Raw genomic sequence first — 112,956 nt, 5'->3', positions numbered from 1 at the left:
GGCCCCGGGTTCGAGCTGCGCCAGCGACGTCGCGCAGTGCAGGGCCCACTCGGTGGCCACGGGGAGTTTCACAGCCCGTAGTTTATTACAGATATTACGGACCTATATAGTCCGAGATATCTATCGGCCGGGACGGGAGACACCATGCGAATCGCAGTTGCCGGGGCTACGGGAAACATCGGGGCGCGCGTGGTCGCCGCCCTGCAGGGTGCGGGACACGAGGTGGTGCCGATCAGCCGCTCGGCCGGGGTGGATCTGTCCACCGGGGAGGGGCTCGACGCGGCTCTGGCCGGGGTACAGGCGGTGGTCGACGCGATCAGTGCCCCGCCCGCCGATCGGGACCGCACGGTGGATTACCTGGGCACCGCCACCCGCAATCTGTTGGCCGCCGAGGAACGGGCCGGCGTGGGACACCATGTGCTGCTCTCGATCGTGGGGATCCACGACATCGAGGGCAATGCTCACTACGCCGGAAAACGTGAGCAGGAGAAGCTGGTCGAAGGCGGGCCCGTGCCGTGGACGATCGTGCCGGCCACCCAGTTCCACGATTTCGCCGAGATGGTGGTGAGCTGGACGGCGCACGATGGCCCCGACGGGGTCACCGCCGATATCGCCCCGCTTCTGGTGCAGCCCATCGATCCCGACGACGTGGCCGCCGTGCTCGCCGAGGTCGTCGTCGGCAACCCGCAGGGCCGCCATGTCGACGTGGCCGGCCCGCAGACACAGGATCTGGTCGACATGGCCCGGCGGTCCCTGGCGGTGCGCGGCAAGGAGGTGACGCTGGTGCCGACCTGGTCGTCGATCTTCGGCGTGTCGATGTCGGGCAATGCGCTGCTGCCCGGCGACGGGGCGCGCATCGCGCCCACCACCTTCGAGCAGTGGTTGAGCCGGCAGCGGTAGGCCGGGGCCACGCCGGGCCCGGGACTGTCACCGGTCCCTGACATCATGGACCGCATGCCGTTGGAGGCTCCCTCGCCCGCGCTGGGCGATCTGGATGATGAGCAGCGGGAGGCCGTCCTGGCCGCCCGCGGCCCGGTGTGTGTGCTGGCCGGCGCGGGTACCGGCAAGACCCGCACCATCACCCGCCGGATCGCGCACCTGGTGGCCGGCGGTCACGTCGCGCCCAGCCAGGTGCTCGCGGTGACGTTCACCGCGCGGGCCGCCGGCGAGATGCGGGGCCGGTTGCGGCTACTGGGCCAGGAGTCCGGGGTGAACACCGCTGCGGTGCAGGCGGTGACGTTCCACGCCGCGGCGCGCAGGCAATTGCAGTACTTCTGGCCGCGTCTGGTCGGCGACACCGGGTGGGAGCTGCTCGACAGCAAGTTCGCCGTGGTCGCGCAGGCCGCGAACCGGGCCGGGATGCAGACCAGTACCGACGACGTCCGTGACCTGGCCGGTGAAATCGAGTGGGCCAAGGCGTCTTTGATCACCCCGGAGGCCTACAGCACCGCGGTGGCCAAGGTCGGGCGGGACATCCCGTTCGATGCCGCGAAGGTCGCGGCCGTCTACTCGGGGTACGAGGCACTCAAGGCCCGCCGGGACGGCTCGGCGCTGTTGGATTTCGATGATCTGCTGCTGCACACCGCCGCGGCCATCGAGAACGACGCGGCGGTCGCCCAGGAGTTCCGCGACCGCTACCGCTGCTTCGTCGTCGACGAGTATCAGGACGTCACGCCCCTGCAGCAGCGGGTGCTCGACGCCTGGCTGGGGGAGCGCGACGACCTCACCGTGGTCGGTGATGCGAACCAGACGATCTATTCGTTCACCGGGGCCACCCCCCGTTTCCTGTTGGACTTCTCGCGGCGCTTCCCCGACGCCGCGGTGGTGCGGCTGGAACGTGACTATCGCTCCACGCCGCAGGTGGTGTCGTTGGCCAACCGGGTGATCGCGGCCGCACGCGGCCGGATGGCCGGCAGCAAGCTGCATCTGGTGGGCCAGCGTGACGCTGGTCCCGAGCCGTCGTTCTCCGAGTATCCCGACGAGGTGGCCGAGGCCAAAGCCGTGGCCAGGTCGATCAAGAAGCTGATCGAAAACGGAACGGAGCCGGCCGAAATCGCGGTGCTCTACCGGATCAACGCGCAGTCGGAGGTGTACGAGGAGGCGCTCACCGAGGCTGGGGTCGCCTTCCAGGTGCGCGGCGGTGAGGGCTTCTTCAGCCGTCAGGAGATCCGTCAGGCGCTGGTGGCCATGCAGCGCTTCGCCGAGCGTGACATTCCCGAAGACAACCTGCCCGCACTGGTGCGTGAGCTGCTGGAGCCGCTCGGCTTGACCGCCGAACCGCCGGCCGGCACCAAGGCTCGCGAGCGCTGGGAGGCGTTGACGGCGTTGGCCGAGTTGGTCGACGAGGAGGTTGCGCTGCGCCCGGAGCTGGATCTGCGGGCACTGGTCGCCGAGCTGCGTCAGCGGGCCGACTCGCGACATCCACCGGTGGTGCAGGGCGTGACGTTGGCATCGCTGCATGCGGCGAAGGGCCTGGAGTGGGACGCGGTGTTCCTGGTCGGCCTGGCTGACAACACGCTGCCGATCTCGCATGCGCTCGCACACGGGCCCGACAGCGAGCCGGTGGAGGAGGAGCGCCGCCTGCTCTATGTCGGGGTGACCCGGGCCCGGGTGCACCTGGGCCTGAGCTGGGCGCTGGCCCGCACTCCAGGCGGGCGCCAAGGCCGTCGGCCGTCGCGGTTCCTCAACGGCATCGCACCGCAACTGCAGAATTCGGCCGGTTCGGGGCCGGATCGGACGCGTCGTCAACGCGGCCCGGCGCCGCGCTGCCGGGTGTGCAATGCCGCCTTGTCGACGCCGCCTGCGATCATGTTGCGCCGCTGCGAAACCTGTCCGTCGGACCTGGATGAGGAGCTGCTCGCCGAGCTCAAGGACTGGCGGCTGCGCGTCTCCAAGGAGATGAAAGTGCCGGCCTATGTGGTGTTCACCGACAACACGCTGATCGCGATCGCTGAGTCGATGCCGGCCGACGAGGCCGCGCTGGTGGCGCTCCCAGGAATCGGTGCGCGCAAGCTCGAGCAGTACGGCCCGGACGTTCTCGAGTTGGTCCGCGGCCGCCAAAATTCGTAAAGATCGCGCCAAAACCGCAGGTAGAAAATAGGTTGTGCGAATTGGCTGTTAGGCTTTAGCCTCGTAACACAGCTCTGGTGACGAGACGGAAGGAGGGTGCCCGCAATGGATAACAACATCGAATTCAGCGGTGTAGCGGTTGCTGGCATGCCGTCGTCCGTGTTCGCCGTCGCCGCTGCCGCGGTTTCCCCGGCAGCTCGCCGGTACGCCGCACCCGCTGCCCCCGCCGCCGGATGGCTGGCCGCCGCTGCTGCTATTGCACCGCAGCATAAGCGCCGCCCCGCCGCCGCGACTGGCGCGTCCGTGGATCGGAGCCCCTACTAGGTAGAGCTCCCATCACAGCCAAATGGCCACGGACCCGCAGTCAATCGGATCCGTGGCCAATTTTTTTGGGAGTCGTTCTCCACCCCCAGAAACCTGGTCGCAGATCCATCGAAAGACAGATCGCAACTAACTACGACCAGGAAGTAGGGGGATAAGCACATGTCCATTGCGATGACCGCTCCGGAGGTGAGCGTCGCGCCGTTGACATGCGAGGAGCGGCTGCCGGCGGTGCCGTGCCACATCGGGAATCCCGACCTGTGGTTCGCCGAGAGCCCAGTCGATCTGGAGCAGGCCAAGGCACTGTGCGCGGATTGCCCGATCCGCAACGCGTGCCTGGCCGCCGCGCTGGAACGACAGGAGCCGTGGGGCGTTTGGGGCGGCGAGATCCTCGACCGCGGAAGCATCGTGGCCCGTAAGCGGCCGCGTGGGCGTCCGCGTAAGAACGCCGCGGGTAACCCGGCCGCCGCGTGATACCTGAAGACACCGACGGCGCCGAGTGCGAGACACTCGGCGCCGTTCGGTCCTTCGGCGTGCAGCGAAATCCGTTGCGCTAGGCCGCTTCCTCGGCGAAACCCGGAACCAGTTCGGTGGCAATGGCTTTCACCGGCACATGGGCATCGAGCTGGCAGCACATCGCGATCGTCGAGGCGATCACACGCAGCGGGATGGCCAGGTTCGGCGGCAGGTCGAGCTGTCGGGCCGTCTTGATCTGGGCCACCCAGTTGTCCATCTGGCCGGCCGCCATCTTCTGGATCCACCGGCGGTTGTAATGGAAGACGTCGACCTCGATCGGCTCGACGTACTGGCGCAACATGTCGTCGACTTCCTCGATCGAAACCTGTTGTCCCTTCTGGATGAAACCGGCTTCCTCCATGGTGGGCAGCAGGTCGTCGTAGTTCTTGTCCCGGGCCAGCCGGATGCACTCGCCCAAGGAGGTCGGGAAGCCGTCGGGCAGCGGTGCGACCGCGCCGAAGTCGATGACGCCCATCCGCCCGTCGGGCAGCAGCATGAAGTTCCCGGGGTGGGCATCGCCGTGCATCATCTGCAGCCGCTTGGGCGCGTCGAAGGTGAGTTCGGACAACCGGGTGCCCATCAGGTCGCGCTGTTCGGGGGTGCCCTCGCGGATGATCACCGACATCGGGATGCCATCCATCCATTCGGCGATGACGACCTTCGGTGCGCTGGCGACGATCGCTGGGACGCAGAAGTGCGGATCGTCGCGGTAAGCCTTGGCGAACGCACGCTGATTCTCGGCCTCAAGCCGGTAGTCCAGCTCCATGTCGGTGCGTTCGATCAACTCATCGACGATGCCCTGGATGTCGATGCCGGGGGCCAGCTGCTTGAACACGCCGACCAGACGCTGGATCGTCTTGAGGTCGGCGCGCAGTGCTTCGTCGGCGCCGGGGTACTGGATCTTGACGGCCACCTCACGCCCGTCGGACCAGACCGCCTTGTGCACCTGACCGATGCTGGCCGAGGCCACCGGGGTGTCGTCGAACGAGGTGAACCGGTCGCGCCATTTGGTGCCGAGCTGCGCATCGAGCACCCGGTGCACCTTGGGGGCCGGCAGCGGCGGAGCTTCTCGCTGCAATTTGGTCAACGCCTCGCGATACGGCTTGCCGTACTGCTCGGGGATGGCCGCCTCCAGCACGGACAGCGCCTGGCCGACCTTCATCGCCCCGCCCTTGAGCTCCCCGAGCACGGCGAACAATTGTTGAGCGGCTTTGTCCATCAATTCGGCAGTGACTTCGTCCTTGGACTTGCCGGTCAGACGCTTGCCGAAGCCCAGCGCTGCCCGTCCCGCCATGCCGCCGGCCAGGCCGGCGAGCTTCGCATTCCGTGCGACGCTTCCCCGTTTGATGTCGGTCACCAGACCATCATCCATGACTCGGCCGCACCGCCCACACCCAACTGGCAACAATCGTTTTCAACATGGGCAGTCGGGGTGCCGGGACCAGCGCCGCGCGACGATCGAGTAGCCCTCGATATCGAGTTCGAGGGTGGTGTTCAGCGTCGGCGGTGCCTCGGGCGCCGGCTGGTCGTCACCGGTGTGCCCGACAGCCCGGATCACCAGGTCCACCTGGTGCATCGCCAACGCCGCGGTGGCGAGGATGGTCGCCCGGCCGGCACTGCCGACTGCGCCCCGGAGTTGGGTGGCCACGGCCGGCCAGGCCGCATCGCGATCGGTGCGGTGCAGGTCGGCGCAATGCAGGCAACTCGTCAGCCCTGGGATCACCAGCGGCCCCACCAATCCGGCGCCATCGCGGACACACACCGACAGGTGGGCGATGCCGTCATGATGCAGGTCCTGCAGAAGCCGTGGGTCGGTGATCTGATCGTCGGCCAGCACCACCAGGTCGGTGGAGGCTGCCACGTTCCTGCTGTGCGGGTTCGTGCTTCGCCTCACCTTCGCGCCCGAACAGCGGAGGCCGTTGGCCAGTAGATCCGACAGGGGTCCGCGGCCGTGGACGCGGATGGAGGCCGAGCGGGTCCGCCGAGAGCCCGCGCCCGCCGTCGTTGTGAGCATTCCCGTCTCGGTCAGCGCATCGAGCAGCTCATCGATGGCTGCGGTGTCACCGAATGATTCTGTGGCCGTGAGCAATTCGTCCCGGGTGGCCCCTGCCTGCAGTGTGCGCAGCAGTTCGGCCAGTTGTGGCTGGGTCATCCCGTCCGGGGGACGGACCAGCATCGCGCGCCGCGGGTCCCAGCCCAGCTGAACCGCCTCGTCGGGACGCAGCAGGATCGGCCTGCCTGCGGCGAGCACAAAGCGCGTCATGCGATGACTCTGCCACGGCGGCGCTGACCGCCGTTTCAGTTATCCACAGGCCGTGCGGGGGTCAATTGCCGCCGTCGCCACCTTTGTCGCGGCCCTCGCCCTGCTCCTTCTCCAGGTCGGCGATGGCCTGTTCGAAGGCACTGTCGAGGCCGCTGGTGTCGCCGCCGATCATCCGGTCGATGAAGCCGGCCGGCTCGTCGAGATCGGCCGCGCTCGGCAGCAGGTCGGGGTGCTGCCACACACCGTCGCGGGCATCGGTGCCGACCGCTTCGGTCAGCCGTTCCCACAGCACCGCGGCCTCACGCATCTTGCGGGGGCGCAGTTCCAGGCCGACGAGCGTCGCGAAGGTCTGTTCGGCCGGCCCGCCGGTGGCGCGCCGCCTGCGCAGCGTCTCGGCCAGTGCCGAGGTGCCGGGGATGCGTTCGCCCAGTGCTGCGGTGACGACGGTCTGCACCCAGCCCTCGACCAGCGCGAGCAGGGTTTCCAGCCGTTCCAGGGCGGCTTCCTGCTCCGGGGTGGCTTTCGGTTCGAAGATGCCCTGGTTGAGCAGTTGCTCCATCTCCGACGGGTCGCCGAGGGAGGTGGGGTTGAAGCCGCGGGCGAAATCTTCGATGCCGGTCATGTCGACCTTCATGCCCTTGGCGAAGGCCTCGACCGCACCCAGCAGCTGACTGGACAGCCACGGCACGTGGCTGAACAGCCGATGATGCGCGGCCTCACGGGCGGCCAGGAAGGTCAGGATCTCGCTCCGCGGACGCTCCAGCCCCTCTGTCAGCGATTCGATCGCCTCGGGCATGAGGGCCGCGACGCCCTTGGGGCCCAGCGGCAGGCCGATATCGGTGGAGGTCAACACCTCGCGGGACAGCTTGCCCAGCGCCTGGCCCAGCTGGGAGCCGAACGCCATGCCGCCCATCTGCGACATCATCGCCAGCAGCGGACCGGCCATGCTCTTGGCCTCCTCGGGGAGCGCCGAGGCCCACACCGAGGAGATCTGCTCGGCCACCGGGTCACACAACCGCTTCCAGGTGTCCAGCGTGTTGTCCAGCCAGTCGCTGGGAGTCCACGCCACCGATCGGGTGGTGCCCGCGGGCAGCGGGGTGACCCCGTCGAGCCAGGTCTCGGCCAACCGCACCGCGTCGGCGACTGCGCCAGTGGTCTTTTCCGACACGGGGGCGACGAACCCGATCGAATTGGACGCCAGCTGCCGGGCCAGGTCGTAGTTCACCGGACCGGATTGTTTGCCGCCGGCCATCGCGCTGCCTGCGCCGCTGAACATCTCGCCGAGCTTGGTGAAGATCTGCCCGAGGTCGCCCATGTCGAAGTTGGCTCCGCCCATGCCGAAACCGAACGGATCCGAGCCCGGACCTGGTCCGGAGTTGCCGGAACCGGACCCCGAATCGGGGTCCTTCTTGTCTTTGTCTCGGTCGGGGTCATTCCCGGCGGAGAAGCCGAAGGGCAGGTCAGCCATACCCATAACGGTACTCATGCCCGGGTGCCCGGGTGTGGCTGTGGGTCACGCTGTGGGTGAACATGGCGGCAAAGGCTTTACTGTGGGCGGCGTGAACAGGCGGATTTTGACGCTGCTGGTTGCGCTGGTGCCGATCGTGGCGTTCGGCGTGCTGCTGTCGGTGGTGACGGTGCCCTTCGTCTCATTGGGTCCCGGTCCGACCTTCAACACCCTCGGGGAGGTCGAGGGCAAGCAGGTGGTCGACATCCACGGACCCGACGCTGACGTGCACCCCACCTCGGGGCATCTGAACATGACCACGGTGTCCCAGCGCGACGGCCTGACTCTGGGACAGGCGATGGCGTTGTGGATGTCGGGCCGTGAACAGCTGGTCCCGCGCGACCTGGTGTACCCGCCGGACAAGTCCAAGAACGAGATCGACGAGGCCAACAACTCCGACTTCAAGAAGTCCGAGGACAGCGCCGAGTACGCGGCGCTGTCCTTCCTGAAGTACCCGGTGGCGGTGACCGTGCAGAGCGTTACCGACCCCGGTCCTTCGGCGGGCAAGCTGCGCGACGGCGACGCGATCGACGGGGTGAACGGCATTCCAGTGGCCAACCTCGACGAGTTCCAGGCCATCTTGAAGAAGACCAAGCCGGGTGACCAGCTGGTGATCGACTTCCGCCGCAAGAATGCGCCGCCCGGGGTCGCGACCATCACGCTCGGCGACAACCCCGACCGGGACTACGGATTCCTCGGCGTCGGCGTGCTCGACGCCCCGTGGGCGCCGTTCGACATCGACTTCAACCTGGCCAACATCGGCGGCCCGTCGGCGGGGCTGATGTTCAGCCTGGCGGTCGTCGACAAGCTGACCACCGGTGACCTCAACGATGGCAAGTTCATCGCCGGCACCGGAACCATCACCGGCGACGGAAAGGTCGGGTCCATCGGCGGCATCACGCACAAGATGCAGGCCGCCAAGGAGGCCGGGGCAAGCGTGTTCCTGGTGCCCGCCGACAACTGCACCGAGGCGCGCTCGGCGCCCCAGGACGGCATGGATTTGGTGAAGGTGGACACGCTGACCCAGGCGGTCGACGCGTTGCACACGATTTCTGCCGGTGGCGAACCACCTCGCTGCTAGACCGCACGCAGCCCGTGGATGGCTAGAGTTATAGAAAATCGGGCGGCCCCATCGGGCATGTCACGAGTCCACCGAGGCTGAAACGGGAGTTCACGAGTGGGGATGCGGCCCGCGGCGAGGATGCCGAAGCTGACACGACGAAGTCGGGTGCTGATCGGCCTGGCACTGGTGGCGGTGCTGGCGTTGTTGATCGGACCTCGGGTGGTCGACGGCTACGTCGACTGGTTGTGGTTCGGCGAGTTGGGGTACCGGTCGGTGTTCACCACCGTGCTGGCCACCCGGCTCATCGTGTTCCTCGTGGTGGGGCTGCTCATCGGTGCGGTGGTGTTCGCCGGGCTGGCGTTGGCGTATCGCAGCCGTCCGGTGTTCGTCCCGGCCGCCGGCCCGAATGATCCGGTGGCGCGTTACCGCACCACGGTGCTGGCCCGGTTGCGGCTGTTCGGGATAGGGGTGCCGGTCTTCATCGGCCTGCTGGCCGGCGTGATCGCGCAGAGCTACTGGGTGCGGGTGCAGTTGTTCTTGCACGGCAGCGATTTCGGGATCACCGATCCGCAGTTCGGCCGGGATCTGGGCTTCTACGCGTTCGACCTGCCGTTCTACCGGCTGGTGCTGACGTACCTGTTCGTCGCGACCTTCCTGGCGTTCGTCGCGAATCTGCTGGGGCACTACGTGTTCGGCGGGATCCGGCTGACCGGTCGCAGCGGAGCGCTGAGCCGCGCCGCGCGCATCCAGCTGATCAGCCTGGTCGGCTTCCTGATCCTGCTCAAGGCTCTCGCGTACTGGCTGGACCGCTACGAGCTGTTGAGCAACACCCGCACCGGCAAGCCGTTCACCGGTGCCGGCTACACCGACATCAACGCGGTGCTGCCCGCCAAGCTGATCCTGTTGGCCATCGCGCTGATCTGCGCGGTGGCGGTGTTCTCTGCGATCGTGCTGCGCGACTTGCGGATTCCGGCCATCGGTGTGGTGCTGTTGCTGCTGAGCTCGATGGTGGTGGGTGCGGGGTGGCCGCTGATCGTCGAGCAGTTCAGCGTCAAGCCGAACGCCGCGCAGAAGGAAAGCGAGTACATCAGCCGCAGTATCACCGCGACCAGGCAGGCCTACGGGCTCACCAACGACACGGTGACGTACCGCAATTACGAGAGCAACGGTCAAACGACGGCCGCGCAGGTGGCTGCGGACCGGGCGACCACGTCGAACATCCGGCTGCTGGATCCGACGATCGTCAGCCCCGCATTCACCCAGTTCCAGCAGGGCAAGAACTTCTACTTCTTCCCGGATCAGCTGGCCATCGACCGCTATGCCGGTCCTGACGGCGGTCTGCGCGACTTCGTGGTCGCCGCACGCGAACTCAACCCGGACCGGTTGATCGAGAACCAGCGCGACTGGATCAACCGGCACACCGTCTACACCCACGGCAACGGATTCATCGCGTCACCGGCCAACACGGTGCGCGGTATCGCCAACGACCCCAACCAGAACGGCGGTTACCCGGAGTTCCTCGCCAGCGTCGTCGGCGCCAACGGCAAGGTGGTCTCACCCGGACCGGCGCCGCTCGACCAGCCCCGGGTCTACTTCGGGCCGGTGATCGCCGATACCGCGGCCGACTACGCGATCGTCGGCAAGAACGGTGATGTCGACCGCGAGTACGACTACGAAACCAACACCGACACCAAGAACTACACGTACTCGGGCACCGGCGGTGTGTCGATCGGCAACTGGCTGGCCCGGACGGTGTTCGCCGCCAAGTTCGCCGAGCGGAACTTCCTGCTGTCCAACGTGATCGGTGAGAACAGCAAGATTCTGTTCAACCGTGATCCGGCCCATCGGGTGGAAGCGGTGGCGCCGTGGCTGACCACCGACACCAGTGTGTACCCGGCGATCGTCAACAAGCGCATGGTCTGGATCGTCGACGGCTACACCACGCTGGACAACTACCCGTATTCGGAGCTGACCACGCTGTCGAGTGCGACGGCGGATTCCAACGAGGTGGCGGTCAACCGGCTGGCTCCCGACAAGCAGGTGTCCTACATCCGCAACTCGGTCAAGGCCACCGTCGACGCCTACGACGGCACCGTGACGCTGTACGCCCAGGACGAGCAGGATCCGGTGCTCAAGGCCTGGATGAGCGTGTTCCCCGGCACCGTCAAACCGAAGGCGGACATCTCCCCGGAGTTGCAGGCGCACCTGCGTTATCCCGAGGATCTGTTCAAGGTGCAGCGTTCCCTGCTGACCAAGTACCACGTCGACGATCCGGTGAAGTTCTTCACCAACGCCGATTTCTGGAACGTGCCGCTGGATCCCAACCCGACGGCAAGCAGCTATCAGCCGCCGTTCTACATCGTCGCCAAAGACCTCGTGAACAACGATGGTTCAGCGTCGTTCCAGTTGACCAGCGCGCTGAACTGGCTGCAGCGGGAATTCCTGGCCGCCTATGTCAGTGCCAGCTCGGATCCGTCGACCTACGGCAAGATCACCGTGCTCACCATTCCGGGTGAGGTCAAGGGTCCGAAACAGGCATTCAACGCGATAAGTACCGACACCGCCGTCACGCAGGACCTCGGTGTGATCGGACGCGACAACCTGAACCGGATCCGGTGGGGCAACCTGTTGACCCTGCCGGTGGCCGATGGCGGGTTGCTGTACGTGGCACCGGTTTATGCATCGCCGGGAACCAGTGACGCGGCGTCGACCTACCCACGCCTGATCCGGGTGGCCATGCTCTACGGCGACAAGGTCGGTTACGGTCCGACCGTCAGTGACGCGCTGACCGAACTGTTCGGCCCGGGGGCGGGTGCCACCGCCACCAATGTGGCTCCTACCGACGGCAAGCCGCAGGCTGCCGGTACTCCGGAAGCGCCGCCGGCCGCTCAGCCGCCGGTCAGTCCGGATGGTCAGGCGCCACAGGTCGTCGCGCCGCCGGCGGCGATCCCGCCCGGTCAGCCCATGCAGCTGTCACCGGCCAAGTCCGCCGCGCTCAAGGAGGTCGAGTCGGCCCTGTCGGAGGCGCAGGATGCGCAGCGCAGTGGTGACTTCGGCAAGTACGGGCAGGCGTTGCAGCGTCTGAACGATGCGATGAACAAGTTCAACTCGTCGAAGTAGCGGAGCGGATTGGCGCGTCGCCGGGCCGGTCCGGTGGGTGACAATGGGCCAGTAGTTCGGCGGACGGGGGGACTCGTGAGGTCGTGTCTGGCCGTGTTGTTGACCCTGCTGGTGGCGGCGGGGCTCACCGCTTGCCGGACCGGGGACCGCCCGTGGTCGGATGCGCCGTTCGCCGCCCCGATGAGGCCGGCGTTCGGCGCGCGGGTCACCGATGGCAAGCTGGAGATCTGGGTGCCGCCGGGCTGCGTCGGGGTGCGGTCGGTGGAGATCGGGTTTGGATTTGGCCCGAAGCTCGTGTTGACCGATACCTCCGGTACGGCGACTCTCGACCGGTTCAGCGTCGGTGGACCCTATCCGGGTCTGACCGTGACGGAAGCGCCGCCGCCTGGCTTCGATTGGCGCACAGAGGAATATTTGTTTCTCAATGTGCAGTCCACGCCCGGGGGGTACCCCGCTACCGCTCGGACGGCCGAGGTCGTTGCCGGATCGAACAGTCACCCGGCCGACACCTTCTTCTTCGACGGCGTCGGTTGGCTCGATCCCGCGGGCGTCGCCGAGAAAGAAGGCAAGGAGTTTCGCAGGGGTGTGCACGCCGCAAGAGAAATGAGCAGTGCCTGCTCGCCGGTTTGCGGTGCCGACAATTAAGCTGCGTCGGTGCACTTTCGTTTGCTCGGACCGCTGCAGGTAGTGCACGCCGGTGCGACCGTGGATGTCGGCGGACCCAAACAGCGCACGGTCTTGGCGCTGCTGTTGCTGGCGCACGGCCGGGTCGTCTCGGTCGACCGGCTGATCGACGCGGTGTGGGGTGATGATCCGCCGGCCAGCGCTAATGCGAGCCTTCAGGTGTACATCTCCAACTTGCGCAGGGCCCTGCGGGACGGTTCCCCGGTTGCTTCGCCGATCGTGCGTCAACCGCCGGGCTACTACCTCGATGTGCCTGCCGATGCCGTCGATGTCACGGTGTTCACCGCCGGATGCGCGCGGGCCGCGGCGGCCGCAGGCCAGGCAAGCTGGACAGAAGCACTGACAGTTGCCGATGAGACGTTGGCGCTGTGGCGGGGAGATCTGCTGAGCGATCTGGGGGATCAGCATTGGGTCACCCAGGATGCGGCACGTGTACGGGAGCTGCGCTCCGAATGTCTCGACCATCGGATCACGGCCCTGCTGGCGTTGGGGCAGGTACCGGCGGCGGTATCTGCGGTTGCCGAACTGCGTTCGGCTGAACCGTTTTCCGATCGCGGTGTGTGGCTTCAGATGTTGGCGCAGTACCGGTCGGGCCGGGCTTCGGAGGCGTTGGAGATCTATGCCCGCTATGCCCGCCTGCTCGATGAGGACCTGGGTCTGACGCCGGGGGCCGAGCTTCGGGAGCTACAGACAGCCATCCTGCGTCAGGCACCGGAACTCGCGGCCTGGCCCCGCTCCCCGGAGTGGTCGGGTGCCGGCGAGGTGCCCACCCCGGCGGCGTTTGTGGCCCAGGCCCCGGTACCGGATCCCGGCGGGGCCACGCTGATCGGGCGTGACCGTGAATTGAATGTCGCGGCAGAGCTTCTCGCCGAAGTGCGGGCGGGGGAGACGCGGTGGCTCGTGCTTTCCGGCCCGCCGGGGATCGGCAAGACCCGTCTGGCCGAGGAGATCGACCGTCGGTTCTACGGCGAAGCCGTCTGGGTGAGTTGCCCCGACGAGCAGGCGACCCCACCGTGGTGGCCCATGCGGCAACTCGTTCGGGGGTTGGGTGGTGACGCGGACGAGGTGCTCGAGGTGCCTGCGGACGCCGACCCCGACACGGCGCGGTTCCGGGTCTACGAACGGGTGCAGACTCTGCTGGAGTCGGCGCGCGGGCCGCTCATGGTCGTGATAGACGATGTGCAGTGGGCTGATTCGACATCGGCCGCCTGTTTGGCCTACATCGCCGGTGCATTGTGGGGCCATCCGGTCGCCGTGGTGCTCACGGTCCGCGATGGTGAACACATCACCGACGTCGCGCGCCTGCTCGCGACGGTGGCCCGCGGCTCCGGCAACCGGCAATTGGAGCTGGCCGCGCTGTCGTCCGAAGATGTTGCGGTACTGGCCAATCAGATCGCCGATGATTTCGTCGACGACGCCGAGGCGGGAGTGCTGGCCGAACGAACCGGCGGCAACCCCTTCTTCGTCTCCGAGTACGCCCGGCTGCCTCGGTCCGAACGCGGTGAGATCCCGGTTGCGGTGAAGTCGGTGCTGGAACGCCGGCTGGCCGGGTTGGGGCCCGAGGTGCTGGGGTTGATGCGAGTGGCCGCGGTGATCGGTGACACCATCGACGCCGACGCGGTGCCCGTGCTGGCCCGGGTGGCCGGGCTCGACTTCGACAGCCTCGCCGACCATCTCGACGTTGCGGCCGACGAGCGGATCGTGGTCAGCGCGCATGCCGGTGACGGTTATGCGTTCGCCCACGGGCTGCTGCGTGACCACCTGATCGCCGGCCTGCCGGCGATGCGCCGTCAGCGTCTGCATCTGCAGGTGGCGGACGCGTTGGCCGACAGTGCATCCGAGGAGGCGGTGACCCGGCGCGCCCAGCATCTGGTGGCGGCCCAACCGCTGGCCGATCCGCAGGAGGTGGTGGCGGCGTGCCGGTTGGCCGCAGAGCAGGCCACCCAACGGTGGAGTTCGGATATCGCGGCGCGGTGGTGGCAGGCGGCGCTCGATGCCTATAACCGGTTGCCGGGTTCCGCGCGCCACGATGCCGAGCGAGACGTGTTGACGGTGGCCATGCTCGACGCGTATTCGCGTGCGGGCCGGGGACGATTGGTGCTCGGTGCCGTCGAGCGAAACCTGGCTGATGCGTTGCGCAGCGAGCGGGCCGATACCGCCGGGAGGGTGGCCAGCGCGCTACTGCGGGCCAGTGGGGGATGGCCATGGCTGGCGCCGGGGGAGGATCCGGGTCCGCTGCTGTCCTTGTTGGAGCAGGCCGCGAAGATGGCGTCCGCCCACCCGGCCGCCGGCGCGCGGGTGCTGGCGGCGCTGGCCGTAGGTTGCTGCTATCATCCGGACCCTGCGCTGGCGGCCGGATATCTGCAGCGGGCCGATCAGTTGGCCGACAGCACAGGCGATCCCGATGTCATCGCTGACACTCTGATGGGCCGGCTCATCACCTATTCCGGGGTGGCCGAGTTCAGTACCGCGACCTTCGGCTGGATCGACCGGCTGAATTCTCTTCAGCACAGCAGGTCCCGTGAGGATGCCGTCATCGCCCACTCGGTGGCGACGATGGCGGCACTGAACCTGGGCGACATCGACCTGACCGAGCGGCATCTGCGTGCGGGTATCGCGGGTAGTGAGGAGCTGCAGCTTCCGGTGCTCCGGGCCCAATTGCGTTGGATGCAGTCGGTATTGGCGATCTGGCTGGGCGACTTCGCCGAGGCGCGAGCCCACCACGCCATCGCGGCGCGCGTGCACGAGCAGACTGAACTCTACGGCGCCGGAAGCGGTCTGCTGGCCGAGGCGACCTTGCTGCACGAGACAGGTGGGCCGGTCGAGGGGCTGACTGCCACGCAGGCCGGCATCGACAGCGGGGGGCAGGGGATGGAGGCGTTGGTGCGCACCGTTCTGCTCACGGCCGTCGAGGGCTCCAGGCGCGAGGCCGTCGAGCGCCTGGACGAGTGGCGTGCGGAACTCGGCCGGGGACAGGTGTGGACCGGGTTGGGGCAGGCCGCGTGGATGGCGCATCTTGCCGCCGACTACGGGTTGGCCGACTACGTGGGCGACCTGTTGGCGGTACTGGAGCCGTTCGCCGACCGCGTCGCCGTGCTCGGCCAGGTCGGGCATGCCGGGCCGGTGGCGTTGGCCACCGCCCGGCTGCACGCGCTCCGGGGCGATCGGGAGCGGGCCCTGGCGGATCTGGTCCGGGCCGAGGACATCGCCGATCGCACCGGGGCCAAGCCAACGAAACTGTGGTGTGCGCTGTTGCGGTGCCGGCTCGACCTCGAGATCGACGCAGACGGCCCGGCACCGCGCGCGGCGGCGCGCACGCTGGCCGCCGAGGCCGGGGCGCTGGGAATGCGCGGCCTGGCGACCCTCGCGCAACAGCTGGTCTGAACTGCGGCTTGTCCCCTTCTTGAACCGGTCGCCAAGTAGATGCCAAGTGGTCCCGGTGATGCTGTGCGCCGAGAATTTGCACGGATTTTTCGAGAGGATCCCGATGACTCTGACCGATCTCGCGCACGAGGGCCTGGACGACGCACTGGAGGGGCTACGCGCCCACGTCACCGCCCCTGTCGCGCTGCCGGGGGAGGCCGGCTATGAGCGGGCCACCCCGTGGAACGTGGCGGCCACCGTGGAGCCCGCCGCGGTGGTGTTGGCGACCTCCGCCTACGACATCGCCAACACCGTGGGTTTCGCCGCCGCCCGGGGATACCGGGTGGGCGTGCAGGCCACCGGCCACGGTGCGCTGTCGGTCGCGTCCGACACGATCCTGGTGGTGACCTCCGGCATGACCGACGTCACCGTGGATCCGGTGGCCCGCACCGCACGGGTGGCGGCCGGGGCGACATGGCAGCAGGTGCTCGACGCAGCGGCTCCGCACGGCTTGGCCGGGCTGTGTGGTTCCTCGCCGGGGGTCGGCGTCGTGGGATTCCTGACCGGCGCGGGGATCGGGCCGTTGGTGCGCACCGTCGGGTTGTCGTCGGACTATGTGCGGTCCTTCGAGTTGGTCACCGGCGCAGGGGAGTTGCTGCGCGCGACCCCGGAGGAGAACGCCGAACTGTTCTGGGGTCTGCGCGGCGGGAAGTCGACGTTGGGCATCGTCACCGCCGTCGAGATCGAATTGCTGCCGATCTCCGAGTTCTACGGCGGCGCGGTGTATTTCGACGGCGCGGATGCCGCGGCGGTGCTGCGTGAGTGGGCCCGCTGGTGTGCTGACCTGCCCGAGTCCGTCTCGACTTCCCTTGCGCTGCTACAGCTGCCACCGCTGCCCGGCATTCCCGAGCCACTCGCCGGCCGGTTCACCGTCGCGGTGCGCTACACCGCCCTCGGCGACTTCGTCGAGGCTGAACGACTCCTGGCGCCGATGCGTGCGGTCGCCACCCCGGTGCTCGACACCGTCGCGGTGATGCCGTACGCCGCAATCGGTGCCGTACATGCCGATCCGGTCGATCCGATGCCGACCTACGAACACCACACATTGTTGCGCGAACTGACCGCGGAGACGGTTGAGGTGCTGCTGGGGGCGGCCGGGCCGGATTCGGGCTCGGTGCAGACGATCGTCGAAGTCCGGATGCTCGGTGGGGCTTTGGCATGTGAGGCACAACACCGCAGCGCGTTCTGCCATCGTGACGCCGCGTTCGCCGTGACCGTCATCGGGGTCCTGGCGCCTCCGGTCGCCGAACTGGTGGTGCCGCAGGCCGGCGCGCTGATCGTGGCGCTGTCGGAATGGTCCAGCGGCGGCCAGCTCCCCAACTTCGCGCCTTCCGAGGACGCGGGGCGGGCCGTGCGGGTCTACGACGAGGAGACCCGGCACTGGCTGGCTGCGCTGGCCGAGCGTCACGACCCGGCGGGCGTGTTCCGATGTGGTCAGGTGGTGCGTTTCATGGCCTGACCCTGGGCCGGAATATCGACCGAATTCGGCCAAAAACCGCCTCTGAGCAGACGATTTGGAGCTCTTCGTAAGACCCCGGTAATCTTGTATTTGCAACGCGGGGTGGAGCAGCTCGGTAGCTCGCTGGGCTCATAACCCAGAGGTCGCAGGTTCGAATCCTGTCCCCGCTACTAAGAGGAAATGGCCCTCGGAGATTACCTCCGGGGGCCATTTTCTATTGGGGCGGGTACGAATCCGCATCGTTGCGCGGAGACCCGCGCGCGGCCGCCAGCGACAACACCCCGGCTGACATGACAGATCCTCGCCGCAGCCAAAAACCGATTTCCTGACCCAGGGTGTCCCACCTACCCTGGGGGGCTGCACAGACGACGTCTCGGGGGAGACAGGGGAGTGGTAATGACGACGGGCCCGAGCACCGGGGAGATCGCGGCACAACCGCGTGTCCAGTCGAGCGCCAACGTCATCATCGGGCTGTTGGTCAGCTCGGCGTTCGTGATGATCCTCAACGAGACGATCATGAGCGTCGCACTGCCGGCCCTGATCGTCGATCTGGACATTTCCGCCAGCACGGCGCAATGGCTGACCAGTGGGTTCCTGCTGACGATGGCCGTGGTCATCCCGATGTCCGGTTCACTGTTGCAGCGCTTCCCGGTGCGGAGCATCTACCTGGCATCGATGACGTTGTTCTGCACCGGCACGTTGGTGGCCGCGTTGGCGCCGGGGTTCGCGGTCCTGCTGGCCGGACGGATCGTGCAGGCGTGCGGTACCGCCGTGATGATGCCCTTGCTGATGACGACGGTCATGACGTTGATCCCGGCCGATCGGCGCGGGCAGATGATGGGCACCATCTCGATCGTCATCGCCGTCGCGCCGGCGATCGGTCCCACGCTGTCGGGGTTCATCCTCGGCTCGCTCGACTGGCGGTGGATGTTCTGGATCGTGCTGCCCATCGCACTGGTGGCGCTCAGCGCCGGCCTCGCCTGGCTGCGGGTCGACGATGAACGGCAGGACCCGACGCCGATCGATCCCGTCTCGGTACCGCTGTCGGCGATCGCGTTCGCGGGCCTGGTGTTCGGGCTCTCGCTGATGGGCGAGTCCGCACACGGACGGCAGGCGATACCGGCGTGGGTGCCGATGGCGATCGGTGCGGTGGCGATGGTGCTCTTCGGCGCGCGGCAGATACATCTGCAGCGACGCGACCGCGCGTTCCTCGACCTGCGGCCGTTCACCTATCGGCGGTTCTCGGTGTCGCTGAGTCTGGTGGTTCTCGGCTTCATGGGGCTGTTCGGCGCCATCATCATGGTGCCGCTGTATGTGCAGAACGTACTGGGGCAGAGCGCGTTGGTCGCCGGACTGACGAGCCTGCCGGGCGGTCTTCTGATGGGCGTGGCGGGTCCACTGGTCGGCCGGGCCTACGACCGTCACGGCGCCAGGGTGCTGGTTGTGCCCGGGTCGTTGATGCTGAGCGTGTCGCTGTGGGGATTCACCACGCTGTCGGCGGCGTCGCCGGTCTGGGAACTGGTTGTCCTGCAGACGATCATGATGGTCGGGTTGTCGATGATGTTCACCCCGTTGATGACTGACGCGCTCAGCGTTCTGCCCGACCGGCTCTACTCACATGGCAGCGCCATTCTCACGACACTGCAACAGGTCGGGGGCGCGGCCGGTACGGCCCTGTTCGTCACGGTCATGACGAAGTCGTCCCACTCGGGCGGGGCCCCGGATCTGCCCGGCGTGCACGCGGCATTCGTGGCCGCGGCAGTGATCAGCGTGATTGCCGTGGCCACGGCGTTCTTCACCGCGGCGCGCCCGAGTCCCGCGGGTGGTACGCCGACGCATTGAGCGTCGCCTCAAAATCTTTGGCCACTTTGGTCACGTCAGTCCCAATCCGGGGGTTCTTGTAGGGGGCCTCACCTGCCGTGACTGCGGCATTTCTGCCAAGCCCGCCGGTAGACGAGTAGTGCACTACGCGTGCGTGGTCCGCGACCGCGGCCGACAGTGGAAATGCCCATCGACCAGAGGGCGCATCGCATCGGCACTCGGCACAGGAGTTCAACATGAGCTGGAGATGGACTGGCAATCACGGGGACGCCCCGTCGGCGGCGGCCGCGGCCACCGCATCGGGAGCAGGTCCAGGCGAGGCGATCTTCGAGGTCAATGACGGCGGGACGGTCGGCCTCTATATCTTCGACAACCACACGGGCACCGGTGGCCGGTCTTGGAACTGGACAGGCAATCACGCGGATGCACCGTCGGCGGTGGCCGCCGCCAATGCGGCCGGCGCCGGCCCCGGTGAGGCCGTCTACGCGGTGAATGACGGTGGCACGGTAGGTCTTTACCTGCTCCGCTGAACTCCCTCGCCTCAGCGCAACCGGCGATCCTGGATGCGCTGAGGCGAGGTCGGGCACAATCGAACCCGTGCGGAAAGTCGTGATCATCACGGGCGCGGGCAGCGGCATCGGCCGCGCGACGGCCCGGGTTCTGTTGGACGCCGGCCATCAGGTGGTACTCGCTGGTCGCCGGCCGGAACCGCTGGCGGTGGTTGCCGACGGGAACCCCAATGCCCGCATTGTCCCGACGGACGTCACGGATTCCGCCTCGGTGCAGGAGCTGTTCGCCGATGTGGTCTCCGCCCTCGGACGCGTCGATGTGCTGTTCAACAACGCCGGGGTGTTCGGTCCGTCGGCTTCGATCGCCGACATCGACGATGCGCAGTGGCACTCCACGTGGCGCACCAACGTCGACGGCGCCGTGTTCTGCGCCAGGGAAGCCGCACGCGTCATGGCCGCCCAGTTACCCAGGGGCGGGCGGATCATCAACAACGGATCGATCTCCGCGCACCGGCCTCGCCCCAATAGCCTGGCCTACACCGTCACCAAACACGCGATGAGTGGGTTGACCGCATCAATGTTGTTGGACCTACGCGATCTCGATATCTGTGTGACGCAGATCGACATCGGCAATGCCGCAACGGACATGACGGCCGGATTCAGTCACCAGACCTTGCAGGCCGACGGAAGTCTCGCGGCTGAGCCGACTTTTGACGTCGAGCACGTGGCCCGCGCCGTCGCGCATCTCGTCGATCTGCCGCTGGAGGTGTCGGTTCCGTCGTTGACCGTGATGGCCCGGGCCATGCCGTACTTCGGCCGCGGCTGACGGTTCCACCCTTCAAAAGCAACAGAGCCGGGGCCTTCGGGCCTCCGGCTCTGTAAAGCGGAATCGTTGTTTCAGTGCTGTGCATCCTGAAGCTCGTACCGCTGGACCACTGCGATCAACTCTTCGCGAACCGATGAGTTGGGCAGTTCGTTGATCCGCGCGTAGAGGCGGCGCCGCATGTTGGCCCGCTTCTGGTTTGCACGGAATTGTGCGAACGACATACTTCTCACTCCTCAAAAGTGCCCCGGATCACGGGTACTCGTTTATTCGACATCCACATCGGGGATCGCCCGAAGATAAGGACACTTCCATGCTCCCGGTCAGCGATGATTAAAACCAATTCTTAGAGTGTGAGTTTCGCTACAGCTCAACCATTTTCACTGCTGACAAGTGCTCATCGTCACAATTGCGTATCGAGGTGACGCCGGTGACCGCCGAAAAGGAGTAAGACTGCTTCTGTGGCGCTCACTGTGCGGGACCTGGCTGAGGTCGACAGCCTCGGCCTTGTCGTGGTGGCAGGAGCGCGGGGCGCCGACCGTGAGATCTCCTGGGCGCATGCGATCGAGCTGACGGATCCGACCCCGTACCTGGCCGGCGGCGAGCTGGTGATGACGACGGGCATCAACATCGGTGCCGACGCCGCTGCGCAATCCGCCTACGTTGCGCGCCTGGCCGCAGCCGGGACGGCAGCGCTGGCCGTCGACACCGGCACCACGATTGCCGATGTGCCACCTGCCGTGCGCGCTGCCGGCGACGAATTCGGGATTCCGGTGCTCGAGGTGCCGGCGTCGACGCCGTTCATCGCGATCGCACGGGTGGTGATCGATGCGCTCAAGGCCGACGAACTGCGCTCGGTGCAGGGCGTGGTCGACGCTCAGGAGGTGTTGGCCCGGGCCACGCTGCGGGGAGGGATCCCAGGGGTGGTCGGCGCGCTGGCGGAGTGTCTGTCGGCCACGGTTGTGGTGGTCGACCCCGACGGCACGGTGTTGGCTGCCGCGGGCAGCGCGCAGGCGCGCCTGATCGCCGTACTGAGCGAGCAGGTCGACACAACTCGCCGGCACGGTGCGTACGTCACCGTCGACGGGGACGCCTATGTCACGATTCAGAACCTGCGGGCCGCCCAGCCGGTGCGCGGACGGCTCGCGGTGCGCACGCCCGGACCGATGTCCAATGCCGACCGTCTCCTGGTCGCACATGCGTTGTCGCTCATCTCGATTGCGATCGAGAAGCCGGCCCGGGTGGTCGACGCCGAGCAACTGCTGCGGATCGCGGTAACCCGCGAGATGCTCACCGGATCAGGTGCTGTCGACGATGCGGTGTTGCGCTACTTCGGTTTTGATCCCGATGGCGAGGTCGTCGTGGCGTCGTTCACCGGGGCGGGGCCGTTGTTGGCGGCCGAGCACGTACTGGGCCGCACGCTGACCTCTTTTCTGATGGCCCCGACGGGCGATGCGATTGTGATCGTGGTTCCGGCCGGTGGGAGTCGACGACGCATCCGCACCGTCGTCGACGAACTCGAAAAGCAGACGGGGATCACGGTTGGCGGCGGAATGAGCCGACCGGTCCGCCTGACAGATCTGCCCACCGCCCTGGAGCAGGCGCGCATCGCAGCTCATTCCAGCGCCGGGCGGTTCTGTGAATTCGGTGAACTCAGCCCGATGGGAGTGCTGCTCGAGGGTCGCAGCGCCGCCGAACTACGCGTATTGGCCGCACCATTGGATGCGCTGGCCGGCGGTGACGAGCTGATTCCCACCTTGGCAGCCTTCCTCGGGCGCAACGGCCAGATGGAGGCCGCGGCCGCTGAGCTCGCGGTCCATCGCCACACCATGCGCAACCGGATGCGTCGCATCAGTCAATTGTTGGGTGACGACCTGGAATCGGCCGATACCCGGGCCCAGCTGTGGCTGGCGCTCAAGGCGTGGCAGCTGCTGGCGTCTCGCCGGCCGGGCTGAGATCGTCGTCACCGCTGCCGAGCCGAGGCGGCCCGCTACGGTAGGTGACCGGTGTCGCCGACAACGTGATCGGGTTCGCCACTTGGGGTGTGGCCGTTCCAGGTACCGCGACCGTCGCCTCGATCCCGAGCCGGCGGGCGAAGGCGAAGGCCTCCGACAGGTCGTTGATCGGCCCGGCGGGCACACTCGCGGCGGTCAGCACCGAGTACCAGTGGTCGGCGCCGTGGTTGCGCAGCGCGGTTTCGATGATGGCGCACAGGGCATCCCGATGGGCGACCCGCTGTGGGTTGGTACCGAATCGGGGATCATCGGCCAGTGCCGGCTCACCGATGGCGATCGCGAAGGCCCGGAACTGCTTGTCGTTGCCGACGGCGACAGCGATGGGCCGGTCGGCGGTATCGAACGTCTGGTACGGCGCGATGCTCGGATGCCGGTTGCCCATCATCTGCGGCACCGCACCGGCGCCGAGATACCCGGAGGCCTGGTTCACCATGGAGGACAACAACACCGAGAACAGGTTGGTGTCGACGCGTTGCCCCGCCCCGGTGCGGTCGCGGTGCGCCAGCGCCGCCAGGATTCCGCTCAGCGCATGCAGGCCGGCCAGTACGTCGACCAGTGCCACGCCGGCCTTGGTCGGATCGCCCGGTTCGGTTCCGGTGACGCTCATCAACCCGCCGACCGCCTGTACCAGCAGGTCGTAGCCCGGCAGCTCAGCGCCGCCGTCGCGGCCGAATCCGGTGATCGAGCAGTAGATGAGATCGGGACGGATCGCCAGCAGGTCCTCGTAGCCCAGTCCCAGTTTCTCCATGGTGCCCGGCCGGAAGTTCTCCACCACGATGTCGGCGCCGGCCACCAGGGATCGGGCGCGCTCCCGGTCGTCCGGGTCGGTCAGGTCGAGTACGACCGACCGCTTGTTGCGGTTGACGGCATTGAAATACGTTGCCACGCCCGATGAATCGTAGGGCGGACCCCAGGCGCGGGTGTCGTCGCCGGTGCCCGGCCGTTCGATCTTGATCACCTCGGCCCCGAAGTCTCCGAGCATCATCGTCGCGTACGGTCCGGCCAGCACCCGGCTGAAATCCACGACGACGACTCCGTCGAGGGCGCTCATGCTCATGCGCCGGGTCGCCCGCCACGCAGGTACACCGTTGTGGTGTGGGTGAAGAAATCGCGCGCCGCGCCGCCCTGCTCCTTGGGGCCCAGTCCGCTCTTCTTGGCACCGCCGAACGGTACGTGCGGATCGGCGCCGGCCGACTCGGAGTTCACATGCAGCACGCCCACGTCGATCTGTTCGACAGCCTGCAGTGCCCGGGTCAGGTCTTGGGTGAAAATCGCTGCCGAGAGCCCGAACTCGCTGTCATTGGCAAGGCTGAACGCGGCCTCGGCGTCGGCGGCCCGTCGGACCGCCAGGACCGGTCCGAACAGTTCTTCGGTCCACACATCGGCCGGTGCCCCGTTGAGTTCGACGATGGTCGGTGCGATGAAGTAGCCCTCGGCCAGCGGGCCGTCGGTGTAGGGGAGCCCGCCGGTCAGCACCGCGGCACCCTGGGCCGTCGCGGCATCGATACCGGACGAAATGGACTGGTGCGCTGCGCCGTTGATGACCGGTCCCATCTGGGTCGCGTCGTCGGTCGGGTCGCCGACGGTCAGCCCCGCGGCACGTTCGGCGAGGGCGGCCAGGAACTTCTCGGCGATCCCGTCGGTGACGATCAGGCGGGAGGTCGCCGTGCACTTCTGCCCGGTCGAGCGGAAAGCGCCCAGCATGACCTGCTCGAGTGCGAGGTCCATATCGGCGTCATCGAGGACGACGGCGGCGTTCTTGCCACCCATTTCGGCCTGCGCCGGGATTCCGCGTGCCGCAGCGGCCGCCGCGATGCGCCGACCGACCCCGGTGGAGCCGGTGAACGTGACGGCGTCGACGCCGGGGTGTTCGACGATGGCGTTGCCGATGTCGGATCCGCCGATCAACAGGTTGAGCACACCCGCGGGTAGGCCGGCCTCGGTCAGCGCCTGCGCCAGCCGGATCGCCAGCAGCGGAACGGTACTCGCAGGCTTCCACACCACGGTATTGCCGTAGATCAGTGCGGGCGCAATCTTCCAGGCCGGGATGGCGATGGGGAAGTTGAACGGGGTGATCACCCCGACCACGCCGAGGGGCTTGCGGGTGACCAGGATCTGCTCACCGGCCCGGGGCGAGGCGAAGATCTGGCCTGCCTCCCGATCGCCCTCGTTGCCGTAATACCGCAGGATCTGCGCGGCCCGCCGAACCTCGCCGATGCCTTCGGCTTTCGTCTTGCCCTCTTCGCGGGCCAGTTCCAGGCCCCACGCCTCGGCGTTGCGGTCGACGACGTCAGCGGCGCTCAGCAGCACCGCGCCGCGCTGATGCATCGGGGCAGCGGACCAGGCCGGCGCAGCCGCGGTGGCGGCGCCGACTGCAGCGTCGGCATCGGAAGTGCGGGCGTTACTTCCCTGGGCCACAATCAGACTCGGGCGCGCCGGGTTCACGCTGAGCAGCGTGTCGCCGGTGCCGGGCACCCATCGCCCGTCGATCAGGTGCTCGATGGCGGCGGTCATCAGCGGAAGGCCGCCTGGCCGGTCAGCGCCTTGCCGATCGACAGCAGGTGCATCTCGGAGGTGCCTTCGTAGGTGAGGACCGATTCGAGGTTGTTGGCGTGGCGCAACGGTGAGTATTCGAGGGTGATTCCGCTGCCGCCCAACAGGGTCCGGCATTCCCGTGCGATGGCCAGTGCTTCGCGGACATTGTTGAGCTTGCCCAGGCTGATCTGCTCGGGACGAACGCCCTCGGCGTCCTTGATGCGGCCCAGCTGGATCGCCAGCAGCATCCCCTTGCCGAGCTCGACGGTCATGTTGGCCAGCTTTTCCTGGGTGAGCTGGTAGCTGGTCAGCGGCTTGTCGAACACCTCGCGTGCACCCGCGTAGTCGATCGCGGTCTCCAGGCTGTCGCGGGCCGCGCCGAGTGAGCCGAACACGATGCCGAACCGGGCCTCGTTGAGGCAGGACAGCGGAGCCGACAGACCCTCGGCCAGCGGCAGTTGTGCCGCGGCCGGCAGCCGCACGTTGTCGAGCACGAGCTCGGAGGTCACCGAGGCGCGCAGGGAGAGCTTGCGATGAATTTCGTTGGCGGTGAATCCCGGGGTGTCGGTGGGCACGAGGAAGCCCCGGATGCCGTCATCGGTCTGCGCCCAGACCGTGGCCACGTCGGCGAGGTTGCCGTTGGTGATCCACATCTTGGTGCCGTTGAGCACCCAGTCGGCACCGTCGCGCCTGGCGCGGGTGCGCATGCCCGCGGGGTTGGAGCCGAAGTCGGGCTCGGTGAGGCCGAAGCAGCCGATCGCCTCCCCGGCGGCCAGCCGGGGCAGCCATTCGTTCTTCTGTTCCTCGGATCCATAGCGGTAGATCGAGAACATCGACAGCGAGCCCTGCACGGAGACGAAACTGCGGAACCCGCTGTCGCCGGCTTCCAGCTCCATACACGCCAGGCCGTAGCTGACCGCGTTGGTACCGGCGCAGCCGTAACCCTGCAGGTGCATGCCCAGCACGCCGAGCTTGCCGAACTCCTTGGCCAGCTCGCGGGGCAGGGTGGCCGATTCGAACCACTCGCCGACGTTGGGCCGCAGGCGGGTATCGACAAATTGCCGGACCGTCGCGGCGATGTCGCGCTCGTCGGCATCGAGCAGCCGGTCGGTGTCGAACAACTCCAGCGGCCGGTAGGTGGACTTCTTGGCAGCCGGAGCGGCGGTGGCGGTCATGAGTCAAGGCTAGATTTGGCGGGCAAATCCGCCTATGGCCGGTTTGTACAACTGGTGTGGGAGATGTTGTCCAAATGGGCGGTTATCAGCGCTTGGATGCCGGAATGGACCACTCGTTGCGGTGGCCTATGCTCGGTGCGGCAAACGGCGTGGCCCCAGGTGTTCTCGTCGTCAGTGACCGGCGAGGACAGCCCAGGGAAAGTTTGACTGTGCAGGCGATTGTTGGCGATCCGGTCCGCGTTCCCGGCGTAGAGCGTCGGGTTCGTGATGACCTGATCGGGTTGAGCGGCGTGGCCGTCGTGATGGTGGTGGTCTGCCATTTCTGGTTCGGTCGGGCGCCCGGCGGGCTGGATGTCCTGCTGGTCTTGTCCGGATTCTTCATCGGCGGTCGCGTGCTCCGCGGCATCGGTACGGCGAGCGTGACGGATCTGGCCGCCGAGTTGGGGCGGGCGGCGCGCTGGCTGGTGCCGCCGTTGGTTCTCGTGGTGGTCGTGTGTTCGGTGCTCACAACGTTCGTTCAGCCGCAGACCCGGTGGGAGGCATTCGCCGATCAGACGCTGGCCGGGCTGGGCTTCTACCAGAATTGGCAGTTGCTCCAGTCGGCGGACGACTATGTGCAGGCCGGTGAAGCGGTGACGCCGTTGCACCATCTGTGGGCCATCTCGGTGCTGGGCCAGTTCGCGCTCGCGTTCTTCCTGCTCGCCGGGGTCATCATCGCGGTGACGGTACGTCGGGGTGGCGGCGCGCGCCGCACGACCCTGGTTGCCGCTTCCGGTATCGCGGCGGCGGCATCGCTGTATTACGCGCTCACGACGCAGCCGGACAACCCGATGCTCGCGTATTACAGCACCGCTGCCCGGGCCTGGGAGCTGTTGGTCGGAGTGCTGGCAGCGGCCCTCGTGGCCGGCCCGGTGGGGCGGCGAATCCGATGGCCCGGCTGGGTGCGGGCCGGTGCGGCCGCGGTCGGCGTGGCGGCGATCCTGGTGTGCGGTGTGCTCACTGACCGCGCCGTGCAGTCCCCGGGAATCTGGACATTGATTCCGGTGGCGGCGACGGTACTGGTGATCGTGAGTGCAGCCCAGGGGCTGTCCCCGAGGACGAACGAGTTCCTGCGCAGCACCCCGCTGGTGACCATCGGGGCGGTGGCCTACCCGCTGTACCTGTGGCACTGGCCATTGCTGATCTTCTGGCTGGCCGCCGTCAACGACGATGCCGTCGGCCCGGCCGATGGCACCGCGATCATGCTGGTCGCAGTGCTGCTGGCATTGTTGACGGCGCGGTGGGCCCAGCTGCCGTGGCGTCGGGGGCCCGGCCTGCGGGTGGTCTCGGGTGCGGTCGTCGTGTTGGTCGCGGTGGCGCTCGTGGCGGCGTCGCTGATGTGGCAGGGACATGTCGCCCTGGCCCGGGCCAGCGGCGCGGAACTCGGCATGCTCTCGATTCGCGACTATCCGGGCGCGCAGGCGCTCATCGAGCATCAACGGGTCGCGAAGCTGCCGATGCGCCCGAGCGTGCTGGAGGCCGATGACGACATCCCGCCCTCATCGCAGGATCATTGCGTCACGGGATTCACCGGTGCCGAGGTCGTCACCTGCGTGTACGGAGACCCCAAGGGTTCCCACACGATTGCGCTGGCCGGCGGGTCGCATTCGGAGCACTGGCTGACCGCGCTGCACCAGATCGGGCGCCAACACGGCTTCAAGGTGACCACCTACCTGAAGTTCGGCTGTCCGCTGACCACCAAACGTCTGCCGATCATCGCGGGATCCTTCGAGCCGTACCCGTCCTGCCGGACGTGGTCGGACAACGCATTGGCGCAGATCATCGCCGACCGGCCCGACTACGTGTTCTTCACCGCAACGCGCCCGATCCTCAACAGCCCGGGCGACTACGTGCCCGACTACTACCTGGGGATCTGGGATGAGTTGTCCGCCAATGGGATTCCGATGCTCGGCATGCGTGATACGCCGTGGATGATCCGGGACGGATGGTTCTTCTCGCCGGTCGACTGCCTGTCGAAAGGTGGTGACGCCGACTCCTGCGGGCTGCCGCGGGCCGAAGCCCTGGCCGAGCGCAACCCCACCCTCGACTACTCAGCGGACTATCCGCTGATGAAGATCCTCGACCTCAGTGATGCGGTGTGCCGGCCGACGATCTGCCGTGCCGTCGAGGGCAACGTGCTTGTGTACCACGATGCCCACCATCTGTCGGGGACCTACGTACGCACTCTCACCACCGAGTTGGCGCGGCAGATGTCCGGCGCCCTCGGATGGTGGTAGCCGTCATTCGACGATGAAGACCGGAATCTGTCGGGTGGTCTTGGTCTGGTATTCGGCATACGGCGGATAGGCCTCCACGGCCAGCTTCCACCAGTGCTCGCGCTCGTCACCGGAAAGTTCACGGGCGGTCAGCGACGCGGTCTTGTCGCCGTCCTGCACCGTCACGGCCGGGTTGGTCTTGACGTTGAAGTACCAGGACGGGTGTGCTGGATCGCCGCCCTTGGACGCCACCATCGCGTAGCGGCCGTTCTCCTCCACGCGCATCAGCGGTACGTATCGCTTCTTCCCTGATTTGGCGCCCGTTGTCGTGAACAACACGATGGGGCGGTCCAGCACCTCGACGCCGTCGGTGGTGCCTTGTTCCAGGATGCGTTGGGTCTGGTCGCGTACCCAGTCGGTCGGGCTCAGTTCGGCATGTTCAGTCACGCAAGCGGGAACACCGGGCGCCGCGCCGCTATTCCGCGGATCAGGTCAGGCATGGCGCGACGGGCTGGGGGCTTGGTCCAGCATGTTGACCCCGAACCAGCGCGGCATCCGTGGCGAACAGCGCCAGAGCACCGACGGCCAGTCCGGCGCCGATCCACGGCACTACCGGGTAACCGATCCCGGCCGTCAAGGCCATCCCGGCCAGCCACGGGCCGAAGGCGATCCCGACGTTGAACGCGGAGGTGGTTCCGGCCGCAGTCAGCGTCGGCGCGGACGCGCCCAGGGCGAAGACCCGCGAATTGAGCGCTGGGTTGGTGCCGAATCCGGTCAGTCCGAGCAGCACGCTCAGCGCGCTGACCAGCAATGCATGGTGGCTGACGATCGCGATCGCGACCAGAACGACGCACAATGCGCTGAATCCGACGAGTAGCACCCCGCGCGGCCAGCGATCGGCCGCGTAGCCGCCCACAGCCATCCCCGCCAACGCCCCGACTCCGTAGCCGAACAGGACCAGCGGCACCCATTCGGACCTCAGGCCGCTGGTTGTGATCAGCATGGCGCCGAGATAGGTGAAGGTACCGAGCAATGCCGCGGTACCGACCGCGGTCATGGCGTAGGACAACCACAGCCGGGGCACGGCGAGTCCACGCAACTCGTCGGCTATCCGCGGTGCGGCGTCAGGGCGTGCCGTCGGGACTGCCGCGAGGACTGCGCCCGCAGCCAGGGTGGACAGGGCTGCGACGGCCCAGAACGCGCCGCGCCAGCCCAGATTCTGGCCGATCCAGGTGCCTGCGGGCAGCCCGATGACCGTGGCCACGGTCAGTCCGCCGGCAACGACACTCATCGCGCGGCCGCGCCGGTCGGGGGTGACCAGTGACATCGCGGTGCCCGCGCCGACGGCCCAGAAGCCGGCGTAGACGAATGCCGCGATGAATCTCACCGCCACCAGCACCGGGTAGGAATCGGTGAGGGCACCGGCAACGTGCGCCAGGACGAAGATCGCCAGAAATATCAACATCGCCCGCCGGCGCGGCCATCGCAATGTCGTAATCGCGAGGATGGGGGCGCCGACCAGCATGCCGAGCGCGAACACCGACACCAGCAGGCCGGCTTGGGGAACCGTCACATCGAGATCGGCCGACAATTCGGGGAGTAGGCCGGCCAACATGAGTTCGCTTGTGCCCTGGGCGAATATTGCAACGCCGATGATCCAGATCGCAACCGGCATCAGAGCATCGACCCTCCGCTGGCGTCGATCCACTGGCCGGTCACCCACCGGGCATCCTCGGAAGCCAGGAACGCGACGATGTCGGCCACATCGGCGGGTTGGGCGACGCGGTTGAGCGGCGACTGTGCGGCCACGGCCGCGCGGCCCTCCTCGGAGGCCAGCCGGGCCGCGTTCATGTCGGTGTCGGTGCTTCCCGGTCCGACCGCGTTCACTGTGATGCCCCGCGCAGCAACGTGTTTGGCCAGGGTCGCGGTGAACGAATCGAGGGCGGCCTTCGACATCGCATAGGCGAGCAGCTCTGGTATCCGAGAGCCGTGGGTGAACCGCGTCGAGATGTTGACGATCCGGCCGTTGTCGCGAATCCGTGACAACCCCTGTTGGGTGATGAAGACCGGCGCGCGGGTGTTCACTGCGAAGATCTCGTCATAGGTCGATTCATCGAGGTCGTCGAAAGCGATTCTGCCGCCGAGTATCCCGGCGTTGTTGACAAGGATGTCGGGGCCGTCGGCGTGGCCGTCGAACGCCTCCCAGAGTTGTGATGCGTCGCCGGTGCCGCCGAGTGTCGCCGGTATCGCGAAGGCCTCGCCGCCGGCCTCGGCGATCTGCCGCACGGTCTGGTGGGCGGCGTCCGCTCGGTTGCCGTAGTGCACGCCGACACGGGCGCCGTCGGAAGCCAGGCGAAGGGCGATGGCCCGGCCGATTCCCCGGCTGGCGCCGGTCACCAGGGCGGTCTTGCCGATCAGTGATGGCACGTTGCCAACCTTTCTATAGCGGGCGATACAAAAATGGACGCTAGCACATTAACTAGCGGTCGCTATAGAATGGCTGGGTGACCTCGGTACGTGGACGGCCCCGCTCATTCGACCGTGACGCGGCGCTGGACAAGGCGATCCTGCTGTTCTGGGAGCGTGGTTACGAGGCGACCTCCACGCGCGATCTCAGCAGTGCGTTGGGTATCGGAATCCCGAGCATCTACGCCGCTTTCGGGGATAAGCAGTGCCTCTTCGCCGAAGCGGTGCAGGTCTATGACGAGCGGTACGGCGGGTTCATCAATGCCGCGCTGAGCGAAGAACCCACCGCCCGCGAGGCCTTTGTCCGGATTCTGCGCGAAGCTCCCGCCCGATATACCAGGCGTGGGCTACCCCACGGATGTCTCATCGTCAGCGGCGACGACGGCACCGTCGACCCGAAGGTGCGAGCAGCCCTGCAACGCATTCGCCGGCACAAAACAGGTGAGCTCGCCGACAAGGTCGGCGCGGATATCGCAACCGGGGACGTCCCGGCCGATACTGATGCGCAGGCGCTCGCCCAGTACGTGATGTCCACGCTGAGCGGCATCGCCCAAGCCGCCCGGGACCGCGTTCCGCGGGCGACCCTCGACCGGGTCGCCGCGATCGCGGTCCGGGCTTTGCGGTGAGTTCGGTTACCTGAGTTTCAGCACCACTTTGCCCTTGGCGCTGCGGTTCTCCAGTGACGCGATGGCTCGCGCGGCCTGCTCCAGTGGGTACACCTCGGGCTGGGGTGCGGGCACCGCGCCCGAGGCCAGCAGCGGCTGCAGCTCGGCCCACTGCTCCTGCAGGTATCCGGGATGGGAGAACGTCCAGGCGCCCCAGCCGGCGCCGATCACGTCGACATTGTTGAGCAGCAACCGGTTGACCTTGACCGTGGGGATCTCGCCGCCGGTGAACCCGACCACCAGCAGCCGTCCGCCCACCGCCAGCGAACGCAGTGAGTCGGTGAAGCGGTCACCGCCGACCGGGTCGAGGACGATGTCCACGCCGCGGCCATCGGTGAGTTCTTTGACCGCGTCCCGGAACCCGTCGGCCAGCACCACATCCGATGCGCCCGCGGCCCTGGCGATCCCGGCCTTCTCCTCGGTGGACACCACCGCGATGGTGCGCGCGGCGCCCAGCGCCGGGGCGAGTCGCAGCGCGGAGGTGCCGATGCCGCCCGCCGCGCCGTGCACCAGGACGCTCTCGCCCTTGGCCAGCCGGCCGCGGGTGCGCAACGCGAACTGCACCGTCAGGTCGTTGAACAGGATGCCGGCGCCGGCCTCGAACGAAACGGAGTCCGGCAGCGCGAACACCCGCTCGGCGGGCAGCGCCACGACTTCGGCCATGCCGCCGGACAACATGGTCAGCCCCAGCACGCGGTCACCGGCGCGGACATGGGCACCGGCCGGGGCACTGCGGACGACGCCAGCGACCTCGGCGCCCGGCGTGAACGGCAGATCCGGCTTGTACTGGTAGAGCCCGCGGGTGAGCAGGGCGTCCGGAAACGCGACCCCGGCCGCGTGGACGTCGATCACCACGGCGTCGCCGGCGTTGCCGTTCGGTTCCTCCACCTCGGCCACCTGCACCGCGTCGGGACCGTCGAGCCGGGTGATCTGTGCTGCACGCATCGGTGTCTCCTTCTGGTGGGGTCGCCAGCCAATTGTGACAGGTGTCAAGTCGGTGGCTAGCATCACCGGATGCTCAACGCCCGCGCCGCGGTGGTGTTCGACGCCGGAGCCGATCCACGGCTTACCGACGTGCAGATCCGGGAACCGGTCGGCGACGAAGTGCTGGTCCGCATCGAGGCGGTGGGCATCTGCCACACCGATGTGAGCGTGGCCGCGCGCTTCCGTAAGTTGCCGATGGTGTTCGGCCATGAAGGCGCGGGCACCGTCGTCCAGGCCGGGCCGGCTGCCGCTCCCGAGGTCGGCGACCAGGTTGTTCTCACGTTCGCCAGCTGTGGCACATGCCGTAACTGCCAGTCCGACGCTCCGGCGTACTGCGAGCATTCGACCGACCTCAACATGCGCGGTGGTCGTCGCGACGGCTCCGGTGCACTGCACTGCGACGGTGCGGCCATCGGGGGCGGATTCTTCGGCCAGTCCAGCTTCTGCACCTACGCGATCGCCGGCAGCCGCAATGCGGTGGTGCTTCCCGAGCCGATCGACCCGGCGCTGGCCGCTCCGCTGGGCTGCAGCGTGCAAACCGGTGTGGGTGCTGTGCTCAATGTGCTTGCGCCGCAACCCACGGATGCACTCGTGGTGTTCGGTGCCGGCGCCGTCGGGCTCTCGGCGGTCATGGGGGCCCGCATCGCGGGGTGCCGGACCATCGTCGCCGTCGACCCGATCGCGCAGCGGCGCACGCTGGCAGGTGAATTGGGTGCCACCACGACGATCGACCCGATCGCGTCCGACGCCGCTGCGGTCATCCTCGAGCTGACCGGGGGAGTGACCGCCGCGGTCGACACCACCGCGCGGCCCGATGTCCTCGCCGCGGCGGTCGGGGTGCTGCGTGAACGCGGCACCCTGGCGCTGCTGGGCCTCGGCGCGATGACCGCCGACCTGCCCGTCGCGGCCATCATGGGCAAGGGCCTGACCGTGCGCGGTGTGGTGGAGGGGGACAGCGAACCTCAGACCTTCATCCCGCGCCTCGTCGATCTGCACCGCCGTGGCGAACTTCCGCTCGACAAGTTCGTGAGCCGGTACCCGTTCGACGACTTCGACCGGGCCTGGGCCGCCGCCAAGGCCGCTGACGTGGTCAAACCCGTGCTGATCACCAGCGCGGCAAGCTCATGAATCCCCAGTTCCACCCGGCAACGGCGCCTATGATCGGAGCAGCATGACCCTTCCTCAGCTACCGCCGGGACGCAACGTCGAGGTTCGCGCCATCGACGGAGTGCGGCTGCATGCCGAGGTGTTCGGGCCCGAGGACGGCTACCCGATCGTGCTGGCCCACGGCATCACCTGTGCCATCGGGGTCTGGGCCCACCAGATCGCCGATCTGGCCACCGACTACCGCGTCATCGCCTACGACCATCGCGGGCACGGCCGCAGTGAGACTCCGCACGGGCGGCGCCGGTACAGCCTCAATCACCTCGCGGCCGACCTCGACGCAATCCTTGCCGCGACGCTGAAGCCCGGCGAAAGGGCCGTCATCGCCGGACATTCCATGGGCGGCATCGCGATCACCTCGTGGTCGCAGCGCTATCCGGCCCAGGTGGCCGCCCGCGCCGACGCTGTCGCGCTGATCAACACCACCACCGGGGATCTGGTGCGCGACGTGAAACTGCTGCGGGTACCGGCGCCGCTGGCGTCGACGCGCATCCTGGCGGCCAGTACTGCGATAAGGACGTTCGGCGGGGCGTGGGTGCCCCGGATCACCGAACGCCCCAACAAGCATTTCGTCGCTCACCTCGCGGTGGGTCACGACGCGGAGCCGTGGGTGGCGGAGTTCGTCTATCGGCTGTTCGCCGATACCCCGGCCGCCGGGCGCGGCGGTTGGTCCAGGGCGCTGGTCAACAGTCTTGGACCGCAACATATCTCGCTGCAGAACCTGACGGTGCCCACGCTGGTGATCGGTAGCGTCAAAGACCGCTTGCTGCCCATCAATGCCGCCCGCCGCATCGCTTCTGATGCCCCGAACCTGAGCGCCTTCGTCGAGATGCCCGGCGGGCACTGCGCGATTCTGGAATGCCCGTCACAGGTGAACGCCCAATTGCGCGCCCTGGCCGCATCGGTGGCCTCGCCCCGGGCGGTCAATCAGTAAGCCGGCCCGCGACTTCGGCGGCCGCGCGCTGCCCGGACCGGACCGCCCCGTCGAGGAATCCGGTCCACTCGTCGGCGGTTTCGGTGCCGGCCCAGTGGATGGAGTCCACCGGTTCGCGCAGCCACCGGCCGTACTGGGTCCACGAGCCCGGCGGCACCGCCGCTGTCGGGCCGCCAGGCGCGAATTGTTCTGTGCTCCAACAGTGGTCGATGTAGTCGATCGGCTGCAGCGCCGCCTCGCCGAACAGGGTGGCGAACCCGGACAGGGCCTGCTCGCGCCGTTGATCCGGAGGCAGCCGGTCGAACGTGCGGGCATCGGTGAACCCCAGCAGGATGCCGGGACCACCATCGCCCGGGCTGACGTCGAAGGTGATGAACACCGGCCCCTCGTCAGACAGTGCCTCGCCCGAACAGCCGTTGGCGCGCCAGAACGGTCGGTCATAGGCGGCGTAGGCCTTGCTGAGGTTGCCCTGCGGCCAGTTGTCGGCCAGCTCGGTGTAGGGCTTGGGGAGTGGCGGGTTGAACTCGATACCGGCCCGGTGCTGCGGCGGGATCGCCACGATCACCGCACGTGCGTGTACTTCGCCGGCCGGGCAGCTCACCGCCACAGTGCCTTCGGGGCGACGCTCGATGCTGCCGACGGGAGCGTTGAGCACCACCCGATCTCCGAGTTCGTCGGCCATCTTGCACGCGATCTGCTGGGTACCGCCGGGAAACCGGTCCTGCTGGGCACCGTCGCGGACGTCGAGCATGCGGTCCAGCCCGCCGGCGGCCTTGACGTAGCGGGCGGCGTGCAGCATCGACACCTCGTCGGGTTCGGCACCCCAGGTGACCCGGGACATGATCGCCATGAGGTTGAGTGTCGAGGCGTTGGCACCCGCCGAGCGCAGCCACTGCTCCAGGGTGAGCTCGTCGAGTTTCTGGGCGTTCGGACTCGTCCACGGCTCGTTGATCCGGATCGCCCGGCAGATCCGTTCGAAGCGCCACTGGATCCGCGAGACATCGAACAGTTCCATCATCGACAGCCGCGGGATGGTGCTCCGGTACGACCGCACCCGTCCGTGCCACCGGATCAGGTTCTTGCCGCGGTCATAGGTGGGCACCGTGCGGCAACCGAGTTCGTCGGCCAGCGCCAGCACCGCATCCTGGGTGGGTCCGACGAACGTCCCGCCCAGGTCGACCGGCACCTCGGCGATCGTGGCGGTCGACGAGCGTCCTCCGACGCGGTCGCGCCCCTCCAACACCACGACCTGGTGTCCGAGTCGGACCAGGGCGCGGGCGGCGGACAGGCCGGCGAATCCGGCGCCAACCACGACGACGTCGGTGCTCGTTGGGATGCTCACCTGTCTAGGCTCTCACGCGTGAAGGTCATGACAGCGTTGTTCGGGCCGCAAGACGCGATCGATCGGGCCGCGGCCCTGCGCGAGGCCGGTGCCAGTGGGGTGTTCACCTTCGAGGGACCCCACGATGTGTTCGCTCCCTTGACGCTGGCCGCCACCGTCGGGGGTCTCGACCTGATGACCAATGTGGCAATTGCCTTTCCTCGCAACCCGATTCACCTGGCACACCAGGCGATCGACCACCAGATCCTCTCCGGTGGCCGATTCACCCTCGGGCTCGGCACCCAGATCCGCGCCCAGATCGAGAAGCGGTTCGGCGCGGAGTTCGACCGCCCGGTGGCCCGGATGTCGGAGTTCGTCGCGGCGTTGCGGGCGATCTTCGCTGCGTGGGAGACCGGCGAGCGACTCGATTTTCGGGGCGAGTACTACCGGCACACGCTGATGACGCCGACGTTCACGCCACGGGACAACCCGTACGGTCCGCCGCCGATCTATGTCGGCGCGCTGGGCCCGCGGCTGACCCGGGCCACCGCGCAGTTCGCCGACGGGTTGTTGGTCATGCCGTTCGGGTCGAAGCGGTTCCTGCAGGAGGCCACGCTGCCTGCGGTGCGTGACGGGCTGGCCGCCGCCGGCCGTGACGCGGGCGAGTTGGCCATCGTCCCGGAGATCATCGTGTCGGCCGGGGACGATCACGACGCGGCACGACGACTGCTCGCCTTCTACGGCTCCACCCCGGCCTACCGGCCGGTACTGGAGGTACACGGCTGGGGTGATTTGCAGCCCGAGCTCAATGTGCTGTCCAAACAGGGCCGCTGGCAGGAGATGGGTTCGCTGATCGACGACGAGGTGCTGCACACGATCGCGGCCTGCGGTACCCCCGCGGAGATCGCCGCCCATATCCGGGACCGGGTGGGCGGGGTGTCCGACCGGATCTGTCTGTACCAACCGGGTCCGATCGGGGTGGATGCGCTTGCCCAGATCGTTGACGCACTGCGCGACTGAGCACATAGGGTGGTGGTACTGAGCGGGACCAAAGGAGGTTCGCCATGGACGGCGCTCGTCGGGCTGCGGATCCGGACTACTCGGATGTGCTCATCATCGGGGCTGGGATCTCGGGGCTGGGCGCGGCTTACCGCGTGCATGAGAAGAGCCCCGGGCTGACCTACACCGTCCTGGAACGTCGGGAGCGGATCGGTGGTACCTGGGACCTGTTCCGCTACCCGGGAATCCGCTCGGACAGCGACATCTTCACACTGAGCTTCCCCTACCAACCGTGGACCAGGCCGGAGAACGTGGCCGACGGCGACGACATCCGCGACTATCTCACCGAGACCGCTCGGGTGCACGGCATCGACCGCCATATCCGGTTCAACACCCGTGTGCTGTCCGCGGATTGGGATTCGGCCACCGACACCTGGACCGTGCAGGCCGAACAGGACGGCCGGTCGAAGACCTACCGGTGCCGCTACCTGTTCTGCGGCACCGGCTACTACAACTACGACGAGCCCTATGCCCCGGAATTCCCCGGTATCGAGAGCTTCACCGGCGACGTCGTGCACCCGCAGTTCTGGCCCGAGTCGCTGGACTACACAGGCAAGCGCGTCGTGGTGATCGGCAGCGGCGCCACGGCGATCAGCCTGGTGCCTGCACTGGCCCGAACCGCCGGGCATGTCACGATGCTGCAGCGTTCGCCGACCTACATGATGTCGATGGCGCGTATCGATCCGATGGTGCAGGCCATCCGGAAGTTCTTGCCGCGCAGGGTGTCTCACCAGGTAGTGCGGGCCCGCAATGCGACGATCCAGTTCCTGACGTACACCTTCTTCCGGAAAGCGCCCAAGGCGGGCCGATGGCTGGTCCGCAACCGCGCGGTCGCGGCCCTGCCCGAGGGCTATCCCGTCGACGTGCATTTCAAACCCCGGTACAACCCGTGGGACCAGCGCATGTGCCTGGTGCTCGACCGCGACATCTTCAACGAGATCAGCAGCGGCCGGGTTGATGTGGTCACCGATCACATCGACCACATCGATGCCACGGGCATCGTGCTGGAATCCGGTGCCCGGGTCGATGCCGACGTGATCGTCACTGCGACCGGTCTGCAACTGCAGGCGCTCGGCGGGATCAGGCTGGCGGTCGACGGCCAGGAGGTCAAGCCGACCGAGCGGTTCGTCTACAAGGAGTACCTGCTGGAGGATGTCCCGAACCTGGCCTGGTGCATCGGCTACACCAACGCTTCGTGGACGCTGCGGGCGGACATGACCGCGCGGGCATTCGCAAACCTGGTGTCCTACATGGGTGCTCATGGCTACACCCATGCGTATCCGCACAAGGGTGCGGCGCCGATGCCGGAGAAGCGGACGTGGGACCTGGAGGCCAGCTACATCCAGCGTTCCGAGCATGCGCTGCCGCGTTCAGGCACGCGGCGGCCATGGCACGTGCGGCACAACTATGTGTTGGATGCCATCGACCACCGCTTCGACCGCATCGAAGAGTCGATGGTCTTCGGCAGGGCGCCGGTCGCCGCCGAGCCCGTCGCTTGAGCATCCGCACGCTCGTCACTGTGTGCGGATACGCAATCCTGTGGTCAGCAGCTGTGTGGCCGAAAGCCCGAACGTGCTCTTGAAGGAGTCCGCCAGGTGTGACGGGCTGGCGAACCCGGAATCGGCCGCCGCTGTCGTCAGATTCTGCCCGGCCGCCACGGCGGTACCTGCTGACACGAGCCTGCTCCACATCCGGTAACGACGCAGGCTGGTCCCGGCCTCGCGGCGGAACAGATGCAGGAACCGGGATTCGGAGAGCCCTGCGGTGGCCGCGAGCTCACGCGCCGATACCGCCTCCGCCGGGTTTTCACGAATCTGCTTGGCCACCAGTTCGATTCGAGGATCGATCCGATGCGGTGTGTCCGGGGCGGCCAGGTCCAGCCAGCGGCGGGCGGCCCCGTCGTCGTCCGGCGTCATCGTCAGCGCGGGCTCGGCGGCGTGGCCGATGCCGATGTTGTCCCGGAATTCGGTGAACTGCTGTCGGCACGCCGCGCTGCGCTGCGAACTGGGATCGAGATAGCACGACACCATCGCTCCCGGCATCGACAGGTGGTGGGTCAGTCGCGGTGGAATCAACACACTGCCTGCGACGATCGCGTTTCCGGACACCGTGACAGTCAGCGGTCCGTCGACGCCGACGGCCAGGCACCACACCGATCCGGAGTGCGGTTGCAGCCCCAGGCCGGGCCCGGAGTAGAGCGCTTGTCCCGGCCACAGCCACACCGTCGGGTAGCAGGTTTGTGGAAGCGGTGGCACGGGTTCAGTCTGCATGCTGAACGGGCAACGTGAACAGGAGGCTACCGTGGCTGTTGCTGTCATCGCCGTCGTCGGCGTGTTCTTCGCCGGCATGGGTCTGTACGCGCTGGCGGCTCCCGCCGCGATTCTGCGCCCGTTCGGGTTCCACATTGAGACCGCGGCAACCCGTGCCGAAGTGCGGGCCGTATACGGCGGATTCGGGTTGGCGATCGCGGGTGTGCTGGGCTATGCGGCCGCGACACCGGGGGAGGTGCGCACCGGAATCCTCATCGCGGTGGGTGCGGCGCTTGCTGGGATGGCGTTCGGCCGCATCGTGTCCGGGGTGCTGGGGGACCGAACGGCCTTCTACCCCAACTGGTTCTATTGTCTGGTCGAGGCGATCGGCGCGGGCGCGCTGTTCTGGGCCGCCTGATTTCTCCGGCGAGCAGACGCAAACCTGCCCATTTTCAGTAGAAAACGGGCAGTTTTGCGTCTGCTCGCGCAGAGGAAGTGACTAGGGGGCGACGGTGAGCCAGTCGGCGAAGCCGGACGGGTCGTGCCGGCCGAGTGCGCCGTGTTCGAACAGACCCCAGCCTTCCACCGGCTCACCATTGCCCTCGGTGCACAGGGCCCGTCCGACGTGGTCGATCACGCCGAACGCGGTCCGGCCGACCACTGCCGGGTCGGTCATGTCGTAGGTGCGCCGTTCGGTGAACTTCTCGCCCTTCCACACGCCGTGGATCCAGTCGGTGTCGCCGCCGTAGCCGCCGCCAACGTGAATCGGCACGGGCAGTTTCGATTCCACGTCGAACCGGACGGGGGTGCCGTCGAGCGCGGTGGCCTCGATGGTGGCACCGGTCGGGATGCGGGTGCCGGAGCGGTAGTGGATCTTGATGCGCGGCCAGCCGAGCTGCTCGACGCGGCCGTCTTTCCAGACCCGCGTGCAGTCGTTGAGCGAACGGAACCCGTTGGGCTCCTCCTGGATGATGAGGACGATCGCGAAGTCGTCGAAGGCCATCGGCACATACAGCCACCACATGCCTTCGAACGGCGGGTCGGCCGGACGTCCGGCGGGCTCGGCCTCACCGATGGGCCGGATACCCCAGGACCGGTCGCGCGAGCCGATCCAGGTGTCCGGGTCGACGTCGATGCGCTGGCCGTCGATCTCCAGATAGCCACTCCAGGAACCCAGCTGGGCGAACCGCTGGGCGTCGAGGGTGACCCGGTTGCCCTGACGCATCAGGTGGGGCTGTTCCTGGACGACGTCGAACAGCCCGTTCCACGTGAGATCTGCTGCGATGCCCTCGGTTTCGTCGAGAACGATTCGCACCTTGTGCAGTGGTTCGGGGACCTCGACCCGGTAGGCGCCGACGTGCTGGTTGAGCCGGTCCTGATCGATCGCGTCGGAAAGGTGCACAGCGGTCTGCTCGTCACCGCGACGTACCAGGAAGTATGCGTCCTTCACCCCGAGGTTGGGGTAGTAGCCGAGGCCGGTGATGACGAAGATATCGCCGGTGCGGTCGTGGGCGTTGAAATACGAACGGTCGTAGAAGTTCCGGTCCGAAGAGCCGGGCCAGGCGATCGGCTGGGGGATTTGGTGGACCGGGAATTCGTCCATCGGGCCGAGCATCAGGAGTTCTCCTCAAGCAGTCGTCTCAGCAGAGATACGTGGTAGAAGACCGACTCCACGTCGTCGGGTTTTTCCATCTCGCCGAACCGTACGCGCCGGGCAGACGTGCGCATGAACACGCAGCAATAGACCACTCCGGAGTACACGTAGAACCACGTCAGGTCGCCCAGTGTGGCGCCGGTCAGCTCCGCGTAGGTGGCGCGCACGTCCTCCTCGCGCAGCACGTCCGGCAGGCCCGGGAGGCCGGCGATGCGGGCAATCTCCTCGAAGACCATGTGTGCGTAGATGATCCAGGAAACGTCGAGCTCGCGCGGCCCGATGGTGGCCATCTCCCAGTCGAGTACGGCAGACGGGCGGAAGTCGTCATAGAGCACGTTGCCGATGCGGGAGTCACCCCAGATCAGAACAGACTCCGATGCCGCCACATCCTCGGGAAAGTTGTCCTCGAGCCATTGCAGTGCCCGCTCGACCAGCGGTGACCGGCCGATATCGGGGACCGCGAACTCATACCAGTCCTTCAGCCAACCGAAGCGCCGACGCAGCGGGGTGTCGCCGGGAGGATCGATCTCGGACAGGAAACCGAACCGCTCTGCGGCGTCGGGGATCGCGTGCAGCTTCGCCAGCACCTCGACGGTGCTGTCCTGCAGCTCGCGCTGGCGTTCGAGGGGGGCATCGGCGAACCAGTTGCCGCCGAAGGTGTAGGGCATGACATCCGGCGGCACCTGGCCGTCGACCTGGTCCATCAGGAAGAACGGAGTGCCCAGCACCTCGCCGGTGGTGTCTATCCAGCGCACGTTGGGGACCGGTACCTCGGTGAGTTCGCCGACCTGACGCATCACCTCGAACTGGTGATCAAGCCGGTAGGACGAGAACACCGGGACATCGTCGGCGGTGGGGGCGACGCGAGCCACCCACTTCTGCTCCTTCGGCTCGCCATTCTCTTCCCAGCGACCGGTCAGCATGATCGTCTCCGAGGACATGCCGTTGGAGTCGACTCCGCTTTCCACGGTGATCTCGGGGGCGATGCCGCCCGGCATCAGGGTGGACAGCCATTTCGACAGCACCGATGGCAGGGTGGTGACGTCACGGCTGGAGCGTTGCAGGTGGTCGACGTTCTCCACAGGAGCGTCCACGGCCTCGTTTGCCATTCAACTGTTCCTTACGGCCACAATTACGATACTGTTAGTAGCGTTATGAAAGCAGAGCCATCACCGGTTGGCAAGAGCGCCGGAGCGGGACGTCCTCGCGACCCGCGCATCGACGCTGCCATATTGCAGGCGACCGCGGACCTGCTTGTCGAAATCGGATACGCGAACCTGACCATGGCGGCGGTCGCCGAGCGGGCGCAGACCACGAAAACCGCGCTGTACCGCCGGTGGTCGAGCAAAGCGGAGTTGGTGCACGAGGCCGTGTTCCCTGCCGCCGCGAGCGCGTTGACGGCGCCGGCGGGTGACATCGCCGCAGATATCCGGGCGATGATCGGTGCGGCCCGCGACGTGTTCACCAGTCCGGTGATGCGTGCGGCGCTGCCCGGGCTGGTCGCCGATGTCGTAGCCGACACAGACCTGAACGCCCGGGTGATGCAGCGGTTCGCCGGGACCTTCGTCACCGTGCGCGCCCGGATCGTCGACGGCATCGTGCGCGGTGAGGTCCAGGCCGATGTGGACCCGGACCGTCTTGTGGAGCTCATCGGCGGGTCGACCATGCTGCGGATGCTGTTATGGCCCGACCGTGAACTCGACGACGAGTGGGTGGCGCAGACGGCGGCGATCCTGGTGCACGGGGCCACTGTCGGCAAGTAACGTCTGACGCTTTTGCGTCAGGCTGAGGGCGCAAACATCGCCACGGTTGGTTGACATCAACTGCTCTTCAGGTTCGACACTGGTGTGATGAACGCCAAGGATCAACAGGACATCAGAGCCGTCATGAGTGCTGCCACCGACCTGTGGGTGGCCCACGACATGGACGGCTGGGGTCGGTTGTTCACCGAGGATGCCGACTTCGTCGCGCACAGTGGCCTGTGGTGGACCTCGCGCGGCACCAATGTCGATGGGCACCGCGATGTGCCGGAAGCCGTTGTCCGACAAAAGCGCAACTACACCCAGCGGGTCGAGGCCATCGCCGAGATCGTGCCGGGTGTGGCGCTTGTACACACCCGTTGGGACTGGCCCGACCACGTGCGGCCGGGAGCAGGCGCCGAAGACCGCAGCGGCATCATCAGCTACGTCCTGGTCGAACACGACGGGCGCTGGTTGATCCGCTCCGCCCACAACACGCGGGTGAGCTAGCCATGGCGGTGCAACCTTTTCCCGCAGATTGGCGGACCGCGCTGGTGTTGGTGCCGCATCCGGATGACCCCGAGTACGGGGTCGGCGCGGCGGTCGCGATGTGGACCGCTGCGGGGAAGACCGTGCATTACGCGCTGGCTTCACGGGGCGAGGTCGGTATCGCCGGCATGCCACCCGAACAGGCAGGCCCGCTGCGGGAAGGGGAGCAGCGCCGGTCGGCCGCCATCGTCGGGGTTGACGATGTGGCGTTCTGGGACTTTCCGGACAGCAACATCCGCGACACCCCCGAGCTGCGGGCGAAGATCGCCGAGACCATCGTGGCGCTGCGTCCCGACGTGGTCATCACGCTGTACAGCGGGCCGAGCTGGGCCCCTGGCGCACCCAACCAACGTGATCACATCGAGTTCGCCCACGCGGTCGCCGCGGCTTACGACACGCTGGCCGATCCGCCCACTTGGCTCTTCGAGAACGGGCCGGATCCGACGCATTGCGAGGTGGTCGACGGCTACACCGAGGTGGCGGTGAATTCCCTTGCCGCCCATGAGGTCTACCTGTCGGTGCTCGACCCGGAGACGCCCGTCGTCGACCAGGCCCGTCAACAGGTGGAGAACTCGACACCCGCGCGGCCGGGCTTCGGTGCGCGAACCGTTGGCTTCATCCTCAAGCGGCATCGCTGAACCGGCCGGGCCTCGGCCTACCATCGCACTTGTGCGTGCAGTGGTGTATTCCGAGGTCGGCGTACTGCCGACGGTGGTCGAGGTAGCCGATCCCGAGTGTCCTGACGACGGAGTAGTCGTCGAGGTGGCGGCCACCGGCGTGTGCCGGTCTGACTGGCACGCCTGGCGGGGGCATGATCCGGTTGCCTTGCCGATCATCCCCGGGCACGAATTCGCCGGAACCATCGCGGCGGTCGGTGTGAACGTGTCGGGCTGGCAGGTGGGCGACCGGGTGACGGCCCCCTTCGTGCTGGGGTGCGGGCGGTGCGAGTTCTGTGTGGCCGGTGACGCTCAGGTGTGTCCTGACCAGGTACAGCCTGGCTTCACCTTGCCGGGATCGTTCGCGCAGCAGGTGGCGGTGCCACGGGCCCAGACGAATCTCGTCCGCCTGCCCGACGGGGTCTCGTTCGCCTCGGCTGCCTCGCTCGGGTGCCGGTTCGCGACGTCGTTCCGGGCCGTGGTCACCCATGGTGAGGTGCGGCGCGGCCAGTGGGTCGCGGTGTACGGCTGCGGCGGGGTCGGCCTCTCGGCGGTGATGATCGCGAAAGCGTTCGGCGCCAACGTCATCGCGGTTGACCTGAACCAGGACGCACTGGCCGCGGCCGGTCACCTCGGTGCCGATGAACTGGTCAACAGCAGCGAAAGCGCCGACATCGCAACCGAGGTCGTAGAACGTACCGGCGGTGGCGTGCACATCGGTGTTGACGCTCTTGGTCATCCGGTACTCGCGGCCGCCTCGGTGTCCTCGCTGCGCCGACGTGGTCGGCATATCCAGGTGGGGCTGCTGCTGGGGGACGCGGCACAGACCGCATTCCCGATGGACCTGGTGATCGCCCGGGAACTGGCGATTCTCGGATCGCACGGCATGCCCGCTGTCGACTATCCGGCGATGCTCGACCTCATCGCGTCCGGAGCGCTGCAGCCGGAGTTGTTGGTCACGCGGCGGGTGGGCCTGGACGGCGCGGGCGCGGCGATGGCCGCCATGGACGCACCCACGGGGCCGGGAATGACGATCATCGAGCCCGTGCCGGCCGGCTAGCCGTCAATCTGGCCCCGGTTCCGTTGGGCCACAGCACGATAACGGTCGCCCAGGCCGTCGAGGTCGCGCGTCTGCGCACCGGCGATGGCCTGCTCGGCGGCGAGGGCCGGACCGATGAGGGGATCGCTGCCGCGGGTGTAGATCTCCTTGAGCCCGGCCATGATCGGGCCCGGTACCTCCGCGATCTGACCGGCCACCTCCAGAGCGCGGTCCAACAGTCGTTCGTGTGCGACCACCTCGGTGACCAGGCCGAGGCGTTCGGCGCGGGCGGCGTCGACCACCTCGCCGGTCATCGACAGCCTGCGCGCCATTGCAGCGCCGACCACATGAGGCAGCCGTGCCGTCATCCCGCCGCCGGGCAGGATCCCGACCCGGGCGTGGGTGTCGGCGAACACCGCGCGTTCGGAGGCGATCAGGAAGTCGCAGCCCAGCGCCATCTCCAGCCCGCCGGTGAATGTCGCTCCGTTGATCGCCCCGATGATCGGGGTGTGCAGCTCGCCGGTCTTGGTGATGCAGTTGTGGGACTGGAACTTCGCGAAATACTCCATGCCGAGCGTCTGCGCCTCTTTGAGGTCGACGCCGGCACAGAACGCGGGGTCGGTCCCGGTGAGCACGATGGCACGCACGGTCTCGTCGGAATCGGCGTCGGCCAGAGCTGCGTACAGTTCCTCGATCAACTCACGGCCCAGGGCGTTCCGCGACTGCGGGCGATTGAGCGTGAGGACCCGGACGGCGCCGTGGTCAGCGGTGAGGACGGTCGTCATGGATCGAATGTAGCCGGTCGTATCGCGTACCGGAGAGAATGCTGTCCACTTACTCGTAACTTGCTGTGAGCGTGGTCGATTGGTCTTCGGAGCAACGCGGATATTCGAGTAGTCGAGTACGCAGGCGCGCCACCGTCGGCGAATGCAGTCTAGGGGTAGAGCTGCGGATCGACCGCGCTCGACGCCGAAGGAGCCCACCATGTCGACAGTCCGTGCTTCTAACGCCGTACTCGCCGTGAATGCCTTCTGCGGCGACGCCAAGACCCTGCTGGCTTTCGACCTGACCGCCGACTCGGCGCGGGCGGGACTGGCCGGCTTCACCGTCGAGGTCCATCCGCCGGGAGTCCCGCCGTACTACGTCGACAACAACCTCCGCTTGGCAGCCTCGACCGACCATGCTCAGGTCGCGGGGCAGTCCGCGTATTCGAGTGTGAATGCCCCGATCCACAAGTTCCGCTGGGTGCATGTGCCGGGCCTGGTCCATCAAGGCGGCAGCCCCACTTTCGGCACGTACAGTTACGTCGTCACGCCGCGCTATTTCAGCGCCGCCGGTGCCCTGCAGCCGCTGGATCCGAGTCTCGGTGTGACCATCGATGTGGAAGTCGGCCCCTTCGTCAAAGGCAGCCTGACGGCCAGTTTCACTCGCGGCTATGTGCAATCTCAGGCGTTCGTCCGCCATTTCGGGCCCACCACACACCTGCGCCCAGCGGATGACGCGTTGACGTTCGATACGGCGGCGGCAGCAGCGACGGGACCTGACGGCCAAACCTACAGTTACGCACAAGAATACGAGTGGCTCGGGTTCACCGCGCGGCAACGGATCTTCGACCTGCTGACCGAAGTGCAGACCGATCCGACGCTGACGGTGGACGTATTCGCATACGACCTCAATGAGCCCGACGTGTGTGCGCTTCTGCTCAAGCTCGCCGCAAGCGACCAGGTCCGGATCATCCTCGACGACTGTCCCGAACATCACAGCACGACCAAAACCCTGCCCGAGGACCAGTTCTATGATCAATTCACCGCTCAGTCCGGCTCCACCTCAATCCTGCGCGGACATTTCAACCGCTATGCCCACGACAAGGTTTTGGTGGTCTCCGACAAGGACGGCCCGCGCACGGTGCTGACCGGATCGACCAACTTCTCGATCAACGGGCTGTATGTCAACGCGAACCATGTGCTCGTCTTCGAGGACCGGGACGTTGCCGGCACCTACGCCGCTGTGTTCAACGAGGCGTGGCAGGACGGAATCAAAGCCAAGCCGTTCGCAGCGTCGCCGTGGGCAACCCAACCGTACGTGTTCGGTGGAGGTACGTCGGCAACCCCGTCCACCTCGATCACGTTCTCTCCGCACACGGCGGACATCGCCAGTCAGATTCTGGGCGCGCTGGTCGACCGGGTGAAGGCCGAGTCGTCGGTGACGCCACCCCCGTTCGGTTCGGTGTTCTTCGCCGTCATGGATCTGGGCGGGACCTCAGCGAACCCGGTCTATGACGCGCTGAATGAAATACACTCAGACACTGCGGTATTCAGCATGGGCATCTCTGATTCGCCGAAGGGCATCTCACTGTACGTGCGCGGTCAGAAGGCGGGTCTGCTGGTCTCGGGAAAGCCCGGGCACGTCGTGCTTCCTCCGCCGTTTGACCAGGTGCCGCAAGTCGTAGGGCACGAGGTGCACCACAAGTTCGTTGTGTGCGGGTTCCGCGGTGCCGATCCAGTGGTGTACTGCGGGTCGTCGAATCTGGCGCTCGGTGGGGAACAGGCCAACGGCGACAACTTGCTGTCGATCCGGGATGCCGACGTGGCCACGGCTTTCGTGATCGAGGCCGTGGAGCTGGTGGACCACTACCAGTTCCTGGACACGCTGAGTACCAAGTCCGCAACGTCTGTGAGCGCCGCCGGCGCGACCGCCGACCGCCGCTCCGCCGCCGCGGCCGCGGGCTGGTTCCTCGGAACCACCGATGCCTGGGCACAGAAGTTCTTCGATCCCAACGATCTGCACTACGCCGATCGTGAGTTCTTCGGAAGCTGACCTATTCAGATCCGGGGGCAGCGGCGATAACGACGGGGATGTCCGTGTTCTCGTCGATGTAGTAGCTCGCGCAAACGCGGTGATAGCCGTCGGCGATCTGCACCGGTATGGCCGTGGAGATCCGGCCGCGCACCAGCAGGATAGGTGACAGGGACTTGCCCTGATTCACTTTGTCCAGGTCCGCTTTGACGTGCAGGTTGTCCTGCGGGAGCAGCGGAAGCCGGGCAGCCCGCAGGATGTCTTTGGCCTTCTTGTGCACGACCGCTCCCTCGCGCAGCGCGTCGACGATGTGAGAAACGGTTTTGGCGTCGGCGATCAGTTCGAGGTAATCGGCGGCCGCGGGGTAGTCGTGTGTCTCGGGCTTCTTCAGCCAGCTGACTTCCGGCATCTTCGTGTCCCTTTCGAATTCGAGTTGGCGGGCGGACGGTGCGTCACGCCGGTCTTCCGCTATCTTGCCTACCGGCGCGAGCCGCGTCACGCGTAGGTCGCTACTCGAATCGAATCAGGAAAAGCGCTGTGAGACAGCCGATATCTGGCTGTGAAGAGTTACCGTAGGAACGTCTCGGCGTTGTTGGCCAGATCCAACAGCGGCTGCGGAAGTGCTCCGAGCGCGAATGTGACGGCCGCGGTGACGGTGATGACGGCGGTGGTGAGTCCGCTGGGGACGACGACCTCGGGTGCGTCTTCGGGCGGATCGGTGAAGAACATCAGCACGATCACCCGCACGTAGAAGTAGGCCGCGACGGCGCTGGCGACGACGCCGACGATGACCAACGGAATCGCCCCGCCCTCACCCGCGGCCTTGAACACGGCGAACTTGCTGACGAATCCGCTCGTCAGTGGAATCCCGGCAAACGCCAACAGAAACAGCGAGAACACCACGCCGACAATCGGATACCGCCGGCCCAGACCCGCCCACTGGGACATGGCGGTGGCCTCTTCACCGGTGGCGTTGCGAACCAGGCCGACGACCGCGAACGCGCCCAACGTGCTGAATCCGTACGCGAACAGATAGAACAGTGTCGAGGACACCCCGGCGGGGTTGGCCGCGATCACGCCGGTGAGGATGAATCCCGAGTGTGCCACGGCGGAGTACGCGAGCATGCGTTTGACGTCGGTCTGTGTGACGGCAGTGATGGTGCCGACCACCATGGTCAGGATCGCGATAGCCCACAGGACCGGCCGCCAGTCATCGCGTAGCTGCGGCAGTGCGACGTAGAAGATCCGCAGCATGGCGCCGAACGCGGCGATCTTGGTGCCCGCGGCCATGAAGGCCGTGATCGCGGTGGGGGCGCCCTGGTACACGTCTGGGATCCACGAATGGAACGGAACAGCACCGACTTTGAACAACACCCCGACCAGCAGCAGGGCGATACCGATCAGCGCCAGCGGCGTGTTGGGGGCCTTGGTGACCACGGCGTTGGCGATGCCGTTCAGATCCAGGGTGCCGGCGTAGCCGTACAACATGGCCGCGCCGTACAGGAAGAACGCTGACGAGAATGCGCCCAGCAGAAAGTATTTCAGCGACGCTTCCTGCGACAGCAACCGCCGGCGGCGAGCCAGCCCGCACAGCAGATACAGCGGCAGCGACAGCACTTCCAGCGCGATGAACAAGGTCAGCAGGTCGTCGGCGGCCGGGAACAGCAGCATGCCGCCGATGGCGAACATGGTCAGCGGAAAGACCTCGGTCTGCATCACGCCGGTCTTCGTGGCCAGCTTCTCGGCCACACTGCCCGGTACCGCCGACGCCTGCGGTGTGAAGCCGTCCAGACCGCGGGGATCGCCGGAAGTCTCTGAGGCAGGCTGGCGTTCGGCTATGAGCAGGATGCCCAGGATGCCGACGAGGGCGATGGTGCCCTGCAGGAACAATGCCGGGGCATCGAGCACCACCGAGCCCAGCACCGCGGGCCTGCCGGGGGTGCCGTGCAGGTCCCGGGCGAGCAGAACCACCGCCACCACGGCGGCGACCAACCCACCCAGCGCGAGGGCGACCTGCGTCCCGTAACGCGCGGGCCGGGGCAGGAATGCCTCGACCAGCACGCCGGCCACACCCACTCCGAAGACGATCAGCATGGGGGAGAGCAGGCCGTATTCGATGCTCGGCGTCACCATGATCAGCGGCCCCCCTCGGCGATGGTCGGTGGTGCGCTCGGCACCGGATCGCTCTGTCCGATGGTGGTCAGGGTGTGCTGGACGGCGGGATTGATCACGTCGAGTGCGGGTTTGGGATAGATGCCCAACACCAGCAGCAGCGCGATCAACGGTGCCACCACGACGAGTTCGCGTGGTACTAGATCATGTAGGCCGCGCACACCGTCGTCGCCGTCGAGCAGCCCGTCGCGCACCGGACCGGTCATCATCCGTTGGTACATCCACAGGATGTACACCGCGGACAACACCAGCGCGGTGGCGGCGAACACCGCGACCACCGGATAGCGCGTGAATGTGCCGATGAGAACCAGGAATTCACTGATGAAGGGCGCCAGACCCGGCAGTGACAACGTCGCCAGGCCGGCCACCAGGAACGTTCCGGCGAGCACCGGGGCCACCTTCTGCACGCCGCCGTAGGCGTCGATCAACCGGGAACCGCGCCGCGACACCAGGAACCCGGCGATCAGGAACAGTGCGGCCGTGGAGATCCCGTGATTGATCATGTACAGGGTCGATCCGGCCTGGCCCTGACTGGTCATCACGAAGATGCCGAGAATGATGAAACCGAAGTGCGAAATCGAGGTGTAGGCGATCAGGCGCATTACATCGGTCTGACCGATCGCGAGGACGGCACCGTAGATGATGCCGATCACCGCGAGCGTGATGACCAGCGGACGGAAATAGGTTGAGGCATCGGGAAACAGCGGCAGGCAGTAGCGCAGCATGCCGAATGTGCCGACCTTGTCCATGATCGCCATCATCAGCACCGCACTGGCCGGGGTCGCCTGGACCGCGGCGTCGGGCAGCCAACGGTGGAACGGCCACAGGGGTGCCTTGACCGCGAACGCGAACATGAAACCCAGGAACAAGAAGTTCGCCACCGCGGGGTTGATCACGAACTCGCCCGACGAGGCCGCCGCGACGATGGCCCGGAAGTCGAAGGTTCCTGATGCGAACGCGTCGCTGCCCGCAGTGACCACGTACAGGCCGATCACCGCGGCCAGCATGACCAGGCCACCGAACAGGTTGTACAGCAGGAACTTCACTGCTGCTTTCGAAGCTTGAACTCGGTGTCCGCCAAACCCGCCGATCAGGAAGTACATCGGGATCAGCATGGCTTCGAAGAACACGTAGAACAGCAGGATGTCCAGAGCCACCAGCGACATGAACACCATGCCCTCGACAGCCAGCGTCAGCGCCAGGTAGGCCTGCACGCCCCGGCCGCCGAGCCCGGTCTGGCGGGCAGCATCGTTCCAGCCCGCGATGATCAGCAGCGGCAGCAGCACCGCCGTGAGAATGACCAGGGCCAGGGCGATCCCGTCGACCCCGAGGATGTAGCCGGTACCGAAGGACGGGATCCAGCGGTGCGATTCGACGAACTGATACTGCTCGCCGGCCGGATCGAAGCCGACGGCGATCACGCCCGCCAGACCCAGGGCTGCCAGCGAGATCGCCAGTGCCAGCCATTTCGCCAGTGTCCGTTGCGCGGCCGGGAGCAGCATCACCACCGCGGCGCCCACCGTCGGGAGCGCCCACAGCGCCGTCAGCCACGGAAATGTGCTCACCACAGTCGCACCGCCAGGATCGTCGCCACCACCAGAGCCGCCCCGCCGAGCATGGACAGCGCGTAGGACCGGGCGAAGCCGGTCTGCACCTGGCGCAATCCATTCGACGTTCGGCTCACCAGCGCGGCCAGCCCGCCCGCGGTGCCGTCGATCACCTTGTCGTCGACGGCGACCAGGGCCGCGGTCAGGGTCTGGCCGCCTCGCATGAACACCGCCTCGTTGAATGCGTCGCCGTACAGATCGCGACGGGCGGCCACCGTCAGCGCCGACCCGTCGGGCACCTCGGCCGGGACCGGCCGTTGCGCGTACATCCGGTAGGCCACCGTGATTCCGACCGCGACGACCGCGAGCACCATCACTGTGACGACCCATGCCGGGATCGCGTGGTGTGCCTCGTGGGCGCCGACCACCGGCTCGAGCCAGTGCGACAGCGTGCCGCCGATCGCCAGCGCACCACCGGAGACCACCGAGCCGACCGCGAGCAGGATCATCGGCCAGGTCATCACGGCCGGGGCCTCGTGCGGATGCGCCTGTTCCTCCCAACGAGGTTCGCCGAAGAAGGTCATCAGCATCACCCGGGTCATGTAGAACGCGGTGATCCCGGCTCCCAGGATCGCGGCCCCACCGAGGACCACGCCCCGCACCCCTCCGGCACCGAGCGCCGCCTCGATGATGCTGTCCTTCGAGAAGAAGCCGGCCAGCGGCGGCACCCCGATGATGGCCAGATAGCCGAGCCCGAAGGTGGCGAACGTGATCGGCAGGACCTTCCGCAGCCCGCCGTATCGGCGCATGTTCACCTCGTCGTTCATGGCGTGCATCACCGACCCCGCGCCGAGGAACAGACCGGCCTTGAAGAAGCCGTGAGTGAGCAGGTGCATGATCGCGAACGCGTAACCGGCCGGCCCGAGCCCGGCTGCCAGCACCATGTAGCCGATCTGGCTCATCGTGGATGCGGCCAGGGCCTTCTTGATGTCGTCCTTGGCGCAGCCGACGATCGCACCGAACAGCAGCGTGACGGCGCCGACGATGACCACACCGGTCTGGGCGCCCGGGGCCAGATCGAAGATCGGACCCGACCGCACGATGAGATAGACACCGGCGGTGACCATGGTGGCGGCGTGGATCAGCGCCGACACGGGGGTCGGGCCCTCCATCGCGTCTCCGAGCCAGGACTGCAACGGCACCTGGGCTGATTTACCGCATGCGCCCAGCAACAGCAGCAGACCCATTGCGGTGAGCGTGGACTCGCCCAATGCCGGTGCGGCGCTGAAGACTCCGGCGAATGAGATCGACCCGATGGTGGCGAACATGATCATCAGGGCGATGGCCAGGCCCATGTCGCCGACGCGGTTGACCACGAACGCCTTCTTGGCCGCGGCGGCGGCCGAGGGCTTGTACGACCAGAACCCGATCAGCAGATACGAGGCCAGGCCCACGCCTTCCCACCCGGCGTACAGGCCGAGGTAGTTGTCCGCGAGAACGAGCAGCAGCATCGCCGCCAGGAACAGGTTGAGGTAGCCGAAAAACCTTCGCCGGTCCGCATCTTCGGCCATGTAACCGATCGAGTAGATGTGGATCAAGGACCCGACGCCGGTGATCAGCAGCACGAAGCACACCGACAGCTGGTCCAGTTGAAGCCCGAAATCCACCTGCAGGCCGGCCACCGGGACCCAGGAGAACAGGGATTCAACGACCACGCGGTGCTCGCCGTCACGGCCCAGCATCTGCGTGAAGAGCGCAGCCCCGAGGACGAACGCTCCCAGCGCCGTCGCACAACCCAGCAGATGTCCCCACCGATCGGATCGGCGGCCGCTCAACAGCAGCACCGCGGCTCCGGCAGCGGGGAGGGCGATCACGAGCCAAATCGGAATCGTCATGTTGCCCTTAGTGCCTCAGCAGACTGGCGTCGTCGACCGAGGCCGAACGGCGGGTGCGGAAGATGGTCATGATGATCGCCAGGCCCACCACCACCTCGCAGGCGGCGACCACCATGGTGAAGAACGCGACCACCTGGCCGTCGAGCTGGCCGTGCATGCGAGAGAAAGCGACGAACGCCAGATTGGCGGCGTTGAGCATGAGCTCGACGCACATGAACATCACAATGGCATTGCGTCGCAACAGCACTCCCGATGCGCCGATCGTGAACATCAGTGCCGACAGGTAGAGATAGTTGTCGGGATTCATCGCATCACCCCTCCCCGTTCGGCGAGTTACTCATCGTGCGCTGCGGCAGAATGGCGCTGACCGATGATGCTGCATCGGAGCCATCGGGCAGCCGCGCCGGGACGTCGACGGCGTTGTGCCGCGCGTAGACACCGGGATTGGGGAGCGGGGTCGGATGCCCGCCGGCCTGGAAGCGTTCGACCGCCAGCTCGCGTTGGGTCTTGCGGTGCTCGAACCGTTCCCGATGGGCCAGCACCATCGCACCCAGGGCCGCGGTGATGAGCAATGTGCTGGTCAACTCGAACGCCCACAGGTACCGCGTGAAGATCAACGCTGCGAGCCCCTCGACGTTGCCGCCGCTGTTGGCCTGCGCCAGCCCGGTGAAGCCGGCGACCGAAACGTTACCGATCCCCGCGATCAACAGGATCCCGAATCCGGTGCCTGCGGCGAGCGCCGCAAGGCGTTGGCCGCGTAGCGTTTCGGCGAAGGATTCGGACAGGTCGACTCCGATCAGCATCATCACGAACAGGAACAGCATCATCACCGCGCCGGTGTAGACCACCACCTGCACCACACCGAGAAACAGAGCGTCCTGGGCGATGTAGAGCGCTGCCAGCGAGATCATGGTGCTGGCCAGGAAGACCGCGGAGTACACGGCTTTCGGTGCCGCCACCACTCCGATGGCGCCGAGCACCGCGACGGTCCCGAGGATCCAGAACAGAACTGCTTCCGACGTCGATGTCCTCGCCGCGCCTTCCGCCGCGGCGAGCCGCGAAATATGCTCCGCGGCGAGCAGGGCGACGTCGGGGCTCACGGGACGTCCTCGGTCAGGGGGTTGATCCGGCCGAGGTAGTAGTCGTCGTCGGTGCTGCCCGGCGCCATGTCATGCGGGGGCGCCTGCATGCCGGGTTGCAGCGGAGCCAGCAGCTTGTCCTTACCCCAGATCAGATCTGCCCGGTTGTCGTCGGCCATCTCGTATTGGTTGGTCATGGTCAGGGCACGGGTCGGGCAGGCCTCGATGCACAATCCGCACCCGATGCAGCGCAGGTAATTGATCTGGTACACCCGGCCGTAGCGCTCACCCGGCGAGAACCGTTCCGCGTCAGTGTTGTCGGCGCCTTCGACGAAGATGGCGTCGGCCGGGCAGGCCCAGGCGCACAACTCGCAGCCGATGCACTTCTCCAGGCCGTCGGGGTAGCGGTTGAGTTGATGGCGGCCGTGATAGCGCGGCGCGACCGGACCCGGTTCTTCGGGATACTGTTCGGTGAGTGTCTTTTTGAACATCGAACTGAACGTGACCGCGAATCCGGCCAAGGCGTCGAGGAACTTAGGCATCGACGGCCTCCTTTCCAGCGTTCGGCAGCGGCGGTACCGGATAGGCGCCGGCGCTCTGCTGCGGTATCGGCTGAACGGTTCTGGCCCGCAGTGCCTTCCACAGCGCGACGGCCAGCACCGCGACGACCACTACCGCGGTGGTCACCAGGCCGGTGGCCCAGTTGTGGTAACCGTGCTCGCGCAGGCTGTGGGTGACAGCGACGACCATGATCCAGACCAGGGACACCGGGATGAGCACCTTCCAGCCCAGCGCCATGAACTGGTCGTAGCGCAACCGGGGCAGGGTGGCCCGAAGCCAGAAGTACATGAACATGAACGTCCACACCTTGGCGGTGAACCACAGCAGCGGCCACCAGCCGCTGTTGGCGCCGTCGATCAGGTTGAACGGGAACGGCGCATGCCAGCCGCCGAGGAACATCGTGGTGGCCAGAGCGGAGACGGTCGTCATGTTCACGTACTCGGCGAGCATGAACATGGCGAACTTGAGCGACGAGTACTCGGTGTGGAATCCGCCGACCAGTTCTCCCTCGGCCTCGGGCAGATCGAAAGGCGCCCGGTTCGTTTCGCCCACCATCGAGGTCACGTACACCACGAACGACGGCAGCAGCAGGAACACGTACCAGGTGCGGTCCTGCGCCGCGACGATGCCGGAGGTGGACATGGTGCCGGCGTAGAGGAACACCGCGGCGAACGACAATGCCATCGCGATCTCGTAGGAGATCACCTGGGCGCTGGATCGCAGGCCACCCAACAGCGGGTAGGTGGACCCGGATGCCCAACCCGCCAGAACGATCCCGTACACCCCGATGGAGGTGACAGCGAGGATGTAGAGCACCGCCACGGGGAGATCGGTCAATTGCAGTGCGGTGCGGTGACCGAACACCGACACCTCGCCGCCCATCGGGATCACCGCGAAAGCCATGAAGGCGGGGATCACCGAGATGATCGGTGCGAGTAGGTAGATCGGCCTGTCTACACCTGCAGGAACGAGCCCTTCCTTGAGGGCGAGTTTCACGCCGTCGGCCAAGGACTGCAGCAGACCCCACGGACCGACGCGGTTGGGGCCGGGTCGCAGCTGCATGCGGCCCAGCACCTTACGTTCGATCAGGATCGCTGCGAGCACGGTGAGCAGCAGGAAGACGAACACCCCGAGCGCCTTGGCCAGGATCAGCCACCATGGGTCGTGACCGAACAGGGTGGGATCGGGGTACTTCATGAGTCGGCCCGCGCGATCGAGGCCCGTGCGATCGAGACCAAGGCCCCGGCGGTCACCCCGAGTTGGCGATGAATCGCTGATCCCGGGGAATTGGTGGGCAGCCACACCACCCGGTCGGGCATCTCGGTGACCGACAGCGGCAGCGTGACGGCGCCGCGGTCGGTGCTCACGGTCACCGGATCTCCCGCTGTCGCACCGAGTTCGGCGGCGGTGGCCGGGGACAGGCGCACCACGGGGCTTACCGCGGTGCCGGCCAGATACGGTTCGCCGTCTTGAAGGCGTCCGGCGTCCAGGAGCTGGCGCCAACTGGCCAGCACGGCCTGCCCGGGGCCCGGGGTCGGGGGCGGTGTGGGCACGGCCGACGGTTCGGCGGCGCGGGGTCCGGTCCAGGTGCCGAGCCCGGCCAGCTCGCCGTCGGCGGCCTCGGGTCCGGTCAGGCCGAGATCGACGCCGATCTCGTCGGCCAGGTAGTGCAGGACGCGAAGGTCGGGGACGGCGTTGGTCTGCAAGGCCGGTCGGAACGGGCGAATCCGGCCTTCCCAGTTGAGGTATGCGCCGCCCTTCTCCACCACCGGCGCCACGGGGAAGACCACGTCGGCCAGTTCGGTGACCTCACTCTCACGCAACTCGAGGCTCACCACGAACGGAGTGGCGCGCAGCGCCGCCAATGCGGCGGCAGGGTCGGGAAGGTCGGTGACCTCGACACCGCCGACGATGAGTGCCGAGAGCGTTCCGTCGGCGGCCGCGGCCAGGATGGCGGTGGTGTCGCGGCCCGCGGTGCCAGGCAGGTCGGACGTGTTCCACACCGCGGCGGTCTGGGCCCGGGCGTCGGCGTCGTCGACGGGGCGGCCGCCGGGCAGCAGGTTGGGCAGGGCACCGGCCTCCAGGGCGCCGCGCTCACCGGCCCGGCGTGGAATCCAGGCCAGCCGGGCGCCGGTGGCCGAGGCAAGCCGCAGCGCGGCCGACAGCGCACCGGGCGAGGTTGCCAGTCGTTCACCCACCAGGATCACCGCACCGGGGCGACGCAACCGCTCATCGGTTTCCAGCGCCTCCAGCGCGCCAGCTTCGGCCCCAGGGACCGTCGGGACCAGTGTGCCCGCCATCTTGGTCAGGCCACGGCTGGCGAACGGGGCCACCGCGAGTACCTGCAGGCCGTTCTTTCTGGCGGCCTTGCGCAGGCGCAGGAAGACGATCGGGGATTCCTCTTCGGGCTCCAGCCCGACGAGCAGCACGGTCGGCGCCTTCTCCAGTTCGGCGTAGCGCAGTGTCATGGGATGCCCGGCGACGTGTGCCGCGAGGAAAGCAGCCTCCTCGCCGGAATGCGGGCGGGCACGGAAGTCGATGTCGTTGGTGCCCAGCACCATTCGAGCGAACTTCGAGTACGCGTACGCATCCTGCACAGTGCAGCGCCCGCCCACCAGCACGCCGGTGTTTGCACCGGAGGCCAGCAGGCCCGCTCCGGCCACCGTCAGCGCCTCCGACCACGAAGCCGGTCGTAACGCACCGTCTTCACGGATCAGCGGCGTGGTGATCCGGTCACCGACCGTCGCGTAGGTGAATGCCCACCGGCCCTTGTCGCAGTTCCACTCCTCGTTGACCTCGGGATCATCGCCGGCCAAGCGGCGCAGTACCTTTCCGCGTCGATGGTCGGTGCGCTGGGCGCAACCCGACGCGCAGTGCTCACAGACGCTGGGGCTGGAGACGAGGTCGAACGGCCGGGCCCGGAACCGGTAGGCCGTCCCGGTCAGCGCCCCCACCGGACAGATCTGCACGGTGTTGCCGGAGAAGTAGGACTGGAGCGGTTCCCCCGGGGCGATGCCGACCTGTTGCAGCGCACCGCGTTCCAGCAGCTCGATGAACGGGTCACCGGCGATCTGCGCGGAGAATCGGGTGCAGCGTGCGCACAACACGCACCGTTCGCGGTCCAGCAGTACCTGTGCGGAAATGTTGATCGGCTTGGGGTAGGTCCGCTTGACGTCCTCGAACCGGGTTTCCGGGCGCCCGTTGGACATCGCCTGGTTCTGTAAGGGACATTCGCCGCCCTTGTCGCAGACGGGGCAGTCCAGCGGATGGTTGATCAGCAGCAGCTCCATCACGCCGCGTTGTGCCTTGTCGGCGGCCTCGGAGCTGTACTGGGTGTGTACGACCATGTCCGGGCTGACCGTGGTGGTACACGAGGCCATCGGTTTGCGCTGACCCTCGACCTCGACGAGGCACTGTCGGCACGCCCCGACCGGATCGAGCAGCGGATGGTCGCAGAACCGGGGGATCTGGACACCCATCAGCTCGGCGGCGCGGATCACCAACGTGCCCTTGGGGACACTGATCTGCTCACCGTCGATGGTCAGCGACACCATCTCCACCGGCGGGGCGTCCTTGGTCGGCTCAGCCAATGTCACGTACGGCCCCCTTTCCTCGCGGTGAGAAATCTCGCGGTGAGAAACATCTACGCACCCACCCCTTCGGTCGCCATCAGCGTCGAAGCGTGCGGATCGAACGGGCACCCACCGTCCAGGTGCGCCACATACTCGTCCCGGAAATGCTGGATCGAGGACATGATCGGGCTGGCCGCACCGTCTCCCAATGCGCAGAAGGACTTTCCGAAGATGCCGTCGGCGATGTCGAGCAGCTTGTCGATATCGGCCTGGCTACCCGCACCGGTTTCCAGCCGGGCATAGATCTGGGCCAGCCAGTAGGTGCCCTCGCGGCACGGTGTGCACTTTCCGCAGGACTCGTGGGCGTAGAACTGGGTCCAGCGCCGTACGGCCCGCACCACACAGGTGGTCTCGTCGAAGATCTGCAGCGCCTTGGTGCCGAGCATGGACCCGACGGAGGCCATACCCTCGTAATCCAGTGGCACGTCGATGTGTTCGGCCGTGAGTAGCGGTGTCGACGAACCGCCCGGGGTCCAGAATTTCAAGGTGTGCCCGTCGCGAACACCGCCGGCATAATCGAGCAGTTCGCGCAGCGTGATCCCGAGCGGTGCCTCGTACTGGCCGGGCCGGTTGACGTGGCCCGACAGCGAATACAACGTGAAGCCGGGGGATTTCTCCGAACCCATCGACCGGAACCAGTCCACCCCGTTGACCAGGATCGGCGGGACACTGGCGATGGACTCGACATTGTTGACGACGGTCGGGCAGGCGTACAGGCCCGCGACGGCGGGAAACGGTGGCCGCAACCGCGGTTGGCCACGCCGGCCCTCCAGGGAATCCAGCAGCGCGGTCTCCTCGCCGCAGATGTAGGCGCCCGCACCGGCGTGCACGGTCAGCTCCAGATCGAAGCCAGAGCCGAGGATGTCGGTGCCCAGATATCCGGCCGCATACGCTTCGGCGACCGCGGCCTGCAGACGCCGCAGCACCGGGACCACCTCACCGCGCACGTAGATGAACGCGTGGCGGGCCCGGATCGCGTACGCCGCGATGATCACACCTTCGACCAGGAAGTGCGGGGTGGTCAGCAGGAGCGGAATGTCCTTGCACGTACCGGGTTCCGACTCATCGGCGTTGACCACGAGGTAGTGCGGCTTGGCCCCCGCGCCGTCTTCACCCTGCGGGATGAACGACCACTTGGTCCCGGTCGGGAACCCGGCGCCGCCGCGTCCGCGCAGTCCGGAATCCTTCACCAGCGCGATCACGTCGTCGGGCCCCATCGCCAGGGCCCGCTGCAGCCCGCGGTAACCGTCGTGGCGGCGGTAGGTGTCCAACGTCCACGGTTCTGGTTCGTCCCAGAATCGGCTGAGTACCGGGGTCAGTGCGGTCATTCGATCGGACCTGCCTCAGGAGCGGACATTCCGCGTTTGTGGGCTTCACGCAGGCCGGCCAGGGTCGCTGTGCCGGGGGCGCCGCCCGACACGTGCGGATTGGTCAGGCCCGCCAGGGTGCGCGCCGTTTCCCGGAAGGTGCACAGTGGTGCCCCGCGCGTCGGTGCCGGGGGCGTCCCGCCACGTAAGCCGTCCACCAGATCTCGTGCCGACGACGGAGTCTGGTTGTCGTAGAACTCCCAGTTGACCATCACCACCGGGGCGTAGTCGCATGCCGCATTGCACTCGATGTGTTCGAGGGTGACCCGGCCGTCCGCAGTCGTTTCCCCAGCGTGGATGTCGAGATGATCCTGCAGTGCGTCCAGAATCGCGTCGCCGCCCATGATCGCGCACAGCGTGTTGGTGCAGACGCCGACGAGGTAGTCGCCGGTAGGGGTACGCCGGTACATCGAGTAGAACGTGGCCACCGCGGTGACCTCGGCATCGGTCAGGCCCAACAGCGCTGCGCAGAAACCGATTCCGGCAGGTGTGAGGCAACCGTCCTCTGCCTGCACCAGATGAAGCAGCGGCAGCAGGGCGGAACGGGCGTCAGGATAGCGGGCGGTGATCTGCTCGGCGTCGGCGCTGAGCCGGGCCGTCACCTCATCCGGATACGCCGCGGGCCCGTTGATCGGCGGGCCCGCTTCATCGGGGCGCTGCCCCAGTTGAATGAATACGTCGCTCATCCGTGCTGTCTCCTCTTCGCGCAAGCGCTCCTGCCCGGTTTCCTCTTCGCGCAAGCGCTCATCAGCGATCAACTCCACCCATGACCGGATCAATCGACGCCACCGCGGCAATGGCGTCAGCCACCATGCCGCCCTCGCACATCGCCGCCACCGCTTGCAGATTCGTGAACGAGGGGTCGCGGTAGTGCACGCGGTACGGCCGGGTGCCACCGTCGGACACGATGTGCACCCCGAGCTCCCCGCGCGGGGACTCCACCGCGACGTACACCTGCCCGGCCGGTACCCGGATGCCCTCGGTGACGAGCTTGAAGTGATGGATCAGCCCCTCCATGGAGTGGCCCATGATCTTGGCGATGTGCTCGGGGGAGTTGCCCAGCCCGTCCGGGCCGAGCTTGAGATCGGCCGGCCAGGCCAGCTTCTTGTCGGTGATCATCACCGGACCGGGGCCGAGTTTCTCCAGTTTGGCGACGCACTGCTCGACGATCTTCAACGACTCGCGCATCTCCTTGACCCGGATGATGTACCGGCCGTACGAGTCGCAGCGGTCATCGGTGATGACGTCGAATTCGTAGTCCTCGTAACCGCAATACGGTTGTGCACGACGCAGATCGTGGGGGAGTCCGGTGGAGCGCAACACCGGGCCGGTGATCCCGAGCGCGATGCACCCGGTCAGGTCGAGATATCCGACACCGACCGTGCGGGCCTTCCAGATGTAGTTCTCGTTGAGCAGATCCTCCAAGTCCTGCAGGCCTTTCGGCAGTAGATCGAGTAGCGCGCGAATCTGGCTCACCGCATCGTCGGGTAGGTCGGCGGCCAGCCCGCCCGGTCGGATGTAGGCATGGTTCATCCGCAGGCCGGTGATCGACTCGAAGACCCGCAGGATCTCTTCACGTTCCCGGAATCCGTAGAACATCGCGCTCATCGCGCCGAGCTCCATCCCGCCGGTGGCCAGCGCCACCAAGTGCGAGGAGATCCGGTTGAGCTCCATGAGCATCACCCGGATCACGCTGGCGCGCGGCGGGATATCGTCGGTGATGTCCAGCAGCTTCTCCACACCCAGGCAGTACGCCGTTTCGTTGAAGAACGGCGAGAGGTAGTCCATCCGGGTGACGAACGTGACGCCCTGCGTCCAGTTGCGGTATTCCAGGTTCTTCTCGATGCCGGTATGCAGATAGCCGATGCCGCAACGGGCTTCGGTGATGATCTCGCCCTCGATCTCCAGGATCAACCGCAGCACCCCGTGGGTCGACGGATGCTGAGGACCCATGTTGACCACGATGCGTTCGCCGGCATGCTCGCGGGCCGCAGCCACCACGTCGTCCCAGTCCTGTCCGCCGACCACCACGACGGGGGATTCGGTACTCATCAGGTGTAGGACCTCCGCTGATCGGGCGGCGGGATCTGCGCGCCGTGGTATTCGACCGGAATACCGCCCAGCGGATAGTCCTTGCGCTGGGGATGGCCGACCCAGTCGTCGGGCATCTCGATCCGGGTCAACGCCGGATGCCCGTCGAACACGATGCCGAAGAAGTCGTAGGTCTCGCGTTCGTGCCAGTCGGTGGTCGGATAGACCGTATACAGCGACGGAATGTGCGGATCCGCGTCGGGCGCCGCGACTTCCAGCCGAATCCGGCGGTTGTGGGTGATCGACATCAGGGGGTAGACCGCATGGAGTTCACGGTCGGTGTCGTCGGGGTAGTGGACACCGCTCACACCGAGGCACAGCTCGAACCGCAATTGGGGATCATCGCGCAAAATGCTGGCCACAGCGGGTAGTTGAACCCGGCTGACCTCCAGGGTCAGCTCATCTCGATGAACCACCACGCGCTCGATCGACACCGCATAGCGCTCCTCGCCGAGGATTTCGGTGAGCAGGTCCACCACCTCGTCGAAATACCCGCCGTAGGGGCGCGGGGAACTACCGGGTAGTGCCACCGAACTCACCAGCCGGCCGTACCCCGACGTGTCGCCCGTGCCCGAGGCGCCGAACATGCCGCGGCGCGTCGCGATCACCTCGGGCCCCTGGCCTGTGCCCGCCCCGGTGCTCTCGGTGCTTCCGTTGGCCGTGCTCACCGCAGCAGACCCTTGAGTTCGATGGTGGGTGTGACCGCCAGCGCTGCCTTCTCGGCTTCCCGGATCGCCTCCTCGCGGTTCACCCCGAGTGGCATCTGCTGAATCTTGTCGTGCAGCTTCAGGATTGCGTGCAGCAGCATCTCCGGTCGTGGTGGGCAGCCGGGCAGGTAGATGTCGACGGGCACCACATGGTCGACGCCCTGGACCACTGCGTAGTTGTTGAACATGCCGCCTGAGGAGGCGCAAACCCCCATGGCCAGCACCCATTTCGGCTCGGCCATCTGGTCGTAGATCTGCCGCAGCACCGGTGCCATCTTCTGGCTCACCCGGCCCGCCACGATCATCAGATCAGCCTGCCGCGGCGTCGCCGAGAATCGTTCCATCCCGAACCGGGCGATGTCGAAACGCGGTCCGGCCGTCGACATCATCTCGATTGCGCAGCAGGCCAGGCCGAAGGTGGCCGGCCACAACGACCCCTTGCGCACGTATCCCGCGACCGCTTCGACCGTCGACAGCAGGATTCCACCGGGCAGACGTTCCTCTAGTCCCAATTCAGGCCTCCTCGCCGCCAGACGTAGGCGTACGCCACGAACACCGTGAGCATGAACAGCAACATCTCCACCAGCGCGAACAACCCGAGGTTGTCGAAGGCCACCGCCCACGGATAGAGGAAGACGATTTCGATGTCGAACACGATGAACAACATCGCGGTCAGGTAATACCGGATGGGCATGCGTTGGCCGGTCACGCCGGCGGCGCCGGGCTGCATCGGCTCGATACCGCATTCGTAGGCCTCGAGTTTGGACCGGTTGTAGCGGCGCGGGCCGATGACGAGCGCGATCCCCACGGAAACCACGGCGAACGCCGCCGCGATCGCTCCGAGAACCAAGATGGGCGTGTATAGATTCATGCCACTTATCGCTCCCTCGGTGGGCTGTCGATGTGAGCTAACCCACAGCCTAGCGAGGTTTGCGGCCTGCGCCACACATTTTGGTTAGTATCGTTTCATATCGGGGCAGCGTGTCGCTGCGGCCAGAGCCATGCCGCGAACAATCAACGGCAACACGGCAATTCGAAAAAGGGTTACTGGACCGGGGTGCGCAGGAGCGACACCACCGCATCGCCCAACCGGATCGGATCGATCGGGTGCGGCACGGCCGCCTCGGCCCGTGACCAGCTAGCCAGCCAGGCATCGTCAGGACGCCCGGTCAGCACCAGGATCGGCGGGCAATTCGCGATCTCGTCCTTGAGTTGTTTGGCGACGCCCATGCCCCCGGCCGGGGTGGCCTCACCATCGAGGATGGCCAGGTCGATACCCCCGGCGTCCATCCGCGAGATCACCATCGGTGCGGTGGCGATCTCCACGTATTCCAGTTCGGGCAGTTCCGGATGCACGCGTTTGCCCAGTGCGAGACGTACCTGTTCGCGGGTGCGCGGGTTGTCGCTGTACACCAGGATGTGCAGCGGCGCGGGGCCGGCCATGATGCCGATGCTACTGCGCGGGGCCCCGTAGGCCGGACAACTCAGCGAATCCTGTTGTGGGGCATCAGACTCGGGTGAACACAAGTTCACCGGACAGGACTGTGGTCGGACCGACCATCCCCAGCAGGTCTCCCGACACGCCGAAGTCGTCTCGTTGAACCTGGCACTGGCCCGACAGCCGCAGCGCGCCGTCGTCGAGGACCTGCACATCGACCGGTAAATCGATGGGCTTCGACACTCCGCGAACCGTCAGGACCGTCGTCAACTGCACCCTGTCGTCGGACGGGCCCAAACCCGTCACCTCCATCGTGATGCCGGGATGGGCCTGGGCGTCGAAGAAGTCGGCGGATCGCAGATGGTTGTCCCGCTTGCTGATCCCGGTGCGCACCGATGCCGCGGCGATCACCACCCGGCCGTTCACCCCGGCGCCGGCGGAGCCTTCACCGGTGAACTCGGTGAACCGCCCGGTGACCGTCGACAGGCCCCACAGTGTCTTGTTCCGGAACGTCACGGCGGACCGATCCGGAACCAGTGTCCAGTTCCCGGCGCTCGCGGTGAGGATGTCGCTGATCGTGGCCATGCCATCTCCAGTCTTGTCGGGCCGGATGAACGGCTCGGGTCAGGTGAGCAGCGGCGCGATGTCCTTCGGATCGAAGTACTCGTCGATGCGGTGGATCAGACCGTCGGTACCCACTTTGATCACGATGCACACCCGCAATGCGATCAATGTGCCGTCAGGTGCGCCGGCGTGCAGGAGGTGCTGCTGGACGAATCCGCCGTCGAAGAACTGCCGGTCCAACACCTCGTAGCGGCGCTCCCGGGTGGCGTTGATGAACCAGTCGATGACTTTCAACGCGCGGGGCCGGTCGTTGTCCCTGGAATCGCCGGCGTGCCATACGACGACGTCATCGGCCCACAGCTGAGCTACACCGGCCTTGTCGCCGCGCTCGATCGCGTCGAACAGTCGGTGCGCGACGTCGTCGATGAGTTCGACTTCGGCAGGGGACATCATCGGCTCCTCGGGTAGGGCTTGACCTCAATGGCTATTCAGGTTTCAGACTCGAATCATGAACTCCACGCCTGCACAGTCGCTGTTCGACGAAGCCTACGAGTCCCGGACCGCGCCCTGGGTCATCGGCGAGCCGCAACCGGCCATCGTCGAGTTGGAACGCACCGGTCGTGTGGGCGGCAAGGTGCTCGATGTCGGCTGCGGCGCTGGTGAACACACCATGCTGCTGACCCGGCTCGGGTACGACGTCCTCGGTATCGACTTCTCCGAACAGGCCGTCACCCAGGCCCGGGAGAACGCCGCGCAGCGTGGCATCGACGCGCATTTCGCCGTCGCCGACGCGACCCGCCTCGGTGCGGAGCAGGACCCGCGTTACGACACGATCGTCGACAGTGCGCTGTTTCATGTCTTCGACGATGCCGACCGGCCGCGCTATGTGGCCAGCCTGCACCGGGTAGCCCGGCCTGGTGCGACGGTGCACGTCCTGGCGCTGTCCGACGCGGGTCGTGGGTTCGGACCCCAGGTCAGCGCCGAGGTGATCCGCCAGGCCTTCGCCGATGGCTGGGAGCTGGAGGCGCTGGACACCACGACATACCGCGGCGTGGTGGGTGCGGCCCATGCCGAGGCGCTGGGGGAGCAGGTCGGAGCCCGGGTGGACGAGCCGGCGTGGCTGGCCCGGATCCGCAGGCTCTGACGGCTCCGGCGGCCTTCCCGACGCACGCCGAGTTCTACACCAGGGCTGTGCCGGCGCGGCGCCCACGACCGTGGTGTAGAACTCGGCGCGACGGGGAGTCACGGTTCGTCGTAACCCGGATGCGCGGCGGCAAGCCGTTGACGCACCAGGATGCGTAGGCAGGCGGTGACGTCGTCGGCCCGGTCATCGAGTTCGCCGGCGCGGATCGCCGCCGCCAGCGCGGCCTCATCGGTGAACCCGACCCCGGCCAGGGCCTCAGACGAGGCGGTGGCCGCAGCAGGGGTGTCGGAGGCCAGCAGTTCGCGTTCGACCATCCGTAGCGCGTTGGCGGCGACCCTGGCCTGAAATTTCACCGGAGCTGCGACCGTCTCACTGTCGCGCACCTCGGTGTCGAGAAATTCCGCGACCGCGGCGACGAGTTCGGCCGCGGTCGGCCGTCCGTACAGGTTGCTCACCAGCTGCTCCCGTCCAGCAGACACAACAGGTCCCACTCGGTCTCACAGACTCGACGCCCGATCGTCGCCAGCTCTACCGACGGGGTCTGCCCGCTCAGGTGTCGTTCTGCCTGATAGCGGCAGATGACGCCCCAGCGCAGCGTGGCGAGCACCAGCCACCAGCGGATCGCGGACCTGTCGAGGGTGGCGCCGCCGGCTTCCTCGTAAGCGTTCAGAAAGCTCTCGATGCTGCCCAGCCCGCCCGCGCCGAGGATGGCCGGGGCCCCGAACCGCCAGGCCCGGATGCAGAACCAGGTCAGGTCCTCGTATACCTCGCCGAGGTGCACCAACTCCCAGTCCAGTACCGCGGCCAGGCCCGAGTCGTCGACGATCACATTGCCCATCCGGAAGTCGCCGTGCACCAGCCGCAGTGGCGAGGCGGGTGGCCGGTTGGCGGCCAGCCAGCGAAACGCCCACTCGAAAGTGGCTGTGGTGTCGCCCATCTCGTCGAGCTGCTCCCGCCACTGGGACAGCTGGTCCTGCTCGGCGAGGCCCGGTAGCGCGGGCGGTTCGGCCCGGTGGATGGCGGCCAGCGCCTGTGCGCACTGGGCGAGCAGCCGGGCCCGGCCGTCATCGTCGAGCGTGCGTTGAATGCGCCGCACGATGGTCTCGCCACCGATGAAGTCACAGATCAGGAAGGGATCACCCAGCGCGGCAACGGAATTGTCGGCGATCAGCACGTGGGGGACCGGCGCCCCGGCTAGAGCCGCTGCCCGTTGGGCACCGGCCTCCAGCTCCATCCCGGCATGTATCTCATCGGGTGCGCCGGTGCGCAGGATCAACGGGCGCCGAGCCGAGTCCGTGATGGCGTCGAAGGACCACGTGGTGCGGCTGGCTCCGCCGGTCAGCTCACGCAGGTTCTCCACGGCCACCCCGTCGCCGAGCACGGGGGTGAGAACATCGACCAGCCGGGAGGTGAGCAGGCCGGTCTCGGTCACCGCTTGGCCTTGCCGAACCCGAACAGCCGCTGCGCCACCCGGCGCATCTGGATCTCCTCGGCGCCTTCGGTGATGCGGTAGCGCCGGTGGTGGCGGTAGATGTGCTCGAACGGTTCGTGACGGCTGTAGCCGATGCCACCGTGCACCTGCATGGCCCGATCGGCGGCTTCGCACACCAGGCGGTTGGCGCGGTAGTTGGCCATCGACACCTTGTCGGACACTTCCATGTGGTGGTTCTGGTCCAACTGCGTCGCGGCGTAACGGACGAGCAGCCTGACCATCTGGGCTTCGGTCTGCAATTCCACCAACGGCCACTGCACGGCCTGGTTCACCGCCAGCGGCTTGCCGAACACCATGCGCCGGTTGGCGTAGTCCACTGCGCGGTCGATGCAGAACTGGGCCGCGCCCAGGCTGCTTGCGGCCTGACGAATCCGGTTCTCGTGCAGGAACGTCTGCCCGACCTCCAAGCCCCGGTCGACCTCGCCGAGCACCGCGTCGTCGGGCACCCGTACGTTGTTCAACTCGACCTCGCCGTGATCGGTCGGCATGTTGAACGTCCACCAGTAGAACGGGACGGTGAAACCCGGTGAATCGGTGGGCACCAGAAATGCGCTGATGCCACGGGCCTGTCCGGGCTCGCCGGAGGTCCGGGCGAAGATCAGATCGTGGGTGGCGCGGTGTACCCCGGTGTTCCACCGCTTGCGGCCGTTGATGATCCAACCGTCGCCGTCTCGGACCGCCGTCGTCTCCAACCAGGTGGCATCCGATCCGTGGTCGGGCTCGGTCAACCCGAAGGCCATCGAACGCTTGCCGGTGAGCATCGCCTCGACCCAGTCGGCCTTCTGCGCCTCGGTGCCGAACCGATCCATCATGATCACCTGAGGGAAGTTTCCCACGATCGAGGACTCGTCCTGCAGATCGTTGTGCAGCCCGAGGCCCTTGTGCGCCAGGTGTTCCCGGATGACCGCCATATCCAGGTTGCTGCCGTCCCGCCCGCCGAACCGGGCGGGCAGACCGTAGCGCAGCCATCCGGCGGCATCGGCCCGGCGACGCATCTCGTCGAGCAGATCCTCCCAGGCCCGGGCGGGCACTCCGCCGTTCTCCCAGTCGGTGCGGGCATATTCGCGGCGCTGGTCGAAGTACTGCATGTGCTCGCGCTCAAGTGGCTTGATCTCGGCCTCGATGAACTCGTCCATCTCGGCAAGCACAGTCGAAAGATGGTCGGGTAAAGCGAAATCCACGATGATCTCTCTTTCTCGGGTCGGAAGCTCGGGTCAGAAGCCGTACAAGGTTCTCTTCCAGATGGTGGACAGGGTGGCGATGGCGTCGGCATCGCTGATCTCGATACCCAGCCCGGACTGGCCGACAAAGACCGTGGTGAAGTTCTCGAACAACAAGGCGATGGCCGCGCCGACATGCTCTGGCTGCAGTCCCTGAGCGTGGCCCTGTCCCTGGGCGTGGTGCACCGATGCGATGACGATGTCGATACCGAACCGGCGGAACTTGTTCTGCACGTCGGCGAATCGCTGCTGGGTGGCCGCCAGTTGGGCGACCGCGATCATGATGCCGATGTTCTGTTTGAAGATGTTCCAGTAGCCGGTGACCACCGTGGTGAAGAACTCGGTGTCGTCAGGGGAGTCCGGCAGGTGCAGGTTCAGGCCGGACGGTTCGACGACGTCGTGCAGGAACGATTCGGCCAGCGCCGCCAGCAGGTCCTCTTTGTCGGTGAAATACCGGTAGAACACCGCCGGGCTCTTGCCTGCAGCCGAGGTGATGTCGGCCAGGGTCGTGCCGTGAAAGCCGCGCTCGGCGAACAGCTTCCGCGCAGCCAGTTCGATGGCAGACCGCGTCTGGCGGCCTTTGGTACCCAGCTCGGCAGCGGTCATCGACGCCTCAGCCCAGGATCCGGTCGCCGGCCCGCAGCAGCGCGCTGGGTAGCTCATGGCCCACGGCGTCCTGGGCGACACGGGCCGCCTCGATGGCGGCGGTCAGTTCGACATCGACCGCGATGTCGCTGTCGCGCAACATGTAGACGAGGTCCTCGGTGGCGATGTTGCCGCTGGCACCCGGCGCGAACGGGCAGCCGCCCAAACCGCCGACCGACGCATCCAGACGGGTGACCCCGGACTGCACGGCCGCGTAGGCACTGGCCAGGCCCGCTCCGCGGGTGTTGTGGAAGTGTGCCCCCAACGGCAGATCACCGATCAGCGGCCGGACCTGCTCGATCAACGAGCTGACCCGGCGCGGGGTGGTGGTGCCGATGGTGTCGGCAATGGCTATCCGGTTCACGCCGAAACCGACGGCAGCCGAGGCGATGTCGAGCACCCGCTGCGGATCGGTCGGGCCGTCGAACGGGCAGTCCCACGCGGTGGCGATGATCACCTCCACCGAGGTGTCGCTGTCACCCGCGATGGCCACGATGTCGGCGATCTGTGCCGTGGCCTCGGCCGAGGTGCGTCCCACGTTGGAATGGGAGTGGGCGTCCGATGCGGACACCACGTACTCGATCGACCGTAGGCCGGCGGCGATGGCGCGTTTGGCGCCGTTGGGGCTGGCCACCAGCGCGGAGAACTCCACCTCGGGGAACCTGTGCAGTTCTTCGGCGAGTTCGGCCGCATCGGCCAGTGCCGGTACTTTCGAGGGCGAGACGAACGCCGTCGCCTCCACCTCCCGTACCCCGGTCGCGACGATGGCTTCGAGAATCGCAACTTTGGCGGACAACGGAATCGGCGTCTCGATCTGCAGGCCGTCCCGCAGGCACACCTCGCGGATATCGACCTTCGTCGGCAGGTTCATCTCACAGCACCCCCTCTGCGCGCAGGGTTTCCAGGTCTTGTGCACTGCGCCCGAGCAGGTCGCCGTACACCTCGTCGTTGTGCTGGCCCGGCCGGGCTGAGCCGGCGTTGCGGATCGTGCCGGGTGATTCGGAGAGCACCGGGACGACGCCGGGGCCTTTTACGGTCCGTCCGATCCGCTCATCGAAGTGGTCGGCGATCATCCCGCGGGCCTGCAGTTGCGGATCTTCCACCACCTCGGCCACGGTGTTGATCGGCCCGCTGATCACACCGGCCTGCGACAGGGTTTCGATGATCTCCTCCGGCTGCCGCTTGCCGGCCCAATCGCCGATGATCTTGTCCAGCTCGTCCTGATTGCGGCCGCGGGCAACGTGATTGGCGAATCGATCGTCGGTTGCCAGCTCGGGGCTCCCCATCGCCGCGCACAGCCGGCGGAACACGGTGTCCTGATTGGCGGCGATCACCACCCAGCTGCCGTTGGCGCTCTGGTAGATGTTCGACGGCGCGATACCTTCCAGCCGCGTGCCCGACGGCCCGCGTACCACCCCGCCGATGTCGTAGTCGGGGATGGTGGATTCCTGTATCGCCAGACAACTTTCGGTGAGCGCGGTGTCGACGATCTGCCCCTCGCCGGTGACGGTCCGCCGGTACAGCGCGGCCAGGGCGCCCTGGGCGGCGAACATGCCGGCCAGGCTGTCGCCCAGCGACAGGGCGAGCCGCGGCGGGGGGCCGCCGGGGAACCCGTTCATGTGCCGCAGCCCGCTCGACGCCTCGGCCACCGAGGCATAGCCGGCCTTGCCGGCGTCCGGCCCGGTCTGTCCGTATCCGGACACCCGCACCAGGATGATGCCCTTATTGCGTTCGCGCAGAACGTCGTAGCCCAGATTCCACTTCTCCAGGGTGCCGGGCCGGAAGTTCTCCACGATGATGTCCGACCGGTCGACCAGCTCGAGGAACAACTCGCGGCCCTTGGCGGTCCGAAGGTCCAGGGTGACGGCCTTCTTGTTGCGGGCGTGCACGGTCCAGAAGAAGTGGTGCCCGTCGAGCTCGGCCTGCCCCCAGGTGCGCAGCGGATCCGGGGTGGCCGGCAGTTCGATCTTGATGACTTCGGCACCCATGTCGCCGAGCAGGCGGCCGGCGAACGGACCCGAGATCAGGGTGCCGAGCTCGATCACCCTGATGCCGTCCAAAGGTCCGGTGGTCATGCCGGATCCAGCGAAAATCCGTGCCGGTGCAGCCAATCCGTGCAGATCGCGACGGCCTGGCGGAGAGTGTCGCGCTGATCCGGGCCCGAGTAGTAGTGGTTGGCTCCGGGGATCTCGTGCATCTCCTTGTCGGAATGGCCGATCGCCTCGTACAGCCGGCGGGTGTGGCTGGGCGTACAGGCGTCGTCGGCCAGATTGCCGATCACCAGGGCGGGGACCGCGATATCCGGCCCGGCCTTGACCGCGTCACCGTTGGCGTCGTCGTAGCTCCACTGCGATAGCCAGCTGCGCAGCGTGCAGAATCTCGCCAGGCCGACCGGGCTCATGTTTACCACCTGGGGATCACCCAGATAACACGTACCGGGTTGGCGATCGTTGGGGTCGACGGTGGGGTCCAGCCACCGCGGGTCCGCCATGGTGCCGTGCACGACGAAGGCGAACTCGTCATCGGGACGTCCGGCGGCCTTGAGTTCCGCCAGCTTTTCCTTGACCCACTTGGTGATTCGCCGGTTCCGGGCGATCTGGGCCTGGTGGTAACGCTCCAGGAACTCCGGCGTGTAGGGCGGCTGGTTGGGGTTGTCCGGGTCGTAGAGATCGAGTTCCGGGTCCCGCTTGGTCGGGTCGTTCTCGTCGAGGATGGACGCGTCCATCCATTCGGTCATCGTGCCGTGCCGGCTGATGTGCGCGGCCAACAGCATGATTCCGTCGGCGGGGATCAGGCCGAGCTTGGTGAGGTCTGGCCCGTCACCGGACGGGCTCGCCGTCACCGTCGGATGCTGGGCCTGCTGTTGGTAGAACACCGACAGCGACCCGCCGCCACTCCATCCGGCCAGGACGACCTTGTCGTAGCCCAGTCGGTGCTTGGCGTCCTTGATGCACTCGCCGAGATCCTCGACCACCTTCTCCATGAGCAGTGCCGAGTCGGTGCCCCGGAACCGGCTGTTGCAGTAGATGACGTGGTGTCCGGCGCGGGCCAGGGCATTGATCATGGGCAGGTACGCGCCGCCGCCGATCGGGTGCATGAACACCAGCACCGTATCTGAGGACTTCGACTTGGGCCGCAGCAGGTAGCTCTCCAGCACGACGAGTTCTGCGACGCCGCCGTACACGTCGCGCACCGACGAGTTGTTCTGGTAGGCAACCAGATACGGGATGCGGTCGTATTCGTGCTTCACAGGCGCTTCAACAGTTGTCATCTCTAGTGCTGCCCCAGATCGTTGGCGAGGATTTCGGCGGACGGGATGAGACGGCGGCGGGTGTCGATGGCGATCACCGACCAGTCGACGCGGTCGTAGTCGTCGAACTTTCGGCGGGCACGTTCCCGCGCCTTCTCCGGGGCTCCGTGGTGAACACCCTGTGGTGCATGGGAAACCAGGCCGGGCGGCATCGGGATGCCGTACAGCGAACCACCGTGGAAGAACGCGATCTCGTCGTAGTCGACGTTGCGGTGATACCACGGGGTGCGCTCGGTGCCCGGCACGGTTTCGGCGGGCTTGGGCAGGAAGTTCATCACGTACACACCGGTGGCCTGCATGAAGAGGTGCACGGTCGGTGGCAGGTGCACGCTCTCGGAGGTGATGACGGTGTAGTCCTCGATATTGAAGGTGAACGGGAAGTTGTCGCCCCGCCAGCCTTCCACGTCAAGGGGATTGTGTTGGTAGAACAGCGAAGTCGGCCCGCCTTCATGAATCAGACGGACCTCGTATTCTCCGGCGTCCTGCGGCCCGACGCCGTCGTCGATCGGCTGCGGCTCTGGAATGGTGACCTGCGCCGGGTCGAACGGGAAGTGGCGGCCCAGGGTGCCGGCCGGCGGAACCCGGAAATCGTCGGTGGCCTGGATCATGAGCCACGTGCTCTCGGTGTCCGGCACCTGGCGGAATGTGCAGGCCTTCGGGATGTAGACCCAGTCGCCCTCGCGGTAACGCAGCGGGCCGAACTCGGTCTCCAGGAGGCCCGATCCCTTGTGGACGAACAACAGTAGGTCGCCGTCGACGTAGCGGACGAAGAACGGCATCTCCTCGGTACGCCGGCTCAGCAGCACCTGGCAGTCGGCGTTGGAGAACATCAGCAGCGGGCCGCCCTGGGCATCGGTGGCGTCGCTGGGCTTGAGCTCACTGGACAAAACGTCGGTGGGGCGCAGCGGGCCGACGGTGCGGTAGGCGGTGGGGTCATTGCGCCGGTACATGTTGGCGGTCCGGCCGACGAAACCGCCGCGACCGAGTTCGTCGTCCTTGAGGCCGTCGAGGTCGGCATGCACCCGTTTCGGGGTCTTGCCTTTACGCAGGTGGACGAAGGATTCCATGCTCGACTCCTGAAAGGTGCGGGGCAAAAAACTGAAAGTGACTTTACTTTTTGTTAAAGCCGGTGACAAGGGGTTCTGCGGACTGAACTTCCGCGTTTTGGGCTCGGCTTCCCGGGGTAGCCCTCCAGCGGGCGCCCAGGCTCGATGCTGCCCGTCGGTGTCAACGAAAGGACTGTCATGAGAAAGGAATTGGAAGGCCGCAGGGTCGGGATTCTTGCCGCCGACGGTGTGGAGCGCATCGAACTCGAACAACCCCGCGCGGCCGTCGAGAACGAGGGCGGTCACGTCGAGCTGCTGTCACTGAGGGCCGGTGAAATCCAGGCTCGTGATCACGATCTCGAACCGGCGGGCACCTTTCCGGTGGACCGCACGGTTGCCGAGGCGAAGGTCGATCAGTTCGACGCGCTGATCCTGCCCGGGGGGACCGTGAATCCGGACAGATTGAGGCTCGACAAGTCTGCGGTGGCGTTCGTCCGCGATTTCGTCCGATCGGGCAAGCCCGTCGCGGCGATCTGCCACGGACCGTGGACCCTGGTCGAGGCGGACGTGGTACGCGGCCGCACGCTCACCAGCTATCCGAGTATCCGCACGGATCTCGGGAACGCCGGTGCCACCGTGGTGGACCGGCAGGTCTGCATCGACGGCAACCTGATCACCAGCCGCGCCCCCGGCGATCTGCCCGCGTTCTGTGAGGTGATCATCGAGGCGTTGGCGTGCACACCGGCCCAGACGTGAGCGCCGGTCGACCCCGTCAGATCATGGACGTTCGGGGGATCTTCATGCCCAGCGTCAATGCACCGGCCAGCTCGCGGCTGGTGTCGTAGTCGAACACCACGTGGCCGGACAGGACGTCGACGTCGCGCTTGAACCGCTGCAGCGGGCTGGACAGGAAATGGATGCTCGCGCCGCCTGCGCCCAGTAGATCGGCGATCACCGCCTTGGACTCGCTGACGATATGCGCGGCCGACAGCCGGGCCTGCGCGCGCACCGGCTTGTCCACCGAGTCTCCGGCCGCCACGATGGCCTCGATCTCGCCGACGGTGTCGGCCAGCAGGGCGCGCAACGCCCGCACCCGCACCTGCGCCCCGGCCAGATGGGCCTGAGCGATCGGCTTGTCCTTCTGTATGACGCCTTCGTAGGGCAGCACTCGTTCGCCGAGGCGCTGCGCGTAGATCTCGGTGACCCGCTCGGCGCTGCCCAGCGCGGGCATCGCTGCCAGCAGGGCCAGGGCGGGCACCATCGGCCAGCGGTAGGAGGAGCTGTCGTGTAATCCGGCGCCCGGGGCCGTGCCGGAATAGATGTCGAGCACTTTCACCAGTCGGTGCTCCGGCACGAAGACGTCGGTGGCGATGACGTCGTTGGAGCCGGTGGCCCGCATGCCATCGGTGTGCCACACGTCGGCCACGGTCACGTCGCTGATCGGCAGCAGCGCCAGCGCCGGATACAGCGCATCGTCGGGGCCGCACAGCGCGGCGACGATGATCCAGTTGCCGTGCATGACGCCGGTGGCCCAGGACCACCTGCCGGTCAGGCGGATCCCGCCGTCGGCCGGCAGCCCGCGTCCGGTCGGCGCGAGTGGGGCCGGGGCCAGGAACGGTCGGCTCGCGAACGCCTCCTCCTGGGCCTGCTCACCGAACAGCGCCAGCATCCAGTTGTGCAGTGCCAGGAAGCCGATGGTCCAGGCGCTCGACGTGCAGCCATGGGCCATTCGGCGCACGGGATCCAGGACCGCCGGGAAATCTGCCTGCTGACCGCCGTAGCGGGCGGGCACCAGGAGTTCGGTGAAACCGGATTCCACAAGTTCGGTCACCGTCGCGTCGGGAAGCCGGCGCAGCTCTTCGGCTTCAGCGGCCCGCTCGGCCAGTCGTGCGACGAATTCGGCGGTGATGGAGCGCTCAGTGATGGGGGGTGACGTCATGGTCCGAAAACTACCATACTTTTTAGTATGGTCGAGTTGGTGGCCCGGCGGAAGGCGCTGAGCGGGCATTTCGAAAACCGGTTGGCGACGATCGGATAACCCTCCGGACACCAGTTGTGAACAGAAAGGCATCGGCGTTCATCGAGTGCGGTGGGCGCGGACCGGGGGTTGGCGGCGTTTTCCCAGGTAGATCAACTGGGTGCGCGTGATAGATAAAGCCGAATTCACTTTTTTGAATCCGTAGATATGCAGTTCGGCGGCGCGCGGCGGGTTTTCCACCGTCGTGGGCCCGTGATTTACTCATGGCGCAACAACTGAATTCTTCGGTCCGCTCTTCAGAGGCACCGGCTCGGGCGAGCGGGCGTGACAGTGCAGTGACTCCGTCGCTGCGGTGTCGCTGGGCGATGCTGATCGCTGATCGCGCAAATGGCGTAATGACCGGAAGACGGATGGATTCGCAGTATGACCTTCATTGACAAGATTCGTGGCCATTGGGCCCGCCGCATGACGGTGGCGGCTGTGGCAGCCCTGATGCTGCCTGGCTTGATCGGCGTTACCGGCGGATCGGCGACCGCGGGGGCATTCTCCCGGCCGGGCCTGCCGGTTGAGTACCTGATGGTCCCGTCGCCGTCGATGGGCCGTGACATCAAGATTCAGTTCCAGAGCGGTGGGCCGGGTTCGCACGCGGTGTACCTGCTCGACGGCCTGCGCGCCCAGGACGACTTCAACGGCTGGGACATCAACACCAACGCGTTCGAGATGTTCCTGAACAGCGGTCTGTCGGTGGTCATGCCCGTCGGTGGTCAGTCCAGCTTCTACACCGACTGGTACTCGCCGGCCTGCGGTAAGGCCGGCTGTGTCACCTACAAGTGGGAGACCTTCCTGAGCAGCGAGCTGCCGGCATGGCTGGCCGCCAATCGCGACGTCGCGGCCAACGGCAACGCCGCGATCGGTCTGTCGATGGCAGGCTCCGCCTCGCTGATTCTCGCGACCTACCACCCGGACAAGTTCATCTACGCCGGTTCGATGTCGGGCTTCCTCAACCCCTCCGAGGGCTGGTGGCCGTTCCTGATCAACATCTCCATGGGTGACGCCGGCGGCTTCAAAGCCAACGACATGTGGGGTCCGACGGAAGACCCGAACAGCGCCTGGAAGCGCAACGACCCGATGTTGCAGATCCCGACGCTCGTCGCCAACAACACCCGCCTCTGGATCTACTGCGGTAACGGCCAGCCCAACGAGCTGGGCGGCGGCGACCTGCCTGCCACCTTCCTCGAAGGCCTGACCATCAAGACCAACCGCACCTTCCAGGACAACTACATCGCCGCGGGTGGCACCAACGGTGTGTTCAACTTCCCGGACAACGGCACGCACAACTGGGCCTACTGGGCCCGGGAGCTGCAGGCCATGGTTCCGGACCTGCAGCGGGTGCTCGGCTAAGCCGAACAACACGCGATAACGAAATCGCCCAGAACACCATGTGTTCTGGGCGATTTCGTTGTGTGCGGGTCCGTACCTGGTCTGGAAGCCGCCGGAGACCTTCGCCACCGCACGTCCTGAGTACCAGCCGGCCCGGGCCGCGCCGCCGTACTCCGGGGTGTTCAGCACATCGGTCGGCGTCGTCACCCCAGTTGGCCGAGCAGACGCGAGAACCCCCCAAAACCATGGTTTTGGGGGGTTCTCGCGTCTGCTCGTGCAGAAAAAAGGGCTACTTCAGTTCGGCCGAGGACAGCCCCAGCAGGCGGCGGGCGACCACCAGCTGCTGGATCTGCTGCGTGCCTTCGAAGATGTCGAGGATCTTGGAGTCGCGGGCCCACTTCTCCAGCAGGGTCTGTTCGGAATAGCCGGTGGTACCGGCCATTTCGACGGCCTTGAGGGTGATGTCGCTGGCCACCCGGGCGGCCTTGGCCTTACCCATCGAGGCTTCTTTGGAGTTGGGGATGCTGTTGTCGGCCTGCCATGCGGAGCGGACGGTCAACAGGTACCCGGCCTCCCAGTCGGCCTCCATCCGCAGGAACTCCGCCGCGGGGGCGCTCTGCGCATGGGCCGGCTTGTCGTAGGAGATCTCGATGCCCGCATCGGTGAGGATCGCGCGCAGGTCCTCCAGCGCGGCTCGGGCGATGCCGACCGCCATGGCCGCCACGATCGGCCGGGTGTTGTCGAAGGTCTCCATGACCCCGGCAAAACCCTTCTCCACGTGGATCTCCGGATCACCCAGCAGGTTGTCCTTGGGGATGCGGGCGTTCTCGAAGCGGATCACCGCGGTGTCGGACGCCTTGATGCCCAGCTTGTGCTCCAGGCGTTCGACGGTCACGCCGGGATGTTCGCGCGGCACGATGAACGACTTGATCGCCGCCCGGCCCAGCGACTTGTCGAGCGTCGCCCACACCACGATGTGGGTGGCACGCGAACCCGCGGTGACGAAGATCTTCTCGCCGTTGATCACGTAGTCGTCGCCGTCGAGCGCCGCGGTGGTGGTCACCGCCGCCGAGTCCGAGCCGAAGCCGGGCTCGGTGATGGCCATGGCCGCCCACACGTCCTTGCCGAGGCGCTCGAGCTGCTCGGGGGTTGCCACCGAGGAGATGGCGGCGTTGCCCAGGCCCTGACGCGGCACTGACAGCAGCAGGGCGACATCGCCCCAGCTGACCTCGAGTGCGTTGACGAGTGCGGACATGTTGGCGCCGTTGACCGTGACCTTGTCGCCCTTGGTGTTGGCGTCGTCGCGGAACGCCTCGGCGCCGGCGAACGAGATCGTCTTGGCTTCCGAGATGCCTTCGAACAGCGTGGCCAGCGTATCCAGCTCGACCGGGTAGGCGTGCTCGGCGAGGTCGTACTTGCGCGAGATCGGGCGAAGCATCTCGGCGGCGCCCTGGTGGCCCTTCTCGATGACCGCCTGCAGCTTGCGGGGCATTTCCAGATTGATTGCCATGATTAGTCTTTCAGCTCAGAAAAGGAATGACACCGGGCTAGATAACGACGACACCCTCGGCGACGCCGATGGCCCGCAGATCGCGGTACCAGCGCTCGACCGGGTGCTCCTTGGTGTAACCGTGACCGCCCAGCAGCTGCACGCCGTCCAGGCCGATCTGCATGCCCTTGTCGGTGCCGAGCTTGCGCGCGAGGGCGGCCTCGCGGGCGAACGGCAGACCCTGCTCGGCGCGAGCGGCGCCGCGCCAGGTGATCAGCCGCAGGCCGTCGAGCTCGATGGCGATGTTGGCGGCCATGAACGCCACCGACTGACGATGGGCGATCGGCTCGCCGAACGCGGTGCGTTCCTTGATGTAGGGGATGACGTAGTCGAGCACCGCGTGCGAGGTGCCGACGGCCAGCGCGGCCCAGCCCAGCCGGGACAGCGCGATCGCTTCGGAGTAGTCCTGATCGGTGGCCCCGTCCTCGCCGAGGAGGTTGCCGAGCGGCACCGCCACGTTGTCGAGTTCGATCTGGCCGAGGGCGGCGGCACGGATGCCCATGCTCGGGTCGGCCTTGACGGTAAGCCCGGCCGATGAGGCTGCGACGATGAACAACGCCGGCTTGCCGTTCAATTGTGCTGCCACGATGAACAATTCGGCATCGGCGGCGGCCGGCACCAGCGACTTGACGCCGGAGAGGCGGTAGCCGCTGGGGGTGCGCACCGCGGTGGTCTTGAGCGCGGTGGGGTCGAACAGGGCGTGCGGCTCGGCGATCGCCACGCAGGCTTGCGGCACGTTCTCGCCGGCGAAGTCCTTGAGATAGGTGGCCTGCTGGTCGGCGCTGCCCCAGTGGGTCAGTGCCGAGGCGACGCCACCGGGAGCCAGGATCGGCAGGGCCAGACCCATATCGCCGTAGGCCAGTGCCTCTGCGACGAGTGCATTGGTCACCGTGCTGCGGTGTTCGGCGATGCCGTCGAAGTCCTCGGGCACGTTGACGGCGGTGATGCCCAGTTCAGCGGCCTTGGCGATCAGATCCGCGGGGTAGGCGGCGGCTTCGTCGGCGTCATGCGCGGCGGGGCGCAGGATCTCCGCGGCGAATTCGGAGACCGTCTCGACGATCATCTGCTGGTCTTCGTCGGGGGTCAGATCGAAGTAGTCGGCCCCGCTGGACTTCAGCCGGGTCGGTGCCTTGCCCAGGCCCTGAACCCGCTGGAATTGCCGGGTGACCGCACCTGCAGCCGAAAAGCCGTGTTTGACACCGTATTTGATACCGCGATTGAGCGAATCGCGCAGGCCGTAACGGTCCAGGAATTCCTGACCGACGATGGGCGTGATCAGCGCCAACCCGATGTCGGTCGCGGTCCGTTTGTGCTTGTGCAGCCCGACCGCGCTTTGCTGGCCGGAGCTGGAGGGACGGGAGGGGGTGCCGTTCTTGGACGGCAGGGTGTTGGTCATGTCAGCTGCCTCTGCTGGTCGGGGCGACGCATCTGACCGTATCTTACTCTAGAGTAAGGTATGGCATCTGTTACCAACTTCACACCGTCGGGGGATCAGGGTTCCGCTGCCGAAAGGCGGTCGTGCCGCTCGCGGTCTGCGCACACCACGTCTATGTGGGCCTCGGCCCACGACGTGATCCCGACCATCGGATGGTGCAGCGAAAGGCCCAGGTCAGTGAGCTCATAGGTGACCGTGACCGGCACGGTCGGGGTCACCGTCCGGGTGGGCAACCCGTCGCCTTCGAGAGATCGCAGCGGCTGGGTGAGCATCTTCCGGCTGACTCCGGCGTGGCGCCGGGACAGTGCATCGGACGCGGTTCGCCCGCGCCGCCGACTCCGGGGCGCGGGCCGTCGCCACCGAGCGTCGCCAGGATCAGCGCGACCCACTCGTCGCTGATCCGGTGGAGTAGTTGACGGCTGGGGTGGTTCGCCAGGAAGGCGTCGTATTCGAGCTTTGCTCGCTGATGCCCACCGGACGCTCGCCAATGGCTGCGTACGTGGCCGGCCTGTCCTCCGGCCGTGAGCTCAGTTGCCGGCGAGCCTGTTCAACACCGCTGCATGCAGCGGCCCGTTGGTGGCCAGCGCGCTGCCTCCGTGCGGGCCCGTGGCGCCGTCGATGCTGGTGAATGTGCCGCCGGCCTCACGGATGAGAATGTCCAGGGGAGCGATGTCCCACAGCTTCACCTCGGGCTCGCAGGCGATGTCTACCGCGCCCTCGGCGACCATGCAGTACGACCAGAAGTCGCCGTAGGCGCGCACCCGCCACACCGCGTCGGTCAGTTCGACGAAGCGGTCGCGACGGTGCTCCCACCCGGTCGTCAGATCCGAGTACGACAGGCTGGCCGACGCGAGGTCCGTGACCCCCGACACCGACAATTTCCGAGTTGCCCCGGCGAACGAGCCGAACGCGCCCTGGCCGAGTCCGGCCCACCAACGCCGCGCCAGGGCCGGCGCGCTCACCACGCCGATGGTCGGGACGCCGTCTTCGAGCAACGCGATCAACGTGCACCACACCGGGACGCCGCGGACGAAGTTCTTGGTTCCGTCGATCGGGTCGATCACCCACTGGCGGCCGGTCAATGTCGTTGTGCCCCCGAACTCTTCGCCGAACACCGTGTCTTCCGGGCGGGCCGCGGCCAGCGAGGCGCGCAGCGCTTCCTCGGCGCCTCGGTCCGCATCGGTGACGGGGGTGAGATCGGGTTTGGTCTCGATGTGCAAATCCAGGGCGCCGAAGCGATCCATGGTCAGTGCGTCGGCCTGGTCGGCCAGTTCGAGGGCCAGTGCCATGTCATCTGCGACGGAACTCATGGCTGCAGTCCTACCATGGGCCTCGTGTGGGAATTCGGCATACTCCTCTTGCTTGTCGGCGCGCTCGTGTTGCTGCTGGCGCCACGAATCATGCGGCGCCGGGGAATTCGCGGTGAACTGGCGCACGGCACGTTGCTGGTGACCGGGGTCAGCCCGCGTCCGGACGTGACGGGGGAGCAGTACGTCACGATCACCGGCGTCATCACCGGGCCGACCGTCACCGAGCACGTCGTGTACCAGCGCATGGCGGTCGATGTCGACAACTGGCCGACCATGGGCGCGCTGTTCCCGGTCGTCTACTCGCCGAGCAACCCGGACAAGTGGGCCTTCGCGGCGGACGGGCCGCCGGAGCCGCCGCACGCCTGATCAGGCGTGCGCGACCCGGAGCAGCTCGGCCACACTGGCCAGCTTCACCCGGGGGCGGCCCAGTGGTTCCCCGGCGGCGCGCTCATGCGCGTCGATCAGCTGCCAGTGCTCGCCGGTGACGAGGGCGGGCTGGTGTTCCAGCAGCCACTCGGCCAGTTCGCGGCCGTACTCGGACCCACGCTCGTCGACTCCGCCGGCCCGAAGGTCTTCCAGCAGGGTGTTGACGGTGTCCTGTGAGTCTTTCTTGTTGCTGCCGATCACGCCGGATGGTCCCCGCTTGATCCAGCCCACCACGTATTCGTTGCGGCTGCCGTCGATGCGTCCGCCGGTGTGCGGAATGGTGCCGGAGCGTTCGTCGAACGGCAGTCCCGGTGTCGGCACGCCCCGGTAGCCGACCGCCCGCACCACCAGCTCGACGGGCAACTCTTCGCGCTCGCCGGTGTCCTGGGCCACCATGCGCCCGTCCGCGTCGCGGACAAGTTCGTTGCGGCCCAGCACAATCGACTCGACACGATCCTCGCCGCGCAACTCGATGGGGGAGGTGCAGAAGCGGAATACGATGCGCCGCTTGGCTTCGCGGGGTTGCTCATCGACGTACTTGCGGAGCACCCTGATGTTCTGTTTGACGGTCTTGCCGGCCGCCTCGAGATCTTCGTCGGTGATGCCGTCGAAATCCGCCGGATCGAGGATGACGTCGACGTCGCCCAAACCCTCAAGGTCGCCGAGTTCACGGAGTTCCAGCGTGGTGAACGTCGCCTGCAACGGTCCGCGGCGCCCGATCACAACCACCTCTTCCACCCCGCGGGTGTCCAGTGAGGCCAGCGCGTGGTCGGCGATGTCGGTGTTGGCCAGGGCCTGTGGGTCGCTGACCAGGATGCGGGCCACGTCAAGGGCGACGTTGCCGTTGCCGACGACGACCGCACGTCCGCCCGCCAGATTGGGTGCCATGCCGTCGAAATGGGGATGGGCGTTGTACCAGCCGACGAAGTCGACCGCGGCCACGCTGCCGGGCAACTCTTCCCCGGGGATGTGCAGCGCCCGGTCGGATTGCGCACCGATGGCATAGACCACGGAGTCATAGCGCTGCGCCAGCTCGGCCGGGGTGATGTGCTCGCCGACCTTGATGTTGCCGAAGAACCGGAACCGGGGATCGGCCGCGGTCTTGTCGAACTGCGCGCTGATCGACTTGATCTTGGGGTGGTCCGGCGCCACTCCCGAACGCACCAACCCCCACGGGGTCGGCAGCATCTCGAGCATGTCGACTCGCACGTCGCGATCCGAGTCGGGCAAATCGGCGAACTTCAGCAGCGATGCAGCAGCAAAGAAACCCGAGGGGCCGGAGCCGACGATCGCTACGTGATATGGGCGCATACCCTGCCTTCTTACGAGCCGGAAAAGCCGTTACTACCCGGCCCTTGGCGTGCTGGACCGGGTACCACCCGATGCTAAACACAGATCGTCTGCGCTGCCGCGAGTCGGAGAGAACTGCCGCCGAAATGCCGCCGGGTACCCTGAACATTCGTGGATCCAGACCGCCAAGCCGCCGTAGCCGCACTCGACACCACCCTCACCACCGTGGAGCGGGTGCTCGACATCGATGGCCTGCGCCAGCGGATCGACATGCTCGAGCAGCAGGCCTCCGACCCGAAGCTCTGGGACGACCAGTCCCGGGCGCAGAAAGTCACCAGTGAGCTCTCGCATACGCAGAGTGAACTGCGCCGGGTGCAGGAGTTGCGTCAGCGCGTCGATGACCTGCCGGTGCTGTTCGAACTCGCGGCCGAGGAGGGCGGTGAGGACGAGCTGGCCGAGGCCGATGCCGAGCTCGCCAAGCTTCGCGAGGAGATCGAGACCCTCGAGGTCCGCACCCTGCTGTCGGGTGAGTACGACGAGCGCGAGGCCGTCGTCACGATCCGTTCCGGCGCCGGTGGCGTCGACGCCGCGGACTGGGCCGAGATGCTGATGCGGATGTACATCCGGTGGGCCGAGAAGCACGACTACCCGGTCGAGGTGTTCGACACGTCCTACGCCGAGGAAGCCGGGATCAAGAGCACGACCTTCGCCGTGCACGCCCCGTTCGCCTACGGCACCCTCTCGGTCGAGCAGGGCACCCACCGGCTGGTACGCATCAGCCCGTTCGACAACCAGAGCCGCCGGCAGACGTCGTTCGCCGATGTCGAGGTGCTCCCGGTGGTGGAAACCACCGACCACATCGAGATCCCCGAAGGGGACCTGCGCGTCGACGTGTACCGCTCCAGTGGTCCCGGCGGGCAGTCGGTGAACACCACCGACTCCGCCGTGCGCCTCACCCATATCCCCACCGGGATCGTGGTGACCTGCCAGAACGAGAAGTCGCAGCTGCAGAACAAGGTCGCGGCGATGCGGGTTCTGCAGGCCCGGCTCCTGGAACGCAAGCGTCTGGAGGAGCGCGCCGAAATGGATGCGCTCAAGGGCGACGGTGGCAGTTCGTGGGGCAACCAGATGCGGTCCTACGTGTTGCACCCCTATCAGATGGTGAAGGACCTGCGCACCGAGTACGAGGTCGGCAACCCGGCCACGGTGCTGGACGGAGACATCGACGGATTCCTGGAAGCGGGGATCAGATGGCGCAACCGGAAAGATGACGACGACTAATACGCTGCTGACCCTGTCCCTCGCCGACCGCTGGCACGATTTCTGGCACGGCGAGATCGGTGTCTGGATCCTGACCACCGGGCTGCGGATCGCGCTGCTGCTCATCGGTGGCCTGCTCGCTGCGCGCTTCATCAACTGGGCCGCGCAACGGGTGGTGCGCCGGATCGACGCCGAGTATCAGGAAAGCGATGCGCTGGTGCGCTCGGAGAGCGCCAAGCACCGGCAGGCGGTCGCCTCGGTGATCTCGTGGGTGTCGGTGGCGTTTGTGTTCGTCATCGTGCTCGTCGAAGTCACCGATGCCCTCGCGGTACCGATCGCCTCCCTGGTCGCCCCGGCGGCGGTGCTCGGTGCCGCGCTCGGTTTCGGTGCGCAGCGCATCGTGCAGGACCTGCTCGCCGGTTTCTTCATCATCACCGAGAAGCAATACGGCTTCGGTGACCTGGTCAGGCTGACGATCGCGGCCGCCAATGAGGCCGAGGGCACGGTCGAGGACGTCACGCTGCGGGTCACGAAGCTGCGGTCATCCGAAGGCGAGATGTACACCGTGCCCAACGGGCAGATCGTCAAGGCGCTGAACCTGTCCAAAGACTGGGCACGCGCGGTCATCGACATCCCGGTACCGGTGAGCGTCGACCTCAACCTGGTCAACGACGTGCTCAACGACGTCGCGGAGAAGGCCACCGAAGATCGTGAGCTGTCCAGGCTGCTGCTCGACAAGCCGCAGCTGATGGGCGTCGAGAGCATCGGGGTCGACACAGTCAACTTGCGGATGGTCGCGCGCACCCTGCCCGGCAAACAATTCGACGTGGGCAGACGGCTGCGGGTGCGGGTGGTGCGTGCACTGCGCCGGGCCGGCGTGGTGACATCGTCAGAAGCGTCGGTCGCGGCCGCGGGGGACTTCATGAATCAGGCCGCGGTCGCCGAGACGGTCACACCAGCGGCATCGGCCCAGGAGCCGAAGAAGTGAAACTGGACTTCACGCGGGTGGCCGAGGCCGTGACCAGGTTCTGGCACAGCCGTGTCGGTCGGATTCGCACCTCGACGGTCGTGCTGATCGTCGTGTTCATCGCGCTGTCGTGGGTGCAGCAGGAGTACCGGCCCAAGCCGGCCGCGCCGCAGTCGCCTGAAACCCAGGTGGTGCCGCCCGGGTTCGTGCCCGACCCGGACTACACCTGGGTGCCGCGCACCAAGCTGCAGACTCCCCGCACGACGACGCCGACGGTGACGCCGGAGACCACCGAGACCACCGTCCCGACGACCACGACGCCGACCGAGACCCCGGAGACCACCGAGACCACCACGCCCGGCGCGCCGACGAGTCCCACCACGCCGCCGCCGCCGGGGGCTCCGAGGACGACGGTGATCGACCCGGACGGTCCTGGACTGATTCCGCCGATCACGTTGCCGGTGTTCCCAGGGCCCGCCCCGAGCCCTACGGTCGAGCAGCAGCAACCGGGCCTGGAGCCGGTGGCACCGACATTGCCGCGATAGCCTGACCTGCCGGATGCTGTCGCCCCGCTACACTGGCGTGCCGTGATGATCACCCTCGACCACGTGACGAAGCACTACAAGTCTTCGGCGCGCCCAGCGCTCGATGACGTCTCGTTGAAAATCGACAAGGGTGAGTTCGTTTTCCTGATCGGCCCGTCGGGTTCGGGCAAGTCGACGTTCATGCGGCTGCTGCTGGCGGCCGAGACGCCTACCTCGGGTGACATCCGAGTGTCCAAGTTCCACGTCAACAAGCTGCCCGGGCGGCACGTCCCGAGCCTGCGTCAGGTCATCGGCTGTGTGTTCCAGGACTTCCGCCTGCTGCAGCAGAAGACCGTGTTCGAGAACGTGGCGTTCGCGCTTGAGGTGATCGGCAAGCGCGGCGAGGTGATCAACCGGGTGGTCCCGGACGTGCTGGAGATGGTCGGCCTGTCCGGGAAGGCCAACCGGTTGCCGAGCGAACTGTCCGGTGGCGAGCAGCAGCGCGTCGCCATCGCGCGGGCCTTCGTCAACCGCCCTCTGGTTCTGATCGCCGACGAGCCCACCGGAAACTTGGATCCTGAGACCAGCAAGGACATCATGGATCTGCTGGAACGGATCAATCGCACCGGCACCACGGTGCTGATGGCCACCCATGACCATCACATCGTCGACTCCATGCGTCAGCGGGTCGTCGAACTCGAACTCGGCCGGCTGATCCGTGATGAGCAGCGCGGCGTCTACGGAATGGATCGCTAAGTGCGCTTCGGCTTTCTTGTCAATGAAGTTCTGACCGGGCTTCGTCGCAACGTCACGATGACGGTGGCGATGATCCTGACCACCGCAATCTCGATCGGGCTGTTCGGTGGCGGTCTGTTGGTGGTGCGCCTGGCCGACCAGTCCCGTGACATCTACCTGGACCGGGTCGAGAGCCAGGTGTTCCTGACCGACGACATCTCGGCCAACGACCCCAACTGCGACGCCGAAGCATGCAAGGCGCTGTACCGCATGATCGACGACCGCGACGATGTGCGCTCGCTGAGTTTCCTCAATCGCGAGCAGGCCTACGACGACGCGATCAAGAAGTTCCCGCAGTACAAGGATGTCGCGGGCAAGGACGCGTTCCCGGCGTCGTTCATCGTCAAGCTCAACGACCCCGAGCAGCACGAGGCGTTCGACAAGGCGATGCAGGGCCAGCCCGGTGTGCTCAACGTGCTCAACCAGAAGGACCTGATCGACCGCTTGTTCGCGGTGCTCGACGGTCTCAGTAGCGTCGCGTTCGCGGTGGCGCTGGTGCAGGCGGTCGGTGCGGTGCTGCTGATCGCCAACATGGTCCAGGTGGCCGCCTACACGCGGCGCACCGAGATCGGCATCATGCGTCTGGTCGGTGCAACCCGCTGGTACACCCAGCTGCCGTTCCTGGTGGAGGCGATGATCGCCGCCCTGATCGGTGTGGTGATCGCGATCGTGGGGCTGATCGTGGTGCGCGCGGTGTTCCTGGAGAAGGCGCTCGACCAGTTTTATCAGTCGAATCTCATCGCCCGGGTCGACTACGCTGACGTGCTCTACTTCAGCGCACCGTGGATGCTGTTCCTCGGCCTGGCGATGTCAGGAATCACCGCCTACGTGACGCTGCGGCTCTACATACGAAGGTAGTCGTGAACTAGTGGCGACCAAGAAGTCCAGCCCCGCCGGCAATAAGCAGATTGTGGCCAGCAATCGCAAGGCGCGGCACAACTACATGATTCTCGATACCTATGAGGCGGGCATCGCTCTCATGGGCACCGAGGTCAAGAGCCTGCGCGAAGGCCAGGCATCACTGGCCGACGCGTTCGCGACCGTCGACGACGGCGAGATCTGGCTGCGCAACGTGCACATCGCCGAGTACCACCACGGCACCTGGACCAATCACGCGCCGCGGCGCAACCGCAAGCTGCTGTTGCACCGCAGGGAGATCGACAACCTGATCGGCAAGATCCGCGACGGCAACCTCACGCTGGTGCCGTTGTCGATGTACTTCTCCGACGGCAAGGTCAAGGTCGAACTGGCGCTGGCCCGCGGCAAGCAGGCCCACGACAAACGCCAGGACCTGGCCAAGCGCGACGCCGACCGGGAGATCACCCGCGAGTTGGGCCGCCGCGCCAAGGGCATGTCCTAGTTAGCGGCACCGCGGGCTTGCCTCGCCCTCGCCCGACTACGGGCTGGTCTCGTCAGTCCGCTGGCGAGGATGGTTGAGGATCTTCCAGTGGCGTGTAGATGACGATCTGAAACTCAGGCTGATCCGCTGGCCGCAGTTGGTGGTGTTCGTAGCTGACGGTGCCCAACTCCGGGTGGTGGAAGATGCGCTCGCGAGATTCGAAGCCACGGATATCGTGTCGTTCCCAACCGGCGCGGAACTCGGAACTGGCGTCCGCCAGCCGGGCGATCAGATCGACGAGCGCGGGATCGCCCATGCGCGAACCGATTCCGGCGCGGAACTCGGCCAGAAAGCGCTGACTGGTGACCTGCCAGTCATCGAGCAGGACACGGACGGAGGGGTCGGTGAAGACGACCCACAGCAGGTTGCGCTCGGTGGCCGGCTTTGTCGCCACGTTCGGGTAGAGCCGCTCGTAAGCGGCGTTCCAGCCCGCGATACCCCACTCCGGGGTCAGGGCATAGGCGGGGTTTTCGCCGATCGCGTCGAGTAACCGTTGCACGTGGGACGGCACCGTCGTCACCTCGTCGGCGGTCGGTGCGGGCAGTGGCGCGAACCCGGCCAGGCCGAGAACGTAGCGGTGCTCGGCCACCGTGAGGCGCAGTGCGCGACTGACTGCGTCGAGCACCTGGCGCGAGGGGTTGATATCGCGGCCCTGTTCCAGCCACGTGTACCAGGTGACGCTCACGCCGGACAGGTATGCCACCTCCTCGCGGCGCAATCCGACCGTTCGTCCTCTCCCGCCGGCGGGCAGACCGAAGTCGACGCGGATCAGGCGTTCGCGGCTCGACCGCAGGAAGGCGCCGAGCTCGGCTCGTCGGTCGGGGTCGGTGGGCATCGTCCAAGACTAGTACTGCCAATACTAGTATTGAAGCCGTCTTCCCAGGGTGCGGCCCAGAACCGACAGTGGAACCATGATCCCGCTGCGTTCCCGCACTGTCACCCACGGCCGCAACATGGCCGGCGCCCGCGCCCTCCTGCGTGCCGCCGGAGTCGCCCGCGAGGACTTCGGCAAGCCGATCGTCGCGGTGGCGAACAGCTTCACCGAGTTCGTGCCCGGGCACACGCACCTTCAGCCGGTCGGGCGGATCGTCTCCGCGGCCATCCAGCAGGCCGGGGGAATCCCGCGCGAGTTCAACACCATCGCCGTCGATGACGGCATCGCCATGGGGCACTCCGGGATGCTGTATTCGCTGCCGTCGCGCGATCTCATCGCCGACTCGGTGGAGTACATGGTCGAAGCGCACCGTGCCGACGCGCTGGTGTGTATCTCGAACTGCGACAAGATCACTCCGGGCATGCTCATGGCCGCACTGCGGCTGAACATCCCGACGGTGTTCGTCTCCGGTGGCCCGATGGAGGGTGGCCGCGCGACGCTGGTGGACGGCCGGGTCCGTACCGGGCTGCACCTGATCGATCCCATGGCCGGCGCCGCCGATCCGACGCTCTCGGACGAGGACCTGGCCCGGATCGAGGAGGCGGCCTGCCCGACATGCGGATCGTGCTCGGGCATGTTCACCGCCAACTCGATGAACTGTCTGGTTGAGGCGCTCGGCCTGGCCTTGCCGGGCAACGGCACGGTGTTGGCCACCCACACGGCCCGGCGCGCGTTGTACGAGAAGGCCGGTGCCGCCGTCATCGACCTGACGACCCGCTACTACGGCGAGGGTGACGTCTCGGTCCTGCCGCGTGCCATCGCGTCGCGGTCGGCTTTCGAGAACGCCATGGCGATGGATGTCGCGATGGGCGGGTCCGCCAACACCGTGCTCCATCTGATGGCCGCGGCGTATGAAGCCGAGCTGGATTTCGCGATCACCGAGATCGACGAGATCTCCCGCCGGGTCCCGTGCCTGTGCAAGGTCGCTCCCAACGGCGCGTACCTGATGGAGGATGTGCACCGGGCCGGCGGCATTCCCGCGATCCTGGGCGAGTTGCACCGCGCCGGGCTGTTGGCCAAGGACGTGCAGTCGATTCACGCCAAGACGCTGGATGATTGGCTCGATGTATGGGACATCCGCGGGCTCAACGCCTCCGCGGAGGCCCTTGAGCTGTTTCACGCCGCACCGGGTGGACACCGCAGTGCCACCGCGTTCTCACAATCCGAACGGTGGGAGAGCCTGGACACCGATGCCGAGCACGGGTGCATTCGTGATGTCGCCCATGCCTATTCACCTGATGGCGGCCTGGCGATCCTGACCGGCAACCTCGCCCCCAACGGGGGAGTGGTCAAGACGGCGGGTGTCGACGCCGGCGTGCTGATCTTCGACGGTCCCGCGGTCGTAGTCGAGTCCCAGGAGGAAGCGGTCGACGCCATCCTCGGGGGCAGAGTGACCGCGGGCGACGTGATGGTGGTCCGCTACGAAGGTCCCCGGGGTGGGCCGGGGATGCAGGAAATGCTCTATCCGACTTCGTTTCTGAAGGGAAGGGGGCTGGGCAAGGTGTGCGCGCTCATCACCGATGGCCGGTTCTCGGGAGGTAGCTCGGGACTGTCGATCGGGCACATTTCGCCGGAAGCCGCAGCGGGCGGTCCCATCGCCCTGGTCCACGACGGCGACCGCATCCTGATCGACATTCCTTCGCGCACCTTGACTTTGGATGTGCCCGACGACGAACTCGCGCGTCGACGCGTCGAGCTGGAGGCGTCCGGTGGTTACCGGCCGCGCGATCGTGATCGCCCCGTCTCGGCGGCGCTGCGCGCCTACGCACTGTTGGCGACGTCCGCGGATCGGGGCGCGGTCCGGGATGTAGGGGAGGCCGGCGCCCACGAGCGACACGAGAATGCCGCGGAATAATGGCTTGGCGTTGGCCGTTGGGTGTGACGTACCATTGATTGTCCTGCCGAGATTCGGCAGGGATGCGAGGGGCTGATCGGTTTCGACTTCGCGCATCGAATCAAGGGAAGCGTGCCGGTGCAGGCAAGAGACCACCGTAAGCGTCGTTGCAACCAATTAAGCGCCGATTCCAATCAGCGCGACTACGCACTCGCTGCCTAAGCGACTGCGTGTCTGTCAGACCGGGAGCGCCCTCGGCCCGGACCCTGGCATCAGCTAGAGGGACCCACCCACGGGTTCGGTCGCGGGATCCGTGGGGACATCAAACAGCGACTGGGATCGTCATCTCGGCTTGTTCGCGTGACTGAGAGATCCGAGTAGAGGCAAAGCGAACTGCGCACGGAGAAGCCTCGAGGAAGTGCCGTAGGACCCGGGTTCAATTCCCGGCAGCTCCACCGAGAAGACGCAGGCCAGGGATCTAATCCCTGGCCTGTTTTCTTTGTTGTCACCATGTCGTCGACGCGGAGCCTCCGCGAGTCCGCCCGGCAAGGATGTTCATTCATCCTGGATACGGGTTAGGTTGAGGAATGTTCTCTCGCCGCATACACAGCCCTGGTACGGGCAGTGCGCGGTCAGGTGGTCGCTGGGTCGGGCTTGGCGCTGCTGCACTTCTCACCTCTGGTATCCCACTCGTAGGACTCTCCGCGCCGCCGATAGCGGCTGCCGCCGACTGTGCTGACGCCGAGGTGGTCTTCGCGCGCGGCACCGATGAGCCGGCCGGTATGGGCCGGGTCGGCGATGCCTTCGTCGATTCGCTGCGTAAGCAGGCCGCCGGCATGAACATCACCTCCTATGGGGTGAACTACAAGGCCAGCAAGCTGCAGCTGCACGGCGGTGACGGCGCCAAGGACGCGATTTCCCACATCAAGTCCACGCTGTCCTCGTGCCCCGACACCAAGATCGTCCTAGGTGGCTATTCGCAGGGTGCGAGCGTGATCAACATCGTGGCCGGCAACCCGCTGGGTGGCATCACCTGGGGCGATTCGCTCCCGCCTCAATACGCGGACAACGTCGCGGCGATCACCACCTTCGGCGACGTGGGCACCCGCACCAAGCAATCGATATCAACCCAGAGCGCACTGTTCGGATCCAAGGCGATCGACCTGTGTAACCCCATGGATCCGATCTGTCACGAGGGCCAGGGCAACGAATGGAGTGGACACACCGAGGGCTACGTCCCCGTGTACACCACCCAGGCGGCGGCTTTCGCCGCATCCAAGTTGCTGGCCGGCTCGGGCCAGACGGTGCCCGGGTACGGGCCGGCACTGCCGGATTACGGGTACGGACCGGAGACGCCGAGCTCCAGCCAGTACCCGGGCTACGGGTCGGCGCCGGGATATGACCCCAACACCTCCGTGCACGGCCCGCAACCGGGGTACAGCCCGGAGACGCCAGGGTACGGCGGCCTGCAACCGCCGGGGTCTGGTCCGTCGACACCAGCGCCCGCCTCCCCGTCCACCGGAATCGGTTGGGTCTGAGCGGGCTGTTTCAGCTCGCAGTCTGCGACGGTAGGGAGATCGCGATCTCGGTGCCGCGGGTGTCGTGAACGTCCAGTACGCCGCCTAGGGCCAACACCTTGGCGCGAATCGACGCAAAGCCGATGTGACCGGTTTCGACGCTCAGCGCGAGGCGCTCCGATTGAATGCCGACGCCGTCGTCGGCGACGGACAAGGTGGCTCGCCCGGCGGACCACTGCAGGGTGAACCACAGGTTGTCGGCCTTGGCATGCTTGATCGCATTCGTCGAAAACTCGCGCGCGGCACTGTAGAGCAGGTGATCAGCGTCGGTTCGCAAATCATCGGGCCAGCCCTCGAAGTCCACGTGGACGGCGAGGTTGGTGCGCGCCGCGATGCCGTCGGCCAGTGAGCTGATCGCGGCCCTGAGCCCGGCTCGGGCCAGTACCTCGGGGTGCAGTTCACGGACCACGTCGCGAAGCAGCCGGGAGCACTCGCCGAGCGCCAGATCGACGCGGTCCATCGATTCCGCGGATCCTTCTCGCACCTCTTCCATCTCCCGGCGTGATGCCAGGACGTACTGCAGCGCTCCATCGTGCAGTCTTTCGGACAGGGTTTGTCTTTCGCGCTTTTCGAGGGTGACGATCTCTTCGAGCAGTTGGCTACGTTCTTGGGCCAACCGGGCGATCGTTCGCTCTTTCGATTGCTGGATCCACGACAGCGCGACCGACCCCGCGGCCAACCCGAACAACACTCCCGTTGTCGTGAGGATCGAACCCCATGGTTCGTTTCCGTTGGCGGCCTGGTTTACCCAGAGCACGACGACGTATGCGGCGACCGTGGGCACGGCGATCACCGCACTCACGAAGGGATCAAGCTGAGCCGCCGCGATCAGGGGGATCAGAAACAGTCCGTAGTGGAGCACATCGGAGGTCCAGGTACTCGGCGAGCTGAGGCCTGATTCCACCGAAAGTGCCGACACCACAGCGACATCCGCGCACAACATGACCAGCGCAACCGAACGTCGGGCCTCGATCCCGGCATGATTGGACGGCCGCATCGCCCAGAAACTCCAACAGGCGATCGTTGCTATGTAGCCGATCCAGAGCAGTCCGTAGGGCCAGCGGTAGGTTTCGGGCGGTTGCAGGAACAACGCGAAGAAGATGAACGCCACCAAAAGAACCCGCAGAGCGAATTGCAGCAGCAGCCCGCGAAAAGCTGCGCCCTGGGAGTACTGCCACAAAGTCGTTGCCGCCGCGCGCCTGACCATTCTCTACTCCCGCCAACCGCAGGGTTCGGCAGGAGTATAGGGCGATTCGATCGTGTCCTGAGGCGGGTTAATGAACTTTCCCACCTCGCCTGCGATCATGGATAACGGTCCCTGCGACGAAACGGGGGAGTTGATCGAAGTGTTGTCTGCACAGCGCGAGTTTTCGGCGTACGGCCCGTCGCACTGGGTCGTGCTGGCGGTGTTCGCAACGGGCGCCGTGCTTCTGGTGGCGATCGGCCGTCGGCAGACCGAATCGCGGGCTCGCATTCTGAGCCGCCTCCTGGCGGTCCTTCTCATCGCCGCATTCGTCGTGGCGCTGGCCTACAAGCTGGTCGAGCCCACCATCGACACCTCGGTGCCGCTGCAGTTGTGTGACCTCGCGGAACTCGCGGCGGCGTATGCCTTGTGGTCGCAACGGCATTGGGCCTTCGTCCTCACCTATTACTGGGGCCTCGTCCTGAGCTCGCAGGCGTTGATCACCCCGGATATCGGTACGCCGAAGGAGGGCGCCCCCGACTTTCCCCACCACCTCTTCGTCACGTTCTTCACGCTTCACGTGCTCGTCGTGTTGGCAGCCATCTATCTCACGTGGGGGAGAGGGATGCGTCCGCGCTGGCGGGACTACCGATTCGCGGTCATCGCGACCTTGGCGTGGGCGGCATTCACTCTCGTGTTCAACGCGGTCACGGGAGCCAACTACGGCTATCTCAACCGGAAACCTCCCACCGCGTCGCTGCTGGACGTATTGGGCCCGTGGCCGGTGTATCTACTGGCCGAGGTCGCGATAGTCCTCGTCGTGTGGGCGCTGATGACCTGGCCGTGGGAGCGGGCGCGGCAACGCGCGACGACGGCCGCGCCCCAGCTGTGAAATTGCTGTCAGTTGACGCGCAAAGTAATTATTGACACCAACACTTTGACGGGCTAGGTATATTACGCGCGTTTGCGAATGTGTATCGCTTGCGACCTGTCCCACCCGGGCGACAGTGGCCTGATCGAAGGGGCGGGTTGTGCAGACCAGAGCATCACGTACACGCGCGGGATTTCGCACCCGGGAGCACACGCGATGAGCAGCCACAGCAACGGCGCGCAGAACGGATCGGGCATCGCCCGGGTCATCCGCGTGCTGGCGGTGCCCATCGTGCTCGGCTGGGTCGCGCTGACCATCCTGACGAACACTCTCATCCCACCGCTTGAGAAGGTCGGCGAGGAGAACACCGTCGGGCTCAGCGCCAAAGACGCGCCGGCGATGATCGCCATGCGAAAGATCGGCAGCGACTTCCAGGAGTTCGATTCCGACAGCAACGCCATGGTGGTGCTCGAGGGTGAGCAGCCCCTGGGCGACGACGCCCACCGTTACTACGACGGCGTCGTCGACCAGCTCGAGGCCGACACCGCGCATGTGCAGCATGTGGCCGATTTCTGGGGCGACCCCCTGACGGCGTCGGGTGCGCAGAGCAACGACGGCAAGTCGGCCTATGTCCAGGTCTATCTACGCGGCAACCAGGGCGAGACGCTGGCCAACGAGTCGGTGGCCGCGGTGCGCGAGATCGTCAACCAGTCGTCGCCTCCGCCGGGCATCAAGGTGTACGTGACCGGCGGCGCGCCGCTGATCAACGACCAGCACCATGCCGGTGACAAGAGCATCGCCAAGGTCACCACCATCACGCTCGTGGTGATCGCCGTGATGCTTGTGCTCGTCTTCAGGTCTGTCGCCACCATGATCCTGGTTCTGCTGATGGTGTTCATGGAACTCGGCGCTGCCCGCGGCATCGTGGCGTTCCTGGCCCACACCGGGGTGATCGGGCTGTCGACCTTCGCGGTGAACCTCCTGACTCTGATGGTGATCGCGGCGGGAACCGACTATGCGATCTTCGCCATCGGCCGCTACCAAGAGGCGCGCGGTGCCGGTGAGGACCGGGAAACCGCGTACTACACGATGTTCCGCGGTACCTCTCACGTCGTCCTGGGGTCCGGCATGACCATTGCCGGCGCCATGTTGTGTCTGAGTTTCACCCGCCTGCCGTACTTCCAGACCATGGGTGTTCCGTGTGCGGTCGGCACGTTCGTCGCAGTGGTCGCCGCGCTGACGATGGGCCCGGCGATCATTGTGATCGGCAGCCGGTTCGGGCGATTCGAGCCCAAGCGCAGCATCCGGTCGCGGGGCTGGCGTCGCGTCGGCGTCGCCGTGGTGCGGTGGCCCGGCCCGATCCTGGCCGCGACGCTGGGCCTGGCACTCATCGGTCTGCTCACGCTGCCGGGCTACAAGACCAATTACGACGCCCGCAAATACCTGCCCTCCGATCTGCCGGCCAATGTCGGATACGCCGCCGCCGAAAGGCATTTCAGCGCTGCCCGGATGAACCCCGAACTGCTGATGATCGAGACCGACCACGATTTGCGAAACCCCGCAGACTTCCTGGTCATCGACAAGATCGCCAAGGGCATCGTCCGGGTGCCCGGCGTCTCCCGGGTGCAGGCGATCACCCGGCCCAACGGCCGCCCGATCGAGCACACGAGCATCCCGTTCCTGCTCAGCCGGCAGGGCACGACCAACACGATGAACCGGAAGTACCAGCAGGACCGCATGGACGACATGCTGGTTCAGGCCGATGAGATGCAGAAGACCATCGACACGATGGAGGAGATGTCGCGCCTGACCCAGCAGATGGCCGACATCACGCACTCGATGGTGACCAAGATGAAGACGATGACCATCGATGTCGCCGAATTGCGGGACAACATAGCGAATTTCGACGATTGGTTGCGTCCCATGCGCAACTACCTCTACTGGGAGCCGCACTGCTCCAACATCCCGCTGTGCTGGTCGATCCGGTCGATGTTCGACACCCTTGACGGCGTCGACACCATGACCGATGACATTCAGAAACTGCTGCCCGACATGGAGCGGCTGGACACGTTGATGCCGCAGTTGGTTGCATTGATGCCCCCGCAGATCGAGACCATGAAGTCCATGAAGACGATGATGTTGACGCAGCGGTCGACGCAGGCCGGCCAACAGGATCAGATGGCCGCCCTGCAGGAGAACTCGACCGCGATGGGCAAGGCCTTCGACGAGGCCCGCAATGACGACACGTTCTATCTTCCGCCGGAAGCCTTCGACAACAAGGACTTCAAGCGTGGCATGAAGAACTTCATCTCGCCCGACGGAAAGTCGGTGCGGTTCATCATCAGTCACGAGGGTGATCCTGCGACGCCGGAGGGCGTCAGCCATGTGGACCCGATCAAGCTGGCGGCCAAGGAAGCGCTCAAGGGCACGCCGCTGGAAGGTTCCAAGATCTACCTGGCCGGCACCGCGGCCACCTACAAGGACATGAAGGACGGATCGTTCTATGACCTGCTGATCGCCGGAATCGCCGCGGTATCACTGATTTTCATCATCATGCTGCTCATCACGCGCAGTGTGGTCGCGGCGGCGGTGATCGTCGGTACGGTGCTGCTGTCCCTCGGCGCTTCATTCGGATTGTCCGTGCTGGTCTGGCAGCACCTGCTCGGGCTGGAACTGCACTGGATGGTGCTGGCGATGTCGGTCATCCTGTTGCTGGCGGTCGGTTCCGACTACAACCTGCTGCTGGTGTCGCGGTTCAAGGAGGAACTCCCCGGTGGCCTGAAGACCGGCATCATCCGGGCGATGGCGGGAACCGGTTCGGTGGTGACCTCCGCGGGTCTCGTATTCGCCTTCACCATGGCGTCGTTCGCATTCAGCGATCTCAAGGTCATGGCACAGGTCGGCACCACCATCGCACTCGGCCTGCTGTTCGACACCCTCATCGTGCGGTCGTTCATGACCCCGGCGATCGCTGCGATGCTGGGCCGGTGGTTCTGGTGGCCGCAGGTCATTCAGTCGGCGGCGTCCAAGCGGCGCCTGGCCGAGTTGCGGCACGACAACACATACAAAGCGTCTGCACAGCCCTGACTTAATAAGCGGGCCTAACGTAATTGATGGAAGTCGGAAACGACCGCTTCCGCTGACTCTGGACCGACGGGGCGATCCACAGTCTGGGTTCCGCAAGTCAGAGGGGTTTGGAAGATGTTGAAGTCCATCGCCATCAGCGCCGCAGCGGCCGGCGCACTGGGCCTGGCTGCCCTCGGTATCGGCTCAGGTGTCGCCAATGCTGCCCCCGCACCGGTGGCCGGATCGGGAGTCGGCTGGGCTGAGCACCCGGGGTGGGGTTACGGCCCCGGCCCGTGGGGCCCGCCTCCGCCGCCTCCCGCGTACGGAGCCGGTTGGGGTTACGGCGGCTATGGTCCGCCGTCCGTATGCGCCACGGGGCCGTTCCGGCTGGTGCAGGTCTGTAGCTGATCCGCTAAACGAAACTGCCCATGTGCGAGCCGAAAACTCTCGCACATGGGCAGTTTCGCTTAGTTACTTCTTGTTGCCCCCAGGCCGCGGGGGTGGCGGCGGCTTGGCCTTGGTCGTCGGCTCGAATTTGCCGCCCTTTTTCGGATCGAATGTTCCAGCCATGGTGATCCCTCTCGCTCGTTTCGATAGATCCACCAATGCCCACCGTAACCACGATCGCAAGGCCAGGCGTGGCGAACGGCGATGAACAGCTGAGAGTTCCGTGTGAACCACGCAGGTGCCAACCGTTTTCACGGCGGATCGGCGCGACGAGGCCGGCGAGAATCACGATGAGCCGAACGTAGCCGGCCATGCCAGGTCGCCGTGGCGACGCGTGGCAAGGCGACACGCCGGGTCTGTTGCGACACGGTCACGGGACGGTACCTATCAGTGCATCACCGGTCACATCGGCAACATTGATCACTAACGTCACATCAGCCAACTGTGACGTCATGTCGACGTCCCTGCATTGGGAAGGTGTGACATGTCGCGACGTCCTCGAGGTGCTTCGACGATGGCAGCGGCGGCCGCAATCGGACTCGTCGTCGCCGTCGGCGTAGCGCCCTCGGCATCGGCTGAACCCTGTGAAGGCGCTGCTGCGGCCGCGCAACCCCTCCCGAACCAGGCCTTCCAGATCCCCAAGCCCTCCAGGCTCGCCCCGCTCAACCGTCCGATCGGGCACATGCCGGCCGGGGCCAACGATCGGGCTCCGTTGCCCAAGCTCGGGCAGTTGCCGTTGGCCCTCCTCAAGGCGCTGATGCCGAACACGGGGCAGGTCAGGCAGAAGGCGGCGGTCGTCCCGGCACCCAATCCCGGCGGTGCCCAGCCTGTTCCGAACGCGGCTCAGCCGGCTCCGGTCCCCGCGGCGCCCCAGCCCGCCGCGGCTCCCGCAGCACAGCCGGCGCCGGGCGCGCCTCCCGGAACGTCGATCGTCGGATGGGTGACGGGTCCCGACAGCCCCAACCAGACGATCAAGCGCTTCGCCATCACGGGTACCGACCTCGGAATCATGTGGGACAACGGCGATCCGGTGAACCGCCAGGTACTGATGGCCTTCGGCGATACCAACGGATACTGCGGCATTCCCGGCAAGCAGTGGCGCTACAACGCGCTGTTCCGCAGTCAGGACGGTTCGCTGGCTCAGACCGTCGCTGTGCCCGACGGGGTGGTCGCCAACAAATACTCGGGTTCGCCGGTGTGGCGGCAGGGCATATCCAAGCAGATCATCAACAGCATCGGCCGGGCGCCGGAGGAGACCGGGATCATCCCGACGGCGGGGATTGCCGTCGGGCGCAACCAGTATCTGAACTTCATGTCGATCCGGAACTGGGACAGCCCGGGAGCGTGGTCGACGAACTTCTCGGCGATCGCGATGTCGCCGGACAACGGTGAGAACTGGAGTGTCTACCCGGGGACCATCCGTCCGCCCGGCGGAGGTAACGAGAACTTCCAGATGGGCGCGTTCCTCAAGCCTGGCCCTGGTGATCCGTACATCTACACGTTCGGCACGCCGAACGGGCGCGGCGGTTCGGCCTATATCGCGCGGGTGTCGCCGGCCTTCATCCCGGACCTCACGAAGTACGAGTACTTCAACGCCGACAACAATGCCTGGGTGCCGGGCAATCCGGCGGCGGCAACACCGGTGATCCCGGGTCCGGTGAGCGAGATGTCCGCGCAGTACAACACGTATCTCAAGCAGTACCTCGTCATGTACGGCAACGGGATGAACGATGTGGTGATGCGTACCGCGCCTGCCCCGCAGGGGCCGTGGGGACCTGAGCAGTTGATCGCGCCCTCATCACAGATCCCGGGCGGTATCTACGCGCCGTACCTGCATCCGTGGTCGACGGGCAAGGAACTGTATTACAACCTGTCGCTGTGGTCGGCCTACAACGTCATGCTGATGAAGACCGTGCTGCCGTGACCCGACCATTGACGTGCCCCAGCGGAGCCAACATCGCGTCGAGGCCGTATTCGAACACCGCGTCGTAGTCGGTGGGGGACTGCAGGGCCGCGACGAGCGCCTGATCGGGCCAGTCGGCGGTCCACAGGGACGGGTCCTCCTCCTCGTGCGCAGGGCCCCGCACCGCCGAGAACAGCATCACCGCAGAGGCGGTCACGTGCACCTGCACGGCCCGTAATACCAGTGCGGCGTGGGTTCCGGTGACGCCGGCCTCGGCCAGCTCGGCGGCGAGTTTCTGCTGGACCGGCAGGAACAACGTCGGTGTCCGGTCTCGCTCGTGGGCGATCGCCAGCAGATGCTGGCGGCGGATCAGCAGGCTGCGCTGGTTGCGGGCAAGCGCGGCGATCCGATTCACCGGATCCTCGCCCTCCATGGGCAGTCCGGCCATCTCAGCGACCAGGCGGTCGACCAGGCTGTCGAAGAGCGCGTCGCGGCCCCCGACATGCCAGTAGATCGAGGTCACGGCGACGCCGATCCGCTCGGCGAGCCCGCGCATCGAGAACGCCTCCACCCCATCGGATTCGATGAGACTTGCGGCCGCATCGAGGATGACCTCGGCGTCGATCGGCTTAGCCTTCGGGCTCATCGGCCGGCTTCCGCCTGACAGATGCGTTCGGGCTGGGGCAGGTCCAGGTAGCGCTCGAGATTGCGGTGCATGTTGATGATTCTCCGCTCCTCTGCCGACAGCACCAGATGGGTGAACCCCGGTTGGTGCAGACCGCGCTGGAGGCCGGTCAGTACGGCGATGTCCTGGCTCATCACCACGCCGGGGTGAGCTTCGTCGGCGCCCATGCGGACGTCCGTCGGCCGGACCCGGGGAGCCTGCGCCGGCATGCGGGCCATCAGCGTCATCACGAGCTGGCCCCGGTCGGGGTCAGGCCCGGGCAACGACGTCATCACCGTGAGATGGTCGGCGCTGGCCAGCAGGGTCAGGTTGGGGAAGACGTTGTACTGGTGCATGCACATCACCTGGTCGGTGCTGGCCCAGCCGATGTCGACACCGCGTCCGGCCGCGAATTCCTTGATCTGCGTGGCGATCACGTCGGCCACCGTCTGGCCAGGGGCCTGCCGGTCCCGGGGGAACGGCGTACCTTCGGCGAGACCCATCAGGGCTCCCTGGGTGTACACGTAGGCGTCCCACACCTCCTCGTCGCTCAGCGATCCCGCGAGTCGCGGGCTCGGAACTCCGTAGAGGGATTCGGATTTACCGGTGTGACCCCAGATCTTCTGCGGTGCGTACACATCGTCCATGCACCGGTGCAGTTCGGGATGCAGGGTCTGGACGTGATAAGTCTCGCTGTAACCGTCGGCGATGGTCTTCCAGTTGGCATCGACGTCGATGGTCATCGTTGCGTAGCAACGGAAGTCGCCGAGGCCGCACCAGGCGATGTCGCCGGGGACCGCCTCCAGATAGTCGGCCAGGGACATCGCGTCGGGGCCGAGGTTGACGAAGACCAGTCGTTCCCAGGTGTCCACCTGCACCGGAGCCAGCGGGAACTCGGACATGTGGACCGTCCCGAACCCTTTGCGGTTCGGGATCCGCTTCAGCGCGCCGGCCAGATCCCAGGTCCAGCCGTGATAGCCGCATTTCAATTCCCGCAGCGAGGAGCCGGCACCGGTGCACAGGGCGTTACCGCGGTGACGACAGGCATTCTGGAAGGCGCGCAACTCGCCGTCGTCTCCCCGGATGATGAGAACCGAGTAGGGGCCGCAACGGTATTCGAAGTAATCGCCGGGTTCGGCGACATGGTCGACCGTGCATGCCTGCTGCCACACCCGCGGCCACATGCGTTCCACTTCGAGTTGAGCGAACGCCGGTGAGATGTAGCGATCGGCCGGCACCAGCGTGGGACGTGCCGGCGGGTCGCCGATCGCGTCCACCCGTCTCGGGTCGTCGGTGTGCGTGGAACTCAGGGCCATGGAGGTGCCTCCCATTGAGAAGGACAAACTCGGGACGGTGGCAATGTAACGGTGTTACATTGCCACCGTAGCGGCCTGAACGCCTCAAGGGAGCAGAAACGTGTTCGATCTCAAAATCACCGGCGGCACTGTCGTCGACGGGACCGGTGCGGACCGGTTCACCGCCGATGTCGCGATCAAGGACGGCAAGATCGTCGAGGTGCATCGGCGCGGCGCCGGCGACCCGGCTCTGGGCGGCGACGCAGCCGAAACCATTGATGCCACAGGCAAGATCGTCGCCCCCGGATTCGTCGACATTCACACCCACTACGACGGGCAGGTCTCCTGGGACGCCGTGCTCGAGCCGTCCAGCAATCACGGCGTCACCACCGTGGTGGCGGGCAACTGCGGCGTCGGCTTCGCGCCGGTGCGTCCCGGCCAGGAGGAGTGGCTGATCTCCCTGATGGAGGGCGTCGAGGACATCCCGGGTACGGCCCTGACCGAGGGCATCACCTGGGGCTGGGAAACCTTCGGTGAATACCTGGACGTGATCGGACAGCGCGAACTGGCCGTCGACATGGGCACCCAGATCGCCCACGGTGCGATCCGGGCCTACGCGATGGGCGAGCGCGGCGCCCGCAACGAGCCGGCGAACCCCGATGACATCAAGGCCATGGCGAAGCTGGTGCAGGAGGCCATCGAAGCTGGGGCACTTGGTTTTTCATCGTCGCGTACCATCGCGCACACCGCGATGGACGGCGAGCCGGTGCCCGGCACCTTCGCCGCCGAGGACGAGTTGTTCGCCCTGGGCCGGGCCACGGCGGCCGGTGGCGCGGCGGTGTTCGAGCTGGCTCCGCAGGGGGCTGCCGGTGAAGACATCGTCGCACCCAAGAAGGAACTCGAATGGATGCGCCGTCTCGGTGAAGAGATCGACTGCGCGCTCAGCTTCGCCCTGATCCAGGTCGACGCCGACCCCAACCTGTGGCGCGACCAGCTCGACCTGTCGGCGGCGGCGCACCAGGCCGGTAGCCGGTTGTTCCCGCAGGTGGCGGCGCGACCGTTCGGCATGCTGCTGGGCTTCCCCGGCCACCACGCCTTCACCCATCGCCCGACCTACCGGCGCCTGCAGGCCGAATGCACCCGCGAGGAGCTCGCGGAGCGGCTCGCGGACCCGAAGGTGCGCGCCGCGATCCTGGCTGAGGAAGACCTGCCGATCGACCCGAACAAGCTGTTCGACGGCATGTTCATGCTGGCGCAGAATGTGGCAAATCGGCTGTACCACATCGGGGAACCGCCGGACTACGAACCGACCGACGAGCGTACCGTCGCGGCCATCGCCAAACAGCGCGGCGTCGACCCGCTGACGGCGATGTACGACCTGATGCTCGAGGCCGACGCAGGCGCCATGCTGATGTACCCGATGTTCAACTACTCCGACGGTAACCACGATGCGATCCGCGAGATGCTCACCCATCCTGCGGGTGTGCTGGGCCTGTCCGACGGCGGCGCGCACTGCAGCATGATCTGCGATGCCTCGTACCCGACGTTCCTGCTGACGCACTGGGCCCGTGACCGTCATCGCGGCGAGAAGTTGCCACTGGAGTACGTGATCCGTAAGCAGTCGCACGACACCGCGCAGCTCTACGGCATGTCGGACCGCGGCGTGATCGGCGTGGGCAAGAAGGCCGACATCAACGTCATCGACCTGGACGCGCTGACCTTGCATGCGCCGAGGATGGCGTATGACCTGCCCGCCGGCGGAAAACGGTTGGTACAGGGCGCAAGTGGTTACGACGCGACAATCGTGAGCGGCGCGGTGACCCGCCGTCACGGTGTCGACACAGGTGCCCGCCCGGGGCGTCTGGTGCGCGGGACCCGCTGATAGGTGTCTTTCCGCTACGACCCGCGTCAGCGGCCGGCGCAGCCTCCGGCACCGGCCGCTGACGCGTTCGCCATCCACACTGCCGTTGTCGCCGAAGGGGTTTCGCTGGCATTCGTCCGCGAGGGTATCGGCGGTGTGCCCCTGCTGCTGGTGCACGGGTATCCCGAGACCAAGCGGGTCTGGTGGCGCAACATCGCGGCCCTGGCCGCGGCCGGCTTCGAGGTCATCGTCCCGGACCTGCGCGGCGTGGGGGACAGCGCGATCCCGCCCGACGACCAGCACGACATCGTCACGTACTCCCGCGATCTGTATGCGTTGGTGCATGACGAGCTGGGGCACGACTCCTGCCTGATCGCCGCGAGTGATGTCGGGGCTGTCGTCAGCACCGACCTGATTCACCGGTTTCCCGGATTCGTCACGGGTTTCTGTGTTTTCAACACTGTGCCGCCCATGGCCGTCGACTACTCGGGAATCGGCACCCAGCATCCGGCATCGGTCGGCGGCGCGGCCGACCCGACCGGCGACTACCGGTGGATGCAGGGTGCTTTCCCCGACGAGCTCGCTGCGATGCTGACGACGCCCGAAGCGCGCAGGCAGTGGGTGGCGGCGATGTACACCAATCGGTTGTGGGGCTCGGCGTACGCGTTCAACCAGTCCGACGTGGATTTCATGACCGAGCCGTTCGCCCACGAGGCACGGCTACGGGCCGGCTGGGCGTCCTACCAACTCGCCTACGGCCGCGCCATGTCCGAGATCCCGTTGATGGATGCGGTCGAGGTGCCCACGTTGGTGCTCTACGGTCCCGACGATCATGTGGTCGGCGAGGACTTCGTTCCCTGCACCGAGCGCGCGTTTCTCAATCGCATTGGGCCGTTGGTGGTTCCGGGTGCCGGTCACTTCCTGCAATGGGAGCGCGCCGACATCTTCAACCGGTTGATCCCGGCGGTGTTCGGCGACGTCATCGCGAACCATCGGCAGGCTGCGCCAGAATCGACCCGCCCAGCCAGCGTCTGACGAAGCGTCGCAGCTCCTCGGGGCTGCGGGCGGGGTCGTCCGGTGCGACGAAGAACGACAGCATCGTGCGCAGGGTGAATTCGACCAGGTCGCGCAGCGACGATTCGTCGTACCCGTATTTCTCCCAGTCGACGTCGAAGCGCGTGATCATCCGCATGCCGAACGCCTGGCCTTCGTCGGATGCGACATTGACCGAACTGGCTGCGGCCTGGGGCCCCGACAGCATGATGCGCAGGTGCGGTATCCGGGTGACCTCCGCCAAGGTGAACATGACGCCTTCGGTCATCGCCTCGGCGGGATCGGTGATGCCGCGCACGCTCTCGGCGAGCCGGTCGAGAAATCCGTCGACCGTGGCGATGGCCGCCGCGTGCATCAGGGCCTCTGCCGTGGGGAAGTAGCGGTACACGGTCTGGCGGATGACGCCGAGCGATGCCGCGACATCGGCGATGCTGATGCTGGTGCCGGTCTCGGCGATCAACCGCACCGCGGCGGCCACGATCCGTTCCGAGGCCTCCTCGTCGCTGCCGGGCGGTTGCCCGTCCCACCCACGCCTACGCGCCACAGTCTGGATTCCTCGCAGGCAACACCCCTGCAGGATATCGCCACCCGTCGTTGACGGGCCGCATCCGCGTGTAGTAATCATACAAACCTGGCGTTGTTTGTATGATTGGTCTCGATCAGCAGGCAGTCGCGGTTCGAGAGTCCAAGACAAGGCGAGGTGGCACCGATGACGGATCTGATCGTGCGGAAGATGAGGTTCGCGTTCGCGGACCACCGCGTCCCGTTCCTGTGGAACGAGACGAACCCGGCGTTCTCGTCGATGGCCAACGCGGTGTCGTTCCTGGCCATCGCGTTCGAGAAGATGATCGGCCACATGATCACCGAGGCCATGCCGTTCATCGCCGATCCGGCGGTGGCCGAGGAGGCACAGGCCTTCGTGCGGCAGGAGGGCCAGCACTCGATGGCCCACCGTCAGCACGCCAAGGGACTGATCAAGACGTACCCGGCCCTGAAGGAGACCCTCGACGAGGTGATCAAGGCGTTCGACGACCTCACCGCCGAGACGCCGCTGAAGTACCGGTTGGCATACACCGCCGATCTGGAGGCGACGTTCACACCGGTCTTCAAGTTGATGCTCGATCATGACGACACGCTGTTCGCTCCGGGGGATGACCGGGTGGCGTCACTGTTCCTGTGGCACTTCGTCGAAGAGGTCGAGCACCGCAGCTCGGCGTTGATCATCTACGACGCGGTGGTGGACGACCCGTGGTACCGCATGCGGGTCGCCCCGTCGATCTTCAAGCACGTGTGGGCCGTGCTCAAGATCGCCTGTGAGGGCTTCAACAAGCACGTCCCCCTGGAAGAACGCCAGATCGACGCGGTGTCGATGTTCGGCATGCAGGCACGGAAAAAGGCCATCCTGCAAAAACTCCCGTTCACCAAGGCGCCCTATGACGGTCCATTCGACAACGCGTTCGCCCACCTGCCGGTACGGGAAATGCTGACTGCCCTGGTAGGGGTGGTCCGCAGCCAGGTTCCGGGCCACAACCCGGCCCACGAGAAGCTGCCGGTCCTGGCCGACGAGTGGTTCCAGCGTTATCAGGACGGCTACGACGTCACGCTGTGGTACACCGCCGACCAGACCCCGAGCCAGAAGGTGGATACCGCCGATGTCTGATCTGTGCACCCCGACCTTCTCGGGTTTGGCTGAGCGACTGGGCTTTTCGTGTGACACGGCCGGGGGTCTGGTCGAGTTCCGCAACCCGTTCGGGCTGGAGAACTGGACGCTTCCGGTGCTGGAGATCACCGTGATCGTCGGCGCGGTGCTGGCCCTGGTGTACGCCATCGTGCGGCTGCGCCGTCACAACGATCCGACCAACCTGGTGCTGTGGTTCGGTGCCATCGCCTATCTGCTGATCATCGAACCGCCACTGTATTTCCCCGGCGCGTTCGGGATCGCCGACCACGTCGACACGATGTTCGCGCACAACGTGTTCACCGTCGACTTCCTGTGGGGCCGGCTGCCGCTGTACATCGTCGCGATCTACCCGATGATGGCCACGGTGGCATACGAGATCGTCCGGATTCTCGGGATCTTCCGCCGGCGCGGTGTGCTGGTCGGCGCGATCTGCGTCGGATTCGTCCACCACGCGTTCTACGAGATCTTCGACCACATCGGTCCGCAGCTGCGGTGGTGGGAGTGGACGCTGGACCATCCGATGAACCAGCCGTTCTTCGCCTCGGTGCCGCTGCCCAGCGTCGTCGTGTTCGCGGCATTGTGGCCGATGTCGTTGGCCTTCTGCGTGCAGCTGTTCGTCGGCCGCCACGTCCAGGACGGCAAGGCGTTCACCGGCCTGCAGATCGTGGGCCGCACCATCGTGGTCGGCGTCCTGGCGTCGATCGGAACCGCGGTGCTGCCTCTGCCCGCCACGCTCGCCGCGTCGATCTCGGGCAGTACCACGGTCGGCGGGGTGGTCTACGCCGCCGAACTCGTCGTGCTCACCGTGGTGGCGATTCCGGTGCTGTTCAATCAGTGGTCGAGCCTGCGCCGGGACCGCGACCCGGCAACAGTGCGTTATTCGAACCCGCTCATCCTGCGCTACGCCGCGGTATATCTGGCGGTCATGACGGTGCTGTGGCTGACTGCTCTGCCGGCCTACTTCGGCGCGGTCGACGGTGTCACGGCCGACGGCGACCCCATCGGCAGCCTCGCCTACACCGTGATCTGCGTGCTCATCGCTGGATTGTCGATCGCTGCAGCGGCTACCGTAAATCCCGCTGGCCTGCGACAACTGCCCGATGCGGTGGCGCAGGAACTGGCGGGCGAGCGGGAATGAGGAGCGAACCCACAGGCGCGCCACACGGCTGACCGCGTGGGTGATGGGGCAGAATTGCGGAGGTGCCGACACCGCCGCAACGCCCCGGCGATCCAGGCCGGCGAGATATGCAAGGCCGCGGCCCTGTGCCGCCGCCCGATCCGGCCACCCGGCGGCTGCCCCGTCCCGGGCGGTCGGAGGCTCCGACCGAACAGATCCGGGCGCGCAGTCAGCCGCCGGAGGCCGCGACCGAGAAATTCAGGCCCCGAGAGCCCGCGACCGAGAAAATCGTGCAGAACCGTCCGCCGGTCGCGCCCCGGCCCGGGGGACCCCCTCCGCCGCCGCTGCCCCCGGTCGAGCCCAATCGGCCGCCGCCTGAGCCGGCGAAGCCGTCGTCACGGTGGCGCAGCCCGCAGGCGATCATCCTGGCCGCCGTCATGGTCGTCGCGCTTGTGATGATCGGGCTGACGGGCGCCGAACTGTACGCCCGGCACAAGGCCGGCTCGGTTCTCGTCGCCGTCGCCGAATGTGTGGTGGAGGACAACGCCTCGGTCTCGTTCGGGGTCAAGCCGCCTTTCCTGTGGCAGCACATCACCGGCCACTACACCAACATCTCGGTGGAAACCGGCGGCAAGCAGGTGCAGGCCGCCAAGGGCATGACGGCGGACGTGGCATTGTCCGACATCCGCTTACAGGGCACCGAGGACTCCAAGGGCACCATCGGATCGTTGAGCGCGACACTGACCTGGACAACTGCCGGGATCAAGAACACGGTGGCCGAGAACCTGCCCGGCGTCGGCTCCCTGGTCACCGATGTCAGCACCGATCCGTCCGCGGGCACCATCACCATGGAGGCGGTAGGGGACACCAAGGTGACTGCAAAACCGGTGGTGAACAACGGAAACCTCGATCTGCAGATCACCGACGTCAGCGGGCCCTTCGAGAAAGACACCGTGCAGACGGCGCTCGACAGCCTCATGACGAAGCTGAACGAGGCCTACCCGCTCGGGATTCATGCGGACAGCGTCTCGGTGACCGACTCCGGCGTGGTGGGCAAGTTCTCCAGCCAGAATGCGTCCATTCCCAACGACGAATCCAACGACGCCTGCTTCTCCAAGCTCTGATGCTCGCCCGATTCGCGACGGTCGGCGTGCTGACGCTCGCGGCGCTGTGCGGCGCTCCACTCGCCCGCGCGCAGGACCCGAGCCCGCTGCTGCCGTTGGTGGACGCCGCAGCGCAGCGCCTTCAGACCGCAGACCCTGTGGCCGCCAACAAGTTTCGCACCGGCGGACCGATCGAAGGCCCGCGCCGTGAACAGCAGGTCATCGATGCCACCACGGCCGAGGCCGGCAGTCGGCACATCGACCCGGCCTACGTGGGCCAGGTGTTCCGGGATCAGATCGACGCGACCGTCGCAGTGGAGCACGGTCTGTTCGAGCAATGGAAGCTGGATCCGGGAACCGCTCCCGCGAGCGCGCCCGATCTCGCGGCGTCGAGAACCGCCATCGATGCGCTCAACCACACGATGGTGAACGAGATCGCCGACCAGTGGCCGACCCTGCACTCACCGTCATGCCCGGGCGACCTGGCGAGCGCCGTCGATGGCGTGGCCGCGGCCCGAGATCTGGATCCGCTGTATCGGCGGGCGCTGGACTACGCCACCAGGTCCTATTGCCGCTGACGTCGGACCCAATCGGGAATTGACGTTTCTGTCGACGGTGCGCGGGTACTCCTTGCCGCAGGAGGTCTGGAAATGCCTACATGGAGTTGGATCGTCATCGCTGTAGTCGCCGTGGTGATCGTGCTGCTCGCGGTGGTCGTTGCCGCATCGATGATGCGTCAGAAGCGGAGCGAACGGCTCAAGGATCAGTTCGGGCCGGAGTATGAGCACGCCGTCGAAACAGCCGGTGGTCAGCGTGCCGGCGAGCGGGAACTGCGAGCGCGCGAACGCAAGCACGATAAGTTGGACGTCAAAGAGCTGACGCCGGAGTCCCGGGCGCGATACGTCGAGGCGTGGGGCGTGACGCAGACCGGGTTCGTCGACAATCCGTCGAGATCGGTCGGTGACGCCGATCGCCTGGTGACCGAGGTGATGCGCGAACGCGGTTATCCGATAGACGATTTCGAGCAGCGTGCCGCAGATGTGTCCGTGGATCACCCTGAAGTGGTCGAGCACTATCGGGCAGCGCACATCCTTCACCTGGCGCAAGAGCAGGGCGACATCGGAACCGAGGCGCAACGCGAGGCGATCGTCCACTATCGCGCGCTCTTCGAGCGATTGGTCGGAGTTGAACCCGCGACCCGTCAGACCCGTCAGCCCGAGATACGCGCCGAGGGGGAGCCCGGCACGGATTCGCCGAAGGAGGCGGGTGCGTAGGGCTACAAGCTGTCGACGATCGCGTTCTTCAGCGCCTCGGAACCTGTGCCGAACACCGCTTGAACGCTGTTACCGACCTCGATGACGCCTGCCGCGCCGAGGGCCTTCAGCCGGTCTTGGTCGACCTTGGTCTTGTCGGCCACTTCCATGCGGAGCCGGGTGATGCAGGCGTCGACATTGACGAGGTTCTCCCGGCCGCCGAACGCGGCGATGATCTGTTCGGCCTGAGTGTCTGCTCGCGCAGGTGCGGTGAGCGTGCCGGTGCCGCCGGTCGTCACGGTGGTGGCGGAATCGGCACCCTCGCCGAGGTTGGCCTGTTCCTCGGCCTCGAACTCCGTCTCTGGTTCGCGGCCGGGTGTGAGCATGTTCCACCTCTTGATCGCGACGTAGAACATCACGAAGTAGACGACCGAGAACACCGCTCCCATCACGACCAGCAGCCAGATGTTCTTCGCCGCGGGCGCACCGCCGTAGAGCAGCAGATCGAGGAGTCCGGCCGAGAACGAGAAGCCCAGGTGGATGTCGAGCAGATAGGCGATCGCCAGGGACAGCCCGGTCAGGACCGCATGGATGACGTAGAGCGGGAACGCCACGAACATGAACGCGAACTCGAGCGGTTCGGTCACGCCGGTCAGGAACGCGGTGAGGGCGGCCGCCGAGAGGATGCCGACCGCAACCTTGCGTTGCTTCTTGTTCGCGGCGAGGATCATCGCCAGCGCCGCGGCGGGTAGACCGAACATCAGCACCGGGTAGAACCCCGAGGTGAGGATGCCCGCGGTCGGGTCGCCCGCCGCGAACCGGGTGAGCTCACCGGTGACCACCGTGCCGTCCGCGTTCTGATAGTCGCCGTAGATGAACCACACGTAAGAGTTCGGGATGTGGTGCAGGCCCAGGGGAATCAGCATGCGGTTGGCGAATCCGTAGACGAATGCCCCCAGCGCGCCGCTGCCGCCGATGAACCGGCCGAGCCCGGTCAGTCCCGCGTCGAAGATCGGATAGAAGTAGCTCATCAGGAAGGCGATGAACAGACTCGCCAGGGACACCACGATCGGGACGAAACGTCGCCCGCCGAAAAAGCCGAGATAGGACGGTAATTGGATGGTGTGGTAGCGGTCGAACAGCCATGCCGTCACCAGACCCACCACGATTCCGGCGAACACGCTGTAGTTGATCTGGGCCTGATCGCCGGCCTTGTCCACTTCGCCGGCCAGCACGATGGGGGACATGGTCTTGAACACCGCGGCCATCACCAGATAACCGACCACCGCGGCCAGCGCCGTCGAGCCGTCGGCCTTGCGGGCGAAGCCGATCGCGACACCGACCGCGAAGAGCAGGGGCAGATTGGTGAACAGGGCATCGCCGGCGGCGCTCATCGCCTTGAAGAACGGGCCGATGACGGGGGAGTCGATCCGGCCCAGCAGGTCGGGTTGGCCCAGCCGCAGCAGGATGCCCGCGGCGGGCAACACGGCGATCGGCAACATGAGGCTCTTGCCGAGTCGTTGCAGCTGCGCGAAAGCGGGTATGTGCAGACCGGATTTCTCCTGTGCACCTTCAGATTTCGTCGTACCGCTCATCGCCTTCTCGCCCTCCTGGCCACCCGGCGCGACCCGCCGCGAAGCTGTGCGGAAGCTTAGACGAGAACCCGTAAACTCGCGGCCGTCTTTCGGTCACGCTCGTATTGTTGGGGCACGAGCCCCCCGCCACAAAGGAGCCGCACAGTGAGCAGCACGCGAGTACTCGCCCCGGTTGCCGGGCGCGCAGTGGCACTCCAGGATGTTCCGGACCCGGTGTTCTCGGCGGGCATGGTGGGGTACGGCGCCGCCGTGGACCCCCCACGGGGCGTGATCGACGCGGTTGCCCCGGTCAGCGGCAAGTTGTTGAAGCTGATGCCGCACGCCTACGTGATCATGACCGCCGACAATGTCGGCGTCCTGGTCCACCTCGGGTTGGACACCGTCGCGCTGAACGGCGAAGGCTTCACAGCACACGTGAGTCAGGGTGATGAGGTCACCGCCGGCCAGGTGGTGATCACCTACGACGTGCCGGCCGTCGAGGCCAAAGGCCTGAATCCGATTGTCCCCGTTGTGGTCATGGACGAGCGTGAGCCCGGCAATGTGACCGTGGCCGGGCCGGTGGCCGCCGGAGCCGACATCGACTCGGGTGCGGACCTTTTCACGGCGAACAAGTAGATGGAAGTCATCATCCTCGCCGATGCCGCGAAGATCGGCGGCGTGGCCGCGGATGCGGTCGGCGCGCTGTTGGACCGCAAACCGGACGCGGTTCTGGGCCTTGCCACCGGCTCGTCACCGCTGGCGATCTACGACGAGCTCGTCACGCGGTGTACCGCGGGGCAGATCTCGTTCCGGCAGGCCCGCGGGTTTACCCTCGACGAGTACGTCGGCCTGCCCGCCGACCATCTTGAGCGCTACCGCAACGTGATCGACACCGTGTTCGTCTCGCGCGTCGACTTCGCCCCGGGTGCGGTGCTGGGCCCCGACGGCCTGGCGAGCGACATTCCGGCGGCATGCGCGGCATACGAGGACGCCATCCGCGGCGCGGGCGGGGTCGACCTACAGATCCTCGGCATCGGCACCGATGGACACATCGGCTTCAATGAGCCCGGGTCCTCGCTGGCGTCACGCACCCGAATCAAGACGCTGACGCAGCAGACCCGCCTCGACAACGCCAGGTTCTTCGGAGGCGATCTGGACGCGGTGCCGACGCACTGCCTGACCCAGGGGCTGGCCACCATCATGGCGGCCCGGCACGTGATCCTGGTGGCGCTCGGCCGTAGTAAGGCCGAAGCGGTGCACCATCTGGTCGAGGGTGCCGTGAGTGCCATGTGGCCGGCGACCATCCTGCAGCATCACCCGCATGTCACGGTGCTGCTCGATGACGCTGCGGCACAGCGGCTTCAGCTCATCGGCTACTACCGTGAGACCTACCGCTCGAAACCGGATTGGCAGGGCATCTGAATGTTGCTGACCGCCGGCACGCTGATCACGGGCGCAGATCTGTTGCGGCCGGGATGGATTGA

The 112,956-nt window shown here is 66.6% G+C and carries 104 protein-coding genes, 1 tRNA gene, 1 other RNA gene and 1 pseudogene (2 of these 107 running past the window's edge); 52 read left to right on the top strand and 55 right to left on the bottom strand.

Annotation, left to right across the window (positions count from 1 at the left end):
- Positions 1–72: the 5' portion of an RrF2 family transcriptional regulator gene (locus ACZYZ7_RS18585; RefSeq protein ID WP_135453306.1), read on the bottom strand. The gene continues 396 nt to the left of window position 1, outside the view; the window shows 72 of its 468 coding nt (coding positions 1–72); the start codon lies at positions 70–72; its stop codon lies off the left edge, out of view.
- Between the two features lie 72 nt (positions 73–144).
- Between ACZYZ7_RS18585 and ACZYZ7_RS18580 the strand changes: the two genes are divergently transcribed.
- The 3 genes from ACZYZ7_RS18580 to ACZYZ7_RS18570 all read left to right on the top strand — a co-directional run bounded on the left by ACZYZ7_RS18580 (position 145) and on the right by ACZYZ7_RS18570 (position 3,864).
- Positions 145–900, top strand: coding sequence for an SDR family oxidoreductase (locus tag ACZYZ7_RS18580; protein WP_450070226.1), 756 nt, complete (start codon positions 145–147; stop codon positions 898–900).
- 54 nt (positions 901–954) lie between these two features.
- Complete coding sequence (locus tag ACZYZ7_RS18575; RefSeq protein ID WP_450070225.1) at positions 955–3,069, top strand: ATP-dependent DNA helicase UvrD2; 2,115 nt, start codon at positions 955–957, stop codon at positions 3,067–3,069.
- Between the two features lie 483 nt (positions 3,070–3,552).
- Complete coding sequence (locus ACZYZ7_RS18570; RefSeq protein ID WP_135453310.1) at positions 3,553–3,864, top strand: WhiB family transcriptional regulator; 312 nt, start codon at positions 3,553–3,555, stop codon at positions 3,862–3,864.
- 79 nt (positions 3,865–3,943) lie between these two features.
- On the opposite strand, the gene ACZYZ7_RS18565 is transcribed toward ACZYZ7_RS18570, so the two are convergent.
- The 3 genes from ACZYZ7_RS18565 to ACZYZ7_RS18555 form a co-directional block, all read right to left on the bottom strand.
- Positions 3,944–5,278: a macrolide-binding ATPase MABP-1 gene (locus ACZYZ7_RS18565; protein WP_167857773.1), complete on the bottom strand. Its 1,335-nt coding sequence runs from the start codon at positions 5,276–5,278 to the stop codon at positions 3,944–3,946.
- A 42-nt stretch (positions 5,279–5,320) separates the two neighbouring features.
- Positions 5,321–6,169, bottom strand: coding sequence for a cyclodehydratase (locus ACZYZ7_RS18560; protein ID WP_450070224.1), 849 nt, complete (start codon positions 6,167–6,169; stop codon positions 5,321–5,323).
- A 61-nt stretch (positions 6,170–6,230) separates the two neighbouring features.
- Positions 6,231–7,637: a zinc-dependent metalloprotease gene (locus tag ACZYZ7_RS18555; protein WP_450070223.1), complete on the bottom strand. Its 1,407-nt coding sequence runs from the start codon at positions 7,635–7,637 to the stop codon at positions 6,231–6,233.
- Between the two features lie 91 nt (positions 7,638–7,728).
- On the opposite strand from ACZYZ7_RS18555, the gene ACZYZ7_RS18550 reads away from it, so the two are divergent.
- The 9 genes from ACZYZ7_RS18550 to ACZYZ7_RS18510 all read left to right on the top strand — a co-directional run bounded on the left by ACZYZ7_RS18550 (position 7,729) and on the right by ACZYZ7_RS18510 (position 20,581).
- Positions 7,729–8,757: a YlbL family protein gene (locus tag ACZYZ7_RS18550; RefSeq protein WP_167857774.1), complete on the top strand. Its 1,029-nt coding sequence runs from the start codon at positions 7,729–7,731 to the stop codon at positions 8,755–8,757.
- 96 nt (positions 8,758–8,853) lie between these two features.
- On the top strand, positions 8,854–11,859 hold the full coding sequence (locus ACZYZ7_RS18545) for a UPF0182 family protein (protein WP_450070222.1): 3,006 nt from the start codon (positions 8,854–8,856) through the stop codon (positions 11,857–11,859).
- A gap of 93 nt (positions 11,860–11,952) precedes the next feature.
- Positions 11,953–12,504, top strand: a complete 552-nt coding sequence (locus tag ACZYZ7_RS18540; RefSeq protein ID WP_450070221.1) for a hypothetical protein — start codon at positions 11,953–11,955, stop codon at positions 12,502–12,504.
- Positions 12,505–12,513: 9 nt separating this feature from the next.
- Positions 12,514–15,927: a BTAD domain-containing putative transcriptional regulator gene (locus ACZYZ7_RS18535; RefSeq protein ID WP_450070220.1), complete on the top strand. Its 3,414-nt coding sequence runs from the start codon at positions 12,514–12,516 to the stop codon at positions 15,925–15,927.
- 103 nt (positions 15,928–16,030) lie between these two features.
- On the top strand, positions 16,031–17,425 hold the full coding sequence (locus ACZYZ7_RS18530) for an FAD-binding oxidoreductase (protein ID WP_450070219.1): 1,395 nt from the start codon (positions 16,031–16,033) through the stop codon (positions 17,423–17,425).
- A 96-nt stretch (positions 17,426–17,521) separates the two neighbouring features.
- Positions 17,522–17,595: transfer RNA gene (locus tag ACZYZ7_RS18525), tRNA-Met, on the top strand.
- Positions 17,596–17,821: 226 nt separating this feature from the next.
- Positions 17,822–19,267 (top strand): DHA2 family efflux MFS transporter permease subunit, encoded by a 1,446-nt coding sequence (locus ACZYZ7_RS18520; RefSeq protein WP_463741496.1) that lies wholly within the window; start codon positions 17,822–17,824, stop codon positions 19,265–19,267.
- A 215-nt stretch (positions 19,268–19,482) separates the two neighbouring features.
- Positions 19,483–19,776 (top strand): hypothetical protein, encoded by a 294-nt coding sequence (locus tag ACZYZ7_RS18515; protein WP_135453325.1) that lies wholly within the window; start codon positions 19,483–19,485, stop codon positions 19,774–19,776.
- Between the two features lie 58 nt (positions 19,777–19,834).
- Complete coding sequence (locus ACZYZ7_RS18510) at positions 19,835–20,581, top strand: SDR family oxidoreductase (RefSeq protein ID WP_463741707.1); 747 nt, start codon at positions 19,835–19,837, stop codon at positions 20,579–20,581.
- A gap of 71 nt (positions 20,582–20,652) precedes the next feature.
- On the opposite strand, the gene ACZYZ7_RS18505 is transcribed toward ACZYZ7_RS18510, so the two are convergent.
- A complete protein-coding gene (locus tag ACZYZ7_RS18505; RefSeq protein ID WP_019348586.1) occupies positions 20,653–20,802 on the bottom strand; it encodes a hypothetical protein in 150 nt (49 codons plus the stop codon).
- A gap of 237 nt (positions 20,803–21,039) precedes the next feature.
- Between ACZYZ7_RS18505 and ACZYZ7_RS18500 the strand changes: the two genes are divergently transcribed.
- A complete protein-coding gene (locus ACZYZ7_RS18500; protein WP_463741495.1) occupies positions 21,040–22,533 on the top strand; it encodes a PucR family transcriptional regulator in 1,494 nt (497 codons plus the stop codon).
- On the opposite strand, the gene ACZYZ7_RS18495 is transcribed toward ACZYZ7_RS18500, so the two are convergent.
- Genes ACZYZ7_RS18495 through ACZYZ7_RS18485 form a run of 3 tightly spaced genes read right to left on the bottom strand, consistent with a single transcriptional unit; the run spans position 22,493 to position 26,303 of the window.
- Entirely contained in the window at positions 22,493–23,650 is a 1,158-nt protein-coding gene (locus ACZYZ7_RS18495; RefSeq protein ID WP_463741494.1) for a CaiB/BaiF CoA transferase family protein, read from the bottom strand. The genes ACZYZ7_RS18500 and ACZYZ7_RS18495 overlap by 41 nt on opposite strands.
- Positions 23,647–25,110, bottom strand: a complete 1,464-nt coding sequence (locus ACZYZ7_RS18490; protein WP_463741706.1) for an aldehyde dehydrogenase family protein — start codon at positions 25,108–25,110, stop codon at positions 23,647–23,649. Before ACZYZ7_RS18490 ends, ACZYZ7_RS18495 begins: the two co-directional genes overlap by 4 nt.
- Complete coding sequence (locus ACZYZ7_RS18485; protein WP_463741493.1) at positions 25,107–26,303, bottom strand: acyl-CoA dehydrogenase family protein; 1,197 nt, start codon at positions 26,301–26,303, stop codon at positions 25,107–25,109. Before ACZYZ7_RS18485 ends, ACZYZ7_RS18490 begins: the two co-directional genes overlap by 4 nt.
- A 209-nt stretch (positions 26,304–26,512) precedes the next feature.
- Here ACZYZ7_RS18485 and ACZYZ7_RS18480 point away from each other — a divergent pair, with 209 nt between their 5' ends.
- Positions 26,513–28,579 (top strand): acyltransferase family protein, encoded by a 2,067-nt coding sequence (locus tag ACZYZ7_RS18480; RefSeq protein WP_463741492.1) that lies wholly within the window; start codon positions 26,513–26,515, stop codon positions 28,577–28,579.
- 3 nt (positions 28,580–28,582) lie between these two features.
- Here ACZYZ7_RS18480 and ACZYZ7_RS18475 read toward each other — a convergent pair whose 3' ends face one another.
- From ACZYZ7_RS18475 to ACZYZ7_RS18465, 3 genes are read right to left on the bottom strand one after another with little or no spacing between them, the layout of a single operon-like run.
- The gene (locus tag ACZYZ7_RS18475; protein ID WP_135453329.1) at positions 28,583–29,005 is read right to left on the bottom strand and encodes a nitroreductase family deazaflavin-dependent oxidoreductase; all 423 of its coding nucleotides are present in this window, start codon (positions 29,003–29,005) and stop codon (positions 28,583–28,585) included.
- A 40-nt stretch (positions 29,006–29,045) separates the two neighbouring features.
- The gene (locus ACZYZ7_RS18470) at positions 29,046–30,233 is read right to left on the bottom strand and encodes a Cmx/CmrA family chloramphenicol efflux MFS transporter (RefSeq protein ID WP_450070214.1); all 1,188 of its coding nucleotides are present in this window, start codon (positions 30,231–30,233) and stop codon (positions 29,046–29,048) included.
- Positions 30,233–30,985, bottom strand: a complete 753-nt coding sequence (locus ACZYZ7_RS18465; protein ID WP_450070213.1) for an SDR family oxidoreductase — start codon at positions 30,983–30,985, stop codon at positions 30,233–30,235. The genes ACZYZ7_RS18470 and ACZYZ7_RS18465 overlap by 1 nt, the downstream gene beginning before the upstream one ends.
- 77 nt (positions 30,986–31,062) lie before the next feature.
- Between ACZYZ7_RS18465 and ACZYZ7_RS18460 the strand changes: the two genes are divergently transcribed.
- The gene (locus ACZYZ7_RS18460) at positions 31,063–31,650 is read left to right on the top strand and encodes a TetR/AcrR family transcriptional regulator (RefSeq protein WP_450070212.1); all 588 of its coding nucleotides are present in this window, start codon (positions 31,063–31,065) and stop codon (positions 31,648–31,650) included.
- Between the two features lie 6 nt (positions 31,651–31,656).
- Here the strand turns inward: ACZYZ7_RS18460 and ACZYZ7_RS18455 are convergent, their stop codons facing one another.
- Complete coding sequence (locus ACZYZ7_RS18455) at positions 31,657–32,634, bottom strand: NADPH:quinone oxidoreductase family protein (protein WP_450070211.1); 978 nt, start codon at positions 32,632–32,634, stop codon at positions 31,657–31,659.
- Positions 32,635–32,703: 69 nt separating this feature from the next.
- Between ACZYZ7_RS18455 and ACZYZ7_RS18450 the strand changes: the two genes are divergently transcribed.
- The gene (locus tag ACZYZ7_RS18450) at positions 32,704–33,801 is read left to right on the top strand and encodes an NAD(P)-dependent alcohol dehydrogenase (protein ID WP_450070210.1); all 1,098 of its coding nucleotides are present in this window, start codon (positions 32,704–32,706) and stop codon (positions 33,799–33,801) included.
- A gap of 43 nt (positions 33,802–33,844) precedes the next feature.
- Positions 33,845–34,771 carry an alpha/beta fold hydrolase gene (locus ACZYZ7_RS18445; protein ID WP_450070209.1) on the top strand — a complete coding sequence of 309 codons (927 nt, stop codon included), beginning with the start codon at positions 33,845–33,847 and terminating at the stop codon, positions 34,769–34,771.
- On the opposite strand, the gene ACZYZ7_RS18440 is transcribed toward ACZYZ7_RS18445, so the two are convergent.
- Entirely contained in the window at positions 34,761–36,113 is a 1,353-nt protein-coding gene (locus tag ACZYZ7_RS18440) for a flavin monoamine oxidase family protein (RefSeq protein WP_135453336.1), read from the bottom strand. The genes ACZYZ7_RS18445 and ACZYZ7_RS18440 overlap by 11 nt on opposite strands.
- A 27-nt stretch (positions 36,114–36,140) precedes the next feature.
- Between ACZYZ7_RS18440 and ACZYZ7_RS18435 the strand changes: the two genes are divergently transcribed.
- Entirely contained in the window at positions 36,141–37,112 is a 972-nt protein-coding gene (locus tag ACZYZ7_RS18435; protein ID WP_450070498.1) for a TIGR03617 family F420-dependent LLM class oxidoreductase, read from the top strand.
- A 44-nt stretch (positions 37,113–37,156) separates the two neighbouring features.
- Positions 37,157–38,650: a flavin-containing monooxygenase gene (locus ACZYZ7_RS18430; RefSeq protein ID WP_450070208.1), complete on the top strand. Its 1,494-nt coding sequence runs from the start codon at positions 37,157–37,159 to the stop codon at positions 38,648–38,650.
- A gap of 15 nt (positions 38,651–38,665) precedes the next feature.
- Here the strand turns inward: ACZYZ7_RS18430 and ACZYZ7_RS18425 are convergent, their stop codons facing one another.
- On the bottom strand, positions 38,666–39,421 hold the full coding sequence (locus tag ACZYZ7_RS18425; RefSeq protein WP_450070207.1) for a helix-turn-helix domain-containing protein: 756 nt from the start codon (positions 39,419–39,421) through the stop codon (positions 38,666–38,668).
- 31 nt (positions 39,422–39,452) lie between these two features.
- Here ACZYZ7_RS18425 and ACZYZ7_RS18420 point away from each other — a divergent pair, with 31 nt between their 5' ends.
- Positions 39,453–39,818: a DUF4345 domain-containing protein gene (locus ACZYZ7_RS18420; RefSeq protein WP_450070206.1), complete on the top strand. Its 366-nt coding sequence runs from the start codon at positions 39,453–39,455 to the stop codon at positions 39,816–39,818.
- A gap of 81 nt (positions 39,819–39,899) precedes the next feature.
- Here the strand turns inward: ACZYZ7_RS18420 and ACZYZ7_RS18415 are convergent, their stop codons facing one another.
- Both ACZYZ7_RS18415 and ACZYZ7_RS18410 read right to left on the bottom strand, forming a co-directional pair.
- Positions 39,900–41,015: an Rv3169 family protein gene (locus ACZYZ7_RS18415; RefSeq protein WP_450070205.1), complete on the bottom strand. Its 1,116-nt coding sequence runs from the start codon at positions 41,013–41,015 to the stop codon at positions 39,900–39,902.
- A complete protein-coding gene (locus ACZYZ7_RS18410; RefSeq protein ID WP_450070204.1) occupies positions 41,015–42,163 on the bottom strand; it encodes a phosphotransferase family protein in 1,149 nt (382 codons plus the stop codon). The genes ACZYZ7_RS18415 and ACZYZ7_RS18410 overlap by 1 nt, the downstream gene beginning before the upstream one ends.
- A gap of 45 nt (positions 42,164–42,208) precedes the next feature.
- Between ACZYZ7_RS18410 and ACZYZ7_RS18405 the strand changes: the two genes are divergently transcribed.
- The 4 genes from ACZYZ7_RS18405 (at position 42,209) to ACZYZ7_RS18390 (ending at position 45,058) form a co-directional block, all read left to right on the top strand.
- The gene (locus tag ACZYZ7_RS18405; protein ID WP_450070203.1) at positions 42,209–42,817 is read left to right on the top strand and encodes a TetR/AcrR family transcriptional regulator; all 609 of its coding nucleotides are present in this window, start codon (positions 42,209–42,211) and stop codon (positions 42,815–42,817) included.
- 87 nt (positions 42,818–42,904) lie between these two features.
- Positions 42,905–43,303 (top strand): SgcJ/EcaC family oxidoreductase, encoded by a 399-nt coding sequence (locus ACZYZ7_RS18400; protein WP_450070202.1) that lies wholly within the window; start codon positions 42,905–42,907, stop codon positions 43,301–43,303.
- A gap of 2 nt (positions 43,304–43,305) precedes the next feature.
- Positions 43,306–43,980, top strand: coding sequence for a PIG-L deacetylase family protein (locus ACZYZ7_RS18395; RefSeq protein ID WP_450070201.1), 675 nt, complete (start codon positions 43,306–43,308; stop codon positions 43,978–43,980).
- A gap of 31 nt (positions 43,981–44,011) precedes the next feature.
- The gene (locus ACZYZ7_RS18390) at positions 44,012–45,058 is read left to right on the top strand and encodes a zinc-dependent alcohol dehydrogenase family protein (protein WP_450070200.1); all 1,047 of its coding nucleotides are present in this window, start codon (positions 44,012–44,014) and stop codon (positions 45,056–45,058) included.
- Here the strand turns inward: ACZYZ7_RS18390 and ACZYZ7_RS18385 are convergent.
- Entirely contained in the window at positions 45,055–45,822 is a 768-nt protein-coding gene (locus tag ACZYZ7_RS18385; protein WP_463741491.1) for an enoyl-CoA hydratase, read from the bottom strand. The two genes, ACZYZ7_RS18390 and ACZYZ7_RS18385, sit on opposite strands and share 4 nt — an antisense overlap.
- A 199-nt stretch (positions 45,823–46,021) precedes the next feature.
- On the opposite strand from ACZYZ7_RS18385, the gene ACZYZ7_RS18380 reads away from it, so the two are divergent.
- A complete protein-coding gene (locus ACZYZ7_RS18380; protein ID WP_463741490.1) occupies positions 46,022–47,854 on the top strand; it encodes a phospholipase D-like domain-containing protein in 1,833 nt (610 codons plus the stop codon).
- A 1-nt stretch (position 47,855) separates the two neighbouring features.
- Here ACZYZ7_RS18380 and ACZYZ7_RS18375 read toward each other — a convergent pair whose 3' ends face one another.
- The 18 genes from ACZYZ7_RS18375 to ACZYZ7_RS18290 all read right to left on the bottom strand — a co-directional run bounded on the left by ACZYZ7_RS18375 (position 47,856) and on the right by ACZYZ7_RS18290 (position 65,336).
- Positions 47,856–48,242: a hypothetical protein gene (locus ACZYZ7_RS18375; RefSeq protein ID WP_463741705.1), complete on the bottom strand. Its 387-nt coding sequence runs from the start codon at positions 48,240–48,242 to the stop codon at positions 47,856–47,858.
- A 158-nt stretch (positions 48,243–48,400) separates the two neighbouring features.
- A complete protein-coding gene (nuoN, locus tag ACZYZ7_RS18370; RefSeq protein ID WP_463741489.1) occupies positions 48,401–49,966 on the bottom strand; it encodes an NADH-quinone oxidoreductase subunit NuoN in 1,566 nt (521 codons plus the stop codon).
- Positions 49,967–49,968: 2 nt separating this feature from the next.
- Positions 49,969–51,573: an NADH-quinone oxidoreductase subunit M gene (locus ACZYZ7_RS18365; protein WP_450070195.1), complete on the bottom strand. Its 1,605-nt coding sequence runs from the start codon at positions 51,571–51,573 to the stop codon at positions 49,969–49,971.
- Positions 51,567–53,447, bottom strand: coding sequence for an NADH-quinone oxidoreductase subunit L (gene nuoL / locus ACZYZ7_RS18360; RefSeq protein WP_463741488.1), 1,881 nt, complete (start codon positions 53,445–53,447; stop codon positions 51,567–51,569). The genes ACZYZ7_RS18365 and nuoL overlap by 7 nt, the downstream gene beginning before the upstream one ends.
- 7 nt (positions 53,448–53,454) lie before the next feature.
- Positions 53,455–53,754 carry an NADH-quinone oxidoreductase subunit NuoK gene (gene nuoK, locus ACZYZ7_RS18355; protein ID WP_450070193.1) on the bottom strand — a complete coding sequence of 100 codons (300 nt, stop codon included), beginning with the start codon at positions 53,752–53,754 and terminating at the stop codon, positions 53,455–53,457.
- A 4-nt stretch (positions 53,755–53,758) separates the two neighbouring features.
- Positions 53,759–54,511: an NADH-quinone oxidoreductase subunit J gene (locus ACZYZ7_RS18350; protein WP_450070497.1), complete on the bottom strand. Its 753-nt coding sequence runs from the start codon at positions 54,509–54,511 to the stop codon at positions 53,759–53,761.
- A gap of 32 nt (positions 54,512–54,543) precedes the next feature.
- On the bottom strand, positions 54,544–55,068 hold the full coding sequence (gene nuoI / locus ACZYZ7_RS18345; protein WP_135453353.1) for an NADH-quinone oxidoreductase subunit NuoI: 525 nt from the start codon (positions 55,066–55,068) through the stop codon (positions 54,544–54,546).
- Entirely contained in the window at positions 55,061–56,284 is a 1,224-nt protein-coding gene (gene nuoH, locus ACZYZ7_RS18340; RefSeq protein ID WP_450070192.1) for an NADH-quinone oxidoreductase subunit NuoH, read from the bottom strand. The genes nuoI and nuoH overlap by 8 nt, the downstream gene beginning before the upstream one ends.
- The gene (locus ACZYZ7_RS18335; RefSeq protein ID WP_450070191.1) at positions 56,281–58,683 is read right to left on the bottom strand and encodes an NADH-quinone oxidoreductase subunit G; all 2,403 of its coding nucleotides are present in this window, start codon (positions 58,681–58,683) and stop codon (positions 56,281–56,283) included. Before ACZYZ7_RS18335 ends, nuoH begins: the two co-directional genes overlap by 4 nt.
- A gap of 47 nt (positions 58,684–58,730) precedes the next feature.
- Positions 58,731–60,047, bottom strand: coding sequence for an NADH-quinone oxidoreductase subunit NuoF (gene nuoF, locus ACZYZ7_RS18330; protein WP_450070190.1), 1,317 nt, complete (start codon positions 60,045–60,047; stop codon positions 58,731–58,733).
- The gene (nuoE, locus tag ACZYZ7_RS18325; protein ID WP_450070189.1) at positions 60,044–60,772 is read right to left on the bottom strand and encodes an NADH-quinone oxidoreductase subunit NuoE; all 729 of its coding nucleotides are present in this window, start codon (positions 60,770–60,772) and stop codon (positions 60,044–60,046) included. The genes nuoF and nuoE overlap by 4 nt, the downstream gene beginning before the upstream one ends.
- A gap of 61 nt (positions 60,773–60,833) precedes the next feature.
- The gene (gene nuoD / locus ACZYZ7_RS18320) at positions 60,834–62,138 is read right to left on the bottom strand and encodes an NADH dehydrogenase (quinone) subunit D (RefSeq protein ID WP_135453358.1); all 1,305 of its coding nucleotides are present in this window, start codon (positions 62,136–62,138) and stop codon (positions 60,834–60,836) included.
- Positions 62,138–62,845, bottom strand: a complete 708-nt coding sequence (locus ACZYZ7_RS18315) for an NADH-quinone oxidoreductase subunit C (RefSeq protein WP_450070188.1) — start codon at positions 62,843–62,845, stop codon at positions 62,138–62,140. Before ACZYZ7_RS18315 ends, nuoD begins: the two co-directional genes overlap by 1 nt.
- On the bottom strand, positions 62,842–63,396 hold the full coding sequence (locus ACZYZ7_RS18310; protein WP_029106617.1) for a NuoB/complex I 20 kDa subunit family protein: 555 nt from the start codon (positions 63,394–63,396) through the stop codon (positions 62,842–62,844). Before ACZYZ7_RS18310 ends, ACZYZ7_RS18315 begins: the two co-directional genes overlap by 4 nt.
- Positions 63,387–63,755, bottom strand: a complete 369-nt coding sequence (locus tag ACZYZ7_RS18305; RefSeq protein WP_055112226.1) for an NADH-quinone oxidoreductase subunit A — start codon at positions 63,753–63,755, stop codon at positions 63,387–63,389. Before ACZYZ7_RS18305 ends, ACZYZ7_RS18310 begins: the two co-directional genes overlap by 10 nt.
- Positions 63,756–63,928: 173 nt before the next feature.
- Entirely contained in the window at positions 63,929–64,327 is a 399-nt protein-coding gene (locus ACZYZ7_RS18300) for an Rv3143 family two-component system response regulator (RefSeq protein WP_450070187.1), read from the bottom strand.
- A gap of 64 nt (positions 64,328–64,391) precedes the next feature.
- Positions 64,392–64,907, bottom strand: a complete 516-nt coding sequence (locus ACZYZ7_RS18295) for a YceI family protein (RefSeq protein WP_450070186.1) — start codon at positions 64,905–64,907, stop codon at positions 64,392–64,394.
- A 39-nt stretch (positions 64,908–64,946) separates the two neighbouring features.
- A complete protein-coding gene (locus tag ACZYZ7_RS18290) occupies positions 64,947–65,336 on the bottom strand; it encodes a nuclear transport factor 2 family protein (protein WP_450070185.1) in 390 nt (129 codons plus the stop codon).
- A 58-nt stretch (positions 65,337–65,394) separates the two neighbouring features.
- Here ACZYZ7_RS18290 and ACZYZ7_RS18285 point away from each other — a divergent pair, with 58 nt between their 5' ends.
- Entirely contained in the window at positions 65,395–66,030 is a 636-nt protein-coding gene (locus ACZYZ7_RS18285; protein ID WP_450070184.1) for a class I SAM-dependent methyltransferase, read from the top strand.
- 98 nt (positions 66,031–66,128) lie between these two features.
- Here the strand turns inward: ACZYZ7_RS18285 and ACZYZ7_RS18280 are convergent, their stop codons facing one another.
- Genes ACZYZ7_RS18280 through ACZYZ7_RS18245 form a run of 8 tightly spaced genes read right to left on the bottom strand, consistent with a single transcriptional unit; the run spans position 66,129 to position 73,764 of the window.
- Positions 66,129–66,485: a DUF6285 domain-containing protein gene (locus tag ACZYZ7_RS18280; RefSeq protein WP_450070183.1), complete on the bottom strand. Its 357-nt coding sequence runs from the start codon at positions 66,483–66,485 to the stop codon at positions 66,129–66,131.
- Positions 66,482–67,462, bottom strand: coding sequence for a phosphotransferase family protein (locus tag ACZYZ7_RS18275; RefSeq protein ID WP_463741487.1), 981 nt, complete (start codon positions 67,460–67,462; stop codon positions 66,482–66,484). Before ACZYZ7_RS18275 ends, ACZYZ7_RS18280 begins: the two co-directional genes overlap by 4 nt.
- A complete protein-coding gene (locus ACZYZ7_RS18270) occupies positions 67,459–68,703 on the bottom strand; it encodes an acyl-CoA dehydrogenase family protein (protein ID WP_450070181.1) in 1,245 nt (414 codons plus the stop codon). Before ACZYZ7_RS18270 ends, ACZYZ7_RS18275 begins: the two co-directional genes overlap by 4 nt.
- Positions 68,704–68,736: 33 nt before the next feature.
- Positions 68,737–69,348 carry a TetR/AcrR family transcriptional regulator gene (locus ACZYZ7_RS18265; protein ID WP_463741486.1) on the bottom strand — a complete coding sequence of 204 codons (612 nt, stop codon included), beginning with the start codon at positions 69,346–69,348 and terminating at the stop codon, positions 68,737–68,739.
- Positions 69,349–69,355: 7 nt separating this feature from the next.
- Entirely contained in the window at positions 69,356–70,258 is a 903-nt protein-coding gene (locus ACZYZ7_RS18260) for a hydroxymethylglutaryl-CoA lyase (RefSeq protein ID WP_463741485.1), read from the bottom strand.
- Between the two features lies 1 nt (position 70,259).
- Positions 70,260–71,462 carry a CaiB/BaiF CoA transferase family protein gene (locus tag ACZYZ7_RS18255; protein WP_450070178.1) on the bottom strand — a complete coding sequence of 401 codons (1,203 nt, stop codon included), beginning with the start codon at positions 71,460–71,462 and terminating at the stop codon, positions 70,260–70,262.
- A complete protein-coding gene (locus ACZYZ7_RS18250; RefSeq protein WP_450070177.1) occupies positions 71,459–72,658 on the bottom strand; it encodes an alpha/beta hydrolase family protein in 1,200 nt (399 codons plus the stop codon). Before ACZYZ7_RS18250 ends, ACZYZ7_RS18255 begins: the two co-directional genes overlap by 4 nt.
- A 2-nt stretch (positions 72,659–72,660) precedes the next feature.
- On the bottom strand, positions 72,661–73,764 hold the full coding sequence (locus tag ACZYZ7_RS18245) for a homogentisate 1,2-dioxygenase (RefSeq protein WP_135453371.1): 1,104 nt from the start codon (positions 73,762–73,764) through the stop codon (positions 72,661–72,663).
- A gap of 177 nt (positions 73,765–73,941) precedes the next feature.
- Between ACZYZ7_RS18245 and ACZYZ7_RS18240 the strand changes: the two genes are divergently transcribed.
- Positions 73,942–74,499 (top strand): type 1 glutamine amidotransferase domain-containing protein, encoded by a 558-nt coding sequence (locus tag ACZYZ7_RS18240; RefSeq protein WP_450070176.1) that lies wholly within the window; start codon positions 73,942–73,944, stop codon positions 74,497–74,499.
- 16 nt (positions 74,500–74,515) lie between these two features.
- Here the strand turns inward: ACZYZ7_RS18240 and ACZYZ7_RS18235 are convergent, their stop codons facing one another.
- A complete protein-coding gene (locus tag ACZYZ7_RS18235) occupies positions 74,516–75,682 on the bottom strand; it encodes an acyl-CoA dehydrogenase family protein (protein WP_450070175.1) in 1,167 nt (388 codons plus the stop codon).
- A 462-nt stretch (positions 75,683–76,144) separates the two neighbouring features.
- Here ACZYZ7_RS18235 and ACZYZ7_RS18230 point away from each other — a divergent pair, with 462 nt between their 5' ends.
- Complete coding sequence (locus tag ACZYZ7_RS18230; RefSeq protein WP_135453374.1) at positions 76,145–77,122, top strand: esterase family protein; 978 nt, start codon at positions 76,145–76,147, stop codon at positions 77,120–77,122.
- Positions 77,123–77,390: 268 nt separating this feature from the next.
- Here ACZYZ7_RS18230 and ACZYZ7_RS18225 read toward each other — a convergent pair whose 3' ends face one another.
- The 4 genes and pseudogenes from ACZYZ7_RS18225 to hisN form a co-directional block, all read right to left on the bottom strand.
- Positions 77,391–78,611 (bottom strand): acyl-CoA dehydrogenase family protein, encoded by a 1,221-nt coding sequence (locus ACZYZ7_RS18225; protein WP_450072810.1) that lies wholly within the window; start codon positions 78,609–78,611, stop codon positions 77,391–77,393.
- A gap of 37 nt (positions 78,612–78,648) precedes the next feature.
- Entirely contained in the window at positions 78,649–80,046 is a 1,398-nt protein-coding gene (locus ACZYZ7_RS18220) for an acyl-CoA dehydrogenase family protein (RefSeq protein WP_450072811.1), read from the bottom strand.
- A gap of 95 nt (positions 80,047–80,141) precedes the next feature.
- A pseudogene (locus ACZYZ7_RS18215) lies at positions 80,142–80,521 on the bottom strand (winged helix-turn-helix transcriptional regulator).
- A gap of 91 nt (positions 80,522–80,612) precedes the next feature.
- Positions 80,613–81,395, bottom strand: coding sequence for a histidinol-phosphatase (gene hisN / locus ACZYZ7_RS18210; RefSeq protein ID WP_450072812.1), 783 nt, complete (start codon positions 81,393–81,395; stop codon positions 80,613–80,615).
- Between the two features lie 24 nt (positions 81,396–81,419).
- On the opposite strand from hisN, the gene ACZYZ7_RS18205 reads away from it, so the two are divergent.
- Positions 81,420–81,761 (top strand): hypothetical protein, encoded by a 342-nt coding sequence (locus tag ACZYZ7_RS18205; protein WP_450072813.1) that lies wholly within the window; start codon positions 81,420–81,422, stop codon positions 81,759–81,761.
- Here ACZYZ7_RS18205 and ACZYZ7_RS18200 read toward each other — a convergent pair whose 3' ends face one another.
- Positions 81,762–83,132: an FAD-dependent oxidoreductase gene (locus tag ACZYZ7_RS18200; RefSeq protein ID WP_450072814.1), complete on the bottom strand. Its 1,371-nt coding sequence runs from the start codon at positions 83,130–83,132 to the stop codon at positions 81,762–81,764.
- A 150-nt stretch (positions 83,133–83,282) separates the two neighbouring features.
- Here ACZYZ7_RS18200 and prfB point away from each other — a divergent pair, with 150 nt between their 5' ends.
- From prfB to smpB, 6 genes are read left to right on the top strand one after another with little or no spacing between them, the layout of a single operon-like run.
- The gene (prfB, locus tag ACZYZ7_RS18195) at positions 83,283–84,392 is read left to right on the top strand and encodes a peptide chain release factor 2 (protein ID WP_450072815.1); all 1,110 of its coding nucleotides are present in this window, start codon (positions 83,283–83,285) and stop codon (positions 84,390–84,392) included.
- A complete protein-coding gene (locus tag ACZYZ7_RS18190) occupies positions 84,379–85,359 on the top strand; it encodes a mechanosensitive ion channel family protein (protein ID WP_135453380.1) in 981 nt (326 codons plus the stop codon). Before prfB ends, ACZYZ7_RS18190 begins: the two co-directional genes overlap by 14 nt.
- Positions 85,356–85,883 carry a hypothetical protein gene (locus tag ACZYZ7_RS18185; protein ID WP_450072816.1) on the top strand — a complete coding sequence of 176 codons (528 nt, stop codon included), beginning with the start codon at positions 85,356–85,358 and terminating at the stop codon, positions 85,881–85,883. The genes ACZYZ7_RS18190 and ACZYZ7_RS18185 overlap by 4 nt, the downstream gene beginning before the upstream one ends.
- Before the next feature lie 45 nt (positions 85,884–85,928).
- Positions 85,929–86,618 carry a cell division ATP-binding protein FtsE gene (gene ftsE, locus ACZYZ7_RS18180; protein ID WP_044517000.1) on the top strand — a complete coding sequence of 230 codons (690 nt, stop codon included), beginning with the start codon at positions 85,929–85,931 and terminating at the stop codon, positions 86,616–86,618.
- Positions 86,619–87,515: a permease-like cell division protein FtsX gene (gene ftsX / locus ACZYZ7_RS18175; protein WP_135453382.1), complete on the top strand. Its 897-nt coding sequence runs from the start codon at positions 86,619–86,621 to the stop codon at positions 87,513–87,515.
- Between the two features lie 10 nt (positions 87,516–87,525).
- A complete protein-coding gene (gene smpB / locus ACZYZ7_RS18170) occupies positions 87,526–88,017 on the top strand; it encodes an SsrA-binding protein SmpB (protein ID WP_036439802.1) in 492 nt (163 codons plus the stop codon).
- 52 nt (positions 88,018–88,069) lie between these two features.
- Here smpB and ACZYZ7_RS18165 read toward each other — a convergent pair whose 3' ends face one another.
- Positions 88,070–88,891, bottom strand: a complete 822-nt coding sequence (locus ACZYZ7_RS18165) for a helix-turn-helix transcriptional regulator (RefSeq protein ID WP_135453383.1) — start codon at positions 88,889–88,891, stop codon at positions 88,070–88,072.
- Between the two features lie 76 nt (positions 88,892–88,967).
- Between ACZYZ7_RS18165 and ilvD the strand changes: the two genes are divergently transcribed.
- The 3 genes from ilvD to ACZYZ7_RS18150 all read left to right on the top strand — a co-directional run bounded on the left by ilvD (position 88,968) and on the right by ACZYZ7_RS18150 (position 92,362).
- Positions 88,968–90,845, top strand: a complete 1,878-nt coding sequence (gene ilvD, locus ACZYZ7_RS18160; protein ID WP_463741484.1) for a dihydroxy-acid dehydratase — start codon at positions 88,968–88,970, stop codon at positions 90,843–90,845.
- 68 nt (positions 90,846–90,913) lie between these two features.
- Positions 90,914–91,282, top strand: a transfer-messenger RNA (tmRNA) gene (ssrA, locus tag ACZYZ7_RS18155).
- A gap of 129 nt (positions 91,283–91,411) precedes the next feature.
- Positions 91,412–92,362 carry a cutinase family protein gene (locus ACZYZ7_RS18150; RefSeq protein ID WP_463741483.1) on the top strand — a complete coding sequence of 317 codons (951 nt, stop codon included), beginning with the start codon at positions 91,412–91,414 and terminating at the stop codon, positions 92,360–92,362.
- Between the two features lie 10 nt (positions 92,363–92,372).
- On the opposite strand, the gene ACZYZ7_RS18145 is transcribed toward ACZYZ7_RS18150, so the two are convergent.
- On the bottom strand, positions 92,373–93,608 hold the full coding sequence (locus ACZYZ7_RS18145) for a sensor histidine kinase (RefSeq protein ID WP_463741482.1): 1,236 nt from the start codon (positions 93,606–93,608) through the stop codon (positions 92,373–92,375).
- Positions 93,609–93,705: 97 nt separating this feature from the next.
- Here ACZYZ7_RS18145 and ACZYZ7_RS18140 point away from each other — a divergent pair, with 97 nt between their 5' ends.
- From ACZYZ7_RS18140 to ACZYZ7_RS18125, 4 genes are all read left to right on the top strand, one after another.
- Entirely contained in the window at positions 93,706–94,476 is a 771-nt protein-coding gene (locus ACZYZ7_RS18140) for a YwaF family protein (RefSeq protein WP_463741481.1), read from the top strand.
- A 195-nt stretch (positions 94,477–94,671) separates the two neighbouring features.
- Positions 94,672–97,542: an MMPL/RND family transporter gene (locus tag ACZYZ7_RS18135; protein WP_463741480.1), complete on the top strand. Its 2,871-nt coding sequence runs from the start codon at positions 94,672–94,674 to the stop codon at positions 97,540–97,542.
- Between the two features lie 114 nt (positions 97,543–97,656).
- The gene (locus ACZYZ7_RS18130; protein ID WP_463741479.1) at positions 97,657–97,929 is read left to right on the top strand and encodes a hypothetical protein; all 273 of its coding nucleotides are present in this window, start codon (positions 97,657–97,659) and stop codon (positions 97,927–97,929) included.
- Between the two features lie 553 nt (positions 97,930–98,482).
- Positions 98,483–99,892, top strand: a complete 1,410-nt coding sequence (locus tag ACZYZ7_RS18125; protein WP_463741478.1) for a DUF4185 domain-containing protein — start codon at positions 98,483–98,485, stop codon at positions 99,890–99,892.
- Here ACZYZ7_RS18125 and ACZYZ7_RS18120 read toward each other — a convergent pair.
- Positions 99,864–100,517 carry a TetR/AcrR family transcriptional regulator gene (locus ACZYZ7_RS18120; RefSeq protein ID WP_450072824.1) on the bottom strand — a complete coding sequence of 218 codons (654 nt, stop codon included), beginning with the start codon at positions 100,515–100,517 and terminating at the stop codon, positions 99,864–99,866. The genes ACZYZ7_RS18125 and ACZYZ7_RS18120 overlap by 29 nt on opposite strands.
- Positions 100,514–101,851 carry an aromatic ring-hydroxylating oxygenase subunit alpha gene (locus tag ACZYZ7_RS18115; protein WP_463741477.1) on the bottom strand — a complete coding sequence of 446 codons (1,338 nt, stop codon included), beginning with the start codon at positions 101,849–101,851 and terminating at the stop codon, positions 100,514–100,516. Before ACZYZ7_RS18115 ends, ACZYZ7_RS18120 begins: the two co-directional genes overlap by 4 nt.
- A 100-nt stretch (positions 101,852–101,951) precedes the next feature.
- Between ACZYZ7_RS18115 and ACZYZ7_RS18110 the strand changes: the two genes are divergently transcribed.
- Positions 101,952–103,712 (top strand): N-acyl-D-amino-acid deacylase family protein, encoded by a 1,761-nt coding sequence (locus ACZYZ7_RS18110; protein ID WP_463741476.1) that lies wholly within the window; start codon positions 101,952–101,954, stop codon positions 103,710–103,712.
- A gap of 3 nt (positions 103,713–103,715) precedes the next feature.
- Complete coding sequence (locus ACZYZ7_RS18105; RefSeq protein ID WP_463741475.1) at positions 103,716–104,726, top strand: alpha/beta fold hydrolase; 1,011 nt, start codon at positions 103,716–103,718, stop codon at positions 104,724–104,726.
- Here ACZYZ7_RS18105 and ACZYZ7_RS18100 read toward each other — a convergent pair.
- Entirely contained in the window at positions 104,671–105,288 is a 618-nt protein-coding gene (locus ACZYZ7_RS18100) for a TetR/AcrR family transcriptional regulator (RefSeq protein ID WP_463741474.1), read from the bottom strand. The genes ACZYZ7_RS18105 and ACZYZ7_RS18100 overlap by 56 nt on opposite strands.
- Positions 105,289–105,453: 165 nt before the next feature.
- Here ACZYZ7_RS18100 and ACZYZ7_RS18095 point away from each other — a divergent pair, with 165 nt between their 5' ends.
- From ACZYZ7_RS18095 to ACZYZ7_RS18075, 5 genes are all read left to right on the top strand, one after another.
- Entirely contained in the window at positions 105,454–106,404 is a 951-nt protein-coding gene (locus ACZYZ7_RS18095; RefSeq protein ID WP_463741473.1) for a metal-dependent hydrolase, read from the top strand.
- Positions 106,397–107,563 (top strand): DUF7802 domain-containing protein, encoded by a 1,167-nt coding sequence (locus ACZYZ7_RS18090; RefSeq protein WP_450072830.1) that lies wholly within the window; start codon positions 106,397–106,399, stop codon positions 107,561–107,563. The genes ACZYZ7_RS18095 and ACZYZ7_RS18090 overlap by 8 nt, the downstream gene beginning before the upstream one ends.
- A 269-nt stretch (positions 107,564–107,832) precedes the next feature.
- The gene (locus ACZYZ7_RS18085) at positions 107,833–108,666 is read left to right on the top strand and encodes an LmeA family phospholipid-binding protein (RefSeq protein WP_463741472.1); all 834 of its coding nucleotides are present in this window, start codon (positions 107,833–107,835) and stop codon (positions 108,664–108,666) included.
- Entirely contained in the window at positions 108,666–109,223 is a 558-nt protein-coding gene (locus ACZYZ7_RS18080; RefSeq protein WP_463741471.1) for a chorismate mutase, read from the top strand. The genes ACZYZ7_RS18085 and ACZYZ7_RS18080 overlap by 1 nt, the downstream gene beginning before the upstream one ends.
- A 72-nt stretch (positions 109,224–109,295) precedes the next feature.
- Positions 109,296–109,919, top strand: coding sequence for a hypothetical protein (locus ACZYZ7_RS18075; RefSeq protein WP_463741470.1), 624 nt, complete (start codon positions 109,296–109,298; stop codon positions 109,917–109,919).
- 2 nt (positions 109,920–109,921) lie between these two features.
- On the opposite strand, the gene ACZYZ7_RS18070 is transcribed toward ACZYZ7_RS18075, so the two are convergent.
- Entirely contained in the window at positions 109,922–111,493 is a 1,572-nt protein-coding gene (locus tag ACZYZ7_RS18070) for a PTS transporter subunit EIIC (protein ID WP_450072833.1), read from the bottom strand.
- A 144-nt stretch (positions 111,494–111,637) separates the two neighbouring features.
- Here ACZYZ7_RS18070 and ACZYZ7_RS18065 point away from each other — a divergent pair, with 144 nt between their 5' ends.
- The 3 genes in view from ACZYZ7_RS18065 to nagA are tightly spaced (each overlapping or abutting the next) and all read left to right on the top strand, a layout consistent with a single transcriptional unit that may run on beyond the window.
- A complete protein-coding gene (locus ACZYZ7_RS18065; protein WP_135453406.1) occupies positions 111,638–112,108 on the top strand; it encodes a PTS sugar transporter subunit IIA in 471 nt (156 codons plus the stop codon).
- Positions 112,109–112,894 carry a glucosamine-6-phosphate deaminase gene (gene nagB, locus ACZYZ7_RS18060; protein ID WP_450072835.1) on the top strand — a complete coding sequence of 262 codons (786 nt, stop codon included), beginning with the start codon at positions 112,109–112,111 and terminating at the stop codon, positions 112,892–112,894. It begins immediately after the preceding gene.
- On the top strand, positions 112,895–112,956 hold the 5' end (the start) of the coding sequence (gene nagA / locus ACZYZ7_RS18055; RefSeq protein ID WP_463741469.1) for an N-acetylglucosamine-6-phosphate deacetylase. Its footprint extends 1,084 nt past the window's final position; the window shows 62 of its 1,146 coding nt (coding positions 1–62); the start codon lies at positions 112,895–112,897; its stop codon lies off the right edge, out of view.

It is taken from the genome of Mycobacterium sp. IDUB_17 (assembly GCF_055419465.1).
Note: the sequence above shows the minus strand (reverse complement) of the source record. Positions and strands in the feature narration are given on the sequence as shown.

What these genes read in the sequence shown, in the direction of transcription:
- ACZYZ7_RS18580 (WP_450070226.1), top strand. Translation starts at nt 145, where the DNA reads ATGCGAATCGCAGTTGCCGGGGCTACGGGAAACATCGGGGCGCGCGTG.
- ACZYZ7_RS18575 (WP_450070225.1), top strand. Translation starts at nt 955, where the DNA reads ATGCCGTTGGAGGCTCCCTCGCCCGCGCTGGGCGATCTGGATGATGAG.
- ACZYZ7_RS18570 (WP_135453310.1), top strand. Translation starts at nt 3,553, where the DNA reads ATGTCCATTGCGATGACCGCTCCGGAGGTGAGCGTCGCGCCGTTGACA.
- ACZYZ7_RS18565 (WP_167857773.1), bottom strand. Translation starts at nt 5,278, where the DNA reads ATGGATGATGGTCTGGTGACCGACATCAAACGGGGAAGCGTCGCACGG.
- ACZYZ7_RS18560 (WP_450070224.1), bottom strand. Translation starts at nt 6,169, where the DNA reads ATGACGCGCTTTGTGCTCGCCGCAGGCAGGCCGATCCTGCTGCGTCCC.
- ACZYZ7_RS18555 (WP_450070223.1), bottom strand. Translation starts at nt 7,637, where the DNA reads ATGGCTGACCTGCCCTTCGGCTTCTCCGCCGGGAATGACCCCGACCGA.
- ACZYZ7_RS18530 (WP_450070219.1), top strand. Translation starts at nt 16,031, where the DNA reads ATGACTCTGACCGATCTCGCGCACGAGGGCCTGGACGACGCACTGGAG.
- ACZYZ7_RS18520 (WP_463741496.1), top strand. Translation starts at nt 17,822, where the DNA reads ATGACGACGGGCCCGAGCACCGGGGAGATCGCGGCACAACCGCGTGTC.
- ACZYZ7_RS18515 (WP_135453325.1), top strand. Translation starts at nt 19,483, where the DNA reads ATGAGCTGGAGATGGACTGGCAATCACGGGGACGCCCCGTCGGCGGCG.
- ACZYZ7_RS18505 (WP_019348586.1), bottom strand. Translation starts at nt 20,802, where the DNA reads ATGTCGTTCGCACAATTCCGTGCAAACCAGAAGCGGGCCAACATGCGG.
- ACZYZ7_RS18495 (WP_463741494.1), bottom strand. Translation starts at nt 23,650, where the DNA reads ATGAGCATGAGCGCCCTCGACGGAGTCGTCGTCGTGGATTTCAGCCGG.
- ACZYZ7_RS18485 (WP_463741493.1), bottom strand. Translation starts at nt 26,303, where the DNA reads ATGACCGCCACCGCCGCTCCGGCTGCCAAGAAGTCCACCTACCGGCCG.
- ACZYZ7_RS18470 (WP_450070214.1), bottom strand. Translation starts at nt 30,233, where the DNA reads ATGCCGGTTGCGATCTGGATCATCGGCGTTGCAATATTCGCCCAGGGC.
- ACZYZ7_RS18455 (WP_450070211.1), bottom strand. Translation starts at nt 32,634, where the DNA reads ATGCGTGCAGCACAGATCACCCGGCTCGACGGTCCCGACGCGGTGCAG.
- ACZYZ7_RS18450 (WP_450070210.1), top strand. Translation starts at nt 32,704, where the DNA reads ATGCTCAACGCCCGCGCCGCGGTGGTGTTCGACGCCGGAGCCGATCCA.
- ACZYZ7_RS18445 (WP_450070209.1), top strand. Translation starts at nt 33,845, where the DNA reads ATGACCCTTCCTCAGCTACCGCCGGGACGCAACGTCGAGGTTCGCGCC.
- ACZYZ7_RS18435 (WP_450070498.1), top strand. Translation starts at nt 36,141, where the DNA reads ATGACAGCGTTGTTCGGGCCGCAAGACGCGATCGATCGGGCCGCGGCC.
- ACZYZ7_RS18430 (WP_450070208.1), top strand. Translation starts at nt 37,157, where the DNA reads ATGGACGGCGCTCGTCGGGCTGCGGATCCGGACTACTCGGATGTGCTC.
- ACZYZ7_RS18425 (WP_450070207.1), bottom strand. Translation starts at nt 39,421, where the DNA reads ATGCAGACTGAACCCGTGCCACCGCTTCCACAAACCTGCTACCCGACG.
- ACZYZ7_RS18415 (WP_450070205.1), bottom strand. Translation starts at nt 41,015, where the DNA reads ATGCTCGGCCCGATGGACGAATTCCCGGTCCACCAAATCCCCCAGCCG.
- ACZYZ7_RS18410 (WP_450070204.1), bottom strand. Translation starts at nt 42,163, where the DNA reads ATGGCAAACGAGGCCGTGGACGCTCCTGTGGAGAACGTCGACCACCTG.
- ACZYZ7_RS18405 (WP_450070203.1), top strand. Translation starts at nt 42,209, where the DNA reads ATGAAAGCAGAGCCATCACCGGTTGGCAAGAGCGCCGGAGCGGGACGT.
- ACZYZ7_RS18400 (WP_450070202.1), top strand. Translation starts at nt 42,905, where the DNA reads ATGAACGCCAAGGATCAACAGGACATCAGAGCCGTCATGAGTGCTGCC.
- ACZYZ7_RS18395 (WP_450070201.1), top strand. Translation starts at nt 43,306, where the DNA reads ATGGCGGTGCAACCTTTTCCCGCAGATTGGCGGACCGCGCTGGTGTTG.
- ACZYZ7_RS18385 (WP_463741491.1), bottom strand. Translation starts at nt 45,822, where the DNA reads ATGACGACCGTCCTCACCGCTGACCACGGCGCCGTCCGGGTCCTCACG.
- ACZYZ7_RS18380 (WP_463741490.1), top strand. Translation starts at nt 46,022, where the DNA reads ATGTCGACAGTCCGTGCTTCTAACGCCGTACTCGCCGTGAATGCCTTC.
- ACZYZ7_RS18375 (WP_463741705.1), bottom strand. Translation starts at nt 48,242, where the DNA reads ATGCCGGAAGTCAGCTGGCTGAAGAAGCCCGAGACACACGACTACCCC.
- nuoN (WP_463741489.1), bottom strand. Translation starts at nt 49,966, where the DNA reads ATGGTGACGCCGAGCATCGAATACGGCCTGCTCTCCCCCATGCTGATC.
- nuoL (WP_463741488.1), bottom strand. Translation starts at nt 53,447, where the DNA reads ATGACGATTCCGATTTGGCTCGTGATCGCCCTCCCCGCTGCCGGAGCC.
- nuoK (WP_450070193.1), bottom strand. Translation starts at nt 53,754, where the DNA reads ATGAATCCCGACAACTATCTCTACCTGTCGGCACTGATGTTCACGATC.
- nuoI (WP_135453353.1), bottom strand. Translation starts at nt 55,068, where the DNA reads ATGCCTAAGTTCCTCGACGCCTTGGCCGGATTCGCGGTCACGTTCAGT.
- nuoH (WP_450070192.1), bottom strand. Translation starts at nt 56,284, where the DNA reads ATGAAGTACCCCGATCCCACCCTGTTCGGTCACGACCCATGGTGGCTG.
- nuoF (WP_450070190.1), bottom strand. Translation starts at nt 60,047, where the DNA reads ATGACCGCACTGACCCCGGTACTCAGCCGATTCTGGGACGAACCAGAA.
- nuoE (WP_450070189.1), bottom strand. Translation starts at nt 60,772, where the DNA reads ATGAGCGACGTATTCATTCAACTGGGGCAGCGCCCCGATGAAGCGGGC.
- nuoD (WP_135453358.1), bottom strand. Translation starts at nt 62,138, where the DNA reads ATGAGTACCGAATCCCCCGTCGTGGTGGTCGGCGGACAGGACTGGGAC.
- ACZYZ7_RS18305 (WP_055112226.1), bottom strand. Translation starts at nt 63,755, where the DNA reads ATGAATCTATACACGCCCATCTTGGTTCTCGGAGCGATCGCGGCGGCG.
- ACZYZ7_RS18300 (WP_450070187.1), bottom strand. Translation starts at nt 64,327, where the DNA reads ATGGCCGGCCCCGCGCCGCTGCACATCCTGGTGTACAGCGACAACCCG.
- ACZYZ7_RS18295 (WP_450070186.1), bottom strand. Translation starts at nt 64,907, where the DNA reads ATGGCCACGATCAGCGACATCCTCACCGCGAGCGCCGGGAACTGGACA.
- ACZYZ7_RS18290 (WP_450070185.1), bottom strand. Translation starts at nt 65,336, where the DNA reads ATGTCCCCTGCCGAAGTCGAACTCATCGACGACGTCGCGCACCGACTG.
- ACZYZ7_RS18285 (WP_450070184.1), top strand. Translation starts at nt 65,395, where the DNA reads ATGAACTCCACGCCTGCACAGTCGCTGTTCGACGAAGCCTACGAGTCC.
- ACZYZ7_RS18265 (WP_463741486.1), bottom strand. Translation starts at nt 69,348, where the DNA reads ATGACCGCTGCCGAGCTGGGTACCAAAGGCCGCCAGACGCGGTCTGCC.
- ACZYZ7_RS18260 (WP_463741485.1), bottom strand. Translation starts at nt 70,258, where the DNA reads ATGAACCTGCCGACGAAGGTCGATATCCGCGAGGTGTGCCTGCGGGAC.
- ACZYZ7_RS18255 (WP_450070178.1), bottom strand. Translation starts at nt 71,462, where the DNA reads ATGACCACCGGACCTTTGGACGGCATCAGGGTGATCGAGCTCGGCACC.
- ACZYZ7_RS18250 (WP_450070177.1), bottom strand. Translation starts at nt 72,658, where the DNA reads ATGACAACTGTTGAAGCGCCTGTGAAGCACGAATACGACCGCATCCCG.
- ACZYZ7_RS18245 (WP_135453371.1), bottom strand. Translation starts at nt 73,764, where the DNA reads ATGGAATCCTTCGTCCACCTGCGTAAAGGCAAGACCCCGAAACGGGTG.
- ACZYZ7_RS18240 (WP_450070176.1), top strand. Translation starts at nt 73,942, where the DNA reads ATGAGAAAGGAATTGGAAGGCCGCAGGGTCGGGATTCTTGCCGCCGAC.
- ACZYZ7_RS18235 (WP_450070175.1), bottom strand. Translation starts at nt 75,682, where the DNA reads ATGACGTCACCCCCCATCACTGAGCGCTCCATCACCGCCGAATTCGTC.
- ACZYZ7_RS18230 (WP_135453374.1), top strand. Translation starts at nt 76,145, where the DNA reads ATGACCTTCATTGACAAGATTCGTGGCCATTGGGCCCGCCGCATGACG.
- ACZYZ7_RS18225 (WP_450072810.1), bottom strand. Translation starts at nt 78,611, where the DNA reads ATGGCAATCAATCTGGAAATGCCCCGCAAGCTGCAGGCGGTCATCGAG.
- ACZYZ7_RS18220 (WP_450072811.1), bottom strand. Translation starts at nt 80,046, where the DNA reads ATGACCAACACCCTGCCGTCCAAGAACGGCACCCCCTCCCGTCCCTCC.
- hisN (WP_450072812.1), bottom strand. Translation starts at nt 81,395, where the DNA reads ATGAGTTCCGTCGCAGATGACATGGCACTGGCCCTCGAACTGGCCGAC.
- ACZYZ7_RS18200 (WP_450072814.1), bottom strand. Translation starts at nt 83,132, where the DNA reads ATGCGCCCATATCACGTAGCGATCGTCGGCTCCGGCCCCTCGGGTTTC.
- ACZYZ7_RS18190 (WP_135453380.1), top strand. Translation starts at nt 84,379, where the DNA reads ATGACGACGACTAATACGCTGCTGACCCTGTCCCTCGCCGACCGCTGG.
- ftsE (WP_044517000.1), top strand. Translation starts at nt 85,929, where the DNA reads ATGATCACCCTCGACCACGTGACGAAGCACTACAAGTCTTCGGCGCGC.
- ACZYZ7_RS18165 (WP_135453383.1), bottom strand. Translation starts at nt 88,891, where the DNA reads ATGCCCACCGACCCCGACCGACGAGCCGAGCTCGGCGCCTTCCTGCGG.
- ilvD (WP_463741484.1), top strand. Translation starts at nt 88,968, where the DNA reads ATGATCCCGCTGCGTTCCCGCACTGTCACCCACGGCCGCAACATGGCC.
- ACZYZ7_RS18150 (WP_463741483.1), top strand. Translation starts at nt 91,412, where the DNA reads ATGTTCTCTCGCCGCATACACAGCCCTGGTACGGGCAGTGCGCGGTCA.
- ACZYZ7_RS18145 (WP_463741482.1), bottom strand. Translation starts at nt 93,608, where the DNA reads ATGGTCAGGCGCGCGGCGGCAACGACTTTGTGGCAGTACTCCCAGGGC.
- ACZYZ7_RS18140 (WP_463741481.1), top strand. Translation starts at nt 93,706, where the DNA reads ATGGATAACGGTCCCTGCGACGAAACGGGGGAGTTGATCGAAGTGTTG.
- ACZYZ7_RS18135 (WP_463741480.1), top strand. Translation starts at nt 94,672, where the DNA reads ATGAGCAGCCACAGCAACGGCGCGCAGAACGGATCGGGCATCGCCCGG.
- ACZYZ7_RS18130 (WP_463741479.1), top strand. Translation starts at nt 97,657, where the DNA reads ATGTTGAAGTCCATCGCCATCAGCGCCGCAGCGGCCGGCGCACTGGGC.
- ACZYZ7_RS18125 (WP_463741478.1), top strand. Translation starts at nt 98,483, where the DNA reads ATGGCAGCGGCGGCCGCAATCGGACTCGTCGTCGCCGTCGGCGTAGCG.
- ACZYZ7_RS18120 (WP_450072824.1), bottom strand. Translation starts at nt 100,517, where the DNA reads ATGAGCCCGAAGGCTAAGCCGATCGACGCCGAGGTCATCCTCGATGCG.
- ACZYZ7_RS18115 (WP_463741477.1), bottom strand. Translation starts at nt 101,851, where the DNA reads ATGGCCCTGAGTTCCACGCACACCGACGACCCGAGACGGGTGGACGCG.
- ACZYZ7_RS18095 (WP_463741473.1), top strand. Translation starts at nt 105,454, where the DNA reads ATGACGGATCTGATCGTGCGGAAGATGAGGTTCGCGTTCGCGGACCAC.
- ACZYZ7_RS18090 (WP_450072830.1), top strand. Translation starts at nt 106,397, where the DNA reads ATGTCTGATCTGTGCACCCCGACCTTCTCGGGTTTGGCTGAGCGACTG.
- ACZYZ7_RS18080 (WP_463741471.1), top strand. Translation starts at nt 108,666, where the DNA reads ATGCTCGCCCGATTCGCGACGGTCGGCGTGCTGACGCTCGCGGCGCTG.
- ACZYZ7_RS18075 (WP_463741470.1), top strand. Translation starts at nt 109,296, where the DNA reads ATGCCTACATGGAGTTGGATCGTCATCGCTGTAGTCGCCGTGGTGATC.
- ACZYZ7_RS18070 (WP_450072833.1), bottom strand. Translation starts at nt 111,493, where the DNA reads ATGAGCGGTACGACGAAATCTGAAGGTGCACAGGAGAAATCCGGTCTG.
- nagB (WP_450072835.1), top strand. Translation starts at nt 112,109, where the DNA reads ATGGAAGTCATCATCCTCGCCGATGCCGCGAAGATCGGCGGCGTGGCC.